The 82,233-nt window shown below is 66.9% G+C and carries 74 protein-coding genes; 33 read left to right on the top strand and 41 right to left on the bottom strand.

What is annotated here, in order from left to right:
• A partial coding sequence (locus tag N7367_RS10285) for a polyprenyl synthetase family protein (RefSeq protein WP_279942316.1) occupies nucleotides 1-968 on the bottom strand: 968 nt, incomplete at its 3' end.
• A gap of 215 nt (nucleotides 969-1,183) precedes the next feature.
• On the opposite strand from N7367_RS10285, the gene N7367_RS10280 reads away from it, so the two are divergent.
• Nucleotides 1,184-2,797 carry an alpha-glucosidase family protein gene (locus N7367_RS10280; protein ID WP_279942315.1) on the top strand — a complete coding sequence of 538 codons (1,614 nt, stop codon included), beginning with the start codon at nucleotides 1,184-1,186 and terminating at the stop codon, nucleotides 2,795-2,797.
• A gap of 248 nt (nucleotides 2,798-3,045) precedes the next feature.
• Here the strand turns inward: N7367_RS10280 and N7367_RS10275 are convergent, their stop codons facing one another.
• Together N7367_RS10275 and N7367_RS10270 are read right to left on the bottom strand one after the other, a co-directional pair.
• A complete protein-coding gene (locus N7367_RS10275; protein ID WP_065174735.1) occupies nucleotides 3,046-5,802 on the bottom strand; it encodes a TonB-dependent receptor in 2,757 nt (918 codons plus the stop codon).
• Between the two features lie 225 nt (nucleotides 5,803-6,027).
• Nucleotides 6,028-8,082, bottom strand: coding sequence for a glycoside hydrolase family 97 protein (locus N7367_RS10270; RefSeq protein ID WP_279942314.1), 2,055 nt, complete (start codon nucleotides 8,080-8,082; stop codon nucleotides 6,028-6,030).
• 237 nt (nucleotides 8,083-8,319) lie between these two features.
• On the opposite strand from N7367_RS10270, the gene N7367_RS10265 reads away from it, so the two are divergent.
• The 4 genes from N7367_RS10265 (at nucleotide 8,320) to N7367_RS10250 (ending at nucleotide 14,289) form a co-directional block, all read left to right on the top strand.
• Nucleotides 8,320-10,512, top strand: a complete 2,193-nt coding sequence (locus N7367_RS10265; protein WP_279942313.1) for a Six-hairpin glycosidase-like protein — start codon at nucleotides 8,320-8,322, stop codon at nucleotides 10,510-10,512.
• Nucleotides 10,509-11,996: an MFS transporter gene (locus N7367_RS10260; RefSeq protein WP_065174567.1), complete on the top strand. Its 1,488-nt coding sequence runs from the start codon at nucleotides 10,509-10,511 to the stop codon at nucleotides 11,994-11,996. Before N7367_RS10265 ends, N7367_RS10260 begins: the two co-directional genes overlap by 4 nt.
• A gap of 5 nt (nucleotides 11,997-12,001) precedes the next feature.
• Nucleotides 12,002-13,717, top strand: coding sequence for an alpha-amylase family glycosyl hydrolase (locus tag N7367_RS10255; RefSeq protein ID WP_279942317.1), 1,716 nt, complete (start codon nucleotides 12,002-12,004; stop codon nucleotides 13,715-13,717).
• Between the two features lie 185 nt (nucleotides 13,718-13,902).
• Nucleotides 13,903-14,289, top strand: a complete 387-nt coding sequence (locus tag N7367_RS10250; RefSeq protein ID WP_164151766.1) for an SseB family protein — start codon at nucleotides 13,903-13,905, stop codon at nucleotides 14,287-14,289.
• Between the two features lie 101 nt (nucleotides 14,290-14,390).
• Here the strand turns inward: N7367_RS10250 and N7367_RS10245 are convergent, their stop codons facing one another.
• The gene (locus tag N7367_RS10245; RefSeq protein ID WP_279942312.1) at nucleotides 14,391-15,422 is read right to left on the bottom strand and encodes a LacI family DNA-binding transcriptional regulator; all 1,032 of its coding nucleotides are present in this window, start codon (nucleotides 15,420-15,422) and stop codon (nucleotides 14,391-14,393) included.
• A 315-nt stretch (nucleotides 15,423-15,737) separates the two neighbouring features.
• On the opposite strand from N7367_RS10245, the gene N7367_RS10240 reads away from it, so the two are divergent.
• From N7367_RS10240 to N7367_RS10220, 5 genes are all read left to right on the top strand, one after another.
• The gene (locus N7367_RS10240) at nucleotides 15,738-16,307 is read left to right on the top strand and encodes a single-stranded DNA-binding protein (RefSeq protein WP_057496281.1); all 570 of its coding nucleotides are present in this window, start codon (nucleotides 15,738-15,740) and stop codon (nucleotides 16,305-16,307) included.
• A gap of 201 nt (nucleotides 16,308-16,508) precedes the next feature.
• Nucleotides 16,509-17,399 (top strand): TIM barrel protein, encoded by an 891-nt coding sequence (locus tag N7367_RS10235; RefSeq protein WP_180875414.1) that lies wholly within the window; start codon nucleotides 16,509-16,511, stop codon nucleotides 17,397-17,399.
• A 29-nt stretch (nucleotides 17,400-17,428) separates the two neighbouring features.
• Complete coding sequence (locus N7367_RS10230) at nucleotides 17,429-19,114, top strand: GMC family oxidoreductase (protein WP_279942311.1); 1,686 nt, start codon at nucleotides 17,429-17,431, stop codon at nucleotides 19,112-19,114.
• Nucleotides 19,114-19,689, top strand: coding sequence for a gluconate 2-dehydrogenase subunit 3 family protein (locus N7367_RS10225; protein ID WP_053516689.1), 576 nt, complete (start codon nucleotides 19,114-19,116; stop codon nucleotides 19,687-19,689). The genes N7367_RS10230 and N7367_RS10225 overlap by 1 nt, the downstream gene beginning before the upstream one ends.
• Before the next feature lie 43 nt (nucleotides 19,690-19,732).
• Nucleotides 19,733-20,476 carry a DUF1080 domain-containing protein gene (locus N7367_RS10220; RefSeq protein WP_065182393.1) on the top strand — a complete coding sequence of 248 codons (744 nt, stop codon included), beginning with the start codon at nucleotides 19,733-19,735 and terminating at the stop codon, nucleotides 20,474-20,476.
• Between the two features lie 13 nt (nucleotides 20,477-20,489).
• On the opposite strand, the gene N7367_RS10215 is transcribed toward N7367_RS10220, so the two are convergent.
• The 5 genes from N7367_RS10215 to N7367_RS10195 are packed head-to-tail and all read right to left on the bottom strand — an operon-like array spanning nucleotide 20,490 to nucleotide 25,125.
• On the bottom strand, nucleotides 20,490-20,786 hold the full coding sequence (locus N7367_RS10215) for a cytochrome c (protein ID WP_053516691.1): 297 nt from the start codon (nucleotides 20,784-20,786) through the stop codon (nucleotides 20,490-20,492).
• 18 nt (nucleotides 20,787-20,804) lie between these two features.
• Nucleotides 20,805-21,671 (bottom strand): sugar phosphate isomerase/epimerase, encoded by an 867-nt coding sequence (locus tag N7367_RS10210; protein WP_279942310.1) that lies wholly within the window; start codon nucleotides 21,669-21,671, stop codon nucleotides 20,805-20,807.
• A 19-nt stretch (nucleotides 21,672-21,690) separates the two neighbouring features.
• Nucleotides 21,691-22,815, bottom strand: a complete 1,125-nt coding sequence (locus N7367_RS10205; protein WP_111186024.1) for a Gfo/Idh/MocA family oxidoreductase — start codon at nucleotides 22,813-22,815, stop codon at nucleotides 21,691-21,693.
• 12 nt (nucleotides 22,816-22,827) lie between these two features.
• Complete coding sequence (locus N7367_RS10200) at nucleotides 22,828-24,045, bottom strand: nucleoside permease (RefSeq protein WP_262100211.1); 1,218 nt, start codon at nucleotides 24,043-24,045, stop codon at nucleotides 22,828-22,830.
• Between the two features lie 27 nt (nucleotides 24,046-24,072).
• Nucleotides 24,073-25,125 carry a sugar phosphate isomerase/epimerase family protein gene (locus N7367_RS10195; protein ID WP_053516242.1) on the bottom strand — a complete coding sequence of 351 codons (1,053 nt, stop codon included), beginning with the start codon at nucleotides 25,123-25,125 and terminating at the stop codon, nucleotides 24,073-24,075.
• A 95-nt stretch (nucleotides 25,126-25,220) separates the two neighbouring features.
• Between N7367_RS10195 and N7367_RS10190 the strand changes: the two genes are divergently transcribed.
• The 5 genes from N7367_RS10190 (at nucleotide 25,221) to N7367_RS10170 (ending at nucleotide 29,993) form a co-directional block, all read left to right on the top strand.
• On the top strand, nucleotides 25,221-26,228 hold the full coding sequence (locus N7367_RS10190; protein WP_279942309.1) for a LacI family DNA-binding transcriptional regulator: 1,008 nt from the start codon (nucleotides 25,221-25,223) through the stop codon (nucleotides 26,226-26,228).
• A 142-nt stretch (nucleotides 26,229-26,370) separates the two neighbouring features.
• Complete coding sequence (locus N7367_RS10185) at nucleotides 26,371-27,396, top strand: AI-2E family transporter (RefSeq protein ID WP_279942308.1); 1,026 nt, start codon at nucleotides 26,371-26,373, stop codon at nucleotides 27,394-27,396.
• Between the two features lie 101 nt (nucleotides 27,397-27,497).
• Complete coding sequence (locus N7367_RS10180; protein WP_279942307.1) at nucleotides 27,498-29,228, top strand: GGDEF domain-containing protein; 1,731 nt, start codon at nucleotides 27,498-27,500, stop codon at nucleotides 29,226-29,228.
• A gap of 127 nt (nucleotides 29,229-29,355) precedes the next feature.
• On the top strand, nucleotides 29,356-29,478 hold the full coding sequence (locus tag N7367_RS10175; protein ID WP_279942306.1) for a hypothetical protein: 123 nt from the start codon (nucleotides 29,356-29,358) through the stop codon (nucleotides 29,476-29,478).
• A complete protein-coding gene (locus N7367_RS10170; protein WP_279942305.1) occupies nucleotides 29,475-29,993 on the top strand; it encodes a GNAT family N-acetyltransferase in 519 nt (172 codons plus the stop codon). Before N7367_RS10175 ends, N7367_RS10170 begins: the two co-directional genes overlap by 4 nt.
• Nucleotides 29,994-30,062: 69 nt before the next feature.
• On the opposite strand, the gene N7367_RS10165 is transcribed toward N7367_RS10170, so the two are convergent.
• Entirely contained in the window at nucleotides 30,063-31,457 is a 1,395-nt protein-coding gene (locus tag N7367_RS10165) for a DUF2867 domain-containing protein (RefSeq protein WP_279942304.1), read from the bottom strand.
• An 11-nt stretch (nucleotides 31,458-31,468) separates the two neighbouring features.
• On the bottom strand, nucleotides 31,469-31,786 hold the full coding sequence (locus tag N7367_RS10160) for a metalloregulator ArsR/SmtB family transcription factor (RefSeq protein WP_196768758.1): 318 nt from the start codon (nucleotides 31,784-31,786) through the stop codon (nucleotides 31,469-31,471).
• A gap of 259 nt (nucleotides 31,787-32,045) precedes the next feature.
• On the opposite strand from N7367_RS10160, the gene N7367_RS10155 reads away from it, so the two are divergent.
• The 5 genes from N7367_RS10155 to N7367_RS10135 all read left to right on the top strand — a co-directional run bounded on the left by N7367_RS10155 (nucleotide 32,046) and on the right by N7367_RS10135 (nucleotide 36,969).
• Nucleotides 32,046-32,513 carry a DUF2975 domain-containing protein gene (locus tag N7367_RS10155; protein ID WP_065174736.1) on the top strand — a complete coding sequence of 156 codons (468 nt, stop codon included), beginning with the start codon at nucleotides 32,046-32,048 and terminating at the stop codon, nucleotides 32,511-32,513.
• Nucleotides 32,514-32,526: 13 nt separating this feature from the next.
• Nucleotides 32,527-32,751, top strand: coding sequence for a helix-turn-helix transcriptional regulator (locus tag N7367_RS10150; RefSeq protein ID WP_065174577.1), 225 nt, complete (start codon nucleotides 32,527-32,529; stop codon nucleotides 32,749-32,751).
• 44 nt (nucleotides 32,752-32,795) lie between these two features.
• Nucleotides 32,796-34,334 (top strand): TerC family protein, encoded by a 1,539-nt coding sequence (locus N7367_RS10145; protein WP_279942303.1) that lies wholly within the window; start codon nucleotides 32,796-32,798, stop codon nucleotides 34,332-34,334.
• 111 nt (nucleotides 34,335-34,445) lie between these two features.
• Nucleotides 34,446-35,573, top strand: coding sequence for a metallophosphoesterase (locus N7367_RS10140; protein ID WP_279942302.1), 1,128 nt, complete (start codon nucleotides 34,446-34,448; stop codon nucleotides 35,571-35,573).
• A 115-nt stretch (nucleotides 35,574-35,688) separates the two neighbouring features.
• On the top strand, nucleotides 35,689-36,969 hold the full coding sequence (locus tag N7367_RS10135; protein ID WP_279942301.1) for an MFS transporter: 1,281 nt from the start codon (nucleotides 35,689-35,691) through the stop codon (nucleotides 36,967-36,969).
• Nucleotides 36,970-36,973: 4 nt separating this feature from the next.
• Here the strand turns inward: N7367_RS10135 and N7367_RS10130 are convergent, their stop codons facing one another.
• The 12 genes from N7367_RS10130 to mqo all read right to left on the bottom strand — a co-directional run bounded on the left by N7367_RS10130 (nucleotide 36,974) and on the right by mqo (nucleotide 50,569).
• Complete coding sequence (locus N7367_RS10130; RefSeq protein WP_053516220.1) at nucleotides 36,974-37,921, bottom strand: nucleoside hydrolase; 948 nt, start codon at nucleotides 37,919-37,921, stop codon at nucleotides 36,974-36,976.
• Between the two features lie 142 nt (nucleotides 37,922-38,063).
• Nucleotides 38,064-38,783, bottom strand: a complete 720-nt coding sequence (locus N7367_RS10125; RefSeq protein WP_065174583.1) for a GntR family transcriptional regulator — start codon at nucleotides 38,781-38,783, stop codon at nucleotides 38,064-38,066.
• Between the two features lie 59 nt (nucleotides 38,784-38,842).
• Complete coding sequence (locus N7367_RS10120) at nucleotides 38,843-40,198, bottom strand: SLC13 family permease (RefSeq protein WP_279942300.1); 1,356 nt, start codon at nucleotides 40,196-40,198, stop codon at nucleotides 38,843-38,845.
• 106 nt (nucleotides 40,199-40,304) lie between these two features.
• Nucleotides 40,305-41,225 (bottom strand): malonate decarboxylase subunit epsilon, encoded by a 921-nt coding sequence (gene mdcH / locus N7367_RS10115; RefSeq protein ID WP_164151787.1) that lies wholly within the window; start codon nucleotides 41,223-41,225, stop codon nucleotides 40,305-40,307.
• Nucleotides 41,222-42,079, bottom strand: a complete 858-nt coding sequence (mdcB, locus tag N7367_RS10110; RefSeq protein WP_279942299.1) for a triphosphoribosyl-dephospho-CoA synthase MdcB — start codon at nucleotides 42,077-42,079, stop codon at nucleotides 41,222-41,224. Before mdcB ends, mdcH begins: the two co-directional genes overlap by 4 nt.
• Nucleotides 42,076-42,717 (bottom strand): malonate decarboxylase holo-[acyl-carrier-protein] synthase, encoded by a 642-nt coding sequence (gene mdcG, locus N7367_RS10105; protein WP_279942298.1) that lies wholly within the window; start codon nucleotides 42,715-42,717, stop codon nucleotides 42,076-42,078. Before mdcG ends, mdcB begins: the two co-directional genes overlap by 4 nt.
• Entirely contained in the window at nucleotides 42,710-43,420 is a 711-nt protein-coding gene (mdcE, locus tag N7367_RS10100; protein ID WP_053516205.1) for a biotin-independent malonate decarboxylase subunit gamma, read from the bottom strand. The genes mdcG and mdcE overlap by 8 nt, the downstream gene beginning before the upstream one ends.
• On the bottom strand, nucleotides 43,417-44,325 hold the full coding sequence (locus N7367_RS10095) for a biotin-independent malonate decarboxylase subunit beta (RefSeq protein WP_197600824.1): 909 nt from the start codon (nucleotides 44,323-44,325) through the stop codon (nucleotides 43,417-43,419). Before N7367_RS10095 ends, mdcE begins: the two co-directional genes overlap by 4 nt.
• Nucleotides 44,322-44,642, bottom strand: coding sequence for a malonate decarboxylase acyl carrier protein (gene mdcC / locus N7367_RS10090; RefSeq protein ID WP_053516201.1), 321 nt, complete (start codon nucleotides 44,640-44,642; stop codon nucleotides 44,322-44,324). Before mdcC ends, N7367_RS10095 begins: the two co-directional genes overlap by 4 nt.
• 10 nt (nucleotides 44,643-44,652) lie before the next feature.
• Nucleotides 44,653-46,296, bottom strand: coding sequence for a malonate decarboxylase subunit alpha (mdcA, locus tag N7367_RS10085; protein WP_065174588.1), 1,644 nt, complete (start codon nucleotides 46,294-46,296; stop codon nucleotides 44,653-44,655).
• Between the two features lie 131 nt (nucleotides 46,297-46,427).
• Nucleotides 46,428-48,617, bottom strand: a complete 2,190-nt coding sequence (locus N7367_RS10080) for a TonB-dependent siderophore receptor (protein WP_279942297.1) — start codon at nucleotides 48,615-48,617, stop codon at nucleotides 46,428-46,430.
• Nucleotides 48,618-48,883: 266 nt separating this feature from the next.
• Nucleotides 48,884-50,569: a malate dehydrogenase (quinone) gene (gene mqo / locus N7367_RS10075; RefSeq protein WP_197600827.1), complete on the bottom strand. Its 1,686-nt coding sequence runs from the start codon at nucleotides 50,567-50,569 to the stop codon at nucleotides 48,884-48,886.
• Between the two features lie 214 nt (nucleotides 50,570-50,783).
• Between mqo and N7367_RS10070 the strand changes: the two genes are divergently transcribed.
• Together N7367_RS10070 and N7367_RS10065 are read left to right on the top strand one after the other, a co-directional pair.
• Nucleotides 50,784-51,899, top strand: coding sequence for a PAAR domain-containing protein (locus N7367_RS10070; protein WP_080375221.1), 1,116 nt, complete (start codon nucleotides 50,784-50,786; stop codon nucleotides 51,897-51,899).
• Between the two features lie 65 nt (nucleotides 51,900-51,964).
• Nucleotides 51,965-52,372 (top strand): hypothetical protein, encoded by a 408-nt coding sequence (locus N7367_RS10065; RefSeq protein WP_057496236.1) that lies wholly within the window; start codon nucleotides 51,965-51,967, stop codon nucleotides 52,370-52,372.
• Nucleotides 52,373-52,439: 67 nt separating this feature from the next.
• Here N7367_RS10065 and N7367_RS10060 read toward each other — a convergent pair whose 3' ends face one another.
• Entirely contained in the window at nucleotides 52,440-53,024 is a 585-nt protein-coding gene (locus N7367_RS10060; protein WP_053516192.1) for a hypothetical protein, read from the bottom strand.
• Nucleotides 53,025-53,093: 69 nt separating this feature from the next.
• Entirely contained in the window at nucleotides 53,094-53,999 is a 906-nt protein-coding gene (locus tag N7367_RS10055) for a LysR family transcriptional regulator ArgP (protein ID WP_053516191.1), read from the bottom strand.
• 138 nt (nucleotides 54,000-54,137) lie between these two features.
• Here N7367_RS10055 and N7367_RS10050 point away from each other — a divergent pair, with 138 nt between their 5' ends.
• Nucleotides 54,138-54,773: a LysE family transporter gene (locus N7367_RS10050; RefSeq protein WP_053516190.1), complete on the top strand. Its 636-nt coding sequence runs from the start codon at nucleotides 54,138-54,140 to the stop codon at nucleotides 54,771-54,773.
• 163 nt (nucleotides 54,774-54,936) lie between these two features.
• Entirely contained in the window at nucleotides 54,937-56,925 is a 1,989-nt protein-coding gene (locus tag N7367_RS10045) for a prolyl oligopeptidase family serine peptidase (protein ID WP_279942296.1), read from the top strand.
• A gap of 45 nt (nucleotides 56,926-56,970) precedes the next feature.
• On the opposite strand, the gene N7367_RS10040 is transcribed toward N7367_RS10045, so the two are convergent.
• Both N7367_RS10040 and N7367_RS10035 read right to left on the bottom strand, forming a co-directional pair.
• Entirely contained in the window at nucleotides 56,971-58,725 is a 1,755-nt protein-coding gene (locus tag N7367_RS10040) for an oligopeptide:H+ symporter (protein WP_279942295.1), read from the bottom strand.
• A gap of 88 nt (nucleotides 58,726-58,813) precedes the next feature.
• Entirely contained in the window at nucleotides 58,814-59,962 is a 1,149-nt protein-coding gene (locus N7367_RS10035) for a heparan-alpha-glucosaminide N-acetyltransferase domain-containing protein (RefSeq protein WP_164151812.1), read from the bottom strand.
• Between the two features lie 200 nt (nucleotides 59,963-60,162).
• Here N7367_RS10035 and N7367_RS10030 point away from each other — a divergent pair, with 200 nt between their 5' ends.
• The 3 genes from N7367_RS10030 to N7367_RS10020 all read left to right on the top strand — a co-directional run bounded on the left by N7367_RS10030 (nucleotide 60,163) and on the right by N7367_RS10020 (nucleotide 65,819).
• Nucleotides 60,163-62,127, top strand: a complete 1,965-nt coding sequence (locus N7367_RS10030; protein ID WP_053516183.1) for an oligopeptide transporter, OPT family — start codon at nucleotides 60,163-60,165, stop codon at nucleotides 62,125-62,127.
• A gap of 241 nt (nucleotides 62,128-62,368) precedes the next feature.
• Nucleotides 62,369-64,447, top strand: a complete 2,079-nt coding sequence (locus N7367_RS10025) for a S9 family peptidase (RefSeq protein WP_053516182.1) — start codon at nucleotides 62,369-62,371, stop codon at nucleotides 64,445-64,447.
• Between the two features lie 127 nt (nucleotides 64,448-64,574).
• Nucleotides 64,575-65,819 (top strand): DUF819 family protein, encoded by a 1,245-nt coding sequence (locus N7367_RS10020; RefSeq protein WP_279942293.1) that lies wholly within the window; start codon nucleotides 64,575-64,577, stop codon nucleotides 65,817-65,819.
• Nucleotides 65,820-66,013: 194 nt separating this feature from the next.
• On the opposite strand, the gene N7367_RS10015 is transcribed toward N7367_RS10020, so the two are convergent.
• Genes N7367_RS10015 through N7367_RS09995 form a run of 5 tightly spaced genes read right to left on the bottom strand, consistent with a single transcriptional unit; the run spans nucleotide 66,014 to nucleotide 69,047 of the window.
• A complete protein-coding gene (locus tag N7367_RS10015) occupies nucleotides 66,014-66,493 on the bottom strand; it encodes a hypothetical protein (RefSeq protein ID WP_065182371.1) in 480 nt (159 codons plus the stop codon).
• Nucleotides 66,494-66,540: 47 nt separating this feature from the next.
• Entirely contained in the window at nucleotides 66,541-66,801 is a 261-nt protein-coding gene (gene minE / locus N7367_RS10010) for a cell division topological specificity factor MinE (RefSeq protein ID WP_053516176.1), read from the bottom strand.
• Nucleotides 66,802-66,803: 2 nt separating this feature from the next.
• The gene (minD, locus tag N7367_RS10005; RefSeq protein WP_053516174.1) at nucleotides 66,804-67,613 is read right to left on the bottom strand and encodes a septum site-determining protein MinD; all 810 of its coding nucleotides are present in this window, start codon (nucleotides 67,611-67,613) and stop codon (nucleotides 66,804-66,806) included.
• Between the two features lie 37 nt (nucleotides 67,614-67,650).
• A complete protein-coding gene (gene minC / locus N7367_RS10000; protein ID WP_279942292.1) occupies nucleotides 67,651-68,505 on the bottom strand; it encodes a septum site-determining protein MinC in 855 nt (284 codons plus the stop codon).
• Complete coding sequence (locus N7367_RS09995) at nucleotides 68,451-69,047, bottom strand: GNAT family N-acetyltransferase (protein ID WP_053516169.1); 597 nt, start codon at nucleotides 69,045-69,047, stop codon at nucleotides 68,451-68,453. Before N7367_RS09995 ends, minC begins: the two co-directional genes overlap by 55 nt.
• A 138-nt stretch (nucleotides 69,048-69,185) precedes the next feature.
• On the opposite strand from N7367_RS09995, the gene N7367_RS09990 reads away from it, so the two are divergent.
• The 4 genes from N7367_RS09990 (at nucleotide 69,186) to N7367_RS09975 (ending at nucleotide 72,816) form a co-directional block, all read left to right on the top strand.
• Nucleotides 69,186-70,388 carry a sensor histidine kinase gene (locus tag N7367_RS09990; RefSeq protein ID WP_053516166.1) on the top strand — a complete coding sequence of 401 codons (1,203 nt, stop codon included), beginning with the start codon at nucleotides 69,186-69,188 and terminating at the stop codon, nucleotides 70,386-70,388.
• A complete protein-coding gene (locus N7367_RS09985; protein WP_053516165.1) occupies nucleotides 70,388-71,029 on the top strand; it encodes a response regulator transcription factor in 642 nt (213 codons plus the stop codon). Before N7367_RS09990 ends, N7367_RS09985 begins: the two co-directional genes overlap by 1 nt.
• A 233-nt stretch (nucleotides 71,030-71,262) precedes the next feature.
• A complete protein-coding gene (locus N7367_RS09980; RefSeq protein ID WP_053516163.1) occupies nucleotides 71,263-72,336 on the top strand; it encodes an SRPBCC family protein in 1,074 nt (357 codons plus the stop codon).
• 108 nt (nucleotides 72,337-72,444) lie between these two features.
• On the top strand, nucleotides 72,445-72,816 hold the full coding sequence (locus N7367_RS09975) for a DUF423 domain-containing protein (RefSeq protein ID WP_128989324.1): 372 nt from the start codon (nucleotides 72,445-72,447) through the stop codon (nucleotides 72,814-72,816).
• Nucleotides 72,817-72,835: 19 nt separating this feature from the next.
• On the opposite strand, the gene N7367_RS09970 is transcribed toward N7367_RS09975, so the two are convergent.
• From N7367_RS09970 to N7367_RS09945, 6 genes are read right to left on the bottom strand one after another with little or no spacing between them, the layout of a single operon-like run.
• Nucleotides 72,836-73,645: a M15 family metallopeptidase gene (locus tag N7367_RS09970; protein WP_193396415.1), complete on the bottom strand. Its 810-nt coding sequence runs from the start codon at nucleotides 73,643-73,645 to the stop codon at nucleotides 72,836-72,838.
• A 9-nt stretch (nucleotides 73,646-73,654) separates the two neighbouring features.
• Nucleotides 73,655-74,248 carry a PH domain-containing protein gene (locus tag N7367_RS09965; protein WP_053516158.1) on the bottom strand — a complete coding sequence of 198 codons (594 nt, stop codon included), beginning with the start codon at nucleotides 74,246-74,248 and terminating at the stop codon, nucleotides 73,655-73,657.
• Nucleotides 74,245-75,534: an alpha/beta fold hydrolase gene (locus N7367_RS09960; protein ID WP_197600834.1), complete on the bottom strand. Its 1,290-nt coding sequence runs from the start codon at nucleotides 75,532-75,534 to the stop codon at nucleotides 74,245-74,247. Before N7367_RS09960 ends, N7367_RS09965 begins: the two co-directional genes overlap by 4 nt.
• Nucleotides 75,535-75,536: 2 nt before the next feature.
• On the bottom strand, nucleotides 75,537-75,716 hold the full coding sequence (locus N7367_RS09955) for a DUF4177 domain-containing protein (protein WP_053516154.1): 180 nt from the start codon (nucleotides 75,714-75,716) through the stop codon (nucleotides 75,537-75,539).
• Nucleotides 75,713-75,892, bottom strand: a complete 180-nt coding sequence (locus N7367_RS09950) for a hypothetical protein (protein WP_053516152.1) — start codon at nucleotides 75,890-75,892, stop codon at nucleotides 75,713-75,715. The genes N7367_RS09955 and N7367_RS09950 overlap by 4 nt, the downstream gene beginning before the upstream one ends.
• A 45-nt stretch (nucleotides 75,893-75,937) precedes the next feature.
• The gene (locus N7367_RS09945; protein ID WP_279942291.1) at nucleotides 75,938-76,819 is read right to left on the bottom strand and encodes an SPFH domain-containing protein; all 882 of its coding nucleotides are present in this window, start codon (nucleotides 76,817-76,819) and stop codon (nucleotides 75,938-75,940) included.
• A gap of 130 nt (nucleotides 76,820-76,949) precedes the next feature.
• Between N7367_RS09945 and purT the strand changes: the two genes are divergently transcribed.
• Nucleotides 76,950-78,137: a formate-dependent phosphoribosylglycinamide formyltransferase gene (gene purT, locus N7367_RS09940; protein WP_279942290.1), complete on the top strand. Its 1,188-nt coding sequence runs from the start codon at nucleotides 76,950-76,952 to the stop codon at nucleotides 78,135-78,137.
• A 66-nt stretch (nucleotides 78,138-78,203) separates the two neighbouring features.
• Here purT and N7367_RS09935 read toward each other — a convergent pair whose 3' ends face one another.
• A complete protein-coding gene (locus N7367_RS09935) occupies nucleotides 78,204-79,409 on the bottom strand; it encodes an endonuclease/exonuclease/phosphatase family protein (protein ID WP_279942289.1) in 1,206 nt (401 codons plus the stop codon).
• Between the two features lie 38 nt (nucleotides 79,410-79,447).
• A complete protein-coding gene (locus tag N7367_RS09930; protein WP_053516144.1) occupies nucleotides 79,448-80,203 on the bottom strand; it encodes an arginyltransferase in 756 nt (251 codons plus the stop codon).
• A gap of 155 nt (nucleotides 80,204-80,358) precedes the next feature.
• On the opposite strand from N7367_RS09930, the gene N7367_RS09925 reads away from it, so the two are divergent.
• Nucleotides 80,359-80,922, top strand: a complete 564-nt coding sequence (locus N7367_RS09925) for an EF-hand domain-containing protein (RefSeq protein ID WP_279942288.1) — start codon at nucleotides 80,359-80,361, stop codon at nucleotides 80,920-80,922.
• A gap of 50 nt (nucleotides 80,923-80,972) precedes the next feature.
• Here the strand turns inward: N7367_RS09925 and N7367_RS09920 are convergent, their stop codons facing one another.
• On the bottom strand, nucleotides 80,973-82,190 hold the full coding sequence (locus tag N7367_RS09920; protein ID WP_111186573.1) for an RNA polymerase sigma factor: 1,218 nt from the start codon (nucleotides 82,188-82,190) through the stop codon (nucleotides 80,973-80,975).
• Between the last annotated feature and the right edge of the window lie 43 nt (nucleotides 82,191-82,233).

Raw genomic sequence — 82,233 nt, 5'->3', positions numbered from 1 at the left:
AGTCCACGCAGAGCGGCGACGGCATCATTGTCGCCCAGCCCGTCGAGCGCACGCTCGGCGCGCTCTGCGTATTCCTCGGCCCGGCGACGACTGTAGTCCAGGCCGCCGGTGGCGTGGATCGCGGCCAGCACTTCCGGCATTGCCGACGCATCGCCTTCCTGCACGATGGTGCGCAGGCGCTCGCGGGTGGCGTCGTCGGAGTGGGCCATGGCATGGATCAGCGGCAGCGTTGCCTTGCCTTCGGCGAGGTCGTCGCCCAGATTCTTGCCCAGCTCCTCGGCGTTGGCCGAGTAATCCAGCACGTCATCGGCGATCTGGAAGGCGTAGCCCAGATGCATGCCGTAGTCGTACAGCGCCTGCTGGGTGGCTTCGTCCACGCCGCTGGCCAGCGCGCCCAGGCGGGTGCCGGCAGCGAACAGCACGGCGGTCTTGCGCTCGATCACGCGCAGGTAGGCCGCTTCGTCGGTATCCGGGTTATGCACGTGCAGCAGCTGCAGCACTTCGCCTTCGGCGATGCGATTGGTGGTGTCGGCCAGGATCCGCATCACCGGCATGCGGTCCAGCTCGACCATCAGCTGGAAACTGCGCGAGTACAGGAAGTCGCCAACCAGCACGCTCGGTGCGTTGCCCCACAGGGCATTGGCGGTGCTGCGGCCGCGCCGCAGGCTGGATTCGTCCACTACGTCATCGTGCAGCAGGGTGGAGGTGTGGATGAACTCGATGATCGCCGCCAGCTGGTGGTGCTCGGGGCCGGCATGGCCGACCGCATGACCGGCCAGCATCACCAGCATCGGCCGCAGGCGCTTGCCGCCGGCGGAAATGATGTGGTCCGCGATCTGGTTGATCAGCACGACGTCCGAGGACAGCCGGCGCCGGATCAGGGCGTCGACGGCGGCCATGTCGGCCGCAGCAAGCGACTGGATCTGGGGCAGGCCCAGGGCGGGGCGGGTGTCTTCGGTGATGGTCATGCGATCAGGCTTTCAGGCTCGTCGATGATTATAGGCGCTGCCCGTGAATTCGGGCGCAAACCGGCCTGCGGGTCTGATCGCCCCGGCCGTCCGTGACTGCCTGGCGTGAATACGTATGCAGGTGGCGCCATCCCCGGGGAGGCACCGCTAAGCTTGCGGGACTTGGTTTTCGGCCCGCTTCCGGCGGGTCCCGCATGCCCGGAGGGGGGCTGTCGATGTCGCACTATCCATGGTGGCGCGGAGCCGTCATCTACCAGATCTATCCGCGCAGTTTCCTTGACGCCAACGGCGACGGGGTCGGTGACCTGCCAGGGATCATCCAGCGCCTGGACCACATCGCCACGCTGGGTGTGGATGCCATCTGGATCTCGCCGTTCTTCAAGTCGCCGATGGCCGACTTCGGCTATGACATCGCCGATTACCGCGACGTCGACCCGCTGTTCGGCAGCCTGGAGGACTTCGACCGCCTGCTGGCCAAGGCCCACGGCCTGGGGCTGAAGGTGATGATCGACCAGGTCCTCAGCCATACCTCGATCGAGCACGCGTGGTTCCGCGAGAGCCGCCAGGATCGCAGCAATCCGAAGGCCGACTGGTACGTCTGGGCCGACCCGCGCGAGGACGGCACGCCGCCCAACAACTGGCTGTCGCTGTTCGGCGGCTGCGCCTGGCAGTGGGAACCGCGCCGCGAACAGTACTATCTGCACAATTTCCTGGTCGACCAGCCGGACCTGAACTTCCACAACCCTCAGGTGCAGCAGGCCACGCTGGACAACGTGCGGTTCTGGCTGGACCGTGGCGTGGATGGCTTCCGCCTGGATGCGATCAACTTCTGCTTCCATGACGCGCAGCTGCGCGACAACCCGGCCAAGCCCGCTGACAAGCGCGTTGGCCGCGGCTTCAGCCCGGACAACCCGTACGCATACCAGTACCACTACTTCAACAACACGCAGCCGGAGAACCTGCCGTTCCTGGAGCGGCTGCGCACGCTGCTCGACCAGTACCCTGGTGCGGTCAGCCTGGGTGAGATCTCCTCGGAGGATTCGCTGGCCACCACCGCGGAGTACACCCGCGATGGCCGCCTGCACATGGGTTACAGCTTTGAACTGCTGGTGGACGACTACAGCGCGGCCTACATCCGCGAGACTGTCTCGCGCCTGGAAGCCGCGATGACTGAAGGCTGGCCGTGCTGGGCGGTATCCAACCACGATGTGGAGCGCGCGGTCACCCGCTGGGGCGGCCATCCGGCCGATCCGCGCCTGGCGCGCATGCTGGTGGCGTTACTGAGTTGCCTGCGCGGCTCGGTCTGCCTGTACCAGGGCGAGGAACTGGGCCTGGCCGAGGCCGAGGTGCCGTTCGAGGCGCTGCAGGATCCCTACGGCATCACCTTCTGGCCGAACTTCAAGGGCCGCGATGGCTGCCGCACTCCGATGCCGTGGACGGATGCGCCACTGGCCGGTTTCACTACCGGCCAGCCGTGGTTGCCGATTCCGGCCGGGCACCGGGCAGCGGCCGTCGCGGTGCAGGACGCTGACCCGCGGTCGGTGCTGGCGGCCTTCCGGGCATTCCTGGGCTGGCGTCGCCATCAGCCCGTCCTGCAGCATGGCAGCATCCGGTTCCTCGACAGCAGTGAGCCAGTGCTGCTGTTCGAGCGTATGCTTGCAGATGAAACCCTCCTGCTGGCCTTCAACCTGTCGGGCGAGGCGGTGACCCATCCGCTGCCGGCCGGCCGTTGGCAGCAGATGGATGTGCCGGGCCCGGATGCGGGCACGGTGCAGGGTGGCGAACTCCAGCTGCCGCCGCGTGCGGTGTTCTGCGCACGACGCAGCTGATCGATTTCTCCGGTGGCGGTACTTGCGGGGACGGGGCCGAAGCGCCCCGTCCCTTTTTTATGGGCCGTGCCGTTGCTGGCGGACCCCGCCCAAAAGAAAACCCGCTGCATCGGCGCAGCGGGTTTCCGGTGATGCCTGCGGTCTTCGCCGCCGGGCATGGCCCGGCGCTACCGATGGAGCGGTTGCCGGGCAGCGTCCGGCATTCGATCGGCGGTTGCCGGCCTGGGGCCGGCATTGCCCGGTGAGGGTCAGAACTTGTAGTTCACACCCAGCACGTAGGTGCGGCCCCACTCGATGTATTCCAGCGGGCGATCCTTGGTGCCGGCGTAGGTGCGGTACGGCTCGTTGGTCAGGTTGCTTCCCTGCAGCAGCAGGGTCAGCCCGCGCAGGGCGCTGCTGTCGCTGAAGGTGTAGCTGATCTGCGCATCGGTCACGTTCTCGCCCACCACATAACGCAGGGTGCGGTTGCCGTTGAAGTTGCCGATCTCACCGATGAAGTCCGAACGACGGCGCTGGCTCACGCGGGCCTCGAAACCATTGCGCTCGAAGTACGCGGTGAAGTTGTACACACGCTTGGACAGGCCCGGCAGGCTGATGGGATCGGTACCCACGCTGGAGGCGCTTTCCGGGTCGAGGATCTTGATGTCGCTGTCGTTGAACGTGGCACTGGCCTGCACGCCGAAGCCGCGCAGGCTGTCGGTGAGCATCTCCAGCGGGAACGAACCGGTCAGCTCGAGGCCGCGCAGGGTACCGCCCTCACCGTTCACCGGCGTGGAGAAGGTGCCGGTCGGCAGCACGGGCACCACCATGCCCGGCGGCGGCACGTAGTTGCCGAGCAGCCCGCTGAAGTCGTAGTTGTCCACCGACTGCGTGTAGACGTAGCTCTTCAGGTCCTTGTAGAAGATCGCCGCAGCGACGTAGGCCTTCTCGCCGAAGTACTTCTCATAGGACAGATCCAGCGCGGTGGCGCGCCACGGGTCCAGCCGCGGATTGCCGCCGCTGCCGCCGGGGCGACCGGTGGAGGTATCCACGCCGAACTCCAGGCCGGCGCGCATCTGGTCCACGCGTGGGCGCGCGACCTGCTTGGCTGCCGCGAAGCGCAGGGTCTGTTCGTGCGGGAACATGAAGGCCAGATTCAGGCTCGGCAGCCAGTCGTTGTACTTGCGGCCGTCGGAGTAGGGCTGCACGTTGCTGCCGGCGGGCTGCGACGCGTCCCAGTAGCGGGAGTCCGAACTCTGATCGGTGCGCTGCATCTGCACGCCGATGTTGCCGCGCACGCCGACAACGCCGATGTCGGTGTTGATGTTCAGGCGCGCCCAGGCGGTGGTGATCTTCTCCTGCACCGTCCACGACTTGGGAATCAGGTAGTCCAGGTTGTCGACCGGATCGAAGGTCATGTAGCGGGCGACCGCCGCCGGCACGTTCCAGGCCGGGATGGTACCGAGGCCGGCAAAGCCCAGGTTCACCGGGTCGTACTGCAGGTCCGCCGCGATGTTGGCATCGCCCTGGGCACCGAGCAGGATGTTGCCCTCGGACTGGGTCTTGACCTTGCGGCGATCGGCATAGTTCACGCCGATGTCCAGGTCCGGTGCCCACGACGCCATCGCTTCGGGCAGGGCGATGGTCGCCGCCAGCTTGCCGCCCTTCAGGCGATCTTCCACCTTCGGCACCTTGCCGTAGCCGGACCCATAGATGGTGTTGGTCAGGAAAAGGGCATCGGGATTGGAGTAGTTCAGCCCCGGGCTGATCTGCGAGAAGCCGTTCTGGCGGATCTGCACGCCGACCGTATCCAGCTGCGGCATGGGCGTGAGCTGCAGATTGTTCTCCAGGTTCAGCTCGTCACGCGTGGCCTTGGAGTAGTTCAGGTCGGCGACCAGCTTGACGCTGCCGAAGTTGAATTCGTTGTTCCAGCCGAACGCGTCGATCTTGTCCTTGCGCTTGTTGTACATGCCGCGCACCAGCGGGTACACGCCGCTGGCGGTACCGCCGGTGAAGGTGCCATCGGCGTTGATCTGCGGATTGCTGATCAGCAGGCCCGGCAGGTAATTGCCGTTGTAGTTGCTGAGGTTCAGTTCGAACTGGTTGGCGGTGTCGATCTGCTCGGCTTCGGTGTGGAACGCATCGAAGGTGCTGCTCCAGCTGTTGTTGGGCCGGAACTGGATCGTGGCCATCACGCCATCGCGCTTGTTGTTGCCGGTACGGCGCAGCGCCTTGATGCCGTCGGAGAAATAGGTGCCTGCAGCAACGCCGGGACGTTTTCCGTCCGTGGTGTACTGGGTGGTCCACGGCTCGTACAGGCCGACCTGGTTTTCCTGGATCGGGTTGTCGCTGTGCGCGTAACCGATGGCGATGCCCAGGGTCTTGTCGAAGAACTGGTCGATGTAGCTGGCGCTGAAGCGGTTGCCGAACTCATCGACGTTGGCCGCATCGCCGAGCGAGCTCTTCTGCAGGCGCCCGCTGACGGCGATCACTCGGTCGGGGAAGCTGAGCGGACGGGCGGTCTGCATGTCGATGGTGCCCGACAGGCCCTGGCCGACCAGTGCCGCATCGGGCGTCTTGTACACCGTCACGCCGTTGACCAGCTCGGATGGATACTGGTCGAACTCGACGCCACGGTTGTCGCCGGTGCTGACGACCTCACGGCCGTTGAGCAGGGTGGTGGCGAAGTCCGGGGACAGGCCGCGCACGCTGATCACCTGTGCACGACCGGCCACGCGCTGCGCAGCCAGGCCGGGCAGGCGCGAGATCGATTCGGCGATGCTGACGTCGGGCAGCTTGCCGATGTCCTCGGCGGAGATCGCTTCCACCACCGAGGTGGCGTCCTGCTTGATCGCGATCGCGTTCTCGATGCCGCGGCGGATACCGGTGACCTGCACCGTATCCAGGTTGGTGGCGGCGGTGCCGGCCGGCGTGGTGGTGCTCTGCGTGGTCTGTGCCGCCGCCAGTGACGGCGCCAGGACAACGGCCAGCGCGATGCTCAGCGCGCTGCGCTTGTGGTTCAACATTTTCCCCTCCCAGGCAATGTTGTTGTTCATTTCGAGGTCGTTCCGGCAACGCCGTGAACGTGCGACGCGGTGGCCGCTGTCGTCGCCGCTATGGTAGGCAGCGGGTTCTCCGCGGGAATCACCCTGCATACGTATTCAATGACGTTTGCAGGGTTGTAATCGCTTTCAGATCCCCGCCACGGTAGCGCCGGGCCATGCCCGGCGAACGTCACGCGGGGGCATTCATCACTCCAATGGCGTGAACCGAATGGCCTGCCCGCCGCCCGGCGCCAGCATCAGGGTCAGTGCATCGGCGCTGGTCACTTCACGCGTCTGCCGCGTGAACGCGAACGGATTGCTGCGGTAGCCCGCACCGTCGCCATCGCGATAGATTTCCGCGCGGTAGCGCACGCCCGGCTCCAGGAAGCCCAGCGACACCGGCAGCACGCGGCCATGCTCGTCGGTGATGCTGCCCAGGAACCAGTCACGGCTGTTGCGGTCGCGGCGCACGATCGTCACGTAGTCGCCCACTTCACCATCGAGCACGCGGCTCTGCTCCCAGTCCACCGCCACGTCTTCGATGAAGCGGAACGCCTCCCGATGCTGCAGGTAGTGTTCGGGCAGATCGGCGGCCATCTGGATCGGGCTGTACAGCACCACGTACAGCGCCAGCTGGCGGGCCAGGGTACTGGGGATGGCCTGGCCATGGCGGCCCTTCAGGCTGAGGATGCCGGGGGTGTAATCCATCGGTCCGGCCAGCATCCGGGTGAACACCAGATTGACTTCGTGTTCGGGCGGGTTCGGCGGCTGGCCCCAGGCGTTGTACTCCATGCCGCGCGCGCCTTCGCGGGAGATCCAGTTGGGATAGGTGCGGCGCAGGCCGGTGTCCTTGATCGGCTCGTGCGGATTCACCGACAGGTGGCGGCGCGCGGCTTCCTGCACGACATGCAGGTGGTGGCGCGCCATGAACTGGCCGTCGTGCCACTCCCGCCACAGCGGGCCACCCGACGGGTTGCGACGGTCGACCTGGCCGTCGTCGCAGACGTAGCCGGTCTTGAACTGGTCCACGCCCAGCCGCGCATACAGGTCCAGCGCGGCGTCGAGCTGCGCCTCATAGTGTTCGATGGCACAGCCGGTTTCATGGTGGCCGATCAGGTGCACGCCCTTCTTCAGTCCATATGCCGAAAGCGCTTCAATGTCGAAATCGGGCGTGGCGCGAGTGAAGTCGAAGTCGTAGCCATTGCCCACCCACATGCCGTCCCAGCCGGGATTCCAGCCCTCCACCAAGACGCCACGGAAGCCGTGCGCGGCGGCGAAATCGATCACCTTCCTGGTCTTGGCGGTGGTCGCCGCATGCTTCGGTCCGGTCGCCCAGCTTTCGTTGTCCAGGTGCATCGACCACCACACGCCCAGGTACTTGGCCGGCTTCACCCAGCTCACATCGCCCAGTGCATTGGGCTCGTTGAGATTGAGGATCAGGTCGGACTCGACCAGGCCGCCGGCGCGGTCGGCGATCTGCAGCGTGCGCCAGGGCGTGACGAAGGGCAGGGCACGGCGCACCTTCCACCCTTCGGCCGAGGGCGAGAGCTGCGCGCGCAGGCGCTGGCCGTCGGTGCGGCGCAGCCACATGCCGGCGTAGTCCACCAGCGCAGCCTCATGGATCGCAACGTGCAGGCCATCGCGGCTGCGCAGCGTCATCGGCGTGTGCACCAGCGGGATCTCGCGCAGCGGCGTGCGCTGGTAGAGATACTCGTAGTGGATCGGTTCGCCGGCGGGGATCCACCACGCTGTGGAGTCTGCCGCGATGGCGAATTCGGTCAGCTCGTCGTCGATGATCGCTTCGCGCAGGTTCGGTTGCTCAGGGAACACATAGCGGAAGCCCAGGCCGTCGTCGTAGACGCGGAACACCACATCCAGCCGGCGCTTGCTGCCGGTGGTTTCGGCCAGCTGCACGGTCAGCTCGTTGAAGTGGTTGCGGGTGAGGCGGCGTTCCCCCCACGGCTGTTCCCACGTCTCATCGACGCTGCGTCGTTGCTGCCCGAGCAGGATGAAATCCCGGTCCAGGCGGCCATCGCGCAGTTCGAAGCCAAGCCTGGAATCCTCCACTACGGCTTCACCGAAGCGCTCCACCCGGTAGCGGGCGGTGCCACCGTCCAGCACCAGGCTGACCTTGAGCACGCCGCCGGGCGATTGGACGCTGGTGATCTGCGGGGCGGCCTGCGCCAGCGCGGCCAGGCCCAGCAGCGCAACGCCGATGATTCGCGCGAACACCGCACGTACAACACTCGATGACATCGGCATTTTCCCTCCCAAGGCGCCGTTGGCAGACCCGGACCATAAGCCAGCCCGGCGGGCGTACTGGCGCGTCGGCGCATGAATACGTATGCAGCTGGACGCAGGCGACAGCCCCGCGTCTACCATGGGCCCAAGGCACCTTGAGGGAGGCGCCGCGCCCGCGCGCCGGTCACGGCTGCGCGGACCTATAAACGGTGCAGAGAGGGAGGGAGGTCGACGGGCGCAAGCCGGTCTGCCGCTTCGATGCTGAAGATCATTTGCCTGACCGCTGCCCTGGGGGCAGCGCTGGGGACGACCGCGCATGCGGCCGACCTGGAATTCGACGGCCGCCATGCGCGTGCCGAAGCGGCTGCCAAGGGCAGCTTCGTGCTGCACACGTCGAACGGCGCTGTGCCGATTGCCGCCGCGCCGATGCGCAGCCAGACCGGAAGCGTGATGTTCGACGCGCTGTTCGCGCTGGCCCAGCAGGAGATGGCGCAGGACCGGGTCGATGCGATCCGCGACCCCGCCTTTGACGAAGGGCGGCCGGTGCCATGCGACTGCTTCCAGACCGGCGCCCGCTGGCCCTACGTGTGGACCCGAGATGTCAGCTTCGCCGCCGACCTGGCGTTGGCGCGGCTGGATCCGCAGCGCACGCGTCAGTCGTTGCAGTTCAAGTTGTCGGCTGCCCGCGATGGGCGCACGCCCGGCCTGTTCGTCGCGCAGGATACCGGCTCCGGCGGCAGCTGGCCGATCAGCAGCGACCGTGTGGTGTGGTTCCTGGCCGCACGCCACCTGCTGGATGATCCTGCTTTTGCCGAACAGGTCTGGCAGGCGCTGCAGGGCACGCTGGCGCAGGACCGGGCGATGGTGTTCGACCCACAGATGGGCCTCTATCGCGGCGAAACCTCGTTCCTCGACTGGCGTGAACAGACGTATCCGGACTGGACCCGGGAGAACGTGCGCTTCATCGGTGATTCCTACGCGCTGTCCACCAACGTCCTGCACTACCAGGCACTGCGGCTGGCAGAGCAGATGGCCGCGCAGCGGGGCGATGATCGCCGTGCGCAGTACAAGGCGTGGGCCGATGAACTGGCGGTACGGATCGATGCGCGCTTCTGGCGCGACGACATGGGCCAGTACATGAGCTACATCGGTGAGGCGGCGCATCCGGTGCCCTACGCCAAGGTCGACCTGCTGGGCCTGTCGCTGGGCATCCTGGCCGACGTGCTGCCCGAGGCGCGGGCGCGCCGCGCGCTGGCGAACTACCCGATGGGGCCGGCCGGCAGCCCGGTGGTGTGGCCACAGGAAGCCCAGCAGCCGATCTACCACAACCGTGCGATATGGCCGTTCGTCAGTGCGTATTCGCTGCGTGCTGCGCGACAGCTGGACGACGCGCCGCGCATCGCCGCCGAGATCCGCTCGCTGATGCAGGGGGCGGCACTGGCTGGTTCCAACATGGAAAACTACGAGCTGGTCAGCCAGTCCGTGCATGTGGACGAAGGCGCGCTGAGCGGGCCGGTGGTCAATTCAGAGCGCCAGCTGTGGTCGGTGGCCGGCTATCTGGCCATGGTCACCGAAGGCGTGTTCGGCGTGCAGGACGATGGCCGCGTGCAGCCCAAGCTGCCGGCCGCGCTGGTGCCGGAACTGTTCGGCACACATCCCCGTATCACGTTGGAAGCCAACGGCAAGCGCTATGTGCTGGAGCGCCCGCAGAACGTGGGCGATGGCCTGCTGGTGGCCGGCAGAACCACCACGCGTGGCAGCACCACGACGGTGCAGCTGGTCGCCGCCCCGGCAGCAACCGGTTTCGCTGCCACGACTGCGGATGCCAACATGCGTGCGCCGGCCACGCCGGTTGCGCCGCAGGCCCTGCGCAAGGGCGCGGGCTGGAACGTTCCGGTGGCAGCCGATCAGGTGCTGTGGAAGGACGGCAAGGCGGTCACCGACAGCAAGGGCGTGGCGCGCATCAGCGACGATGGCCTACAGCATTGCCTCAGCCTGACCCGGCGCGAAGGCACGTTGGAATCGCTGCACAGCCCGATGCTCTGCGTCGGTCCGCAGCAGGTGCTGAAGGGCGAGGAACGCTGGCAGTTCACCTCGGCCAAGGCCGGGCAGGTGCGCCTGCGCCTGCAGTACCGCAACCCGAACGGGCCGATCAACACCGGCGTCACGGCTGCGGTCAAGCAACTGGTGCTGCAGTGCCCGGGCCAGCCATTGCAGCGGCATACGGTTGCGATGCCGCACAGCGTGGCCGTGCAGGACTCGACCTCGGCAACGTTCGCTGTGCCCAAGGGGCCGTGCACGGTCGTGCTTGAAGAAGGCTTCAACATGAGCGCGCTGCAGCATTTCGCGCACTACACCGGCGGAAAGGGCGGGCGCGAAGGCGTGCTCAACCAGGCGCAGGTGAAGGCGCTGACGCTGGCGCCGGTCGCCACGGCGGAGGACGCACGATGAACCGCCCTGCCAAACCGCAGCTGTCGTTCTGGCAGATCTGGAACATGTGTTTCGGCTTCCTCGGCATCCAGTTCGGTTTTGCCCTGCAGAACGCCAATGCCAGCCGCATCTTCGAGACGCTTGGCGCGGACATGGAGTCGGTGCCCGGGCTGTGGATCGCCGCACCGTTGACCGGCCTGCTGGTGCAACCGGTGATCGGTTATCTCTCCGACCGCACGTGGACGCGCTGGGGCCGGCGTCGCCCGTTCTTCATGATCGGTGCGGTGCTGACAACGCTGGCCCTGCTGGTGATGCCCAACTCACCTGCCTTGTGGATCGCGGCGGGCACGTTGTGGGTGCTGGATGCTTCGATCAACGTATCGATGGAACCGTTCCGGGCCTTCGTGGGCGACCAGCTGGCACCGCGGCAGCGACCGGCCGGTTACGCGATGCAGAGCTTCTTCATCGGTGTCGGTGCCATCGTCGCCAGCTTCCTGCCGTTCATCCTGGCCCACTTCGGCGTGGCCAACACCGCCGCTGCCGGCGAGGTGCCGGATACGGTGCGCTACGCGTTCTATTTCGGTGCGGCAGTGCTGCTGGCGGCGATCACCTGGACCGTGGTCAGTACCCGCGAGTACTCACCGGCAGAACTGGCGGCGTTCGATGACGCCGAGCCACCGGCGCACCATGCCGCCGCCGCTGCGAGTGGCCCCGCACCGTGGGCGCAGGTGGCGTTGTGGCTGGGGGCGGGCGTGCTGCTGGCCGCTGTGATCGCCGCGCGCCAGGGCGACAGGATGCTCTATGTGCTGGCGGGTCTCTGCGCGGGCTATGGTGTGCTTCTTGCGCTGGCCCGTACGCTGCCGCAGGCACACATGCTGGCGGCGATCGTGGGTGATCTGCGGGCGATGCCGGTGACCATGCGCCGGTTGGCCTGGGTGCAGTTCTTCTCGTGGTTTGCGTTGTTTGCGATGTGGATCTACACCACCGCAGCGGTGGCCGGCACGCATTTCGGCTCCACCGACCCGCAGTCGGCGGCGTACAACGAGGGTGCCAACTGGGTCGGTGTGCTGTTCGGCGCCTATAACGGCTTCGCCGCACTGGCCGCCTTGCTGATCCCGCCGATGGTGCGCGCCATCGGCCTGCGCTGGAGCCACCTGGTGAACCTGTGGCTCGGCGGGCTGGGCCTGATCTCGCTGATGTTCATCAAGGACCCCACCTGGCTGCTGCTGTCCATGGCTGGCGTTGGCTTCGCCTGGGCCTCGATCCTGTCGCTGCCGTACGCCCTGCTGTCCGACAGCGTGCCGGCGGCGAAGATGGGCATCTACATGGGCCTGTTCAATTTCTTCATCGTCATTCCGCAGCTGGTCGCCGCCAGCGCGCTGGGCTTCGCACTGCGCGAGTGGCTGGGCGGAAATCCCCTGCACGTGCTGGTGCTGGGTGGAGTGAGTCTGTTCATTGCCGGGCTGTGCGTGCTTCGCGTGCCGGCCCATCAGGAGAGTGCGTGATGCATGTGTATTCCAGAATGTCGCTGGGGCTGTCGCTGGCCCTGCTCGCCACGGCGGTACAGGCCGCATCGCGCCCGGACTACGTGGGCACGCTCGAACCGTTCGCCAGCGATGCCGTGTACTTCGTGGTGACCGATCGTTTCGTCAATGGTGATCCGTCCAACGATCATCGCGATCAGGGGGGCAGCCACCGCACGTTCGACATTCCAGTGCCCTGCCCGGACAAGGTGGACGGCAACATCGGCTACCTCGGCGGCGACTTCAGGGGCGTGCTCGACAACGCCGACTACATCCGTCAGCTCGGCTTCGGTGCGGTGTGGATCACGCCGATCGTCGACAATCCGGATGAGGCGTTCACCGGCAGCAAGCCGATCAGCTGCACCAGCACGCTGACCGACCGCGGCAAGACCGGCTACCACGGTTACTGGGGCATCAACTTCTACAAACTCGACGAGCACCTGCCCAGCAAGGACCTGGACTTTGCAGGCCTGACCAAGGGCCTGCACGGTGCCGGCCTGAAGGTGGTGCTGGACATCGTCGGCAACCACGGCTCGCCGGCCTGGACCATGCCGGCGCGGCAGCCGCAGTTCGGCCAGATCTTCGACAAGGAGGGAAAGCTGATCGCCGACCACCAGAACCTGCCCCCGCAGAAGCTGGATCCAAAGCACAACCCGCTGCACGCGTTCTACAACACCATCGGCCCGGTCGACAGCAAGGAAGGCTCGATCTTCGATGGCAACCTGGCCGAGCTGTCCGACTTCAACCAGAACAACCCGGCGGTGATGGACTACCTCGTCGGCGCGTACCTGCAGTGGACCGCGCAGGGCGTGGACGCACTGCGCATCGATACCATCGGCTGGCTGCCGCACCCGTGGTGGCACGAGTTCGTGAACCGCATCCGTGCCGAGCATCCGAACATGTTCATGTTCGGCGAGGCCTTCGATTACGACGCCAGCAGGATTGCCGAGCACACCTGGCCGGGCAACGCCAACGTGAGCGTGCTCGACTTCCCGCTGCGTGGCGCGCTGGAACAGACCTTCGGTACCGCCGGCAAGGGCTTCGAGACGCTGGCCGAGCCGCTGCACCTGACCGGCGGCCCCTATGCCAATCCGTACGAGCTGATGAGCTTCTACGACAACCACGACATGCCACGCCTGCAGGCCAGCGACAACGGTTTCATCGACGCACACAACTGGCTGTTCACCGCCCGTGGTATCCCGGTGGTCTACTACGGCTCGGAAACCGGCTTCATGCGGGGCCGTGCCGAGCATGCCGGCAACCGTGCCTACTTCGGCCAGGCGCGGGTGGATGCCGCACCGCAGAGCCCGATCTTCGCGCCACTGCGGCGCATCGCCCAGCTGCGCCAGGCCACCCCGGCGCTGCAGCGCGGCCTGCAGGTGAACGAGCGCCTGCGTGGCAATGAGGCGGTGTTCTTCCGTGTGCTGCAGCAGGGGGATGTGGCACAGACCGCATTGGTGCTGTTGAACAAGGGCGACAAGGCGACGGTTTTCCAGGTGGAGCGCTACCTGCAGGCGGGCCGCTGGCGCGACGCGCTGGACGGCGGTTCGTTGCAGGTGGATGCCTCCCTGAAGGCCGAAGTGCCCGCGCATGGCGTGAAGGTGTACGTGCTGGATGCCTCCGTGCAGCAGCCAGCGCTGCAGGCCGAGCTGGACAGGGCGATGGCCGACCAGAAGGCTCGGGACCAGCGTCTGGGACGGTGAGGGCGCCGCCGGGCATGGCCCGGCGCTACCGCTCTTGTGGGTGCCAACCTGGGTTGGCACTCCCGCTCTGGTAGGTGCCAACCTTGGTTGGCATTCCCGCCCTGGTAGGTGCCAACCTGGGTTGGCACGCTCTTCGAGCAGGCTCGACCCTACAATAGGCACCCCTCACGCCGCGCCGTACCGCCATGTCCGACCTCGCCCCGCAGACCCCGATCGAAACCCTGCTGAAGGCGGCGATGGACGGGGCGGTGCCGATCCGCGCCTTCATGGAGGCCTTCGTCGCCTCCGAGGTGCTGCTGCTGACCGGCAGCCTGGTCACCCCCGACGGCAGCGGCTTCGACCCACTGCTGTTCGACAAGCAGGGCACGCTGCACGTGGCCGTGTTCACCGACCCATCGCGGGTGGGCATCTACAGCCAGCAGGCCGAACACCAGATCCGCTGGCTGATGCTGGATGTGCTGCGCCGCGTGCCGGGGGGCTACGGCGTGGTGATCAACCCGGGTACCTCGCTGGGCTTCGAGATTTCGCCCAGTGGCGTCGGCGAGATCCTGAAGGATTTCGCCCAGGGCTGAGGCCACCCGACGGGGCCGTCCACCTGCGGGCCTTGCGGCACCCGGTCCGGTGCCCGCAGGCCGGGTTCACTGCGTAGTCCCGTCCGATCACGTCCGCTGTTTCAGCCGCGCAGCGATGATTCCCGCACCACCAGCTTCACCGGGATGCTCTGGCTCTCCACCGGCTGCCGGCTGATCGAGGCCAGCAGCCGTTCCACCAGCAGTTGCCCGGCCTGCTTGGTGTCCTGCTGCACGGTGGTCAATGCCGGCGATACAGATGCGGCCAGCGGGATGTCATCGAACCCGGTGACCGCCACGTCCTGCGGCACGCGCAGGCCGGCCTCGCGCAATGCACGGGTCGCACCGATGGCGATCAGGTCGCTGGCGGCGCAGATCGCATCGATCGGTTCGCCTCGCGCCAGCAGCGCCTGGCAGGCTTCCTGGCCGGACGCTTCGGTGGTGATGGCATCGTGCTGCAGGGCCGGTTCGGCATGCAGCCCGTGATCGCGCAGGGCTGCCACGTGACCGCGATAGCGCTCCTCGAATTCCGGGTAATGGCTGGAGGCGTGGCCGAGGAAGGCAATGCGCCGACAGCCCTGCTGCAGAAGATGGGTGGTGATGTCGTGCCCGCCCTGGAAGTTGTCGCTGCCGATCGACACCCCAGGCTGGCCGGGCAGGGCCGCACCCCAGCGCACGAAGTGGGTGCCCTGTTCGACCAGCCGCTGCAGGCGGTCGCGCGATTCGTGGTAGTCGCCATAGCCCAGCAGGATGATGCCGTCGGCCTTGTTGCTGTCCTCGTAGTCGGCCTGCCAGTCGGTCGACAGCTGCTGGAACGACACCAGCAGATCCTGCCCGTGCAACGCGCAGGCGCGGGTGATCGAACCCAGCATCGAGTGGAAGAACGGGTTGATCAGCGAATCGTCGTTGGTCGGGTCCTCGAAGAACAGCAGGGCCAGCGTGCCGGCATTGCGCAGGCGCAGGCTGGAGGCGTTCTTGTCCACCTTGTAGTTCAGCTCGCGGGCGATGCGCAGGATGCGTTCGCGGGTCTCCGCATTGACCATCGGGCTGCCGCGCAGGGCCCGCGACACCGTCGGCTGGGAGACGCCGGCCAGATGGGCGATGTCCAGGGAGGTGGCTTTGCCTTTGATGGTCATGGGGGAAGCGCGCGAACGAATGAGTAGATGCCCCGGCATGATGCCATGGGGGCGCCATCGCAGCGCCGGCCGTCACTGCGGCCGGCCGCGCCGGGATGTCCGGCCCGGATGGCTAAGTCATTGCCTTACAAGGATTTCAGTAGGATCTTTCGGTGTCATTCGTCGCTTCTGGCCGGGCACGGAGCGGCGGCAGTGCTAAGATGCGGTGTTCTTGCATTCCCCCAAATTCATCGGGGGCGGCCCAGTGTCCTGCACCCCCGGCCGGGGCTGTGCTATCACTGGTCGACTGCCCCTGGACAACGGACGAAGGTACCTATGGCGCGCGGCATCAATAAAGTCATCCTGGTCGGCAATCTCGGCAACGACCCGGACGTGAAGTACACCCAGAGCGGCATGGCGATCACCCGCATCAGCCTGGCCACCACCAGCGTCCGCAAGGACAAGGATGGCAACCAGCAGGAACGCACCGAATGGCACCGCGTGGTGTTCTTCGGCAAGCTCGGTGAGATCGCCGGCGAGTACCTGCGCAAGGGCAGCTCGGTCTACGTCGAAGGCAGCCTGCGTTACGACAAGTACACCGGCCAGGACGGCGTGGAGAAGTACTCCACCGATATCGTCGCCGATGAGATGCAGATGCTGGGCGGCCGCGGTGAAGGCGGTGGCGGTGGTGGCGGCAACTACGGCGGTGATCGTCCGCAGCGCCAGCAGGCACCGCGCCAGGAGTACGGCGGTGGTGGCGGCCAGCGTGGTGGACAGGGCGGTGGCTATGGCAACCAGGGCGGCAACCAGGGTGGCGGCTACGGCAACCAGGGCGGCAATCAGCGCCCGCAGCCACAGCAGGCGCCGCCGATGGACGACTTCGCTGACGATGATATTCCGTTCTGATCGGACGCGCGTCCGCAGGAAACAGAAAGCCCCGCCGATGCGGGGCTTTTCTTTTTTCCACGGCAGGCCGGCGTTGTGCCGCGCAGCATGGATTTTTCGTGCACCGCGTCTTGCAAAAAAAAGAATTCCTCCCTTATGGTGCAATCGATTGCATTGCTGTGAATCGTTGCGTTTGATACCGGTTGGGAGGCCGGCAGATGGATGTCCATCCATTCGATCGGACCGGCATCGGGGCTTACGCGGCGCGATGCGTTGCGCATGGCGTTCGCTGGCGGCCTTGGCCTGGCTGCGGCAGCCGCGCTGCCCTCGTTCGCCGCCCAGGCCCCACTCAAGGGCAACCTGAAGCATTCCGTCGCCCGCTGGACGTTCCCGCAGCAGTCGGTCGCCCAGCTCTGCCAGACGGTGAAGGATATCGGCTTCGCCGCCATCGATCTGGTGGGACCGGCGGACTGGCCCACACTGAAGGCGCATGGCGTCTACAGCTCCATGTGCAACGGCGCCGAGATCAGCCTGACCAAAGGCTTTGCCGGCCGCCAGTATCACGATGCACTGGTGGAGCGCTACGCGCGGCACATCGATCTGGTGGCCGATGCCGGCTACCGCAACCTCATCTGCTTCTCCGGCAATCGTGACGGCATGGATCCGCGGGAAGGCCTGGAGAATGCCGAAGCCGGGCTGAAGCGCATCCTCGGCCATGCCGAGAAGCGTGGTGTCGTGCTGGTGATGGAGCTGCTGAACTCCAGGGTCGATCATCCCGATTACCTGTGCGATCACTCCGCATGGGGCGTCGAGCTGTGCCAGCGGCTCGGATCGGACAATTTCGGCCTGCTGTACGACATCTATCACATGCAGATCATGGAGGGCGACATCATCGCCACCATCGGCAGGCATCACCGCTTCTTCAAGCACTACCACACCGCAGGTGTGCCAGGCCGGCACGAGATCGGTGACCAGCAGGAACTGCATTATCCGGCCATCTGTCGCGCGATCCGCGACACCGGCTTTGAGGGGTATCTGGCGCAGGAGTTCATGCCTGCGGCACCCGATCCCGTCGGCTCGCTGCGCGAGGCGATCCGCCTCTGCGACGTCTGAAACGATATCCACCCAGGTGAAGTAGACCCATGGCAGACAATCATTACGACGCCATCGTTGTTGGCTCGGGAATCAGTGGCGGTTGGGCGGCGAAGGAACTGACCGAGAAGGGCCTGAAGGTCCTGATGCTGGAACGCGGGCGCAACATCGAGCACGTCAAGGACTACGTCAATGCGATGAAGGAGGCGTGGGATTTCCCGCACCGCAACCGGCCGACACAGGCGATGAAGGCCGCCTTCCCCGTATTGATGCGCGACTACGGCCTGGCCGAGAACCTGGAAGGGATGTGGGCCAATGAGCAGGAGTCACCGTACACCGAGACCAAGCGCTTCGACTGGTTCCGTGGCTACCACGTAGGCGGCCGTTCGCTGATGTGGGGGCGGCAGAGCTACCGCTTCTCCGACCTGGATTTCGAAGCCAACCTCAAGGACGGCATCGCTACTGACTGGCCGATCCGCTACGCCGACATCGCACCCTGGTACGACCATGTGGAGAAGTTCGCCGGTATCGCCGGTACGCGCGAGGGACTGGACGTGCTGCCGGACGGTGAATTTCTGCCGCCGATCCCGCTGAACATCGTCGAGAAGGATGTGGCCGCGCGGATCAGGAAGGCGTTTGGCGGAACGCGGCACATGATCCACTCGCGTACCGCCAACATCACCCAGCCCATGCCCGAGCAGGGGCGCGTCAACTGCCAGTACCGCAACAAGTGCATCCTGGGCTGTCCCTTCGGTGCCTACTTCTCGACCCAGGCGGCGACGCTGCCGGCGGCGATGAAAACGGGCAATCTGACATTGCGGCCCTTCTCGATCGTCAAGGAAGTGCTGTACGACAAGGACCGCAAGCGCGCGCGCGGTGTGGAGGTCATCGATGCCGAGACCGGGTTGACCTATCAGTACACGGCCAAGGTCATTTTCCTCAACGCATCCTCCTTCAACTCGACCTGGATGCTGATGAACTCGGCCACCGATGTCTGGGAGGGCGGGCTGGGGTCGTCATCCGGCGAGCTGGGGCACAACGTGATGGACCATCATTTTGGTGCCGGTGCCTCCGGCCGGGTCGAGGGTTACGACGACAAGTACTACTTCGGTCGCCGCCCCTGCGGCTTCTACATTCCGCGCTTCCGCAACGTCGCTGCGGACAAGCGCAGCTACCTGCGCGGATTCGGCTACCAGGGCGGTGCCAGCCGCACCGGGTGGTCGCGCGAGATCGCCGAGCTGAACATCGGTGCCGACCTGAAGGAGGCCCTGACCCTGCCGGGCGACTGGCGCATCGGCATGACCGGATTCGGCGAGATGCTGCCGCACCACGACAACACGATCCGCCTGGATCCGCGGCGCAAGGACAAGTGGGGGCTGCCGGTGCTGGCGATGGACGTTTCGATGCGCTCGAACGAACTGGCGATGCGCAAGGACATGGCGGCCGACGCTGCCGAGATGCTGGAGGCAGCCGGCGTCAAGGACGTGGAGATGCACGACAACGACTACGCCCCGGGCAAGGGCATCCATGAAATGGGCACGGCCCGCATGGGCCGCGATCGCAGAAGCTCCGTGCTCAACCAGCACAATCAGGTCTGGGATGCGCCGAATGTCTATGTGACCGATGGCGCCTGCATGACCTCCAGCGCGTGCGTGAATCCATCGCTGACGTACATGGCGCTGACGGCACGGGCCGCCGACCATGCCGTACGCGAACTGAAAGCGGGGAACTTGTGATGGACCGTCGCGAACTGTTGAAGATGATCGTCGCCGCCACCGGCGCGGCCATGGTGGGCCTGCCCGCACTGGCCGCAGGGCAGAGCGCGACGACAGGATCGAAGGCCGCGTTCTCTGCCGCTGACATCAGCATGCTGGACGAGATCGCTGAAACCATCCTGCCGCGAACCACAACGCCGGGCGCGAAGGATGCCGGCGCGGGCCCGTTCATGGCGCTGTTCGTCACCGATTGCTACACCCCCCGGCAGCAGGCGATATTCCGCGCCGGCCTGGTCGATATCGACAAGCGTGCCGGTGGCCGCTTCGTGTCGCTCCCCTCGCAGGCCCGCAGCGAACTGTTGCGCACCCTGGATGCGGAAGCCCGGGCGCACGTCGTCGAGGTCACCGAGACCGGTGCCGCGGAAGAGGGGGAGGCAGCGCCGCACTACTTCACGATGATCAAGCAGCTGGTCATCTTCGGCTTCTTCACCTCGAAGGTCGGTGCGACCGAAGTGCTGAAGTACGTTGCGGTGCCGGGTCGCTATGACGGCGATCTTGCCTATACGCCCGGCACGCCGGCGTGGGGGACCAGCTGATGGGCCTCCACGCCTCGACCCCCCACCTTGATCCGGAAGCACGATGAACCGACCTCTCCTGACAGTGGCCTGCCTGCTGGGCACCGCACCCGTGTTCGCGCAGGACGGCGGCGACCCTGCGCGCGATCCGGCGAAGACCGAAGTGTGGACGCCGGTTCCCGCGGTCGTAGCGACGCCGCCAGGCCGCGCGCCCTCCGATGCGATCGTGCTGTTCGATGGCAAGGATCTGTCGCGCTGGGAGTCGGAGCAGGGCGGACCCGTGCCCTGGACCGTTGCCGATGGCGCGCTGACCGTGGTGCCCGGCAGCAAGGGCATCCGCACCAGGCAGCGCTTCTGCGATGTCCAGCTGCATGTCGAGTGGCGCACGCCCACCGCGACCGCCGGATTCGACGGTCAGCACCGCGGCAACAGTGGCATCTTCCTGCAGGAGGTGTACGAACTGCAGGTGCTCGACAGTTACAACAACCCGACCTATGCCAACGGCCAGGCCGGATCGATGTACAAGCAGGCCATTCCGTTGGTGAATGCCTCGCGTGCGCCCGGCGAGTGGCAGGCCTACGACATCATCTGGAAGGCCCCGCGCTTCTCGGCAGGCGGCGGGCTCACCTCGCCGGCCCGCATCACCGTGCTGCACAACGGTGTGCTGGTGCAGGACGACACGGTGCTGGCGGGCAAGACCGAGTACATCGGCGCGCCTTCCTACGCGCCACATGCCTGTGCGCCGCTGTACCTGCAGGAGCACGACGCCAGGGTGAGCTACCGCAACATCTGGGTGCGCGAGCTGTAGCGCACCCTCATGCCTACTTCGCCAGGTAGCTGGCGATGTTGTCGATCTCCTGCTGCGACAGCTGCGGGAAGGGGGGCATCAAGCCGCCGCCCTGCTTGATCTTGTCCTTGATCTGCGCAGGCTGAAGCCGTTTGCTGACGTCGGTGAGCGCAGGGAACGTCGGTGGCACGCCGGCGCGCTCCGCACCGTGGCAGGCCACGCAGTGCGTTGCGTAGAGCTGCGCTCCGGCAGCAGGGTCTTCCTTGCACCACGCCGCAGCGGCCAGCAGGGTGCCGCACAGCGCGACAGTCACTTTCAGAATCGTTTTCAAGCTGGGCTCCTTCGCGGGCTAGCGCTGTGCGCCGGCAGGCACGCGGGCAGTCAGGTGTTCACGCAGATAGTCCGCACCGGTGCGGATGACGGTGGCTGGATCGCGGGGTTGGTCATGCTCGAGGATGTACCACTGCACGCCGGCCGTGGCGGCGGCGGGCAGGATCGCTTTCCAGTCCAGGACGCCCTGGCCCACGGCGGCGAAGCCGCCTTCATCCTCAGCCTGGCCCTTCGGGGCATTGTCCTTGGCGTGCACCGCGAACAGGCGGCCTTTGAATCTGCCCAGCATCACCACCGGGTCATGGCCGGCCCGTGCGACCCAGGCCAGGTCCAGCTCGGTCTGCAGATCGGGGCCGGCCGCGGCGAACAGCAGTTCCAGTCCGGTCGTGCCATTGAAGTCGACCAGCTCGAAGTCGTGGTTGTGATAGGCCAGGCGCATGCCCTTGGCACGGGCCTGCTTCGAGAGCTGGCCCAGTTCCTTGCCCAGTGCCGTCCAGCCGGCAGCGTCGGTGGGGCGGTCTTTCTCGGCCAGATAGGGCACCACCAGCGTGGTGTTGCCGATGGCCCGGTTGAAGGCGACCACGCCATCCAGGTCACTGCGCAGATCGGCCAGCTGCGTGTGCGAGGAAATCGCCTTGATCGAATACTTGTCGAGCAGCTGCTTGAGTTCGGCAGCGCTGACATTCTGCGTACCGACTGTTTCCACGGCGCGCACGCCGGCGTCGTGGACGATCTTCAGCTGCTGGTCGAGCGAGCCGGCATTGCGCAACGTGTACATCTGCACCGCGATGGGCGTGTGCACGTCGGTGGCATCGCGCGCGAAGGCGGGCAGGGCAACGAGCAGCAGCAGTGCAAGGCTTGCGGTCCTGCGGATACGGATGTTCATCAGGCAGTCCTCCGGGAATTCAATCGATGGCCGTCCAGGCACGTGACCTGGCGGATGCGATGACACGTGTGACGATCCGCGCCGAGCGCAGGCCGTCATCGAAGGTGGGCAGGCCCTCCGGCTGCTCGCCTGCAATGGCACGGTAGGTGTCGGCGACAAACGCTTCGAAGCAGTTGCCATAGCCCTGCGCGTGTCCGGCCGGCAAGACCGACAATCTGCGTTGTTCGGCGCTGCCGGCACCGGGCCCGCGCACGAAGCTATCCTCGCGCTGGTCGGGCCGGCCGATCCACAGCCGCTCGGCATCTTCCTGGTTGAAGGCCACGCTGGCCCTGGCGCCGTCAATCTCGAACCACAGCCGGTTGTGGCGTCCGGCCGAAACCTGGCTGACCGTCAACGAGGCGAGCGTACCCGCACTCGTGCGCAACATCGCCGTGGCCACATCCTCGCTGGAAACAGCCTGCGTCGTGCCGCCGGCGGCCGGCGTGGTGAAGCTCTGCCCGGTGACCGCGCCGCGCTCGGCGATGACGGTGGCGAACGCGGCACTGACCTCGGCGAAGCGTTCGCCGCTGACCCATTCCACAAGGTCGCACCAGTGCGAGCCGATATCGGCGAATACGCGCGAGGTGCCGCCCAGCGAGGGGTCGACACGCCAGTTGTTGCTGGCCGGATCCAGCAGCCAGTCCTGCAGGTAGCTGCCGTGGATCAGGTGCAGTGGCCCCAGCTCGCCCTGCGCGATGCGTGCGCGTGCCTCGCGGACCACCGGGTGATAGCGGTAGACGAAGGGGACCGTAGCGACCAGACCGGTCCTGGCGGCCAACGCGGCCAATGCCTGGGCGTCGTCCAGGGTGGTGGCCAGTGGCTTCTCGCAGATCACGTGCTTGCCGGCTTCCAGCGCGGCCTGCGCCATGGCGCGGTGCAGATGGTTGGGCGTGCACACATGCACGACCTGCACCTGCGGATCGCTGACCACCTCCTCGATATCGCGGTAGGCATGCGCGACGTTCCACGCCTGCGCCACCTCCTGTGCGCGCTGCGGGGAAGAGGCCGCCACGCCGCGGACCTCGGCCCCGGCCAGCAGTGCCGCGCGGCGATGCACCGCACCGATCATGCCTGTGCCGACGATGGCGATTCCAAGCTTGGACATCCGATGGGATCCTCAGGGTGCGGTGGGAGCGGCCGCGACAGCGGGGCGGTCGCGGAACAGCAGCAGGAAGGCGATCAGCACCACCAGTGCGACGCCGGCCGGGAACAGCCAGATTTGCTGCCAGTCCGGACCCGCCGCCGTGGTGAAGTGCTCCACCACCGCACCGGACAGGAACGTGCCGATCAGCATGCCTACGCCGTACGTCGCCAGGGTGATGAAGCCCTGCGCGCTGCTGCGCGCGTCGGGGCCGGCGTGTGCGTCGGTATAGATCTGGCCGGTGACGAAGAAGAAGTCGTAGCAGATGCCGTGCAGCACGATGCCGATCACCAGCAGGGAGAACGCACCGCCCGCATCGCCGAAGGCGAACATGACATAGCGCACCACCCACGCGGCCATGCCCACCGCCAGCATCGTCTTGACCCCCAGGCGGACGAACAGGAACGGCATGGCCAGCATCAGCAGCACTTCCGAGACCTGGCCCAGGGACTGCAGACCGGCCGCACCACGCACGCCCAGGTCGTTGAGATACGGATTGGTGAAGTTGTAGTAGAACGCCAACGGAATGCAGATGGCGATGGAGGCGAGGAAGAACACCAGGTAGGAGCGCGACTTCAGCAGCCGCAGCGAGTCCAGGCCCAGGATCTGCCCCAGTCCCGCATCGCGCTGCCTGGCCAGCGGCGGTGTGTGCGGCAGGGTGAAGGCATACAGACCGAGGGCCAGCGACGCCATCGCCGCCATGCGGAAGGTCAGTTCGAGCCGATGCGCCTGCTCCCAGCCCAGCCAGCCGATCAGCACGCCGGCCACGATCCAGCCGACACTGCCGGCCACGCGCACCAGCGGGAACTGCTTCTCAGGCGACTGCATATGGCGCATCGCCACGCTGTTGGCCAGGGCCAGCGTCGGCATGAAAAGCAGCATGTAACCCATGACACAAGCGAAGAACGTGTTGAAGTCCGTCGCCGTGGATGCGAACCACATCAGCACCGCACCGGCCAGGTGCAGCACTCCGAGAATGCGCTGCGCCGCAAAGTAGCGATCGGCTATCAGGCCGACCAGGAACGGGGCGACGATGGCACCGATGGACTGGCTGAGGAAGGCGGTGGCCACCTGGCTGGCGCTGGCCTGCAGCGGGCCCTGCACCAGATACGTCCCCAGGGTCACGAACCACGCGCCCCAGATGAAGAACTGCAGGAACATCATCGCGCCCAAGCGCGACATGGCGTGCGTCATGGCTTGCCCTCCCGGGGCGGTAGTGGCTCAGAGTCCCAGCATGCGGCGCAGTGATTCCGGCGGCGTGCCGCTGCCGGCGAAGTCGTCGAAGGCATGTTCGGTCACGCGGATGATGTGGTCACGGACGAAGGCGGCTCCCTCGCGTGCGCCGTCCTCCGGGTGCTTCAGGCAGCACTCCCACTCCACGACCGCCCAGCCCGGGAAATCGTACTGCGCGAACCGGGAGAAGATCGCCTTGAAGTCGATCTGGCCGTCGCCGAGCGAGCGGAAGCGCCCCGGCCGGTCGATCCAGTCCTGGTAACCGCCATAGACGCCGCTGCGCGCGCTGGGCCGGAATTCCGCGTCCTTGACGTGGAAGATGCCGATGCGATCGTGATACCGGTCGATGAAGCCCAGGTAGTCGATCTGCTGCAGCAGCAGATGGCTGGGGTCATACAGCATCTTCGCGCGTGGGTGGTGGTCCACCACATCGAGGAAGCGCTCGAAGGTGGCACCGTCGTGCAGATCCTCACCCGGGTGGATCTCGAAGCACAGGTCCACGCCGCTGGCGTCGAACGCCTCCAGGATGGGGCGCCAGCGCCGGCCGAGTTCGGCGAAGGCTTCTTCCACCAGTCCCGGTGGGCGTTGCGGCCAGGGATAGAAGTAGGGCCAGGCCAGCGCGCCGGAGAACGTGGCATGCGCGGTCAATCCCAGGCGCTGGCTGGCGCGGGCAGCCAGCTTCAACTGTTCCACCGCCCAGGCTTGGCGCGCGGCGGGGTTGCCGCGCTTGTCCAGCGGCGCGAAGCCGTCGAACAGGCTGTCGTAGGCGGGGTGGACGGCGACCAGCTGTCCCTGCAGATGGGTGGACAGCTCGGTGATCTGCAGGCCATGGTCGGCCAGCATGCCGCTGATGTCGTCGCAGTACGCCTGGCTGCGCGCGGCCTCGGCCAGATCGAACAGATGCGGCGCGTTCGTCGGCACTTGTACGCCACAATAGCCCAGGCCCGCAGCCCAGCCGGCCAGCGTGTCCAGCCGATCAAAAGGAGGTGTTTCGCTGATGAACTGCGCCAGGAACAGCGCCGGACCCTTGAGCGTCTTCAACGTGGTTCGCCCGCGATGCAATCGATTGCATTACCCTAGCAGGGTCTCCCGCAAACCCTGTTGTGCACTGCACAGCGGAAACAAGAACTGACGCCATGGCCACCATCTACGACATCGCCAAGCACGTCGGCGTCTCCGCCGGTACGGTGTCGCGGGCGCTGTCCCGGCCGGACAAGGTGCTGCCGGCGACGCGCACGCGCATCGAACAGGCCGCCGCCGCGCTGGGCTATGTGCCCAATACGGTCGCCCGCACGCTGAAGACGCAGCGCAGCGGCAAGATCCTGGTGACCGTGCCGGACATTGCCAACCCGTTCTTCGCACAGATCCTGCAGGGTGCCGAAGACGCGGCCCAGGCCGTCGGCTACGCGGTCCTGCTGGGCGACACCCAGCATCGACCCGACCGCGAGGAGCGCTATGCGCAGATGCTCCGTCGCAACGAGGCCGATGGCCTGATCGTACTGGGCCATCGCCTGCCGCCTACCGCGCGCGCGATCGTCGAGCAGCAGGGCGCCGCCGCGCCGGTGGTCAACGGCTGTGAATTCGACCCCGCGCTGGGCCTCCCCAGTGTCCACATCGACAACGCTGCCGCCGCGCGTGCGGTGATGGAGCACCTGTACGGACTGGGACATGAGCGGATCGCCGTGGTGGGCGGGCCCCCCGACAACCCCCTGCACCAGCAGCGGCTGGAAGGAGCACGGGCGGCGGGCAGGGCGCGCGGCCGACTGCGCCAGTTGAGTGTTGTGCCGGGTGACTTCTCCGTCGAATCCGGCCATGCGGCGGCGACGGCACTGCTGGCCGCCGCATCGGCGCCGACCGCGATCTTCTGCTTCAGTGACCAGATGGCACTGGGAACCCTGGCGGCCTGCCGGGAACTGGGCGTCCGCGTGCCCGAGGAACTGTCCATCGTCGGTTTCGACGACCTGGCGTCGTCGCGTTACCTCACGCCGCCGTTGACGACCATCCGGCAGCCCATGCGGGAGATCGGCGACCGCGCAGTCAAACTGCTGCTCGCCATCATCGAAGGCGTCGATGTCCCGCTTCAGCAGACGCTGGACTTCAGTCTGATGCTGCGTGGCTCGACAGCGCCGCCAGGGCGCAGGTGAAGGCAGCAGGCAGGAACCCCGGCAGGCCTGCGCCTGCCGGGGATGTTTCATTGCCTGTGATCAGAAGCGCTGGCCCCAATTCCATTCATTTCCGTGTCCGGAGCGTTCCACTACCATGGGCCACCCCGCCCGGACCCATGCCATGCAAGACGCCCTCGTTGCCCAGCCCCGGCCTCCCGTTGCAAGGATCGCGGCCTGGTCATTGATGCTGCTGGGGATGTGGCTGGTACTGAAGCTGGGCCTGGTGGTGACGCTGCTGTCGGGCCTGCTGGTGTTCCAGTTGACCCACCTGCTGGCGTCGACAGTGGAGGGGCGCCTGCCGCCCGGGCGCGCGCGTGCGATCGCGGTGATCGTGCTTTCGGCCGTCATCATCGGCGTGCTCGTGCTGGCCGGCATCGGCGTGGCGTCCTTCTTCCGCACTGAAACCGGCGGGCCGGATGCGCTGCTGGCGCGCCTGATGGACATCCTCAACACCTCGCGTCACCAGGTGCCGGCGCTGCTGCAGCCCTATATTCCCGAGGACATGCCGGCACTGCGTGCGGCATTGAACGAGTGGGCGGCAGAGCACCAACGGCAACTGGGCGTCGCCGGCACGTCGGCGGTGCAGGTCGGCGTGCGCGTGCTGATCGGCATGGTGCTCGGGGCGATGATCGCGCTGTACGACGAGCTTCCGTTGCCGACGATGGGGCCGCTGGCGCAGGAACTGATCGGCCGTACTGGCCGCCTGGCGACCGCATTCCGCCAGGTGGTGTTCGCGCAGGTGAAGATCTCCCTGCTCAATACCGTGTTCACCGCGATTTTCCTGCTGGGGGTGCTGCCGCTGTTCGGCGTGCACCTGCCGCTGTCGAAGACGCTGGTACTGATCACGTTCATCGCCGGCCTGCTGCCCGTGGTGGGCAACATCATCTCCAATACCGTCATCACCATCGTTGCCCTGTCGGTATCGTTCTACGTGGCGGTGGTGGCGCTGCTGTACCTGGTGGTGATCCACAAACTCGAGTACTTCCTCAATGCCCGCATCGTCGGTGGCGAGATCCAGGCCCGTGCGTGGGAACTGCTGCTGTCGATGCTGGTGATGGAAGCCGCCTTCGGCCTGCCGGGGCTGGTCGCTGCGCCGGTGTTCTATGCCTATGTGAAACGGGAACTGGTGGACCAGCGCTGGATCTGACAGTTGCCGGTGCCAGCGGGCGCCACTGCAGGGCCACGGTGGGCGCTTGTGGGTGCCGCCAGCCGGCAGCTACAGTGACCGGCACTTCAGGGGAATGGTGAATGGCCCGCAAGGTGTCGCCGATCGGGTTGCGGACCTGGGTCTGGATCCTGGCCGGGCTGTTCGTGGTGTGCACGCTGCCCTTGATGGCCATCGCCCTGGTCCAGGGCACGCTGCGCTACACCGATGCGGAGGACAACCTCCGCAGTCTGCGCCGGTTGCGGCAGACCTTTGATCTGGCCAATCTGGCCTCCGCCGAGCGCGGGCCAGCCAACAGCCTGCTCGGCAGCGATTGCGCCGATGCCGGCGAACGCGCGCGGCTCGCGGCGGGGCTGGCACAGGCGCGAAAGCGGGTCAATGTGGCGATAACGCAGATGGATGCCGTGATCCTGTCCGGGCCCTCCCTGCCTGACGAGCGCCGCACCCTGTTCGAGGCCCAGCATCAGCTCCGCCAGGCGCGCGCGGCGGTGGACCGGGTCGTGGCCAAGCCGGCAGACGCGCGGACGGTCGACGACGTGGAGCATGCGATCAACAGCATGTTCATGGTGACCGATCGCCTGCATCGCCTGGCTTCGGCGCAGATCAACGTGCTGGTGGCCACCGGCCGCGAAGCGGCGATTCCGGCGATCCAGGGCCAGATCCTGATGGACCTGCGCGAGCATGGCGGCCGACTGGCGTCGAATGTGATGGCACCGGTGGCGGTTCCCGGGGCCTGGCGCGTCCGGCAGGTACGCGCGGCGCAGCAGACCGAGGGCCGCCTGCTCGAGCTGTGGCGGCTGGCAGCCAGCCACGAGTCGGTGTTCCGCAGTGATCCCGAGCTGTCCTGGCACTGGGACATGGCACGCCGGCAGTTCTTCGCCGAGTCGCTGCCGATGATCGAACAGCTGATCGAGGACGGTCGCCGTGGACGGCCTCCGCCGTGGAGCACCGCGGAATTCACTGCGCGCTACGTTCCGACGCTGCAGTCACTGGAGGCGCTGCGCGACGGCTACCTGAGCATGTCCATCGGTCGCTTCGAACAGGCACGGAATCGTGAGGCGACACGGCTGGCCGTGTTGTGGGCCACCGCGCTGGGCACGCTGGCGGTGCTGGGCGTGGCCCTGCGCATTGCCCACCGGCAGATCCTCAGGCCGCTGCTGCAGGCACAGGAACAGGTGGTGCAGATCGCGTCCGACGCGCCGGGCCCCGCGCAGCACGTCACTCATCCATTGGCAGAGATGCAGCGGCTGTTCGACGCGATTGAAGTGCTGCGCGAGACCTCACGTGAACGTTCCGCACTGACCAGCGAACTGCGCCAGCTGGCCGGCACCGATGCGCTGACCGGGTTGCTCAATCGGCGCGCGCTGGACGAACACGTGCAGCAGCGGCACGCCGCAGGCAACGTCATGGCGGTGGTGATCCTGCTCGACGTCGATCATTTCAAGGCAATCAACGACGGCCAAGGCCACGCCGCAGGCGACGAGGTACTGGTGCAGGTTGCGCAGCTGCTGCGCAGGCACCTGCGGCACACCGACAGCATCGCCCGCTACGGTGGCGAGGAGTTCCTTGTGCTGCTGGCGGATGGGGATCTCGGCGCGGGTGGCCGGTTGGCCGAATCGCTGCGCGTCGCACTGCAGCAGTCGGATATCGTGCTGGGCAATGGCAACGTGTTGCGTGTCACTGCCAGTTTCGGTGTGGCCGAGGGCAGTACCGATGCACTGGGCTGGCGTTCCCTGCTGCGTGCTGCCGATGCCGCCATGTATCGGGCCAAGGCACAGGGACGCGACCAGGTATGGATTGCCGGTGCACGCTGAGTGCCACGGCGCTGGAGACGCCGGTCATGGCGGTACATCAGGGGCAGCATGCCCCCTTGCGCCGCACTTCATCTGCATCGCACAGGGCGCGGCCTAGACTTGCAGCCTGACACTGCAGGAGCCCGCCATGTCCGTCGATCCCGCCTTGGCCAGCGCGCAGCCGCCGTCCGTGCTGGCGTGCACCGACGCCGATGCGCCACGCCCTCCGTCGCTGCGGCGCCGCGGTGATGGTCGTGTGGCTGTGCAGTGAGATCGGCCGTGGCGATGCTGGAGATTCCCACGCTGCATACCGCACGGTTGCGCCTGCGCCCGCAGCGGCTGGATGATTTCAACACCTATGCGAGCTTTCTTGCATCGCCCCGTGCGCGCGGCATGGGCGGTCCATTTGGTGAGGTCGCGGCCTGGGGACAGTTCTGTCACGACCTGGCCAGCTGGCCCTTGTTCGGCCACGGCGCGCTGATGATCGAACGGCGCGACAGCGGCGCCTGCATTGGACAGGTCGGCATCAACCACGGCCCGTTGTTTCCGGAAAAGGAACTGGGCTGGCTGTTGTACGACGGCCACGAAGGGCAGGGCTTCGCCAGCGAGGCCGCGGCCGCCCTGCGCGACTGGGCGTTCACATCGCTGCAGTTGCCGACGCTGGTGAGCTACATGGCGCCGGACAACCTCGCGTCGCAGGCCGTGGCCCGGCGGCTGGGCGGGGTGCTGGATGCGGACGCGGTGCGCAACGATGCGGACGATCTGGTGTTCCGCTACGCGCGTTGAGTTCGGACAGTAGACCCCTCGGCAGTTTGCGGAACACGGCAACGGCGTTTCATCCCGCCTTCTATGGACTCAGCGAAGCGAGGCTTCGCCGGTCCAGGCACCGGGAACCGCCAGTTCGGGCGCGAGCGCATGTTCGACTGCGCGCCGCAGCAGTGCAGGGGCGATGTAGTGCCGGTGCACGCCATCGATCAACGCCATGTAGACACGCCCGAAGAGGTTGCGGGTCTGCACACGCGTGCCGAGGCTGATCTCGATGCGGTCGTCGGTATGCCGCTGCACGCGGACACTGCTGCGGAAGCGCAGGTGGCGATCGTCGGCGCCCAGCAGTACTTCGGCATAGCGGCCATGTGCATCGACCTGTGAATCCAACACGGGATAGCGGCCCGCAAAGAGCTGCGTGTGATCGCTGCATGCCAGCGACGAGACCGGGCAGCCCAGCCGCGCGGTGCGCAGCCCCAAGGGAGCCACCAGCCAGTTGCGCACCGCCATCAGCTGGCTGACGCCGCCCGGTGGGTTGCACAGGAAGCCTTCCAGCACGTTTGCCAGCAACTGCGAAACAGGTGGCTGCTGCAACTGAGCACCGTCCAGCCGGAGCACCGTCAGATCATGGTAGTTGCTGGACTGCAGTGCTTTGCCCAGCAGTCCGTCATCGCTGGGCGCGCGGGACTCGATGGTAAATGGAAGGGGGGCACGTTCGACGAAGCCACGCAGTGGACGCAGATTGATCCGTCGCAGCGGGCCGAGCAACGCCCGGGTACGGGCGCACAGGGACGCGCACAGGCTGGGAGGTGCGGCCTGCAGCGAGAGACGCAGCAGCGGGGTGGCCGCCAACGTGGCTATGGTGGGCCAGTGCACCTCGGGAAGCACCTCAGTCAAGCTGGGAATATCAGCACCGTTGCGTTGCACCTGCGCTCTTGTTTCAGCGCTCATCGCACCGGCCAGTTCGTTGCTGTGGCAAGACAGTGCGAACAGGGCAGGGTGGCCAGGATGGTTCGATACAAACTGGTGCCAGGTACCTCCGCCAAATCGAACGGTGAAAAGGCAGTCCGGTGGGATCTGGACGCGACGCAGCGAGCGCGGGAGCGCGACGGGATCGATTGCGAGCTGTGCATCGGAGGCCATCGCGAAACGCAGCTCAGCGCCTGCGCTGCCGGCGATGGCGGTGAACATGCGTGGGCCGGCGTGGCGATGGAACGGATGTCCGCCTTCGCCGACCATGAAACTGTACAGCGAGGACGCATCGCCGTACTGCAGATGCATGCCACCGAGCCGTGCAGAGGGCTCATCGAGTGCATCGATGAAGGCGGGGTGGTGGCGCTGACGCTGGCTGGCATCAGCCACCAGCGCGTCGCCGGCACCGATGCCGAGCTGTGCGATCAGTGTGACTTCAACGGGGCCGCCGCCCTCCTGAGCCGCAAGCTGTACACCTGGAAACGAGCGGCTGTCGTGGGTCGGTCCAGGCATCGGGCGGCTCCTCAGGGGGCGGGTGACTTGCGGCGTGCGCGCGCTTCGCGCTTGAGTGGGCCGCCCACCGGGCAGACTTCGGCAGCCCACGAGAACAAGGTGTTGGCAAGCCGGTCGGGCACCTGTCGGAAGTACACGTACTGGCCACGCTTCTCGCGTTCGATCAGACCTGCCTCTTCAAGGATGCGCAGATGGTTGGACAGTGCCGGCTTGCTGAAATCGAAGCGCTCGGACAGTTCGCCCGCACTGAGTTCACCGGCGCTGAGATAGGCCAGGACCTGCCGCCGGGCGGTTGAGGCGAGTGCTTCGAAGATGCGATCCATGAGAATGTGATTAACTAATTAGTTAATTAATAATAAAATTGTCACTGGGGTGTCAAGTGCGGAGGCGGGTTCGAAGCTCGCGTGCAACAGCGCCGACGTTCAGCCTTTCACTTCGGGATGTGGTATATCGTTTATCGATAAATCCACCCCGGGGCGGCAGGGCCACCCCAATACCGGAGGCCGCTTGACCGTTCGTCCCGCCCGCGCCAGACCCGCGCGAGGCTTGTTCACCCTGGCCCAGACCGCCGTGCAGGCCGTGCGGGCCATGTGCTGGCTGGGCATCCTGGCCGCACTGCTGGCCGTGCCGCTGGTCGCCTACGACCGCCGCTGGCTGCTGGATGCCGTGCATGATGCACGTACTGCCGCCGCCCACGGAGGCGATCTGTTCCTGCACTTCTGCATCGGCCTGGGCACCATCGTTGCCCTGCTGGTGCTGTGCCTGGTGTTCCTCCGACACCTCGCGCGGATGCTGAGGTCCGCTGCCCGCGAACGCCCCTTCACCCATGCCAATGCCCGGCGCCTGCAGCGCATGGCCTGGTTGATGCTGGCGATGGAACTGCTGTCGATCGTGATCGGCCTCTACGCTGCCTGGATGGGGCCTGATTTCGCCTGGATGGAGGTGGGCGGAGGCATGTCCATCACCGGTCTGGTCGCGGTACTGATGCTGTTCGTGCTGGCGCGCGTGTTCGCGGTCGGCGCGGCGATGCGCGACGACCTGGATGGCCTGATCTGATGGACCTGACCTGATGGCCGTAGTGATCACGTTGGACCGCATGCTGCAGGCGCGTGGCATGACCCTGTCCGAGCTGGCGGGGCGCATCGACATCACGCTGGCCAATCTGTCCATCCTGAAAACCGGCAAGGCCCGCGCCATCCGCTTTTCCACGCTGGATGCCATCTGCCGGGAGCTGCAATGCACACCCGGCGACCTGCTCGGCTACGACCCGACGCAGGCGCACGATGGCGGCTGAAGCTTTTGTTTTTCCCCCTGACCTACTGACGAAACGGACCCGAAATGGAATGGTTGGCTGACCCCTCGATATGGATGGGACTTGCAACCCTGGTAGTGCTCGAGATCGTGCTCGGCATCGACAACCTGGTGTTCATCGCGATCCTGGCCGACAAACTGCCGCCGCACCAGCGCGACCGTGCGCGGGTGATCGGCCTGACGCTGGCGCTGCTGATGCGGCTGGTGCTGCTGGCCGCGCTGGCGTGGATCATGAAGCTGACCGAGCCGCTGGTCACGCTGTTCGGTCACAGCTTCTCCGGACGCGACCTGATCCTGCTGGGCGGTGGCCTGTTCCTGCTGTTCAAGGGCACCATGGAGCTGCATGAGCGGCTGGAGGGCCGCAGTCACCAGGAAGACGGCAAGAAGGTCTACGCCAGCTTTGCCATGGTGGTGGCACAGATCGTAGTGCTGGACGCCGTGTTCTCGCTGGACTCGGTGATCACTGCCGTGGGCATGGTCGACAACCTGGGCGTGATGTACGCCGCGGTGACCATCGCGATGGCACTGATGCTGGTGGCCAGCAAGCCGCTGACCCGCTTCGTCAACAAGCATCCCACGGTGGTGGTGCTGTGCCTGGGCTTCCTGTTGATGATCGGCTTCAGCCTGGTCGCCGAGGGGCTGGGTTACAAGATTCCAAAGGGCTACCTGTACGCGGCGATCGCGTTCTCGATCCTGGTGGAAGCCTTCAACCAGTGGGTGCGCTTCAACCGCGAGCGCAACGAGCGTCGCCAGCCGTTCCGTCAGCGCACTGCCGACGCCGTGCTGCGCCTGCTGGGCGCCCGTCCGGCCAATGGCCACGATGATGCCAGCGAAGAAGACCAAGGTGATCCGGAGGAACGCCTGCAGCCGGCCGAGCACGAGATGATCCGCAGCGTGCTGGGCCTGGCTGACCGGCCTGTGTCCAGTGTGATGACCGTGCGCGCCGACGTGCAGTGGATCGATCTGGCGCGCGGCCAGGACGACGTGGTGGCGCGCCTGGTGGCGTCGCCGCACACGCGCCTGCTCGTGGGCGAGGGTGATCTGGACAGCCTGCGTGGTGTGGTGCAGAGCCGCGACCTGCTGGCCGACCTGCTGCAGGGCAGGCCGCTGCAGCTGGAAGCCAACCTGCGCCAGCCGCAGTACGTGCTGTCCAGCGCCAGCGCGTTGCAGGCGCTTGAACTGATCCGCCTGCACCCGGTACCGCTGGCGGTAGCGGTGGACGAGTACGGCAGTGTGGAAGGCCTGGTGACCGCCAATGACCTGCTGGCGGCGATCGCGGGCGATCTGGTCGATACCCAGGACGAGCGTTACGGCGTAGTGGCGCTGGACGAGGGCCAATGGGAGGCCGACGGCGCGTTGACGCTGGATGACCTGCAACGGCTGGCCGGCGTGTCGCTGCCCCGCAGTGCCGACTACATGACCATCTCCGGCCTGGTGCTGGATCAGCTTGGCCGCCTGCCGGATGTGGGCGATGCGGTCGAAGTAGCGGATGCCCGCATCACCGTACTGGCCATGGAGAAGCGGCGCATTGTCCGCCTGCGGGTGGAGCGCCTCGGGCTTCCGTAGCGTCCAGCGTGCTCGACTGCGAACTGAGCAGCCGGGCATGGCCCGGCTCTACACAACGCTGTCCGCAGCCGTCACCATGGCGGGCTCTTGTCTTCGTCCAGGAACGTCGCAGTGCTGAGTACGATTGGTTTGCTGATGGGCGTGTATGTGGCCCTTCGCCTGTTCTGGCCGCTGCGCCTGCCCGTGTGGTTGAAAGTACTGCTGTCCCTGCTGCTGGTCGCCATCGCCGTCCAGCTGCGGATCGTGGCCACGTTCTGGGGCACGATGGCCTCGCCGGAAATCCCCAAGCTGGCCATCGCCGTGCTCGCCACCGGCTCCACTGCGGTACTGCTGCTGGCACTGGTGATGCTGGTAATGGACGTGGGCCTGCTTGGCGCGTGGGTTCTGCGCAGGCCCCGTGTGACCGCAGCGCTGCGCGCGCCGTGGCTGCGCCCGGGCGCAGGCCTGCTGGCTCTGCTGGTCAGTGCCTGGGGCGTGAGCCAGGGCATGGCGGTGCCCAAGACCCGACAGATCGAGGTGGCCATTGCCGGCTTGCCTGCCGCGTTCGAGGGTTACCGCGTACTGCAGCTTACCGACATCCACGCCAGCCGCCTGCTGACCGGCGACTGGGTGCGTCAGGTCGTGGCCGAAAGCAATGCCCTGGCGCCCGACCTGGTCGTCATCACCGGCGACCTGATCGATGGCACCGTGCAGGCACGGCGCAATGACTTCCGGCCCCTGGGTGAACTGAGGGCGCCGGACGGGGTGATCGCCATCACCGGCAATCACGAGTACTACGCCCAGTACAGCGAATGGATGCAGGCGTTCCGTGCGCTGCACATGCAGGTGCTGGAGAACAGCCACGTGCAGGTGCGGCGGGGGGATGCAGCGCTGACGATCGCCGGTGTCACCGATCCGGTGGCCGCGCGCTATGGCCTGCCGTTGCCAGACCTGCAGGCGGCGCTGGCGGGCGCGGATCCGGCCAACCCGGTAATCCTGCTCGACCACCGCCCACGCAATGCGAAGGACGCGGCCGCACGCGGGGTCAAGCTGCAGCTGTCCGGCCATACCCATGGCGGCCAGATCCTCGGCATGGACCAGCTGGTGAAGCGTGCCAACGGCGGGTTCGTCTCCGGACGGTACCGCGTCGATGGCATGACACTGTATGTGAGCAACGGTGCGGGACTGTGGGCCGGCTTCCCGGCACGCATCGGCGTGCCCTCGGAGATCACCCTGATCACCCTGCGCCGCGCACCCTGAGCCGTCTGCGGTCCGCGCCCGTCGTGCAGCGGGTCCACTGTGCCGTCACCCGCGTGGTGGCACCCTGCGCACGGACCGCAGACAGGGAAACGACGGTGGCGAAGGCGAACAGGCGATGAGTGCGACACAGCAGCGCTCGATGTGGGTCGCCGGCCTGTCCACCGTGGTGGAGTGGTACGACTTCACCCTGTACCTCTATTTCGCCACGGTGCTGTCGCGGGTGTTTTTCGGCGGCGGCGAACAGGCGATGCTGGTCACCCTTGCGGGATTTGCCGTGTCCTACCTGATGCGCCCACTCGGCGCGCTGTGCTTCGGTCACCTCGGCGACCGCTTGGGGCGGCGCTGGATGCTGCTGGCCTCGATGGCGCTGATGGCTGCAGCCATGCTGGCCACCGCGCTGCTGCCTACCGCCGCGATGGCGGGCACGACGGCGGGTGTGCTGCTGCTGGTGCTGCGGTGCGTGATGGCATTCTCGGTGGGCGGTGAATACACGGGCGTAGTCGCCTATCTGCTGGAAAGCGCTCCGGCACGCCGGCGTGGACTGGTGACCTCGTTGGCCTCGGCGGCCAGCGAAGTGGGCGCGCTGCTGGCGGTGGCGATCTCCGCACTGACGGTCGCGCTGCTGCCGCAGGTACAACTGGACAGCTGGGGATGGCGCATTCCGTTCTTCGTCGGTGCTGCACTGGCGCTGGTCATCCTGATCGCGCGTTCGGGCATGCATGAATCGCCGGAGTTCGAGCGGCAGCGTCGCGAGGGCAGCATTCCTGCCACGCCGCTGCGCCACGTGCTGCGCCACCATCCGCAGGCGGTAGCGCGCACCTTCGCCATTTCCGCGCTGGGCTCGATCACCTACTACGTCGGCATCACCTATGTGCCCGCGTTCCTGCACGCACAGGGGCACGACGAGGGCGATGCCCTGTGGCTGTCGACGATCGCGGCGGTGGCCGTGATCGCCATCACTCCCTTGTGCGGTGCGTTGTCCGATCGCTTCGGCCGGCGCCCGCTGCTGTTGGGCCTGACGGTGCTGGCGGCGTTGCTGCCGCTGTCGTTGTTCGGCTGGATGGCGCATACCACGCCGTTGGGTATCGCCGTGGCGGCGGTGCTGCTGGCCTGCGTGGCCGGTGGCGTGAGCGCGGTCGCGGCACCGGCCACGGCCGAGCAGTTTCCGGGCGAGGGCCGGGTAAGCGGGCTGGCACTGGGCGTGACCATGGCCACGGCGGTCTTCGGCGGTGCGACACCGTGGCTGGCGCAGTGGTGGGTGGAGCGCAGCGGCTGGGCGGCGGCACCGGGCGCGATGATCGCGCTGGTCGCATTGCTGGTGTTGCCGGTGCTGTGGACGCTGCCGGAAACGGCATCGACGCGGAAGACCCGCCCTGGCAAGCAGGGCGGATCCTAGCCGGTCACACCTTCAGCGTCTGCTCGATGTCGGCCAGCACGGCGGCGGCATCCACGCCAATGGCAATCGACTGCACCACGTGGCCGTCCCATACGCTGGGGCCGAATGCCAGGCCTTCAGGCTTGGGAATGGTCATGCCACGGGCGACGCCGTCGGTGGCCACGCGCACGCTTGCGCGCTCGAAGCGGAACAGCTCCGGGCGGGTGAGCGCGATGCAGGCGCAGCAATCGTGCACGACCATGCCCTTGTGGCCGGCCTGCAGGTAGAAGTCCACGTAATCCTGCGACAGCGCACGCACCAGTTCAGCATCGGCACCCCCGACCGCAGCCAGTTTGTCCAGGCCGTCACGGTCCATCTCGACGCGGGTGGTGACATCCAGGCCGATCGCGGTGACCGGCCACTGTGCGGTGAACACCACGTCGGCGGCTTCCGCATCGCCCCAGATATTGGCCTCGGCGGCCGGGGTGATGTTGCCGTTGACGTGGAAGGCGCCCCCCATGATGACCACGCCACGCACCAGGCCGGCGATGTCCGGCGCCTGCTGCAGGGCCAGGGCCAGGTTGGTCATGCGGCCGACCGCGACCAGCGTGACCTCGCCTGGATGGGCCCGCACCAGATCGATGATCAGCTGGTGCGCAGGACGAGCGTCGGCGGTCACGTCCAGCTGGGCAGGCACCGGGTGATTGCCCAGGCCATTGTGGCCGTGGATGTGCACCGGCCAGGCTTCCGGCGTGGCATCGGGCTGCAGGGGGCCCGCCGCGCCACGCGCGACCGGCGCAGTCAGCGCCCAGGCCTGCTTCAGGTACAGCGCGTTGTGGGTGGTGGACTCCACCGAGGCGTTGCCGAAGGTGGTGGTAACGCCGATCAGGTCGATCTGCGGATGCTTGTGCAGGTACAGCAGGGCCAGGGCGTCGTCGACGCCCGGGTCGGTATCGAAAATGACTTTCAGCATGTTGTTGTTCTTCTTCTTCCGTGTGGTGCGGGGGGCCCCGGCGGCCAAGAGGCAGGCCGGCGCGCGCTACATTGTCCCATCTTCATGACAGGCAGGGCCATTGGCGGGGCGGCGGGCCACGCCCGGCCGGGAGACAGCTCGCTCAGGCGCCGCCTTCGGTCGGCAGCGGCGCCGGTACGTTCAGCAGGCCCCCGGCCGCCACGTAGGCGGCCAGTGCCTGGCCCTGGCTGAGCAGGTGCCGTTCCATCGTGCGCTCTGCCGCGTCGGCATCACGGCGACGGAAGCACTCCATCAGCTCGCGGTGCTCGGCCAGCGACTGCGCAGTGCGTCCGGGCGTCAGCAGCTGCCGGCCGCGATGCATCTTCAGGATGCGGTGCAGGTCGTGGGTGATGCGGATCAGCCACGGATTGCCGGCATAGTGCTGCACGGTTTCGTGGATGAGGTAGTTGTTGCGGTAATACTCGGCGATGTTGCCGTCAGCCGCCGCCGCTTCCATCGCGGCATGCAGGGATTCCAGCTGGGCCACGCCCGCATCATCGATATGCCTGACCGCCTCATGCGCGCAGCGGCCCTCCAGCATGGCCATCACCGGGAACAGCTGGTTGAGGTCCTCCAGCGTCAGCCGGGTTACCCGGCTGCCGCGCCCGGCGTCGATCTGCACCAGGCCTTCGGCTGCCAGCAGCTTCAGCGCCTCGCGCAGGGGGGTGCGGCTGATGCCCAGTTCACTGCACAGCGCAGGCTCGTCGATCCATTCGCCGGGGGGCAGGCGATAGTCATAGATGCGCTCACGCACATGTTCGGCGACTTCCTCGTACAGAGGGGCGCGCTTCTTCGGGGACCGTGGAGCAGGGGCGATGGCCATTGGCAGAGTGTACCCGCTGGCGGTAGTGCCGGCCGTCAGCCGGCACGACCGGTCATCGCCTACATCCAGCCCGGCACCACGAACACCAGCCAGGCCAGCAGCGGCCCCAATGCCACCACCAGGCCGCTGTAGATCAGGAAGCGGCGGAACAGCGTCTCGCGTTCTTCCTTCGCCGCCGACGCCACGACCAGTGCACCGTTGGTGGAGAAGGGGCTGACATCGACGATGGTGGACGACACTGCCAGTGCGCAGATCACGCCGGCTGCACCCAGGTGCCCCTGCATCAGGAACGGCACCGCCAGTGGAATCGTTGCGCCGAGCACCGCCGCGGATGACGCGAATGCGGAGACGATGCCGCCGACGTAGCACACCAGCAGGGCGCCCAGCAGTGGAATGCCGATGTTGGAGACGCCGTTGCCGATGAAGTCGACCGCGCCCGCATGCTCCAGCACGCCGATATAGGTCACCACGCCACAGATCAACAGCACGGTCGACCAGCTGATGCCATCCACCGCACCTTTCTGGCTCTGCGGCGAGAGCAGTGCCAGCGCCACTGCGACGGTGATCGACACCAGGCCGACGTTGAGGTTGTAGATCAGTGCCGCCACGCCCAGGCCGAGCAGGCCGACCAGGGTGAACAACCGCTCCCGGGTCAGACCCACTGCATCCAGCGCCGCCGGATCGTTGCTCAGGGTGCCGCCGCCGGCCGCCACCAGCGCGCCATGGCCTTCGATGGCGAACTGCCGCGACGACGCCTGCGGACCACCGGCCATTGCCAGTTCCGCACCGCCCGCGGTGATCGAGCCACGTCGCATCAGCGCGATGCCGCCGAAGGCGAGGAAGCAGATGATCGCCATCATGAAGTTGAAGCCGAGGCTGGTCAGGAAGACCGCCATCTCGGTGACCTCCAGCCCGGCCTTCTGCACCACGCCATTGGTGATGCTGCCGTACACGCTGATCGGCGAGAAGCCGCCGGCCTGCGCACCGTGGATGACCAGCAGGCCCATCATCAACGGGTTGATGTTGTACTGCTTGGCGAAGCGCAGCGCGACCGGACCGATGATCGCCACCGCTGCCGGGCCGAGGGCGCCGAAGGCGGTCAGCACCGCGGTGACCACGAACATCACCCACGGAATGGCCACGATGTGGCCGCGCACCGCGCGTACCGCCCAGTGCACCAGCAGGTCGATGGTGCCGTTCTTCTGTGCGATGGCGAACAGGTAGGTGATGCCGACCAGGGTCAGGAACAGATCGCCGGGAAAGCCGGCGAGGACTTCCTTGCCACCCATGCCGACCCAGACACCACCGATGATGAAGGCCAGTGCGAAGGCCACTGCGCCCATGTTGATCGGCAGTGCGGTGGCGACGATGAACATGATCACCAGACCGATGATCGTTGCGATTTGTGGACTCATGCGCCCTCCCAGACACGTGGCTCACGTACAGCGCGGATGGAGACCCGCCATCCCCGGGGTAAGGCGACGTACTGCAGTGTTGCGTGATACGTACTGCTCGAACCCGTTACTGCAGGCGCTGCAGCGCACTGCGGACCCATGCCGCAGCGCCATGCAGGCCCTGGAACTCTTCCACCGCGCGGAACTCGCAGCAGGGATAGGACGGCGCGACCATGCGTGCGAGCGCATTGCCCGGGCCCAGCTGCAGGAACACCCGCGCGCCGCGCTCGAAGGCCTGCCGCATCACCTGTGCCCACTCGATGGTCTGTGCCAGCTGTGCCGACAGGCTGTGCACCGCCGTTGCGGCATCGCGCACGGGCCGTGCATCGACGCCCGCCAGCAGCGGCAGGCGGGGTGCCCGCATGCCCGAGCGCTCCAGCGCGGCGGCGAAGGGCGCCACCGCAGCCGCCAGCAGGGGCGTGTGGGCGGCGACGTGGACCGGCAACGGACGCACCTGCGCACCGAGCGCGTGCGCCGCATCGGCCAGCGGCTGCAGGGTGTGCCGGATGCCTCCCACAATGAAGTGATCCTCGCCGTTGACGATGGCGATGTGGGTACCCTGCGCATCGCACAGCGCTTGCAACGTCGTACGATCCAGGCCCAGCACCGCCAGCATGCCGGCGCCTGCCGCGCTGGCACCGTCCATCAGATGCGCGCGCTGTGCCGACAGGGCCAGGCAGCTGCCAGCGTCGAAGGTGCCGGCAATGGCATGCGCCGCCAGTTCGCCGATGCTGTAGCCGGCCACCACGGTCGGCACCGGCAATGCGTCGCGCAGGGCGTGCCACTGCGCCAGACTGGCCGCGCACAGCAGCGGTTGTGCCTGCGCATTGTCGAACCGGTCCTCGGCCGCAGCAGCGGTGAACACGTCGCGCTGCAGCACCTCGCTGGCGGCGAGCAGCACGCCATGCGCGGCGTCGTTGTCGCGCACGTGATCGAACATCGCAGCATGCTGGGCACCTTGTCCCGGACAGAGCAGGGCCAGCATCACGCCTGCTCCTGCAACAGCAGGAAGACGCTGCAGGCCAGCAGATCGGCGCTGCCACCCGGGCTGAGCCGGCGTGCGACGAAGGCATCGCCGATGTCCTGCAGGCGGGGTCGCCAGCCGGCGGCAAAGGCACCGCCGGCGTCGAGGAATCCGCGTGCGTGCTGCTGGGCCCAGCGCAGTCCGGCAACACCGCCCCGGTGCAGCAGGTTCAGATCCTCGACCTCTGCGACCAGATGCATCAGGGTATGGGCCAGTGCAGCTTCGCGTGGCATCCCTGCGCCCAGCGCATGGCGCAGTGCCGGCAGGGCCAGCCCACGCAGCAGGGGATATCCAGCGGCCGCCTGCTCGCGTACGCCGGGCACGCCGTGACGCGCGCGCGCGCGCTGCCCCGGACTGTTCACATCCAGGGGCGAGGTGGCGAAGGCGTCCGCCCATTGGCAGACCGCCTGGCATACCTGTTCACCTGTCGCGGCTCGGCCCAGACGCGTGCGGCACGAGGCTGACGCTGCCACCAGCAGGCCCAGGCTGAAGATCGCGCCGCGGTGGGTGTTGACGCCGCCGGTGGCGCGCAGCATTGCCGCTTCGGCGGCCAGGCCGTGGTCGCGCAGCCGATGGAAAGGCGCTTCGGCGGCGCCATCGCTGGCAACCGCAGTGAAATAGTGACGCAGGGCAAACAGGCTGCGCAGGAACGTACCGGCATCCATGTCGTCATGGCTGCCGCTGTCGAACGGCGTGACCAGGCCGGGCTTGGGCGCACAGGCCAGCTCGGCATGCAGCGCGGCGATCGCCATGCGGCCTAGGCGTGCACTGTCGGGCGCGGTGCTGCGGCCGGCAAGGCGCGGCGCGACGGCGTTCATGCGGCCACCCCGCTGTCCTCGAATAGACGGTGGCGTGCTTCCAGGGCTGCGCCGTCAAGGCGTTTGACCAGCAGTTGACGGCTGCTGCCGGCGTACTCGCGCCAGTTCACCGCAGCGCCACGGGCCAGGCACAGCTCGCCGTCGACCCGCTGCGGATGCTGCGCTTCCCACGCCCGCAGCCGAGTCACCAGCGCATCGGCCCGTGCCGCATCCGGGACCTCCCAGAGCAGGTCGATATCGGAACGGTCATGCACATAGGGCAGGCCAGTAACGTGCTGCCAGGCGAATGCGCCGAACACACGGGCCGGCGCGAGCGTGGCGAGAGCGTGCAACGGTGCCTGCCAGGCGGGGCATACGCCTGCCGCCAGGATGTCGCTCAGTGCCGGCGGCGCCTGCCGACGCTGTACATCCTGCAGCGGCACCCGCAGTGCAAGCCGCTGTTTGCCTTCGCCCGGTGGCAACGGCACACCCAGCCGCAGGCGGGAATCGGGGTCGTCTGCCGCGCGTCGCGCGACCATTGCCGGCAATCCCTGCGCGAACCATGCGGCGAGCCGCGGTTCCTGCGCAGCCACATCGGCCCGCCAGTCGGCGTGGGCCGACAACCAGACCAGCGTGTGGCGGGCCAGACGCTCAGGCATCGCCGTTGGCCACCGCGCCCGCGACAGCAGCCGCCTGCAGGCGGCCCCCCCGTTCGGCACCCAGTGCGGCACGGTGGTCGCCGTCGGCCGGCGCGCGCAGGGCATCCAGCAAGGCCTGCGCCAGCTCGCCCGACCACAGCGACCGTACCGCACCCATGGCCACGTAGTTTTCCACCCCGGGTGCGAACACCGGCGAAGTCAGGCTCAGCGCCTGCAGCTTTTCCAGCGGTTGCTTGGTTACGCGAGCCATCGCCCGCAGGTCCATCACCCGAACCTGGGCATCCGGCAGCGCATGGATCGTGTCCGCCATCAGGCCGAACGAGAGGAAGCCACCGCTGACCGACTCGCCATGGACCAGGGTCACCAGCCGTGCGCCGCGTCGCCGCGCGACGTCCAGGCATTGCGCGAGGTGGGCGAAGTAACCGTTGATGCCGAGCAGTTCGTCGCGGCGCGAAAGGCGTTGGCCTGCGGTATCCACCAGCATCACGATCGGTCGCTGCGGATGTGCGGCGGTGCTGGCGAGTACTGTTGCCGCCAGTGCGAGCGCATGATCGACACCGACTTCCAGCTTGTCAGTGGTGCCGATGACCGTGACCTCGCCATCTTCGGTACTGGCGCTTCCCGTCAGCACGGAATCGTGCACGGTCACGTCGTGGCCGCGCGGGAACAGCGCGTCAAGCAGGGGCTGCAGCGGCGCGGTCATGGCAGTTTCCTGTGGGCGGTGGCGGCGAGGAACGCGTCGGTGTCCAGCAGCGGCAGGCGCTCGGGATCATCGATTCCCTGGCGTGCCCAGATCTCCAGACCATCGCGGCAGTCCCCCCAGGCCTCTGCCCGGGCCTGCAGGGCGGCATGTCGCTGCTGCAGCGCGGCCAGCGCGGCATCGGCGTCTGCGCTGGCGGCGTCTGGCTGCAGCGCCTCGAATGCGGCCTGGGCGAATGCATCGATGGCATCGGGAACCAGAACCTGCGCCTGGTCGATGAGGTAGCGGTGCTTGCCGCCTGTCACCCGCCATACGAGGGCACGGTCACGCGAGTCGAACTCCTCTACGCCGCGCACGGTCTCGATCACTTCCGGTCCGGACAGCGACAGTCGCCCTTCCTCGGACATGATCACCGTGGTGCAGCAGCGGGCGACGATGCCCATGCCGCCGAAGGCGCCGTTGCCGCTGCCGATGAGGGCCACCACCGGCACGCCGGTGGCGCGCGCGTCCAGGGTCGCGCGCATGATCTCGGAGATGGCGATCAGGCCCGCATTGGCTTCATGCAGGCGCACGCCGCCGGTGTCGAGCAGCAGCAGCACACCCTCGGGCCTGTGTTGCGCGGCCCGGCGCAGCAGGCCGGTCAGCTTGGCGCCATGCACTTCGCCGACACCGCCCCCCATGAATTCGCCCTGCTGTGCAGCAATCAGCACACGCCTGCCACGCAGCGAGGCTGCACCGACCACGATGCCATCGTCGAACGCGGCGGGTTGGTCCAGCTGTGCCAAGTGCGGGCTCATGGCGCGCCGGGCCGGCCCGAGATACTCGGTGAACGATCCGGCATCGACCAGCCCGGCGATACGGGCACGGGCATCGGCCTCGTGGTAGCTGCGTCGTTGCATCGGATTCATCGCGGTTCTCCGGCGAGCAGTGTCTCCACCGCCTGGTCCAGGCGCAGGCTGACCACCGCCGGGGTGGCACCGGCATCGTTGATCGATACGCGCACGTCGCGCAGCGGATGCCGCCGGGCGAAATCACCGATGACCGCCTGCCAGATGGTGCCGAAGCCCTGCGCGGCGGTGACGACATGTACGGTCATTGCGCCGTCCTGCGCGGCAGGTTCCAGCAGGACTTCCAGATTGCCGGACGCCAGCACGCCCACCAGCACCGCGTCGTGCGGGAACCGCACCGGGGTTCTTCCGTCGAATCGATAGTCGAGGGTTTCCATCGCGTGCCCCTTACCAGTTGCGGAAGCGCTTGGGCGGGTCGTAGAGACCGCCGGACCAGCGCACCAGGTCTTTCACCGAGCGTGCGGCCAGCAGGTCACGACTGGCGTCGCGCACCGAAATGCCGAGATCTTCCGGTCGCCGGATCACGCCCCGGTCGCGCAGGTTCTCCACCATCGCGCGATCGCGGCCCAGGCCGACCGTGGTGTAACCGGCCACGCCGCGGATCGCCTGTTCGCGCTCCTCCGCGGTGCGGCACAGCAGCAGGTTGGCGATGCCTTCCTCGGTCAGCACATGGCTCACGTCATCGCCGTAGATCATCACCGGTGGCAGTGGCATGCCAGCGCGTTCGGCCAGCGCCCACGCATCGAGGCGGTCAACAAACGCGGGTGCCATGTGTTCGCGGAAGGTCTCCACCATCTGTACCACCAGCTTGCGCCCGCGTGGCATCTCACCCGGGCGTGCGGCCTGCTGGCCGGCCTTGATCCAGGCGTCGCTGGCATGACGGCGGCCGCGCGCATCCGAGCCCATGTTCGGCGCGCCACCGAAGCCGGCGATGCGGTCGCGGGTGGCGGTGGAGCTGTTGCCCTGCAGGTCGACCTGCAGCGTCGAGCCGATGAACATGTCGCACGCATACAGGCCGGCGGTCTGCGAGAACGCGCGGTTGGAGCGCATCGAGCCATCGGCGCCGGTGAAGAACACATCACCGCGCGCGGCGATGTACTTCTCCATGCCCAGTTCCGAACCGAACGAGTGCACGGACTTCACGAAACCCGACTCGATCGCGGGAATCAGCGCCGGATGCGGATTGAGCGCCCAGTGCTGGCAGATCTTGCCCTTCAGGCCCAGCGATTCGGCATAGGTCGGCAGCAGCAGTTCGATCGCGGCCGTGTCGAAGCCGATGCCGTGATTGAGCCGGTTCACACCGTATTCGGCGTAAATGCCCTTGATCGCCATCATCGCCATCAGCACCTGGATCTCGGAGATCTGTGCCGGGTCGCGGGTGAACAGGGGTTCGATGTGGTTCGGGCGCGGTGCCTGCACGACGAAGTTGACCCAGTCGGCGGGGATATCGACGCGGGGGAGGGTGTCGACGATCTCGTTGACCTGGGCGATGACGATGCCGCCACGGAAGGCGGTCGCCTCGACGATCACCGGCGTGTCTTCGGTGTTCGGCCCGGTGTAGAGGTTGCCGTCGCGGTCGGCGGCCTGCGCTGCGACCAGTGCCACGCGCGGCGTGAGGTCGATGAAGTAGCGGCCGAAAAGTTCCAGGTAGGTGTGGATGGCCCCGATCTGGATCCGCCCTTCGGCCACCAGGTTGGCCAGTCGCACCGATTGCGGGCCTGAGAAGGAAAAGTCCAGCTTCGAGGCAATGCCCCGCTCGAACACGTCCAGATGCGAGGGCAGCGACAGCACCGACTGCACCATGTGCAGATCATGCACGCGGGCGGGGTCCAGCCCGGCAAGGCATTCGGCCAGGAAGTCGGCCTGCTTCTGGTTGTTGCCCTCGAGGCAGACCTTGTCGCCGGGTTCAAGCAGGGCGTGCAGCAGCTCGCCCACATCGTCGGCGGCCACTGCACGGCCTCTGCTCCAGGGCGCAGCCCGCTGCAGACGTGCCTGGCGGCTGCGTTCCAGCGTGTCCCAGCTCGGGTTCATCGACCGGCTTCCGATTGGCGTTGAGATAATTACGCCATAATTACGGAAGGCGACGCAACCTGCAGCGCAGCAAAAAGAAGGGCCCGCCAATGGCGGGCCCATTCAGGTTGCAGGCTTTCAGCGGGTCGTTCTCAGAACTTCCAGCGCAGGCTGGCGGCGACGAAGCGCGGTTCGCCGTAGTTGTTGTAGTCCAGGTTCGCCCAGTAGGTCTTGTCCAGCGCGTTGCGCACGCTCAGCGTTGCCGTCCAGTTGTCGCTGATGCGGTAGTTGGCGTTGAACTGCACGAGCGTGTAGGCCGGCTGGTTCACGGTTACCGTGCCGCCCAGCGGGTAGGGGATGTTGTAGCCCTGCACCTTGCTCTGCCATTGCACGCCGGCGCCCAGGCTCAGGCGTTCCAGTGCACCGCGCAGGCGCACCTGCGTGTTGAGCTGCAGCAGGTCTTCGGGCGGGTTGGCGTACAGCAGGTCGGTGGCGGCGCGGGTCACTTTGACATGGGTGAAGCCGGCGTTGACCGTCCAGCCCGGCAGGATCTCGCCGTTGACGTCCATTTCCCAGCCACGCGACTTGGTGCCGTTGACGCCGATGTAGGCCGAGGTGCCATCGCTGAGCGAGCCTTCCGGCACTCCCATGTCGCGCACGGCATAGTTGTCCTGCTTGGCCTCGAACACAGCGGCGTTGGCGGTCAGTCGCCCATCGAACCACTGCGTCTTGATGCCCGCTTCCAGATTCGAGCCCTGCACCGGCGCCAGCAGGTTCTCGTTGCGGTCCTTGAAGTTCTGCGGGTTGAAGATCTCGGTGTAGCTGGCATAGACCGAGAACTGCGGCGTGACGTCGTAGACCAGTCCCACGTACGGGGTCACTTCATCACTGACCTTGTAGGCCCCGCTGGTCCCGGTATACGCACCGGCCACGCTGTAGGAGCGGCTGAGGGTTTCCCAGCGGCTCAGGCGCGCACCCGCGATCAACGACAGCGGATCGGCCAGGCGCAGGCGCGCGGCCAGGTAGACGCCGCTCTGCGTGGTCTTCTGCACGCGGCGCGCGCCGGTACGGGTGTAGGTCACCTCGGAGATGTCGCCGTTCCAGTCGTACACGTTGGGGATGTAGTAGCAGCGCTCGCGGCCGCAGGTGGCCCAGTCGCGCGGGTAGTTCAGGGCAACGGTGTGGGTGGTGCCTTCCAGGTCGGACCACTGGGCACCCAGGGTGACGTCATGCTCGCGGCCGAACAGCGGGAACGTGCCGGTCAGGTAGGCATCGATGTTGCGGCGGGTGTCCTCCGAGTCGCCAGCGGCAGTGCGCAGGTAGATGCCCGCACCGGTGGCCGGATCGGGATTGCCGGTGCCGTACAGGCGCATGTTCTGCACATTGCCACGGGTGTGGGCGGTGTTGATCTTCAGCAGCCAGTCCTCGCCGAAGCGCTGCTCCAGGTTGGCGAACACCGTGCTGGTCTCGCGCTGCCAGTAGCTCCATTTCGGTGCCAGGTTGGTCGAGCGCGGCAGGTGCGCAAAGTCGCCGCGGCTGTCGAAGAACGGCACGGTACCCCAGGTCGAACCGACCGGGTTGTTGTCCTGGGTCTGGTAGCCGAGGGTGACCGTGGTGCTGTCGGTCAGGTCGCCCTCCAGCACCGCCATGCCGGCCATCTTGTTCTCCTTGTAGCGGTCGTAATAGAAATCACGATCGGTATAGGCGGCGACCACGCGGCTGCGGAACCGGCCATCTGCGGTCAGCGGCGCGGTGACGTCGGCCTCCATGCGCCGGTAGTCCCAGCTGCCGGCGCTCACCGAGAACGAGGCGTCGAAGTCCTTGCCGGGGCGCTTGCGCAGCAGGTTGACCGTGGCCGAAGGCACCCCCGCGCCGCTGAGCAGGCCATTGGCACCGCGGATCACTTCGATGCGGTCATAGAAGGCGGTGTCGTATTCCTGGTTGGTGGAGCCGCTGTAGGTGGGAATGCCATCGACCTGGAAGTCCGTGATGGCAAAGCCGCGGGCGTAGTACAGCGGGCGCTGGGTGTCATAGAAGGACACGCTGACGCCGGTGACGTTGCGCAGCACGTCGTTGATGCTGAACAGCGATTCGTCCTGCAGGCGCTGCAGGCTGATGGCCGTGGCCGACTGCGGCGTTTCCTGCAGGGTGATCGGCAGGCGGGTGCTGCTTGAGGGCGGCGCAGCATGGTCGGCGCGCACGCTGACGCGGTCCAGGGTCTTGGCATCGGCTGCGGCATCGCCGGCGGCGAACGCTGACGGTGTCGACAGGGCCAGGGATGCGAGCAGCGCGGCCGGCAGCAGCGCGCGACGGAGCGGGCGGGTAGGGGAATGCAGGGACATCTTGGTGGGCTCGATGCGGGAGAGTCGGAAGGGCGGCAACAGCCGGGCGGTACCCGGGGCGGCGGCTTCGGGCTGGGTCAGGTCCGTCTGGTGAGCGCGGGCGGTCCGCGCGAGGCGCAAATGTAAATCGTTCTTAACAACATTACAATTCGCCCGGGCCGGTCGATGCCTGGGACACGCACCGCGAGCCCCGGCAGAGCCGAGCTCCCTGAATGCGAACGGCCACCCGAAGGTGGCCGTCCGTAGGTGTCATCGAAGACCCGGGCTCAGAGCGCCTGCAGTTCCTCGTTGGCGTTGCGCTTTTCCTTGCCCGGCGTCGGCGCCGGCGGTGTGGCCGGTGCAGCCGTGGCATCGGCCGGCACTTCCAGGTAGGGCAGCTTCAGGGTCTGGCTGGTCATCGAACGGATCTCGTTGACCAGTGCCGCACTGTCGTTGAGCTTGCGCCCGTAGGAGGGCACGATCTCACGCAGGCGGGCTTCCCAGCCGGCCTTCATCTGCTCGGGGAAGGCCTTGGCCATCAGATCCAGCATGATCGGCGGCGACGTCGAGGCACCGGGCGAAGCGCCCAGCAGCGCAGCGATGGTGTGGTCCTTGTCGGTCACGATCTCGGTACCGAACTGCAGCACCGCACCCTTCAACGGGTCGCGCTTGATGATCTGCACGCGCTGGCCTGCGGTGACCAGCTTCCAGTCGCCCGGCTTGGCATTGGGGAAGTACTTGACCAGTTCGGCCTGGCGGTCGGCATCATTCAGCCGCGCCTGGCTCATCAGGTACTGCACCAGGTCCAGGTTGTCCTTGCCCACTTCCAGCATCGGCGCAACGTTGTTGTGGGTCACCGACGAGTACAGGTCCCACCACGAGCCGTGCTTGAGGAACTTGGTGCTGTACAGCGCGAACGGTCCGAACAGGACCACCGGCTTGCCGTCCAGCTTGCGCGCATCCAGGTGCGGCACCGACATCGGCGGCGAACCGGTCTCGGCCATGCCATAGGCCTTGACGCCATGGCGCGAGGTCACGTCCTGGCCCTGGAAGGCGAGGAACTGGCCGCCCACCGGGAAGCCGGCGTAGTCCTTTGACTCGGGAATGCCTGACATCTGCAGCAGCTTCAGCGCGGCGCCGCCGGCACCGATGAACACGAAGCGGGCGTGGGTGGTGCTCTCGGTGCCGGCCTTGAGGTCCTTCACCGTGACGTTCCAGCTCTTGTCCGCGTTCTGCCGCAGTGCCGAGACTTCGTGGTTCAGGTGCAGGCTGAAGTTCGGACTGCGCTGCAGGCCGGCGGTCAACTGGCGGGTGATCACGCCGAAGTTGACGTCGGTACCCAGTGGCATCCAGGTCGCAGCGACCTTCTGCTTCGGATCGCGGCCTTCCATCATCAGCGGAGCCCACTGCCGGATCTGTGCCGGGTCTTCCGAGTACTGCATGCCGTAGAACAGCGGGTTCTTCACCAGCGCCTGCTGGCGCTTATGCAGGTAGGCGATGTTGTCATCGCCCCAGACGAAGCTCATGTGCGGCGTGGGGTTGATGAAGTCGCTGGGCTCGCTGAGCCGGCCTTCCTTCACCTGGTGCGACCAGAACTGGCGCGAGACCTCGAACGATTCGGCGATGCCGACCGCACGCTTGGTCTCGATGCTGCCGTCGGGCAGTTCCGGGGTGTAGTTCAGCTCGGCGAATGCCGAGTGGCCGGTGCCGGCGTTGTTCCAGCCGTCGGAGCTTTCACCGGCGACGCCGTCGAGGCGTTCATAGACCTGGATGTTCCAGTCCGGCTGCAGTTCCTGCAGGTAGGTGGCCAGGGTGATGCTCATGATGCCGGCGCCGACCAGCACAACGTCGACAGGCTTGTCGTTGCTGGCGGCGGGTACGGAGCGCTGGGTCAGCGGCCAGTACAGGAACACGGCGGCAGCCAGCAGGAACAGCACGAGCAGGGCGAGCAGGGCCTTGCCAAATTTCTTCATGGGGGCGGGATCGTTGGCGGAGGGGAGGAGATCAGGATGCGCGCTGGGCAGGGGAAGGGCGTGAAGAAACAACGCCTTGCAGCATCCTTGCAGAGGATTCTACCCGGAACGGGTCCGGTTTTTGTGCAATGCATCATCCTGCCGGCGGTCGCTCCGGGGTAGACTTATCGGCTGATTCCAGAACGACCACCGGCCACGGAGGGGCCGCGCAACGATGTCACGGATGCTGATCGTGGTGGGTGACGCCCTGCAGACGGGCGGTTCGGTCCTTACAGGTTCCCCGCATACCGATATCGAAGGGCGCGCCGTGGCGCGTGTCGGCGACCGTGTCATCTGTGCACGCCATGGTCCGGGTTCGATCGTTTCCGGCGATGCCACCCTGGTCATCGATGGCCAGCCGGTCGCCCGCGATGGCGACAGGGCCAGCTGCGGTTGCGCACTGGTATCGGGCAAGCAGCAGCGCGCCCACGTGGTGGCCGGCGGTGGAGGGCGCGCAGGTGCAGGCGCCGGAGTGGCGGCGATCGCAGCGATCGTCGCGCCGTTGTTGAAGCCGACCCTGCAGACACCCCCCTTCGCAGCGCCCGGCACCGCCGTGCGCGACGAGGACGCGCCGCAGTGCTGGGTGGCGGACCATGATGCGCAGATCGACCGTGACGTGGACGGGCGCTACTACGAAGCCTATGACGTCAATGGCGACAAGCATGACTATCCTTTCCAGGTCAGCTACCGCATCGATGTTCCGCTGCAGGCCCAGGGCGAGGTGGTGGTGTCGATCAAGGTGCAGGTGATGCCCAAGCCCGGCGTCACCGCTGCCGAGGTGGCGGCGGTCAAGGCGCGCATGGAGCGCGGCATCGATCAGTTCTGGAACGGCCGGTTCACGCTGGACGTCCATGATCCCGCGTGCGGCACCCGCAGCTTCCCGATCCGCTACGAGGTGCGGTGGGTGCAGGGCGGCAGCGACTACAGGCTGATCGTTCATCGCACCTATGACCGGGAGCAGGTGGAATTCCCGGATATCGATGTCTCCGTGTCGACCACGGCCTGGACATTCGCCCACGAGTTCGCCCACACCCTGGGCGTGCCGGACGAGTATTCGTACAACGACCCGGACGAAGAGACCGTGCGTTACGTCCAGCCCGATGGCACTCTGGATCCGGAGGTGCTGGTTGCCGTTCCGGATTCCCGTGAGCTGACCGATCCGGCGGCGACCATCATGAATTCCGTGGACTGCGCGGTGACCCGGCCGCGTCATGCCTGGAACATCGCGCGGGAAGTACGTGAACTGCTGAGCCGGGAAATCGGCCGGGAGATAACATGCACCGTCAAGTGATTTCGTTGATTGCCACTTTTGCCGCTGCCGCAGCGCTGCCGGCCCACAGCAAGGAGCTTCCTCCCATGATCGAACTTCATGCGCGCTGCGTGGACGATGCCCAGTGCCGTTTCCGCGGTGACACCCTCAACGTCGAACTGGAACTGCGCAACAGCGGCAGCGAGCCTGTGTCGCTGCCGCTGGAGTACATCCGCAGCCGTGGCCCGTCGGTCAGGGTGAAGGACAACCACTCCGAGAAGACCACGGCGTTGCGCAGCGGCATGGCCGCGGCCGCGCTGCGGCAGCAGATGCAGGAGCTGCGCGCGGGCCAGTCCCTGCGCATCGGTTTCCCGATCAAGCCGCAGGAGCTGACACGCTTCGCCCTGCGCCCGATGGATGTGACCCTGCAGTTCTCGATCAATCTGACACCCGGTTCCACCGGCGCCGAGGCGCAGGTGGTCCAGGCGCAGCTGCACGTGGTCGACGCCGACTGACCGCAGCGGCCAGCACTCCGCTTGGGGTCAACGCAGTTCGAGGCGCTGAAGGAACTGCCCGTCTCGTTCAATCGTTGCCGATTGTGAAGTATTCGGCGGTGAAATAGCCGATCTGGTAGAGCAGGGTGGCCGCGGCCAGTCGCAGCTGTGCCCGGCTGGAGTGCAGTTTCCAGCCCAGCAGGACCACCAGCAGCATCAGCAGGGTGTGGACCGGATACGCCGCGCCCAGCAGATGCCACCGGCTTGTGCCCTTGATCGCGGTGTCCACCAGATCCAGCAGCGTCAGCGCGCCGATCACGCCGAATATCCAGCGTCGGCGCTGCATCAGGTAATTGCCGTAGCTGCCGTAGTCGCGCAGGTCATCCGGGAACAACAGGGCGCAGAGCAGGAACCAGGTCGCGCAGTAGCAGATCACGAACAGATAGGTCTCGAACGTCCACCGGTGGACTTCAATCAGGCGGAACTCCCACCACCAGAAGGTGACCAGCGACACCAGCGTCCATGCCACCCAGCACAGATGGAGTGCCGAGCAGCCGCGTCGCTGCGGATGCTCGATGATCTGCGCAATCCCTTTCAGCAGGGTCGTGATCGACAGGCCCAGGATGATGCCCATCACCACGCGGATATGCAGGAACAGCGGATCGGTCTGCATCGGCCCGTCCTGTCATCGGATTCCGCACACAGTAGAGGCATGCCCGCTGTGGACGGGATGCATACGGTGTCAGCGCCTGCGCCGCACCAGCGTCGAGGATGCCTCCAGCACCGCGCGGGTCAGCAGGGCCATGGTCTGTACATCGCCCTTCCAGTGCTGCCAGTACAGCGGCACGTCCTCCCACGCGCGCTGTCGCACGTAGACCAGGCGGCCGGCATCCAGGTGCCGCTTGACCAGCGGCAGGGGGTTCATGGTCCAGCCCATGCCGCCCAGGTTGGCCTGCACGAAGGCACGGGTGGAGGGAATCCACCAGGTCGGCGCGGTGCTGGGCAGGTCGTCGCCGGCCATGCGCCGGGCAAAGCGCGACTGCATTTCGTCCTTGCGGTTGAACACCAGTACCGGTGCCTGTGCCAGCGCCTGCGCGGTCACGCCCTTGGCGAAGTGCCGTTCGCGGAACTCCGGCGTGCAGGTGGCCGCGTAACGGATGCTGCCGAGTGCATGGATCTGGCAGCCCTGCACCGGCTCGTCCAGGGTGGTCACCGCGCCGAGCACCGTGCCTTGCCGCAGCAGCTCCACGGTGTGGTCCTGGTCTTCCACGCGCAGGTCGAGCGTGGTGCCGGTACCCAGTGCGAACTGCTGCGCCGCCTGCGGAAACCAGGTTTCCAGGCTGTCGTGGTTCACCGCCACGGGGATGCTGGCCTGGGGCAGATCCTCATCGGCCAGGCCCATCCGGTGCAGGGCGTCATGCTCGAGCAGGGCCGTCTGCTCGGCCAGCTGCACCAGCACCTGGCCTTCGGCGGTGGCAGTGGCGGGGGCGCCACGCTTCACCAGAAGGCGTCCGACACGATCCTCCAGCGCCTTGACCCGCTGCGAGATGGCCGAGGGGGTGACATTGAGCGACTGCGCCGCGCGATCAAAGCTGCCTTCGCGGATCACGGCGGCGAGCGCGCGCAGCTGGGCATGGTCGATGCGCATGGTATTAAGTTCCGCTAATGTTGGTTTAGGAAGTTTAGCTCGTCTTTTCTATGTTGCGGCGCGACAATGGCGCCCGTACCCGGTGCTGTCCGCCTTCGCGAGGCACCGTCCCCCCAGCAAGACAAGGCAGTGAATCCCATGTTTTCGGTCATCTCCGCCGGCACCGGCCTCGGTGCCTGGTTCTCTGGTGCAGCCACCGGCATCGGCCTGTTCGCCGTGGTCGGTGCCCAGAGCGCCTTCATCCTGCGCCAGGGCATCCTGCGCAAGCACATCGTGCCGGTGGTCGCCACCTGCGCGGCCATCGATGCATTCTTCATCTTCGCCAGCGTGGCCGGCCTGCGCACGTTGACCTCGGCGCTGCCGTGGCTGACCTCGGCCGTGCTGTGGACCGGCGTGGCTTTCCTGGCCTGGTACGCGATGAAGTCGGCGCGCCGGGCCATTGCCGGTGGCGGTGGCATGGGTGAAGCCGACAGCGACGACGGCAGCCGCCGCGCGGTGCTGATGGCGGCGGTCGGCTTTTCGCTGATCAACCCGCACTTCTGGCTGGACATGATGGTCATCGGCTCCATTGCCGAGAACTTCGGCCACGCACGCATGGCCTTCGCGGCCGGCGTGGTCACCGCGAGCTGCCTGTGGCTGACCGCGCAGGGTCTCGGTGCGCGCCTGCTGGCGCCGCTGTTCACCAAGCCCAGCACCTGGCGTGTGCTTGACGGCACCATCGCGGTGATCCTCAGCATCCTGGCCCTCACCCTGGCGGTGCGCGGGGTCCACTGACCCGGCGCACGCCCCCCGAACCCACGTCCTGACTCTCTCTCCAAGGCAGTGGCAACGACGGCACCGGCAACGGTGCCGTCGTCTTTTCCGGCTCTGGCGGGACAGACGGCGCCTGCCTAGAATCCGTGTACAGGACAAGGTGTCCATCGGAGCAGGGGGAAGGATGCGCAGGACGATGTTGACGGCCGCACTGGTCGTCGTGGGTAGCGTTGCCGCGGGCAGCGCATGGGCGGTGGATCTGACGCAGTTCCTGCGCCAGGAGACCTTCACCGACATCAAGATATCGCCGGGGGGCGAGTATGTCGCTGCCACCGTGCCGATGGAGGACAGCACCGCGATCGCGGTGATGCGGCTGGCCGACAAGCAGCTCGTGGGCAGCTTCCGCCCGCCGCAGAAGAATCACGCCTACGAATTCGACTGGGTCAGCAACGAACGGCTGTTGATCGGCCTGGCCGAGAAGTGGGGCGCGCTGGATAAGCCCGATCCCACCGGCGAGCTCTACGCCATCGATGCCAACGGCAATCGCGGCGAGCTGCTGGTCGGTTACCGCGTCGAAAGCAAGGGCCCGGGTACCCGCATCCAGCCGAAGAAAGTCGAGGCGGTCGCGGCGTTCCTGGCCGATGATCTGCCCGGCGACGAACGCAACGTACTGGTGACGGTATGGCCGTTCGCGGAGGATCCGTTCACCCGCGTCGAACGCATGGACGTGGCCAGCGGCAGGCGCGTGCGCATGGCCTCCTCGCCGGTGCGGCGCGGTGAGTTCACCACCGATGGCCAGGGCGAAGTCCGGTTCGTCCACGGGTCTGGCAGCGACAATGTCAACAAGCTGTACTACCGCGAGCGATCGGGCGACAGCTGGAAGATGATCAACGATGAGGCAGTGAGCAAGCGCATCGAGACCGCGATCGGCTTCTCCGCGGATGGCAGCCTGGCGTACCTGCAGGCCGAGCAGGCGCAGGGGCCGGATGCCATCTTCAGCTGGAATCCGCAGACCGGTGAGCGCGCTGTCGTGCTGCGCGACGAGGTGGTCAATCCGTACCGCATCATCCGCCGGCCCGGCAGCCATGTGCCGGTGGGCGCCCTGTACATGGGCGACACACCACGGACCCGGTTCTTCGACGAGAAGTCGCCGGAGGCGCGCCTGTACCGCAGCCTGGAGGCGGCCTTCGGAGGTCCGGTCTACATCACCTCCAGTACCCGGGATGGCCGCGTGGTGCTGGTGGAGACCTGGTCAGGCACCAATCCCGGCGACTTCTATGTGTACGACACGGAGGCCCGCAAGGCTGAGCACCTGATCAGCCGCAGCGACTGGATCGACATCGATCGCAGTGCAACGGTGCGTCCGGTGGCACTCAAGGCGCGCGACGGACTGCCGCTGCACGGCTTCCTCACCGTGCCCTCCGGCAGCGACGGACGCAATCTGCCGATGGTGGTGATGCCGCATGGTGGGCCGTTCCACGTGTTCGACAATGGCCAGTACGACCGCGAGACGCAGATATTGGCCGCCGCCGGCTACGCCGTACTGCAGGTCAACTTCCGTGGCTCGGGGAACTATGGCCGCGCGCATGCCCAGGCCGGCGCCCAGCAATGGGGCGCCGCGATGCAGGATGACGTCACCGACGCCACCCGCTGGGCGATCGCGCAGGGGATCGCCGATGCCAGACGCATCTGCATCTACGGTGCCAGTTACGGGGCCTACGCCGCGATGATGGGCGCTGCCCGCGAACAGGGGCTGTACCAGTGCGCGGCCGGCTATGTCGGCGTGTACGACCTGCCGCTGATGTTCGCCCGCGGCGATGTGCAGGAGCGCGACTCGGGCGTGACCTTCCTGCGCGAATGGCTGGGTGATCCGGCCAAGCTGGGCGCGGTTTCGCCGGTGAACCTGGCCACGCAGATCAAGGTGCCGGTGTTCCTCGCGGCCGGTGGCGAAGACAAGCGTGCGCCGATCCAGCACACCGAGCGCATGGAAGCGGCACTGAAGCGTGCCGGGACGCCGGTGGAAAGCCTGTACTACAAGACCGAGGGGCACGGCTTCTACACCCTGGCCCATCGCACCGAGTACTACGACAAGCTGCTCGCATTCCTGTCGCGCAGCCTGGGAGGCAAGACCGCCCAGGCATCGGCGCCGGCAGGGAAGGGCAAGGCGCCGTAAACGCAGAGTGGCGGCGGATCCACGATCCGCCGCCGCGCAGTGCAGTTACCTGACCCCGTGCATCATCCGCTTCAGCAGCGGCGCGGCGATGAAGGCCAGCAGGGCGCAGCCCAGGCCGATCCACATCAGCAGCCAGAACAGGTGCGCATACGCACCGGCCGCCGCCGCCATGTCCAGCGTGCCGCCTTCGGGCACATCGATGGCCGCCAGCTTGCCGAACAGCGCGGCAAGCGTCTCGGAGAACGCTGTGGCCAGGAACCAGGTGCCCATCATCAGGCTCATCACCCGCGGCACGGCCAGCTGCGTTACGGCCGACAGGCCTACCGGCGACAGGCACATCTCACCACTGGCCAACAGGAAGTAGGCCAGGACCAGCCACCACACGCTGGCCATCTCGCCGGTGGCGCCGACCTGCTGTGCGGCCAATGCGAGCGGGACGAACGAGAGCGCGCCGATCACCAGGCCCCAGGCGGATTTGATCGGCTTGCCCGGCTCCCAGCCGCGACGGTCCATCCAGGTCCAGAGGGCGGCGAAGGCCGGCGCCAGCAGCACCAGGAACAGTCCGCCCAGATAGGTCAGGGAGCCGGCGGTCTGCGGAATCACCAGGCAGTCGCGCACCAGCAGGACCAGCATCAGCGCGACGATGGCAATGAAGAACCGGCGCGGCGCGGCCGACCCCGGTCGACGCTCGGTCAGGCGCGCGCTGACCACGAAGCCCAGCGGCGCCAGCAGCAACGACAGGATCGACCAGGGCAGCGGCGTGCCGTCAGTGATCACCAGCGAGGGAACGATGTCCTTGGTCAGCAGGCGATCGGTGAACGTCACCCACGAGCCATAGGACTGCTCGTACAGGGTGAAGAACACCAGCGCCAGGAAAATCAGCACCATCAGCGCGATCATCTGCTGGCGCTGCACCGGCGTGCACTGGCTGCCGGTGAACCAGGCGAACCAGACCAGCACGCCTCCCAGCACCACCAGCATCAGCATCAACGCCAGGCTGATTTCGCCGCCCAGAGCGAACGCACCGTTACCGGCGGCCCACATCAGCCACGCCAGTGGCAGCACCGCGAGCACCGCGCACAGATAGATCAGCCATTCACGCGGCAGGCCCAGCACCCGCTGTTTCAGCGCGGCCGGCTGTGGCGGCTCGGCATGCCCGTGCAGGTACTTCTGCCCCCACAGGAACATCGCCAGCCCGGCCAGCATGCCGATGCCCGCCGCGCCGAAGCCATACTTCCAGCCATAGGCCTCGCCGAGGAAGCCGCACACCAGCGACGAGAACAGCGCCCCGAGGTTGATGCCGGCATAGAACAGCGAGAAGCCCGAGTCGCGGCGCGGATCGTCCTTGGCGTACAGCTTGCCGACGATGGTGGAGATGTTCGGCTTGAGGAAGCCCACGCCCATGATGATCAGTGCCAGCGACAGATAGGTCACCGCCAGCGCCGAGGTGTCGCGCACCACTTCACCGTTGACCCGGTATGCCGCGTGGCCTTCGAAGGCCATGCCGAGATGGCCCAGCACCAGCAGGATGCCGCCGAACAGCACTGCACGGCGCATGCCCAGCCAGCGGTCGGCCAGCATGCCGCCGAACACCGGGATGCAGTACACCAGGCCACCGTAGGCGCCAAGCAGGTCCAGTCCGGCCTTGTCGCCGAACAGGTGGTACTTGGTCAGGTACAGCAGCAGCAGCGCCTTCATGCCATAGAAGGAGAAGCGCTCCCACATTTCGGTGAAGAAGCAGACGTAGACGCCCTTGGGGTGGCCAAGGAAGTCGTCGGAAGCGGGAGCGGCAACGGTCATCGACGGCGGGCACTGCGGAAAGGGCGCGATTATAGGCCCGCCGCCGCGCCCGTGGCGGGCAGCATCAGGCCGCGCCCGGCGAGCGGGGTCACAGGTATCGCAGCCAGCCCAGGTCGCGCCGACGCGCCTTGAACCGCGCGAATGCCCGCGTTGGCGGGTACAGCAGCACCGCCAACGCACAGGCCACCAGGATCAGGCCGGCGACCGAATCGAGAGCGTACAGGCTGCCGTGGGTCGGCCCCCAGAACCCGAGCGCCGCCAGATACAGCAGCTTCAGCAGATACAGATGCAGCAGGTAGAAGAACATCGGTGCCGCGCCGATGTCTGCCAGCGGCCTCAACGCGCGTGCCATCGCAGGCCACTCAAACAGGCGCAGCCACAGCAGGCCAACGCCCAGGGTCAACAACAGGAACTGCAGTGATGGCGGGTACTTGGTCACGTTGAACACGCTCATCCAGGTGCGCAGCGCGTCCTGCTGGAACTGCCAGGGCGTATCGCCATAGCCGTTGCCGAACCGCAGCAGGGCGAACATGCCCAGCGCTGCCAGCCCAGCCCACACCAGCCAGCGGTGACGCTGCGCTGGCATGCGGTCCGCCGCGAACCAGGGCCCCATCAGATAGCCGAGCGCGATCACCCCGATCCACGGCAGCACCGGATAGGACGTGCGCAGCCGGAGTGCACCGGCCTCGATCCAGTCCCGCTGGTGCAGCACCTTCCACAGCACCGGCAGCACACCGTCGCCTGCCACGCGCACGCCGTCGAGCAGGTTGTGGCCGGCCACCAGCAGTACCGCCAGCGCCAGCAGCGCCGCGCGAGGCAGCCACAGCAGGCCGGCCAGCGCGACCATGCTCAGGCCGATCGCCCAGATCACCTGCAGGTACACGGTGTCCGGAGGCAGCTGGAAGGTCCAGGCGAAATTCACCAGGGTCAGTTCCAGCACCACCAGGAACAGCCCGCGTTTGAGCAGGAACGCGGCCGTGGCCCGGCGCGGATCCGCCTGGCGCTGGCCATACAGCCAGGCCGACAGGCCGGTCAGCAGCACGAACACCGGTGCGCACAGGTGGGCCAGCAGGCGGCACGCGAACAGCGCGGGGGAGACCGTGGATACGTCCATCGGGTCGCTGACCTGGTGCTGCAGGAAAAAGGTCTCGCGCACGTGGTCGAGCAGCATCAACAGCATGACGGTGCCGCGCAGCTGGTCGATGGAGGTGAGGCGGGCCGGTGGCGGAGAGGGCATGCGGACGGCGATGTCGTTCAATCGAAAAGATATAACATATCGTTTGCGGAATGCCCAGCCGGAATGTGCCGGATGCGTCTGCTGCCTGTGCCTGATCCGTGTCCTGCCTGATCCGCTGGCGCTTGTCATGCTGCGGTGTGCTGGACTTGCCGCCCCCTGAACGCTAGCGTGGCAGGGATTTTTTGCCAGCAGGGGCTCCCATGAACCACGACGCTGCGCCCAAGCAGCTCACCTTCCGCGCAGTGGCCCTGGCCATCGTGCTGGCGGTGGTGCTGTCCGCGGCCAACGCCTACCTCGGTCTGTTCGCAGGCCTGACCATCGCCACCGCGATTCCCGCCGCAGTCATTTCCATGGGCGTGCTGCGCCTGCTGGGCGGTGGCTCGATCCTCGAGAACAACATCGTGCAGACCGGCGCCTCGGCCGGTTCCTCGATCGCCGCCGGTGTCATCTTCACCATCCCCGCGCTGGTGATCATGGGCTACTGGCCGGACTTCAAGTACTGGTGGGTGCTGGGCATTGCCGGCCTGGGCGGCCTGCTGGGCGTGCTGTTCTCGGTGCCGCTGCGCCGCTCGATGATCGTCGAAGATCCTCTGCCCTTCCCGGAAGGCAAGGCGGCGGCGGAAGTGCTCAAGGCCGGTGAGAACCCGGGGCCGGGCCTGAAGATCCTGGGCCTGTCGGCGGTGATCGGCGCCTTCGTCAAGCTGGCCGCGGAAAGCGGCATGCGCCTGATTCCCGATGCCTGGGCCACCTCGGCCTACGTGGGCAGTTCCAAGGTCACCGCCTTCATCGGCACCAACCTGTCGCCGGCGCTGCTGGGCGTGGGCTACATCGTCGGCCTCAACGTCGGCATCGTGGTGGTGTCTGGTTCGATCCTGACCTGGCACATCGCCATCCCGCTCTACCAGGCGTTCTTCATGAACACCGATCCGGCACTGGCCGCGTCGGTGGCCGCTGCGTCCTCCACCGAGGCCGCATTCGCCATCTGGGGCGCGAAGATGCGCTACCTGGGTGTCGGCGCAATGCTGATCGGTGGCATCTGGACCCTGATTTCGCTGCGCAAGTCGCTGCTCAACGGCGTCAAGAGCGGTTTTGCCGCCGCCCGCAAGAGCGGCGGACCGGTGCTGGCGCACACCGAGCGCGACCTGCCGATGAAGTGGATGCTGGTCGCCCTGGTGGTCTTCGTGCTGCCGCTGCTGGCCCTGTACCAGGCCATCGTCGGCCAGTGGCACGTGTCGATCCCGATGACCATCATCATGATCGTCGCCGGCTTCCTGTTCGTGTCGGTCTCGGCCTACCTGGCCGGCCTGATCGGTTCGTCCAACAACCCGGTCTCGGGCATCACCATTTCCACCATCCTGTTCGCCTCGGCGGTACTGGTCGTGCTGCTGGGTGCCGATGGCCTCAAGCCGGTCGGTACCGGCGGTGCACCGCTGGGTGCGGTGGCTGCGATCATGATCGGCGCGGTGGTGTGCTGCGCTGCCGCCGTCGGTGGTGACAATCTGCAGGACCTCAAGGCCGGTTACATCGTCGGCGCTACGCCGTGGAAGCAGCAGCTGATGCTGGGCATCGGTGCGTTCTCCTGCGCGCTGATCATGGCCCCGGTGCTGAACCTGCTGGCCACCGCCTATGGCATCGGCGTGAAGACCGAGCTGCACCCGAACGCGCTGGCTGCGCCGCAGGCCAACCTGATGGCGTCGGTGGCCAAGGGCCTGTTCGGTGGCGAGCTGCCGTGGACCTTCATCGGCATCGGTGCGGTGGTTGGCGCCGTCATCATCGCCTTCGACAGCTGGCTGAAGGCGCGCAACGCGCGCTTCCGGGTGCCGGTGCTGGCGGCCGCCATCGGCATCTACCTGCCGCTGGAGCTGATGGTGCCGATCTTCCTCGGCGGCCTGATCGCTTACCTGGTCGAGCGCTTCCACAAGGTGCGTGCCGATGATGAAGAGGGCCGCGACCGCGTGCACAAGCCGGGCGTGCTGTTCGCCGCCGGCCTGATCACCGGCGAGGCGCTGATGGGCATCGCCATCGCCATTCCGATCGTGGTCAGCAGCCGCGCCGATGTGCTGGCCGTGCCGTTCCATCTGCCGGCCGCGCAGTGGATCGGCCTGGCTGTGCTGTTCCTGGTGGGCTGGCTGATCTACCGCACCGGCAAGTACGCCAAGGCGTAATGCGCGGGGTCGGATCCCTTCCCGCCGGGAAGGGCTCTGACCGCGGTTTGCCGGCGGTGGCCGGGCGGGGGCAGAGCCGATTCCTGCGGAATGGGATCCGACCCCGGGTCCACCCACAAACCGCGCTACGGCGCGGTTTGCTGTTTCTGGCGGCTGCCCGATCACGGCCATGACCGATGGCCTTGGCAGCCCCGGGCTGCGGGGCCTACCATCGCTTTTTTGCCGTCCTGCGGAGATCCCGATGAAACTGCGTCATGCCCTGCTGCCACTGAGCCTGCTGGCCGCTCTGCCCAGCGTCGCCGCTGCCCGTGGCCTGGAGATCCGCGACATGGTGGCCATGGATCGCGTTTCCGCGCCGGTGCTGAGCGCCGATGGCGGCACCGTGGTGTTCGCCAAGCGCAGCACCGACGCCAACCTCAAGGCCAGCACCGCCCTGTACGCACGCAACCTGCGCACGCGTGACGCGGCACCGCCGAAGCAGATCACCCCGGCCGGCTGGAACGTCAATTCCGCCTCGCTGTCGGCGGACGGCCAGACGGTGTACTTCCTCAGTGCCAAGAACGGCAGCCAGCAGCTGTACGCGCAGGCGATCAACGGCGGCGCCCCGCGCCAGCTGACCGATTTCCCGGTGGATGTGGACAGCTACCACGTCTCGCCACAGGACGACCGCGTGCTGTTCAGCGCCGGCGTGTTCCAGGCCTGCGCGTCGGACCTGGCCTGCACCGAGAAGAAGCTGAAAGAGAAGAAGGACGCCAAGGCCAGTGGCCAGGTCTGGGATTCGATGTTCGTGCGCCATTGGGATACCTGGAACGACGGCCGTCGCAACACCCTGTTCGTCGCGCCGCTGCCGGGTGCCCAGGCCGGCCCGGTCAAGGGGGCTTCAGCGCTGAGCGCCACCCTCGATGGCGATGCGCCGTCCAAGCCATTCGGTGGCAATGATGACTTCGTGTGGTCGCCGGACGGCAGCAGCGTGGTCGCCAGCATCCGCGTGGCGGGCCGCGAGGAACCGTGGTCGACCAACTTCGACCTCTATCGCTTCGATGCTGCCGGTCGTCAGGCACCGGTGAACCTGACCGCCTCCAACCCGGCATGGGACGCGGGTCCGGTGTTCAGTGCCGATGGCAAGACGCTGTTCTACCGTGCGATGAAGCGCCCCGGCTTTGAAGCTGATCGCTTCGGCCTGATGGCGATGGATCTGGCCAGCGGCAAGAGCCGTGAGATCGCCCCGCAGTGGGATCGCTCGGCGGGTGGCATCGTGCTGTCCGCCGATGGCGCCAGCATCTATACCACCGCCGATGATCTGGGCGAGCACCCGCTGTTCCAGATCGATGTCGCCACCGGCAAGGCCACCCGCCTGATCGGCGATGGCAGCGTGACCGCCGTCGATGTGGCCGGCACCAGCGTGGCGATCACCCGCAACAGCCTGAAGAGCAACGACCAGGTGCTGGTCGGCCTGCTGCCAGCCGCCGGCCAGCCGATGGGCGAGCTGCGTGCGCTGACACCGTCTGCCGGCGACGTGCTGAAGGACGTCAGTTTCGGCGATTTCGAGCAGTTCTCGTTCAAGGGCTGGAACAACGACACCGTGCACGGCTATGTGGTCAAGCCGCACAACTACCAGGAAGGCAAGTCCTACCCGGTCGCGTTCCTGATCCATGGCGGTCCGCAGGGCAGCTTCGGCAACGGCTGGAGCTACCGCTGGAATCCGCAGACCTATGCGGGCCAGGGCTACGCGGTGGTGATGATCGATTTCCACGGCTCCACCGGTTACGGTCAGGCATTCACCGATGCGATCAGCCAGCACTGGGGTGATCGTCCGCTGGAGGACCTGCAGAAGGGCTGGGACGCGGCACTGAAGAAGTATTCGTTCCTCAACGGTGACAAGGCCTGTGCTCTGGGCGCCAGCTATGGCGGCTTCATGGTCAACTGGATCGCCGGCAACTGGAACGGCCCGTTCAAGTGCCTGGTCAACCACGATGGCGTGTTCGACCAGCGCATGATGGGCTACGCCACCGAGGAGCTGTGGTTCACCGAGTGGGAGCAGGGCGGCACGCCGTACCAGAAGGCGGCGAACTACGAGAAGTTCAACCCGGTCAACCACGTGGCGGACTGGAAGAAGCCGATCCTGATCATCCATGGCCAGCAGGACTTCCGTATTCCGGTCGAGCAGGGCCTGGCGGCATTCACGGCGGCGCAGCGGCAGGGGATCGAGTCGAAGTTCCTGTACTTCCCGGACGAGAACCACTGGGTGCTCAAGCCGCACAACAGCATCCTGTGGCATGACACGGTCAACGGCTGGCTGAAGCAGCATATCGGCGAATAAGCCGGTCCGGCGCCGCCCCCCAGGGCGGCGCTCTGCTTTTTGTAGAGCCGAGCCATGCTCGGCTGCTCTGTGCCTCCTTTCCCGCCAACAGCAGCCGAGCATGGCTCGGCTCTACCCGAGCGCCCGCATGACTTCGAACGCCCTGATCCAGAACGACATCGTGGTCTTCGGCCTGATCGCCGCCACTTTGGGGGCCGTGTTCTGGACCGCCTCGCGCGAGCAGGGGCCGTGGAAGCGCTTCTACACCTTCGTGCCGGCGTTGCTGCTGTGTTATCTCATTCCTGGCATCTACAACACCGTCGGCCTGATCGACGGGCAGAACACCGCGCTGTACAACCCGGTCGCGCGTGACATCCTGCTGCCGGCGGCGCTGGTGCTGCTGACCCTGGCGGTGGACATCAAGGGCATCCTGCGGCTGGGGCCGAAGCTGGTACTGATGTACCTGGGCGCCTCCGCCAGCATCATGCTCGGTGCCGTGGTCGCCTTCCTGCTGATGCGCGCGCTGCACCCGGAAACCATTGCCGGCGACACCTGGGCCGGCATGGCCGCACTGGCCGGCAGCTGGATCGGCGGTGGCGCCAACATGCTGGCGATGCGCGAAGTATTCGACGTCAACGCCACCACCTTCGGCCAGTTCGCCGTGGTCGACGTGGGTGTCGGCTACGTCTGGATGGCGGTACTGATCTTCCTCGCCGGGCGCGCCGCGAAGATCGACGCACGCAGCGGTGCCGATACCTCGGCCATCGACGAACTGAAGGAACGCATCGCGCGCTTCCAGGCCGAACACGAGCGCATTCCCAGCCTGACCGATCTGATGCTGATCGTCGCCGTTGCGTTCGGGGGCGTCGGTCTGGCGCATGCAATCGGCGCGCCGCTGGCGGCCTGGTTCAAGACCCATGTCGGCTGGGCATCGCAGTTCAGCCTGGATGCTCCCTTCGTCTGGGTGGTGGTGCTGTCGACCACGCTGGGCCTGGGCCTGAGTTTCACCCGCGCGCGCACGCTGGAGGGAGCGGGAGCGTCACGTCTGGGGTCGCTGCTGCTGTACTTCCTGATCGCCTGCATCGGCATGCAGATGGATCTGCTGGCATTGCTGGACCGTCCGTGGCTGTTCCTGCTCGGCCTGATCTGGATCGCCGTGCACATCGTGCTGCTGTGGTGCCTGGGCCGGTTGCTGAAGGTGCCGTTCTTCTATTTCGCCATCGGCTCGCAGTCGAACATCGGCGGTCCGGCCTCGGCGCCCGTGGTGGCCGCCGCCTTCCATCCTGCATTGGCACCGGTAGGCGTGCTGCTGGGAACGATGGGCTACGCCACCGGAACCTACCTGGCGTACATCGTCGGCATCACCCTGCGTGCGCTGGCAGGGCAGGGGTGAGGGGGTCAGATCCCTTTTGCTGCGCAAAAGGGATCTGACCCCGTTTCGCGGCGCGTCACGCTACCGGCAATCCACGTTCGATCAGCCAGGCTCTCGCGTCTTCGGCGTCCTGCTCGAACCGCGCCGAGTGAAAAGAGGGGCGCCGCAGAGTTCGGCGCGTCGCCACGCGCCCGTGGCCAACCGCGCCCGCGGCCTTACGCCACTGGCAACCCGCGTTCGATCAACCACGCCTTCGCGTCTTCGGCGTCCTGCTCGAACCACGCTCTCGTCGATCCCAACCGGTACGTATACCCCCACGCATCCATGTCGGCCATCAGCCGTGCGCTGCCGACACCGGGCAGCTGCGCGGCCAGCACGATCTGCAGATAGCACGTGGCATCTTCCTCGGCGACCGAATCAGTGGCATCGGTATGCACCTGCGCGCGCCGCTCCGGCGGCAGCACGATCAGGTGGCAGGCCTCGTGCAGCATCGAATGCACGGGCGTGTCGTCGCGCACATACACGTTGCTGGCGATGATGCCTGCTTCAGGTTCACCCCAGTAGCTGCCGGGAATCGGCTCGCCGGCGGCGACGTGGTGCAGCTCCAGCCCATGCGCGGCAAGCAGGCGCTGTGCATCGGCGAAGGCGATATCGCCCACGCAGGTGATGTCCACGGCGGTTGTCGTGTCAGTCATGCGGAATCGTGCAGCCCCGCCCATGCAGGCACGGGCGGGGCAGGGGGTCAGGGCTTTTCCGGGCCTTCCGGCAGCGCCACGGAGATGTCCAGCACGTCGTGCTGGCCATCCTTGACCAGGTCGACCTTCACCGCGTCGACGTCGATGTTGACGTACTTCTTGATCACTTCGAGCAGCTCGCGCTGCAGCAGCGGCAGGTAGTCCGGGCCACCGCGATGGCTGCGCTCCTGCGCGATGATGATCTGCAGGCGGTTCTTGGCGGTTTCGGCGGTGGTCTTCTTCGCTTTGAGGAAATCAAACAGGCCCATGCTTACCCTCCGAACAGCTTGCTGAAGAAGCCCTTCTTCTCCACGGTGGTGAAGCGCATCGGCCGCTCCTCGCCCAGGATGCGGCTCACCGCATCGTCATACGCCTGGCCAGCGATCGATTCGCCGTCGAGGATCACCGGCTCGCCCTTGTTGGAGGCGTTCAGCACGTCACCCGATTCGGGGATCACGCCGATCGCCTTCAGGCCCAGCACTTCCTCCACGTCGACGATGCTCAGCATCTCGCCGGTTTCCACGCGCGACGGGCTGTAGCGGGTCAGCAGCAGGAAGGCCGGCACGTCCTGGCCGGATTCGGCCTTGTGCGTCTTCGAATCCAGCAGGCCGATGATGCGGTCAGAGTCGCGCACCGAGGACACTTCCGGGTTCACCACCACCACCGCGCGGTCGGCGAAGTACATCGCCAGGAAGGCACCCTTCTCGATACCGGCCGGGGAGTCGCAGATCACGAAGTCGAAACCGTCGGCGGCCAGGTCCTTCAGCACCTTGCCCACGCCCTCCTGGGTCAGCGCGTCCTTGTCGCGGGTCTGCGAGGCAGCCAGCACGTACAGGTTGTCGAAGCGCTTGTCCTTGATCAGGGCCTGCTTGAGGGTGGCTTCGCCGTGCACGACGTTGACGAAGTCGTACACCACGCGGCGTTCGCAGCCCATGATCAGGTCGAGGTTGCGCAGGCCGACGTCGAAGTCGATCACCGCCACCTTCTTGCCGCGCCGTGCCAGGCCGCAGGCCAGGCTCGCGCTGGTAGTGGTCTTGCCGACGCCGCCCTTGCCGGAGGTGACTACGATGATTTCAGCCAAAGGACTTCTCCTGGTTCTGCATGATGTTGGGGCTGCGTCAGTCCAGCGCAGCGATCTTGACCTGGTCCTGTTCCAGCCACACCTGCACGGCCTTGCCGCGCAGGTTGTCCGGGACATCGTCCAGTACCTTGTAGTGGCCGGCAATGGCCACCAGTTCCGCATGGAAATCACGGCAGAAGATGCGTGCCGCGGTGTTACCCTGGGCACCCGCCAGCGCGCGGCCGCGCAGGGTGCCGTAGATATGGATGCTGCCGTCGGCGATGACCTCGGCACCGGCGCCGACGGTCGCCATGACCGTCAGGTCGCAGTTCTCCGCGTACAGCTGCTGGCCGGAACGTACATTGCCGAGCTGCATGCGGCCCGGTTGCGGTGCCGAGCCCTCGGCCACCCTGGCCACCGGAGCGGCCGGGGCCGGCTTCGGTTCAGCGCGGGCGGCGCGGCGCGGCTCCGGCGCAGGCGCAGGCGCAGGCGGCGGGGCCGGCTCGGTCTCGACACGCTCGTACTGGGCGCGGAACTTGGCCAGCAGCGGCAGGCCGAGCTGCTGCGAGAGCTGGTCGACCGCACTGGTGCCATAGGCCAGCGCCACCGGCAGCACGCCGGCGCTGCGCAGTCCATCGACTAGTGCCTGCGCGGTGGCCACGTCCGGTACCTGGCTGAGGCCGCCGAAGTCCAGGATCACCGCGGCACGGCCGAACAGTTTCGGGGCGCGGGTCACCCGTTCGCGCATTTCCTGCACGAGTCGTTCGACATCGAGGGTCCGCACGCGCAGGTTGGCGATGCCGACCTGGCCGATCTTCAGTTCACCTGCCTGTTCGTAATCGAAATTCACCGCCACGCTCAGGTCCCCGTCGGCCGCTGTGCCTGCGCCGGCAGCTGCCGGTCGCGTGTCCATGCCACATCCGGCAGCTTGCCGCCGTAGGTCTCCTGTACCCACGGGTAGCTGCACAGTTCCTTGGCCAGCATGCTGGCGCGCACATCGACCTGCGGCATGGTGTTCTGGCCCAGCTCGCGGAAGCCGAAGCTGCCGTGGAACAGCAGGGCGGCATCGGCACCATGGTCGAGGAAGACTTCGCAGGTCATCTGCGGGTAGCGCAGCTCGGCGAAGCTCTGCGCATCGGCGTAGAACGCCCGGCCGACGCCACCACCGCGGCGGCGACTGGCGACCACGATGCGGTCGATATAGAAGAACGGGGTGTCCAGCTGCTGCTTGAACCAGGCGAAGTTGCTGCTGTCGTGCTGGCTGTCGCTGCCGAAGCCGATCAGGAACCCGGCCAGGTTGCCGTCGCGCTCGGCGACGCGGAAGTACTCAGCGGTTTCATAGAACAGGCGCAGGCGTGCGGCATCCAGCGGAAGGATGGCCAGGCCAGCGTTGTTGTTCAAAGCCAGGACGGAATCGAGCTCGTGCTCGCGCACGTCGCGGATGACAATCGACATTGTGACTCCGTGGGGTAACGCGGTTGGTCCTGCAACGGACCCTGCGCACGATTATTGCATGGGTGGCTGGCGGGGGCACGCCCGTCGCCATGACTTCTGCCCGGGGGCAGGAGCGCTGGTTCAGCCTAAGATGCCTCCATGTTGGGATATCTCAGCCAAATCCGAGTCCTGCGCCTGGCCGGCCTGTTCACCTGGGTCATGGTCGGCCTGCCCGTGGTGTATTCCCAATACGAGTCGATGCTGCGGCACGGGGGCAGCGGCATCGACAGCTGGTCCCTGTGGCTGTTTGCCGCCTACCTGTTCTTCGGCGCCGGCTACTTCTGGCTGACCCGTGGCCTGCGCGACAGCAGCCAGGCCGCCTGGTACGACCGGGTGGTGCTGGTGGTACTGACCGGCTCGGCCCTGGGCGTCAGCTACCTGAGCGGTTCGGGCCTGGGCAGCATCCTGATGATGGTGGCCGCCGGGGTGATCCCGTGGATGCTGCCCGTGCGCAGTGGCGTGATCTGGTTGCTGCTCAGCCAGCTGGCGGTGCTGCCGGTCTACTATCTGATCCTCGACATGCCGTTGTTCGAGGCACTCATGCAGTCGCTGCTGTATGGCGGCTTCTCCATGTTCATGTTCGTGACCAGCCTGGTCGCACGGCAGCAGACCGACGCCCGCGACGAGCAGCGCCGGCTGAATGCGGAGCTGAGGGCGACCCGCGCCCTGCTGGCCGAGAGCGCACGGGTCAACGAGCGCACCCGCATCTCGCGCGAGCTGCATGACCTGCTGGGGCATCAGTTGACCGCGCTGACCCTGAACCTGGAAGTGGCCGGCCATCTCGCCGAAGGCAAGGCGCTGGACCACGTGAAACGCTCGCACACGCTGGCCAAGCTGCTGCTGGGCAATGTGCGCGAAGTGGTCAGCCAGCTGCGCGAGACCAGCGCCATCGACCTGGCTGCTGCGCTGCGCCCGCTGACCGAGAACGTGCCCTCGCTGGACATCCAGCTGGACATCGAGGATCCCCTGAACGTGGAGGATCCGCAGCGGGCCCACGTGCTGCTGCGCTGCACCCAGGAGATCATCACCAATACGGTGCGCCACTCCGGGGCCCGTCATCTGTGGATCCGGGTGTACCGTGAGGCGCCGGACCGGGTGGTGGTCGAGGCGCGCGACGACGGCGTCGGCGCGGAAATGGTCAATGTGGGCAATGGCTTGCGCGGGATGCGCGAGCGCCTGCAACAATGCGGTGGCCAGCTGCAGGTGGAAACCCGCCCCGGCGAAGGCTTCTGCCTGCGTGCGACGGTGCCGGCAACCGTGCTGGTGGCCGCCCTTACCAAGGTTCCTGAAGGAGTGCGTTGATGATTCGCGTCTGCCTGGTCGACGACCAAACCCTGGTGCGGCAGGGAATCCGCTCGCTGCTGGCGCTGGACGACGGCATCGAGGTGGTGGCCGAGGCCGGCGACGGCCGGCAGGCGGTCGAACTGGTGCCCCAGGTCCGTCCGGATGTGGTCCTGATGGACATGCGCATGCCGGTGATGTCCGGGCTGGAGGCGCTGCAGGTCCTGTCGCGGCTGGAACAGCTGCCGCCGACCATCATCCTGACCACCTTCGACGACGACCAGCTGGTGCTGGCGGGCCTCAAGGCCGGCGCCAAGGGGTATCTGCTCAAGGACGTGACCCTGGACCAGCTGGTGGGCGCCATCCGCACCGTGGCTGACGGCGGATCGCTGGTGCAGCCGGCGGTGACCCAGCGGCTGCTGTCCGGGCTGGAACACATGCGCAATGATTTTGTCAGCCTGGACCGGCCGGACCCGCTGACCGACCGCGAGACGGAGATCCTGCGGCTGATGGCCAGCGGCTTCTCCAACAAGGAGATCGCCAATTCGCTGGGCGTGGCCGAGGGCACCATCAAGAACCATGTGTCCAACATCCTGTCCAAGCTGGGCGTGCGCGACCGTACGCGGGCCGTCCTGAAGGCGTTCGAACTGCAGCTGGTCTGACGAAAAGCCTTTTGCGGCAAAGGTTTGGCCGGCATTCCCGGGCCCCGGGGCGGGTTGCCCCCTACATGCGGGGCGGCCGGATGCGCTACCCTGCCAATCCTTTGTCCATACAAATACGCAGCCGGCAGGGAAACCGGTGCGCCAATCGCGATAAACAATGCCCGCGAAGCCTGCTAGGATTGGCGCTTCGCTTCAATCAACCCGGCCGTGGGATCGGCCCCGGAGACTCCTGAATGACCCGTATTATCGAGTTCCTGATCGCCTTGGGGATCGTGGCTGGCCTGTTCGTCATCATTGGCGTATGTCTGCCGGGCGAGCGCCACATCACCGAAAGCATCGAGACCAACCGCAAGATGACGATCGTGTACGACACGGTCAGCAGCCTGCGCCGCTTCAAGGACTGGAACCCGCTGGTACTGCGCGATCCCGCCGTTGAACTGAAGCTGTCCGGCCCGGCCTCCGGCGTCGGTGCCACCCTCGACTTCTCCTCCAAGGACCTGGGCAACGGTTCCTGGAAGGTGACCGAGGCCGAAGAGAACAAGCGTGTTGTGATCGCCATCGAAGACCCGACCAAGGGTCACGACAAGGTCACCACCTTCAATCTGGAGCCGACCGGCAAGGGTGGTCGCAACGTCAAGATCACCCAGGACTACTCGGTGAAGTACGGCTTCGACCTGTTCGGTCGCTACGCCGGCCTGTATGTCAGCCGCCAGATCGGCGACGACATCAAGCTGGGCCTGTCGCGCATGGCGAACATGCTGGCCACCGTGCCGAACGTCGACTACCGCACTCCGGAAGCGCCGCTGACCGATCTGGGTATCGTGCAGGTGCCGGCCGAAGACCTGCTGGTCGTCAACGCCGGCAACGTCGACCGCGGCCAGGACACCATCACCAAGTCCATCAAGGACAACCAGGAGTGGATCAAGCGCGTGATGGAGGCCAATGGCCTTGAAGCCGCCGGTCCGTTCCGCATCATCACCACCGATTTCGGTGCCGAGAAGTACGCCTTCGACATCGCACAGCCGGTGAAGAAGAAGGGTACCGAAGGCGCCACCGGTGAGGAGCTGACCGTCAAGATCGACGGTGGTGCCCCGGTCAAGTACGTGCATGTCGCCCCGCATCGTTCGGCGCATGCGGCCTACACCGGTCACATGGCCGGCCTGGACGTGGCCCGCAACGGCCTGCGTGCGTGGGCAGTGACCTCGGGCAACGAAGTCATCGACCGTCCGTACGAATCGTGGAAGGACGGCGTGGACAAGTCGTTCACCCAGGAAGGCACCTACGACATCTACTGGGCCGTCAAGTAAGCGCTGGCTGACCCATGTAGTGTTGGACACGAAAACGCGCCGCTTCCTGCGGCGCGTTTTTTTTCATCCCGCGTCCGCCGCCGGGCGGGCGCCGCGCAAGGAGCAGTCATGTTCAATCTGGAACGACGTGCGCGTAAGCCCTCGCTGCTGGCCTGCATCGGTGCGCTGTTGGCGGCCGCTTCGATCGGCCTGTCGGCCTATGCCTCGCATGGCGTGTCCGATCCGCAGGCGCAGCAGCATCTGAACATGGCGGCGCTGTATGCGTTCGCCCATGGTGCCGTGCTGGTTGCAGTGGGACGGCGCGCGCAGGGCGTGATCGCACATCTGGCGCTGTACGTGCTGCTGCTGGGCGTCGGGCTGTTCTCCGGCAGCCTGGTGGGCAGCGCGCTCTGGCAGTGGCCTACCCGGCTGGCGCCTGTGGGCGGCACCAGCCTGATGGTGGGATGGGTGCTGCTGGCGATCGACGCCCTGCGGCGGTGAGGGCAGTGCGGGGAGGGGCTCAGCCGTTGGCCGGTTTCCAGCACCAGTGCCAGGGCTCGTAGACGATCCCGTGCGGGTTGCCGCGCGGGTAGCTCAGGTGGAATCCATGCCCGCGGGCGTGCGCCTGCAGCCACGCGAACGCATCGGTACGCTCGAACGATTCCTCTGCAGGTGCATCGCCCGGGGTGCCGATATCCAGCGCGTGCCCGCTGTGGTGTTCGCTGAAGCCCGGCGCGGCGTTGACCTTCAGGATCTCCGCCACGCTCAGGCCGCGGCCGCGCTTCCGCTCGAAGATTCCCAACTGGTACGCATGGCTGCGGAAGCCGGAAATGGCATCCAGGGCAACGCCATCGCGGGCCGCGTGCAGGCGCATCCGCCGCCACCCCTGCGCCGCGTCGCGGCGCAACCACAGGGGCCGCGAAAAGCGATCGCGGCCGGCGAAATGCAGCAGGCACGGCTCGGCTTCCAGCGGCAGCCCGGTGTCATCCGCGTAACCCTGCGCATCCAGGCCAAGGTGCTGCAGGCGTTGCTGCAAGCCCGCCAGGGGCAGCCATCGCTGCTCCAGTGCCGCAGCGAAAGGGCGTGACGCGCGGGCATCCAGCAGTGCCAGCGCCTCCTCCACGCCAGGCTCGTGCGGCAGACGCGGCACCAGCGAATGAACGCCCTGCGTCAGCACGGCGGCCAGATAGCGGCCATCGCGCTTGCGCCGCAGCACCCAGCGGGCCCGCGCCAGCAGGCGTGCATCGAGGTTGCTGCGCGCGCGCAGCAGATCGGCCGGCCACAGTTCGATGGCCTCGGTGTTCAGCAGCAGCAGCGGTCGGCGATGCATGTCCGCAGCTTACTGCCGTGGCGCGGCTGCGGCCACCTTGCGCAGGGCGTCAAGCAATGCCTGTGGGCGTTCCATGCTCAGCAGCAGGGTGCTGCCGCCGCGCACCGGGATCGCCAGCGTGCGGTGACGGTCGGTGACCAGGGCGAAGCCCTTGCCGCCGCCCTGCAGCCGCATATGCCCGGAATAGAAGCCGGGCATCGAGTAGCCGTTGGTCTTGAAGCGGATGCCATAGCGGCGGTCCTGCGCCAGGTCCACTACCTCGGCCTGGTCCAGCAGCATGTCGCGCACCGGTGTACGCCGCCGGTACAGCGTCGAGCGCACATCCAGCACGCCACCCACCAGCTCCACGCGGCGGCGGAAGAACGAAGTGCCCAGGCCCACGCCGATCAGCACCAGCACGGCGATGCTCCATGCCGCGCTGCCGTTCATCAGGAAGAACGGCGGCGACAGGGTGACTTCCATCCATGGTGCAGGCGCACGCGTGCGGCTGAACTGCACGTACACGCTGATGACCAGCACGGCCAGCACCGGCAACAGCACCCACAGCACGCGCAGGGGTGAACTGCCAGCCAGCTCGAACGGACGGGCTTCATTGGGGCTCATCGTTGTGCCTCCACCCATCGGGCGATGTCATCGATCAACCCCGCATCGACATGGCCGGGCCGGGTGTACTCCTTCAACGAACTCGGGCCGCTGCCAGCGATGCCGATGTGGTTCAGCGCCGGATAGGTCCGCCACTGCACATCGTCGCGCCGGGCGAGGGCCTTCTGCCAGAGTGCCCAGTCGGCATCGGGAACCTGGAAATCGCGCCCGCCATGCAGCATCAGCAGCGGTGCGCGCAGCCGCTGTGCATCGGCGCGGGCATCTACGGCTTCGATGCTCTTCCAGAAGGACTGCGGAACGCCGAGTGGCAGTTCGCTGGCGGGTACCGGCGTGCTGCCACGTGCTGCGGCGATCTGGCTGTCCAGTTTGTCCAGCAGCGCCTGACCGGCCGCGCTGATGTCGCCGTCCAGGCTCAGCAGGTAGCGGTTCTGTTCCGGCAGCAGGTCCAGCAGCGTGCGCGCGGGAGCGGCCCACAGGATGGCGCCACGCGCCTGTGGCCAGCGGCTGGCGATGCGTGGCGCAAGCATGCCGCCCTGGCTGTGGCCGAGCACGAACACGCGGCGGCCGTCGATGCGCGGGTCGCTGGCGACGGCCTCCAGTGCCGCCACCGCATCGTCGGTGGATTCGTCATCGACAGTGAAGGTGCCGCTCTGGAAATCCTGGGGCCGGGCGAGAGTGCGCTTGTCGTAGCGCAGTACCGCGATTCCGTGCGCGGCGAGGCCACGGGCGATATCGAGGAAGGGACGGTTGCCGCCGATGGTTTCGTCACGGTCCTGCGGGCCCGAGCCGTGCACCAGCACCACTGCCGGGAACGGGCCTTTGCCCTTGGGCAGCGCCAGCGTGCCGGGCAGCGCACCGCGTGTCTGCGGCACACTGAAATCAACTTCGCTGTAGGTCGCATCGGCCGGCGGCGGCGGTGCCTTGGCCGCGGGGGCGGGGCGCAGCAGCAGGCCGGCGACCTTGTCCTGTGCATCCACGGCCACCTGCGCGATCACCGCGCCACCGGTGAACTGCAGCGGAACTTCCACCAGGTGCAGGCCTTGCTGCTCGCTGCTGCGGGCCTGGCCGCGCTGCTGCAGTTCGCCCAGGGACCGCCACACGCTGTCGAGCTTCTCGGCGGGAACGGCACGGGCCATCTGCGGGGTCAGCATCGCCTCCGCATCGGCGATGCGGCCGGCCTGCAGGTGGTCCAGCAACCGGGCGGCAACCTGCTGCGGTTCGGCGGCGAATGCGCCACCGCTCAGCAGCGCCAGTGACAGAGCGAACAGCGAACGGCGGGTCTGCATGGTCAGAGCTCCTTCTTGAAGACCAGCACCGCTGCGCTCATCGGCGCGGGGATCACGATGTTGACCAGCTCCCAGCCAAGCTGGCCCTGCTTGTTCAACGCCTCCTGCACGGCTTCGGTCTTCATGCTGCCCATCAGCGTCGAGGGCACTTCCAGGGTCTGGTACGTCCAGCGCTTGCTCATTCCTTCTCCTCCTGAGGTGGCTTGGGATGCGGCAGCCTGCCGGCCTTGCGCAGCGCGTCGCGCAGCAGGTACTCGATCTGCGCGTTGAGGCTGCGCAGTTCGTCGTCGGCCCAGCGCTGCGCCGCGGCCAGGACGTCGGCGTTGATGCGCAGTGGATAGGCTTTCTTCTCGCTCATGGATGCTCCTGGCGGGGCGGTGGGGCGCCCCGTTGCGAGGGTGATTCAGTACAGCGAACCGGCGTTGACGATCGGCTGCGTGCCCCGGTCCGAACACAGCACGGTCAACAGGTTGCTGACCATGTGCGCCTTGCGTTCCTCGTCCAGATGCACCACGCCGTTCTTCTGCAGTTCGCCCAGGGCCATCTCGACCATGCCGACCGCACCGGCAACGATGCGCGTGCGTGCCGCGATCACCGCGTTGGCCTGCTGGCGCTGCAGCATGGCTTGGGCGATTTCGGCAGCATAGGCCAGGTGGCTGATGCGTGCGTCGATCACCTGCACGCCGGCGTCGGCCAGGCGCTCGGCCAACTCGTTCTTCAGGTGCTGGGAGATCTCGCTGGCGTGGCTGCGCAGCGCGAGCTGGCCCTCTTCATGCTGGTCGTAGGGATAGCTGGTGGCCATCGCGCGCAGCGCCGATTCGGACTGGATGTGCACGAAGCTCTCGTAGTCGTCCACGTTGTAGACCGCTTCGGAGGCATCGACCACCTGCCAGACGATCACTGCGGCGATCTCGATCGGGCTGCCATCGAGCTCGTTGACCTTCAGCTTACCGCTTTCGAAATTGCGCACGCGCTGGCTGACGTGGCGCTTGCTGTAGAAGGGGTTGTTCCAGCGCAGGCCATTGTCTTTCACGGTGCCGACGTACTTGCCGAACAGGCTCACCACCGCGGCCTGGTTCGGCTGCACGGTGTACAGGCCCGCCAGCGCGAACAGCGCCACCACCGCGACCAGCGCGCCAACCAGCATCATCAGCAGGTTGGGGGAGCCGGTCGACGCCTTGGCGGCGATGCCCAGCACGAACAGCACACCGCCGAAGACGGCGACGAGCAATGCGCCCGCCAGAGTGCCCAGGCCGTTGAGGGAGGACAGCGACTTCTCTTTCATGGCAGTACGTCCTTGAGGGTTCGAGGCTACGATATCAAATTGATATCAGATGGCGACTACCGTTCGTCGGGAACCGCCGCTGGACCGGCTAGAATGCCCACCCGCCTTCACATCACTGCCGGACCCTTCCATGGCCAAGCTCGGAACCCCCCTCTCGCCCTCCGCCACCCGTGTGCTGCTGCTGGGCTCGGGCGAACTCGGCAAGGAAGTGGCCATCGAGCTGCAGCGGCTGGGCGTGGAGGTGATCGCCGCCGACCGCTACGCCGATGCGCCCGCCATGCAGGTCGCGCATCGTTCGCACGTGATCGACATGCTGGATGCGATGGCGCTGCGTGCGCTGATCGCCCAGGAACAGCCTCATCTGGTGGTGCCGGAGATCGAGGCGATCCACACCGAGACGCTGGTACAGCTGGAACAGGAGCAGGGCCTGCGGGTGATCCCCACCGCGCGTGCCGTACGCCTGACCATGGACCGTGAGGGCATCCGCCGCCTGGCCGCCGAGACGCTGGGCCTGCCAACCTCGCCCTACCGCTTTGTCGATACCGAGGCGGAGTACCGCGCCGCCGTGGCCGCCATCGGCCTGCCGTGCGTGGTCAAGCCGGTGATGTCCTCCTCGGGCAAGGGACAGAGCACGCTGCGCAGCGAAGCGGACATCGCGCCGGCCTGGGAGTATGCGCAGACCGGCGGCCGCGCGGGCGCCGGCCGCTGCATCGTCGAGGGATTCATCGATTTCGACTACGAGATCACTCTGCTGACCGTGCGCCATGCGGCAGGTACCTCGTTCTGCGCGCCGATCGGTCATCTGCAGAAGGACGGCGATTACCGCGAGAGCTGGCAGCCGCAGCCGATGTCGGACAAGGCGCTGGCGCGCGCGGAGGAGATCTCGCGTGCGATCACCGATGACCTGGGTGGCTGGGGCCTGTTCGGCGTGGAGCTGTTCGTGAAGGGCGATGAAGTGTGGTTCAGCGAAGTGTCCCCGCGCCCGCACGACACTGGCCTGGTGACGCTGGTATCGCAGGAACTGAGCGAGTTCGCGCTGCACGCACGCGCCATCCTGGGCCTGCCGGTTCCGGTGATCCGCCAGAGTGGTCCGTCGGCATCCTGTGCATTGCTGGCGCAGGGCGAAGGCGTGCCGTACTTCAACAACGTCGCGGCCGCACTGCAGGTGCCGGATACGGCCGTGCGCCTGTTCGGCAAGCCGAGCGTGCACGGTCAGCGCCGTGTCGGCGTCACCTTGGCGCGCGCCGACACCATCGACGAGGCGCGCTCGATCGCCCGTGATGCCGCCGACGCCATCGGCGTCGAGCTGCGCCCGTAAGCCGGTAGCGCCGGGCCGCGCCCGGCGGCTTTCTGCAAGGCAGAGCAGCGCGCCTGGCGCCTGGGGTCACTTCACATCCACCCACACCAGGTGGTGGTCGCTGCCGTCGGCAATCTTCGCTTCAGGGCTGTTGCTGGCTGGCCAGAACACGCCACTGCCCACGTACTGGAACCCGGTGGAAGGCAGCACGTAATCCAGTCGCAGGGTGCCGGACTTCGGGCCAAAGTCGCCGGTGGCGTGGAAGGGCGCACCCTTGCGCACGATGCCCTTGGCGGCATAGGCGAGGCTGGTTTCCTCACCCCCCGCGCTGCGCGGGGTGGGGTAGCGCAATACGCGTGCGTTCTCGATCAGTTCGACGATCGCCTCGTGGCGGCCATCGCCGTCGACCGGGTCGTTGTTGAGATCGCCGAGGATCACGAAGCGTGCATCCTGCGCCAGACCTCCGCACTGGCCCTTGTCGTCGCACAGCCAGGGCTTGTCACCCGCGGTGAGATACTCCTGCCACAGGCGCAGTTCGTCGTGGTTGCGCGCCGCGTTGCGCTTTTCCGGGCCGTCGAACACCGGCGGCGTCGGGTGCGAGACCAGCGCATGCACCACGCCTGCCGGGGTCTGCACCGGTACATCCCAGTGCGACTTCGACGACAGGCGCAGCTGCGACCACACGGCGTCGCTGTAGAAGCTCTGCCCGCTGCGCGGATCGACCGGACGGATCGCGCCCGGCATCGTGCTCCACTTCAGCAGCTGGAAGCTGCGTACCTTGGCTTCATCGATCGGGTAGCGCGACAGCACCAGCATGCCGTACTGGCCCGGGTGCAGGCCGTAGCCCCAGGCATCGTTGCCACGGCTGCGACCTTCGCCGCCGACCACGCCGTTGTTGTCCAGGTCCAGGCCACTGGGCACGCCGGTGTTGACCGGGGCCAGGTAGCGGTAGGCGAAGTGCAGCGGCGCGCCGCCGCCCGGCTGCGCCACTTCCAGGTAGCGCTTCTGGAACAGGTCGGCGGCGCGATGGGCGTCGTCGAAATCGAATTCGTTCAGCAGCACCAGGTCCGGGCGCACCTGCTGCAGCACGGCGGCAATCTTGCGCGCATGCGCGCTGTCGCCTTCAAGCTCCCTGATCAGGCCGCCGGCCTCATCGGAGTACAGCGACGTGTTGTAGGTGGCCAGGCGCAGCGATGCGGACGGTGTTTCGGTCATCGCAGGGGTCCTGGCAAGAGCAGGGGCCGCAGCGCCACACAGCAGGGCCAGGGCAAGAATCAGGGGTTGGGTGTTCATGCCGCCTATTGTGCACCCCGCCCGGTGTCAGCGGTTTGTCAGCGGCCGTCCAGATCGCGGTCGAAATCGTGCCAGCGACGGCCATCATAGGCCTCCAGCGGACGGAAGCGGCGCTTGTAGTCCATTTTCTGGTGTTCACGGATCCAGTAGCCCAGATAGACGTGCGGCAGTCCTTCGCGACGCGCCCATTCGATCTGCTGCAGGATGGCGAACGTGCCCAGTCCCCGCGCTGCGTGGTCTGGATCGAAGAAGGTATAGACCGCCGAAAGGCCGTGCTCGGTGACATCGGTGACGGCCACTCCGAGCAGCTGGCTGGGCCGGCCATCGTGGCCCGGCAGGCGCATCTCCAGGAAGCGGGTGTGCGACCAGCTGCCGATCAGGAACTGCTCGAACTCATGCGGGCCATGATCGTCCATGCCGCCGTTGGCGTGGCGGTGCACCAGATAGCGGTGGTAGAGGGCAAACAGATCCTCGCGCGCAGTGGCGGCGGTGATCCGCACCTCCAGGTCGGCGTTGCGGGTGGCGCAGCGACGCTGGCTGCGGTCCGGTGCGAACCGGGCCACCGGAATCCGTACCGCCACGCAGGCATGGCACTGCGCGCAGTGGGGCCGATAGACCAGGTCGCCGCTGCGGCGGAAGCCCCAGCTGAGTGCGAGGGGATACAGGCCGCCCAGGCGACGGTCGTGGGGATCCATCACCAGGTCGCGCGCCACCCGGTCCGGCCAGTACCCGCAGGGGTGCTCGCCGGTCTGGAACAGCCGCAGTTCGTCGTCTCTGTCGCCGTGGATCGCCATGGCCACAGCATAGCCCCAGCGTGTCGCAATGAACGCGACTGTCCGCCGGATGAACGGAGCTGGCGACCGCGTCAACCGCCGTCGCGGCCGGGCGTTGTTGTCATTCGAGGGTGAACTGATCACCCCGACGCAACCTCATCCCCAGGAGTGACCTCATGATCCGTACCCCCCTGCTGCTGGCCCTGCTGCTTGCCACGTCCGCCTCCGGTGTCGCGCTGGCGGCGACTCCCCCGACCGCACCGGCACAGCGTCCGGCCAAGCTGGACACCAACGGTGACGGTGTCATCGACCGCAGCGAGGCCGCTGCCAACCCACGTCTGGCGGCCAAGTTCGACGAACTGGACCGCAACAAGGACGGCAGGCTGTCGCGCGATGAAATGCCGCGCGGGCAGCATGGTCGTCGTGGCGGCCATGGCGGCGAGCGCTGGGCCAGGCTGGACACCGACAAGGACGGCCGCATCAGCCGCGAAGAGGCCAAGGCCGATCCGCGCCTGGCGGCACGTTTCGACCAGCTCGATCTCAACAAGGACGGCTATCTGGACAAGGCTGATCGCGAGCTGCGCATGAAGCAGCATCGCGACGCCTGGTTCGCCGCTGCCGACACCAACAAGGACGGCCAGTTGAGCAAGGCCGAATTCGATGCGGCGAAGGGCTCGATGCATGGCGGCCCGCGCCACGGGGGCCCGCGTGACGGCGCCGCACCGAAGCCGCAGCGCTGATCGCGGCGTAACGTTAGACGACGACGCCGGCAGACTGCCGGCGTCGTCCGTTACAGGCGACCGCTGTCGAGCAGCGTATAGGCCACCAGGGCGATCACCAGCAGGTTCATCGCGATGATGGCGCTGCGGCCGTACATCGCTTCGTACTTCCAGTTGATGCCCTGCCGCCCGCGCCGCGCTGCGTCGCGCACGATCAAGGGCCGCATCAGGCGCTGCAGCGGTCCCAGGCACTGGTAGTTGACCGCGCCCAGGCCGATGGCCATGACCACCAGGTGTACCCATACCGGCGTCTGCAGCAGCACGACCAGCAGTATGGACAGGCAGCAGGCCATCACGGTCCAGGTGTTGAGATGGACGAAGCGCCGGACCTGGGCCCGCTCCGGTTCCGTTTCGGCGTAGGACAGCAGGAAGCGACCGCCCAGGTAGCTGCCCAGCACGCCGCCCAGCACGGCACCGGCGATCGCTGCCCAGTTGTGGGCCGGGACCAGATGCAGGTGCCCCAGCGCCGCTGTCAGCGATCCCATCGCGGTACCACCGGCTGCGCTGGCGCCGCCCAGCCCCAGCTTGCTGCCGCCAATGCCCACACCGGTGCCGAGCAGGATCGCGGCACTGGCCGTGCCGGGCGCAGCAATCAGCACCATCGAGACCACAGTGGTTGCGAAGGCGGCGCTGGGTGCGCTGCTGCGCGCGAATTCGCCGAAGCGCTGCAACAGTCCCTCGCGGACCTGCGCGCGGGCCCGCGACAGGCGCTTGCGCACCGCCGCATCACTCAGGCCCAGCAGGTCCGCCACCTGCTGCGAGCGCTGACCTTCCCGGTAGTAAAGCAGCAGGACTTCGCGGCTGTCGGTGGGCAGCGCCGAGATGATGTCCTCGGCGGCAACCTCCTCTTCCAGTCGCTGCAGGCGGTCGGCGGCAGTCGGCGAGGGGTCGGCCGCCATGCCCAGCGCAACTTCGGCGGCCTCGCCGCTCAGGGGCCTGCCGCGTTGTGCACGCAGCCAGTCGCGCGCGAGGTTGCGGGTGATCTGTCGCAGCCAGGGCAGGAAGCTGGTGGAACTGCGCAGCTGGTGCAGCTGCTGCCAGCCCTTCACGAACGCTTCCTGCGCGATGTCCTCGCTGGCCTGGCGATCGCCGGTGATGGCCAGGGCGATGGCGGTCACGGTGTTCTGGCAGGCGAGCACAATGCGCCCATAGGCGTGCTGGCAGCCACTGCTGGCCGCCGGCAGCTCGCGTTCAAGCGTCTCGTCGATCGTTGCAGCGAAAGTCGTCATGGCGGCAGCTCCTGCTGGATTGTGTCCCAAGACGGAGCTGCGC

The sequence above is a fragment of the Stenotrophomonas sp. GD04145 genome, assembly GCF_029835135.1.
Taxonomy (GTDB): Bacteria; Pseudomonadota; Gammaproteobacteria; order Xanthomonadales; family Xanthomonadaceae; genus Stenotrophomonas; species Stenotrophomonas maltophilia_P.
This window is presented reverse-complemented; position numbering and strand designations above follow the sequence as displayed.

Bases quoted from the DNA above. Each gene is read 5' to 3' on its own strand.
- N7367_RS10280 (WP_279942315.1), top strand. From the start codon at position 1,184: ATGTCGCACTATCCATGGTGGCGCGGAGCCGTCATCTACCAGATCTAT.
- N7367_RS10275 (WP_065174735.1), bottom strand. From the start codon at position 5,802: ATGTTGAACCACAAGCGCAGCGCGCTGAGCATCGCGCTGGCCGTTGTC.
- N7367_RS10270 (WP_279942314.1), bottom strand. From the start codon at position 8,082: ATGCCGATGTCATCGAGTGTTGTACGTGCGGTGTTCGCGCGAATCATC.
- N7367_RS10265 (WP_279942313.1), top strand. From the start codon at position 8,320: ATGCTGAAGATCATTTGCCTGACCGCTGCCCTGGGGGCAGCGCTGGGG.
- N7367_RS10260 (WP_065174567.1), top strand. From the start codon at position 10,509: ATGAACCGCCCTGCCAAACCGCAGCTGTCGTTCTGGCAGATCTGGAAC.
- N7367_RS10250 (WP_164151766.1), top strand. From the start codon at position 13,903: ATGTCCGACCTCGCCCCGCAGACCCCGATCGAAACCCTGCTGAAGGCG.
- N7367_RS10245 (WP_279942312.1), bottom strand. From the start codon at position 15,422: ATGACCATCAAAGGCAAAGCCACCTCCCTGGACATCGCCCATCTGGCC.
- N7367_RS10240 (WP_057496281.1), top strand. From the start codon at position 15,738: ATGGCGCGCGGCATCAATAAAGTCATCCTGGTCGGCAATCTCGGCAAC.
- N7367_RS10235 (WP_180875414.1), top strand. From the start codon at position 16,509: ATGTCCATCCATTCGATCGGACCGGCATCGGGGCTTACGCGGCGCGAT.
- N7367_RS10230 (WP_279942311.1), top strand. From the start codon at position 17,429: ATGGCAGACAATCATTACGACGCCATCGTTGTTGGCTCGGGAATCAGT.
- N7367_RS10225 (WP_053516689.1), top strand. From the start codon at position 19,114: ATGGACCGTCGCGAACTGTTGAAGATGATCGTCGCCGCCACCGGCGCG.
- N7367_RS10220 (WP_065182393.1), top strand. From the start codon at position 19,733: ATGAACCGACCTCTCCTGACAGTGGCCTGCCTGCTGGGCACCGCACCC.
- N7367_RS10210 (WP_279942310.1), bottom strand. From the start codon at position 21,671: ATGAACATCCGTATCCGCAGGACCGCAAGCCTTGCACTGCTGCTGCTC.
- N7367_RS10205 (WP_111186024.1), bottom strand. From the start codon at position 22,815: ATGTCCAAGCTTGGAATCGCCATCGTCGGCACAGGCATGATCGGTGCG.
- N7367_RS10200 (WP_262100211.1), bottom strand. From the start codon at position 24,045: ATGACGCACGCCATGTCGCGCTTGGGCGCGATGATGTTCCTGCAGTTC.
- N7367_RS10190 (WP_279942309.1), top strand. From the start codon at position 25,221: ATGGCCACCATCTACGACATCGCCAAGCACGTCGGCGTCTCCGCCGGT.
- N7367_RS10185 (WP_279942308.1), top strand. From the start codon at position 26,371: ATGCAAGACGCCCTCGTTGCCCAGCCCCGGCCTCCCGTTGCAAGGATC.
- N7367_RS10180 (WP_279942307.1), top strand. From the start codon at position 27,498: ATGGCCCGCAAGGTGTCGCCGATCGGGTTGCGGACCTGGGTCTGGATC.
- N7367_RS10175 (WP_279942306.1), top strand. From the start codon at position 29,356: ATGTCCGTCGATCCCGCCTTGGCCAGCGCGCAGCCGCCGTCCGTGCTG.
- N7367_RS10165 (WP_279942304.1), bottom strand. From the start codon at position 31,457: ATGCCTGGACCGACCCACGACAGCCGCTCGTTTCCAGGTGTACAGCTT.
- N7367_RS10155 (WP_065174736.1), top strand. From the start codon at position 32,046: ATGTGCTGGCTGGGCATCCTGGCCGCACTGCTGGCCGTGCCGCTGGTC.
- N7367_RS10150 (WP_065174577.1), top strand. From the start codon at position 32,527: ATGGCCGTAGTGATCACGTTGGACCGCATGCTGCAGGCGCGTGGCATG.
- N7367_RS10145 (WP_279942303.1), top strand. From the start codon at position 32,796: ATGGAATGGTTGGCTGACCCCTCGATATGGATGGGACTTGCAACCCTG.
- N7367_RS10135 (WP_279942301.1), top strand. From the start codon at position 35,689: ATGAGTGCGACACAGCAGCGCTCGATGTGGGTCGCCGGCCTGTCCACC.
- N7367_RS10130 (WP_053516220.1), bottom strand. From the start codon at position 37,921: ATGCTGAAAGTCATTTTCGATACCGACCCGGGCGTCGACGACGCCCTG.
- N7367_RS10125 (WP_065174583.1), bottom strand. From the start codon at position 38,783: ATGGCCATCGCCCCTGCTCCACGGTCCCCGAAGAAGCGCGCCCCTCTG.
- N7367_RS10120 (WP_279942300.1), bottom strand. From the start codon at position 40,198: ATGAGTCCACAAATCGCAACGATCATCGGTCTGGTGATCATGTTCATC.
- mdcB (WP_279942299.1), bottom strand. From the start codon at position 42,079: ATGAACGCCGTCGCGCCGCGCCTTGCCGGCCGCAGCACCGCGCCCGAC.
- mdcG (WP_279942298.1), bottom strand. From the start codon at position 42,717: ATGCCTGAGCGTCTGGCCCGCCACACGCTGGTCTGGTTGTCGGCCCAC.
- mdcE (WP_053516205.1), bottom strand. From the start codon at position 43,420: ATGACCGCGCCGCTGCAGCCCCTGCTTGACGCGCTGTTCCCGCGCGGC.
- N7367_RS10095 (WP_197600824.1), bottom strand. From the start codon at position 44,325: ATGAATCCGATGCAACGACGCAGCTACCACGAGGCCGATGCCCGTGCC.
- mdcC (WP_053516201.1), bottom strand. From the start codon at position 44,642: ATGGAAACCCTCGACTATCGATTCGACGGAAGAACCCCGGTGCGGTTC.
- mdcA (WP_065174588.1), bottom strand. From the start codon at position 46,296: ATGAACCCGAGCTGGGACACGCTGGAACGCAGCCGCCAGGCACGTCTG.
- N7367_RS10080 (WP_279942297.1), bottom strand. From the start codon at position 48,617: ATGTCCCTGCATTCCCCTACCCGCCCGCTCCGTCGCGCGCTGCTGCCG.
- mqo (WP_197600827.1), bottom strand. From the start codon at position 50,569: ATGAAGAAATTTGGCAAGGCCCTGCTCGCCCTGCTCGTGCTGTTCCTG.
- N7367_RS10070 (WP_080375221.1), top strand. From the start codon at position 50,784: ATGTCACGGATGCTGATCGTGGTGGGTGACGCCCTGCAGACGGGCGGT.
- N7367_RS10065 (WP_057496236.1), top strand. From the start codon at position 51,965: ATGATCGAACTTCATGCGCGCTGCGTGGACGATGCCCAGTGCCGTTTC.
- N7367_RS10060 (WP_053516192.1), bottom strand. From the start codon at position 53,024: ATGCAGACCGATCCGCTGTTCCTGCATATCCGCGTGGTGATGGGCATC.
- N7367_RS10055 (WP_053516191.1), bottom strand. From the start codon at position 53,999: ATGCGCATCGACCATGCCCAGCTGCGCGCGCTCGCCGCCGTGATCCGC.
- N7367_RS10050 (WP_053516190.1), top strand. From the start codon at position 54,138: ATGTTTTCGGTCATCTCCGCCGGCACCGGCCTCGGTGCCTGGTTCTCT.
- N7367_RS10045 (WP_279942296.1), top strand. From the start codon at position 54,937: ATGCGCAGGACGATGTTGACGGCCGCACTGGTCGTCGTGGGTAGCGTT.
- N7367_RS10040 (WP_279942295.1), bottom strand. From the start codon at position 58,725: ATGACCGTTGCCGCTCCCGCTTCCGACGACTTCCTTGGCCACCCCAAG.
- N7367_RS10035 (WP_164151812.1), bottom strand. From the start codon at position 59,962: ATGCCCTCTCCGCCACCGGCCCGCCTCACCTCCATCGACCAGCTGCGC.
- N7367_RS10030 (WP_053516183.1), top strand. From the start codon at position 60,163: ATGAACCACGACGCTGCGCCCAAGCAGCTCACCTTCCGCGCAGTGGCC.
- N7367_RS10025 (WP_053516182.1), top strand. From the start codon at position 62,369: ATGAAACTGCGTCATGCCCTGCTGCCACTGAGCCTGCTGGCCGCTCTG.
- N7367_RS10020 (WP_279942293.1), top strand. From the start codon at position 64,575: ATGACTTCGAACGCCCTGATCCAGAACGACATCGTGGTCTTCGGCCTG.
- N7367_RS10015 (WP_065182371.1), bottom strand. From the start codon at position 66,493: ATGACTGACACGACAACCGCCGTGGACATCACCTGCGTGGGCGATATC.
- minE (WP_053516176.1), bottom strand. From the start codon at position 66,801: ATGGGCCTGTTTGATTTCCTCAAAGCGAAGAAGACCACCGCCGAAACC.
- minC (WP_279942292.1), bottom strand. From the start codon at position 68,505: ATGGACACGCGACCGGCAGCTGCCGGCGCAGGCACAGCGGCCGACGGG.
- N7367_RS09995 (WP_053516169.1), bottom strand. From the start codon at position 69,047: ATGTCGATTGTCATCCGCGACGTGCGCGAGCACGAGCTCGATTCCGTC.
- N7367_RS09990 (WP_053516166.1), top strand. From the start codon at position 69,186: ATGTTGGGATATCTCAGCCAAATCCGAGTCCTGCGCCTGGCCGGCCTG.
- N7367_RS09985 (WP_053516165.1), top strand. From the start codon at position 70,388: ATGATTCGCGTCTGCCTGGTCGACGACCAAACCCTGGTGCGGCAGGGA.
- N7367_RS09980 (WP_053516163.1), top strand. From the start codon at position 71,263: ATGACCCGTATTATCGAGTTCCTGATCGCCTTGGGGATCGTGGCTGGC.
- N7367_RS09975 (WP_128989324.1), top strand. From the start codon at position 72,445: ATGTTCAATCTGGAACGACGTGCGCGTAAGCCCTCGCTGCTGGCCTGC.
- N7367_RS09970 (WP_193396415.1), bottom strand. From the start codon at position 73,645: ATGCATCGCCGACCGCTGCTGCTGCTGAACACCGAGGCCATCGAACTG.
- N7367_RS09965 (WP_053516158.1), bottom strand. From the start codon at position 74,248: ATGAGCCCCAATGAAGCCCGTCCGTTCGAGCTGGCTGGCAGTTCACCC.
- N7367_RS09960 (WP_197600834.1), bottom strand. From the start codon at position 75,534: ATGCAGACCCGCCGTTCGCTGTTCGCTCTGTCACTGGCGCTGCTGAGC.
- N7367_RS09955 (WP_053516154.1), bottom strand. From the start codon at position 75,716: ATGAGCAAGCGCTGGACGTACCAGACCCTGGAAGTGCCCTCGACGCTG.
- N7367_RS09950 (WP_053516152.1), bottom strand. From the start codon at position 75,892: ATGAGCGAGAAGAAAGCCTATCCACTGCGCATCAACGCCGACGTCCTG.
- N7367_RS09945 (WP_279942291.1), bottom strand. From the start codon at position 76,819: ATGAAAGAGAAGTCGCTGTCCTCCCTCAACGGCCTGGGCACTCTGGCG.
- purT (WP_279942290.1), top strand. From the start codon at position 76,950: ATGGCCAAGCTCGGAACCCCCCTCTCGCCCTCCGCCACCCGTGTGCTG.
- N7367_RS09935 (WP_279942289.1), bottom strand. From the start codon at position 79,409: ATGAACACCCAACCCCTGATTCTTGCCCTGGCCCTGCTGTGTGGCGCT.
- N7367_RS09930 (WP_053516144.1), bottom strand. From the start codon at position 80,203: ATGGCGATCCACGGCGACAGAGACGACGAACTGCGGCTGTTCCAGACC.
- N7367_RS09925 (WP_279942288.1), top strand. From the start codon at position 80,359: ATGATCCGTACCCCCCTGCTGCTGGCCCTGCTGCTTGCCACGTCCGCC.
- N7367_RS09920 (WP_111186573.1), bottom strand. From the start codon at position 82,190: ATGACGACTTTCGCTGCAACGATCGACGAGACGCTTGAACGCGAGCTG.